Source organism: Sulfuricella denitrificans skB26 (assembly GCF_000297055.2).
GTDB classification, from domain to species: Bacteria; Pseudomonadota; Gammaproteobacteria; order Burkholderiales; family Sulfuricellaceae; genus Sulfuricella; species Sulfuricella denitrificans.
Genome location: NC_022357.1, coordinates 2,488,869 through 2,570,000, shown reverse-complemented (window position 1 = coordinate 2,570,000; position 81,132 = coordinate 2,488,869). Strand labels below are relative to the sequence as shown.

Annotated in this window: 76 protein-coding genes, 1 tRNA gene, 2 rRNA genes and 1 other RNA gene (1 of these 80 cut by a window edge); 55 read left to right on the top strand and 25 right to left on the bottom strand. The window is 57.1% G+C overall.

Annotated elements, in window-relative coordinates; genetic code table 11:
- Positions 1-259 precede the first annotated feature (259 nt).
- The 5 genes from SCD_RS12410 (at position 260) to SCD_RS12390 (ending at position 6,263) form a co-directional block, all read left to right on the top strand.
- Positions 260-3,275 (top strand): 23S ribosomal RNA (locus SCD_RS12410).
- Positions 3,276-3,370: 95 nt separating this feature from the next.
- Positions 3,371-3,484, top strand: a 5S ribosomal RNA gene (gene rrf, locus SCD_RS12405).
- Positions 3,485-3,594: 110 nt separating this feature from the next.
- On the top strand, positions 3,595-4,602 hold the full coding sequence (locus tag SCD_RS12400) for a biotin--[acetyl-CoA-carboxylase] ligase (protein ID WP_051338805.1): 1,008 nt from the start codon (positions 3,595-3,597) through the stop codon (positions 4,600-4,602).
- A complete protein-coding gene (locus SCD_RS12395; RefSeq protein ID WP_009205503.1) occupies positions 4,599-5,321 on the top strand; it encodes a type III pantothenate kinase in 723 nt (240 codons plus the stop codon). The genes SCD_RS12400 and SCD_RS12395 overlap by 4 nt, the downstream gene beginning before the upstream one ends.
- Positions 5,322-5,558: 237 nt before the next feature.
- Positions 5,559-6,263: an SPOR domain-containing protein gene (locus SCD_RS12390; protein WP_009205502.1), complete on the top strand. Its 705-nt coding sequence runs from the start codon at positions 5,559-5,561 to the stop codon at positions 6,261-6,263.
- A 103-nt stretch (positions 6,264-6,366) separates the two neighbouring features.
- Here SCD_RS12390 and SCD_RS12385 read toward each other — a convergent pair whose 3' ends face one another.
- The 6 genes from SCD_RS12385 to SCD_RS12360 form a co-directional block, all read right to left on the bottom strand.
- The gene (locus tag SCD_RS12385; RefSeq protein ID WP_009205501.1) at positions 6,367-7,734 is read right to left on the bottom strand and encodes an FAD-binding oxidoreductase; all 1,368 of its coding nucleotides are present in this window, start codon (positions 7,732-7,734) and stop codon (positions 6,367-6,369) included.
- Positions 7,734-8,225 (bottom strand): D-glycero-beta-D-manno-heptose 1-phosphate adenylyltransferase, encoded by a 492-nt coding sequence (gene rfaE2, locus SCD_RS12380; protein WP_009205500.1) that lies wholly within the window; start codon positions 8,223-8,225, stop codon positions 7,734-7,736. The genes SCD_RS12385 and rfaE2 overlap by 1 nt, the downstream gene beginning before the upstream one ends.
- A complete protein-coding gene (locus tag SCD_RS12375; RefSeq protein ID WP_041673494.1) occupies positions 8,225-8,794 on the bottom strand; it encodes a BON domain-containing protein in 570 nt (189 codons plus the stop codon). The genes rfaE2 and SCD_RS12375 overlap by 1 nt, the downstream gene beginning before the upstream one ends.
- Positions 8,795-8,884: 90 nt before the next feature.
- Positions 8,885-9,475 carry a phosphoheptose isomerase gene (locus tag SCD_RS12370; RefSeq protein WP_009205498.1) on the bottom strand — a complete coding sequence of 197 codons (591 nt, stop codon included), beginning with the start codon at positions 9,473-9,475 and terminating at the stop codon, positions 8,885-8,887.
- Between the two features lie 115 nt (positions 9,476-9,590).
- Positions 9,591-9,944: a YraN family protein gene (locus tag SCD_RS12365; protein ID WP_009205497.1), complete on the bottom strand. Its 354-nt coding sequence runs from the start codon at positions 9,942-9,944 to the stop codon at positions 9,591-9,593.
- The gene (locus SCD_RS12360; RefSeq protein ID WP_009205496.1) at positions 9,928-11,163 is read right to left on the bottom strand and encodes a penicillin-binding protein activator; all 1,236 of its coding nucleotides are present in this window, start codon (positions 11,161-11,163) and stop codon (positions 9,928-9,930) included. Before SCD_RS12360 ends, SCD_RS12365 begins: the two co-directional genes overlap by 17 nt.
- Here SCD_RS12360 and rsmI point away from each other — a divergent pair.
- Positions 11,158-12,027, top strand: coding sequence for a 16S rRNA (cytidine(1402)-2'-O)-methyltransferase (gene rsmI / locus SCD_RS12355; RefSeq protein WP_023507002.1), 870 nt, complete (start codon positions 11,158-11,160; stop codon positions 12,025-12,027). The genes SCD_RS12360 and rsmI overlap by 6 nt on opposite strands.
- A gap of 578 nt (positions 12,028-12,605) precedes the next feature.
- On the opposite strand, the gene SCD_RS12350 is transcribed toward rsmI, so the two are convergent.
- Both SCD_RS12350 and SCD_RS12345 read right to left on the bottom strand, forming a co-directional pair.
- Positions 12,606-13,061: a DUF302 domain-containing protein gene (locus SCD_RS12350; RefSeq protein ID WP_009205494.1), complete on the bottom strand. Its 456-nt coding sequence runs from the start codon at positions 13,059-13,061 to the stop codon at positions 12,606-12,608.
- Complete coding sequence (locus tag SCD_RS12345) at positions 13,058-14,098, bottom strand: c-type cytochrome (RefSeq protein WP_009205493.1); 1,041 nt, start codon at positions 14,096-14,098, stop codon at positions 13,058-13,060. Before SCD_RS12345 ends, SCD_RS12350 begins: the two co-directional genes overlap by 4 nt.
- A 98-nt stretch (positions 14,099-14,196) precedes the next feature.
- On the opposite strand from SCD_RS12345, the gene pyrC reads away from it, so the two are divergent.
- Positions 14,197-15,234, top strand: coding sequence for a dihydroorotase (gene pyrC / locus SCD_RS12340; protein ID WP_009205492.1), 1,038 nt, complete (start codon positions 14,197-14,199; stop codon positions 15,232-15,234).
- A gap of 36 nt (positions 15,235-15,270) precedes the next feature.
- Here pyrC and SCD_RS12335 read toward each other — a convergent pair whose 3' ends face one another.
- Positions 15,271-16,317 (bottom strand): Sfum_1244 family protein, encoded by a 1,047-nt coding sequence (locus SCD_RS12335; protein WP_009205491.1) that lies wholly within the window; start codon positions 16,315-16,317, stop codon positions 15,271-15,273.
- 77 nt (positions 16,318-16,394) lie between these two features.
- Here SCD_RS12335 and rnpB point away from each other — a divergent pair.
- The 19 genes from rnpB (at position 16,395) to SCD_RS12245 (ending at position 36,417) form a co-directional block, all read left to right on the top strand.
- Positions 16,395-16,753, top strand: an RNA gene (rnpB, locus tag SCD_RS15950) — RNase P RNA component class A.
- Between the two features lie 413 nt (positions 16,754-17,166).
- Complete coding sequence (gene mraZ, locus SCD_RS12330) at positions 17,167-17,610, top strand: division/cell wall cluster transcriptional repressor MraZ (protein ID WP_023507001.1); 444 nt, start codon at positions 17,167-17,169, stop codon at positions 17,608-17,610.
- Complete coding sequence (gene rsmH / locus SCD_RS12325) at positions 17,607-18,545, top strand: 16S rRNA (cytosine(1402)-N(4))-methyltransferase RsmH (RefSeq protein WP_009207831.1); 939 nt, start codon at positions 17,607-17,609, stop codon at positions 18,543-18,545. The genes mraZ and rsmH overlap by 4 nt, the downstream gene beginning before the upstream one ends.
- Positions 18,542-18,826 (top strand): cell division protein FtsL, encoded by a 285-nt coding sequence (gene ftsL, locus SCD_RS12320; protein WP_009207830.1) that lies wholly within the window; start codon positions 18,542-18,544, stop codon positions 18,824-18,826. Before rsmH ends, ftsL begins: the two co-directional genes overlap by 4 nt.
- Positions 18,823-20,574: a peptidoglycan D,D-transpeptidase FtsI family protein gene (locus SCD_RS12315; RefSeq protein WP_023507000.1), complete on the top strand. Its 1,752-nt coding sequence runs from the start codon at positions 18,823-18,825 to the stop codon at positions 20,572-20,574. The genes ftsL and SCD_RS12315 overlap by 4 nt, the downstream gene beginning before the upstream one ends.
- Positions 20,571-22,088 (top strand): UDP-N-acetylmuramoyl-L-alanyl-D-glutamate--2,6-diaminopimelate ligase, encoded by a 1,518-nt coding sequence (locus SCD_RS12310; protein ID WP_009207821.1) that lies wholly within the window; start codon positions 20,571-20,573, stop codon positions 22,086-22,088. Before SCD_RS12315 ends, SCD_RS12310 begins: the two co-directional genes overlap by 4 nt.
- 34 nt (positions 22,089-22,122) lie before the next feature.
- Positions 22,123-23,496, top strand: a complete 1,374-nt coding sequence (locus SCD_RS12305) for a UDP-N-acetylmuramoyl-tripeptide--D-alanyl-D-alanine ligase (RefSeq protein WP_023506999.1) — start codon at positions 22,123-22,125, stop codon at positions 23,494-23,496.
- On the top strand, positions 23,481-24,566 hold the full coding sequence (gene mraY / locus SCD_RS12300; RefSeq protein WP_009205489.1) for a phospho-N-acetylmuramoyl-pentapeptide-transferase: 1,086 nt from the start codon (positions 23,481-23,483) through the stop codon (positions 24,564-24,566). The genes SCD_RS12305 and mraY overlap by 16 nt, the downstream gene beginning before the upstream one ends.
- Entirely contained in the window at positions 24,563-25,951 is a 1,389-nt protein-coding gene (gene murD / locus SCD_RS12295) for a UDP-N-acetylmuramoyl-L-alanine--D-glutamate ligase (protein ID WP_009205488.1), read from the top strand. Before mraY ends, murD begins: the two co-directional genes overlap by 4 nt.
- 109 nt (positions 25,952-26,060) lie before the next feature.
- A complete protein-coding gene (gene ftsW / locus SCD_RS12290) occupies positions 26,061-27,224 on the top strand; it encodes a putative lipid II flippase FtsW (RefSeq protein WP_009205487.1) in 1,164 nt (387 codons plus the stop codon).
- A gap of 125 nt (positions 27,225-27,349) precedes the next feature.
- The gene (gene murG / locus SCD_RS12285) at positions 27,350-28,426 is read left to right on the top strand and encodes an undecaprenyldiphospho-muramoylpentapeptide beta-N-acetylglucosaminyltransferase (RefSeq protein WP_041673492.1); all 1,077 of its coding nucleotides are present in this window, start codon (positions 27,350-27,352) and stop codon (positions 28,424-28,426) included.
- Complete coding sequence (gene murC, locus SCD_RS12280; protein ID WP_009205485.1) at positions 28,423-29,811, top strand: UDP-N-acetylmuramate--L-alanine ligase; 1,389 nt, start codon at positions 28,423-28,425, stop codon at positions 29,809-29,811. The genes murG and murC overlap by 4 nt, the downstream gene beginning before the upstream one ends.
- Positions 29,812-29,831: 20 nt before the next feature.
- The gene (gene murB, locus SCD_RS12275; protein WP_041673491.1) at positions 29,832-30,794 is read left to right on the top strand and encodes a UDP-N-acetylmuramate dehydrogenase; all 963 of its coding nucleotides are present in this window, start codon (positions 29,832-29,834) and stop codon (positions 30,792-30,794) included.
- Positions 30,784-31,782: a D-alanine--D-alanine ligase gene (locus SCD_RS12270; RefSeq protein ID WP_009205483.1), complete on the top strand. Its 999-nt coding sequence runs from the start codon at positions 30,784-30,786 to the stop codon at positions 31,780-31,782. The genes murB and SCD_RS12270 overlap by 11 nt, the downstream gene beginning before the upstream one ends.
- Before the next feature lie 38 nt (positions 31,783-31,820).
- Entirely contained in the window at positions 31,821-32,627 is an 807-nt protein-coding gene (locus tag SCD_RS12265) for a cell division protein FtsQ/DivIB (protein WP_009205482.1), read from the top strand.
- A gap of 15 nt (positions 32,628-32,642) precedes the next feature.
- The gene (ftsA, locus tag SCD_RS12260; protein WP_009205481.1) at positions 32,643-33,881 is read left to right on the top strand and encodes a cell division protein FtsA; all 1,239 of its coding nucleotides are present in this window, start codon (positions 32,643-32,645) and stop codon (positions 33,879-33,881) included.
- Positions 33,882-34,020: 139 nt separating this feature from the next.
- Positions 34,021-35,175: a cell division protein FtsZ gene (ftsZ, locus tag SCD_RS12255; protein ID WP_009205480.1), complete on the top strand. Its 1,155-nt coding sequence runs from the start codon at positions 34,021-34,023 to the stop codon at positions 35,173-35,175.
- A gap of 134 nt (positions 35,176-35,309) precedes the next feature.
- Positions 35,310-36,224 carry a UDP-3-O-acyl-N-acetylglucosamine deacetylase gene (gene lpxC, locus SCD_RS12250; protein ID WP_023506997.1) on the top strand — a complete coding sequence of 305 codons (915 nt, stop codon included), beginning with the start codon at positions 35,310-35,312 and terminating at the stop codon, positions 36,222-36,224.
- 4 nt (positions 36,225-36,228) lie between these two features.
- Positions 36,229-36,417, top strand: coding sequence for a hypothetical protein (locus SCD_RS12245; RefSeq protein WP_023506996.1), 189 nt, complete (start codon positions 36,229-36,231; stop codon positions 36,415-36,417).
- On the opposite strand, the gene SCD_RS12240 is transcribed toward SCD_RS12245, so the two are convergent.
- Positions 36,397-36,837 carry a DUF721 domain-containing protein gene (locus SCD_RS12240; protein WP_009205478.1) on the bottom strand — a complete coding sequence of 147 codons (441 nt, stop codon included), beginning with the start codon at positions 36,835-36,837 and terminating at the stop codon, positions 36,397-36,399. The two genes, SCD_RS12245 and SCD_RS12240, sit on opposite strands and share 21 nt — an antisense overlap.
- Positions 36,838-36,865: 28 nt before the next feature.
- Here SCD_RS12240 and SCD_RS12235 point away from each other — a divergent pair, with 28 nt between their 5' ends.
- The 6 genes from SCD_RS12235 to SCD_RS12210 all read left to right on the top strand — a co-directional run bounded on the left by SCD_RS12235 (position 36,866) and on the right by SCD_RS12210 (position 44,157).
- Positions 36,866-37,780 carry a M23 family metallopeptidase gene (locus SCD_RS12235; RefSeq protein ID WP_009205477.1) on the top strand — a complete coding sequence of 305 codons (915 nt, stop codon included), beginning with the start codon at positions 36,866-36,868 and terminating at the stop codon, positions 37,778-37,780.
- A gap of 114 nt (positions 37,781-37,894) precedes the next feature.
- Positions 37,895-40,615 (top strand): preprotein translocase subunit SecA, encoded by a 2,721-nt coding sequence (gene secA / locus SCD_RS12230; protein ID WP_009205476.1) that lies wholly within the window; start codon positions 37,895-37,897, stop codon positions 40,613-40,615.
- A gap of 132 nt (positions 40,616-40,747) precedes the next feature.
- The gene (locus tag SCD_RS12225; protein WP_009205475.1) at positions 40,748-41,479 is read left to right on the top strand and encodes an EI24 domain-containing protein; all 732 of its coding nucleotides are present in this window, start codon (positions 40,748-40,750) and stop codon (positions 41,477-41,479) included.
- A gap of 82 nt (positions 41,480-41,561) precedes the next feature.
- Positions 41,562-42,791, top strand: a complete 1,230-nt coding sequence (gene argJ / locus SCD_RS12220; RefSeq protein WP_009205474.1) for a bifunctional glutamate N-acetyltransferase/amino-acid acetyltransferase ArgJ — start codon at positions 41,562-41,564, stop codon at positions 42,789-42,791.
- On the top strand, positions 42,791-43,729 hold the full coding sequence (locus SCD_RS12215; RefSeq protein ID WP_009205473.1) for a Nudix family hydrolase: 939 nt from the start codon (positions 42,791-42,793) through the stop codon (positions 43,727-43,729). The genes argJ and SCD_RS12215 overlap by 1 nt, the downstream gene beginning before the upstream one ends.
- Before the next feature lie 2 nt (positions 43,730-43,731).
- Positions 43,732-44,157 carry a hypothetical protein gene (locus SCD_RS12210; protein ID WP_023506995.1) on the top strand — a complete coding sequence of 142 codons (426 nt, stop codon included), beginning with the start codon at positions 43,732-43,734 and terminating at the stop codon, positions 44,155-44,157.
- Between the two features lies 1 nt (position 44,158).
- Here SCD_RS12210 and SCD_RS16210 read toward each other — a convergent pair whose 3' ends face one another.
- The 8 genes from SCD_RS16210 to SCD_RS12175 all read right to left on the bottom strand — a co-directional run bounded on the left by SCD_RS16210 (position 44,159) and on the right by SCD_RS12175 (position 51,991).
- Positions 44,159-44,356: a DNA gyrase inhibitor YacG gene (locus SCD_RS16210; protein ID WP_084607527.1), complete on the bottom strand. Its 198-nt coding sequence runs from the start codon at positions 44,354-44,356 to the stop codon at positions 44,159-44,161.
- A gap of 32 nt (positions 44,357-44,388) precedes the next feature.
- On the bottom strand, positions 44,389-45,144 hold the full coding sequence (gene zapD / locus SCD_RS12205) for a cell division protein ZapD (protein WP_023506994.1): 756 nt from the start codon (positions 45,142-45,144) through the stop codon (positions 44,389-44,391).
- Positions 45,145-45,261: 117 nt separating this feature from the next.
- The gene (gene coaE / locus SCD_RS12200) at positions 45,262-45,870 is read right to left on the bottom strand and encodes a dephospho-CoA kinase (RefSeq protein WP_009205470.1); all 609 of its coding nucleotides are present in this window, start codon (positions 45,868-45,870) and stop codon (positions 45,262-45,264) included.
- Between the two features lie 3 nt (positions 45,871-45,873).
- A complete protein-coding gene (locus tag SCD_RS12195) occupies positions 45,874-46,728 on the bottom strand; it encodes a prepilin peptidase (protein WP_009205469.1) in 855 nt (284 codons plus the stop codon).
- A 51-nt stretch (positions 46,729-46,779) separates the two neighbouring features.
- Positions 46,780-48,000 carry a type II secretion system F family protein gene (locus SCD_RS12190; RefSeq protein ID WP_009205468.1) on the bottom strand — a complete coding sequence of 407 codons (1,221 nt, stop codon included), beginning with the start codon at positions 47,998-48,000 and terminating at the stop codon, positions 46,780-46,782.
- A 10-nt stretch (positions 48,001-48,010) separates the two neighbouring features.
- On the bottom strand, positions 48,011-49,726 hold the full coding sequence (pilB, locus tag SCD_RS12185; protein ID WP_009205467.1) for a type IV-A pilus assembly ATPase PilB: 1,716 nt from the start codon (positions 49,724-49,726) through the stop codon (positions 48,011-48,013).
- 75 nt (positions 49,727-49,801) lie between these two features.
- Positions 49,802-51,073 (bottom strand): HlyC/CorC family transporter, encoded by a 1,272-nt coding sequence (locus SCD_RS12180; protein WP_023506993.1) that lies wholly within the window; start codon positions 51,071-51,073, stop codon positions 49,802-49,804.
- 90 nt (positions 51,074-51,163) lie between these two features.
- The gene (locus SCD_RS12175) at positions 51,164-51,991 is read right to left on the bottom strand and encodes a cytochrome C assembly family protein (protein WP_009205465.1); all 828 of its coding nucleotides are present in this window, start codon (positions 51,989-51,991) and stop codon (positions 51,164-51,166) included.
- A 363-nt stretch (positions 51,992-52,354) separates the two neighbouring features.
- Here SCD_RS12175 and ffh point away from each other — a divergent pair, with 363 nt between their 5' ends.
- From ffh to xerD, 7 genes are all read left to right on the top strand, one after another.
- A complete protein-coding gene (gene ffh / locus SCD_RS12170) occupies positions 52,355-53,698 on the top strand; it encodes a signal recognition particle protein (protein WP_009205464.1) in 1,344 nt (447 codons plus the stop codon).
- Between the two features lie 83 nt (positions 53,699-53,781).
- The gene (gene rpsP, locus SCD_RS12165) at positions 53,782-54,024 is read left to right on the top strand and encodes a 30S ribosomal protein S16 (protein WP_009205463.1); all 243 of its coding nucleotides are present in this window, start codon (positions 53,782-53,784) and stop codon (positions 54,022-54,024) included.
- Positions 54,025-54,037: 13 nt separating this feature from the next.
- Positions 54,038-54,517 carry a ribosome maturation factor RimM gene (rimM, locus tag SCD_RS12160; protein WP_009205462.1) on the top strand — a complete coding sequence of 160 codons (480 nt, stop codon included), beginning with the start codon at positions 54,038-54,040 and terminating at the stop codon, positions 54,515-54,517.
- Positions 54,518-54,546: 29 nt separating this feature from the next.
- Positions 54,547-55,284: a tRNA (guanosine(37)-N1)-methyltransferase TrmD gene (trmD, locus tag SCD_RS12155; protein ID WP_232504463.1), complete on the top strand. Its 738-nt coding sequence runs from the start codon at positions 54,547-54,549 to the stop codon at positions 55,282-55,284.
- A gap of 18 nt (positions 55,285-55,302) precedes the next feature.
- The gene (gene rplS / locus SCD_RS12150) at positions 55,303-55,686 is read left to right on the top strand and encodes a 50S ribosomal protein L19 (RefSeq protein ID WP_009205460.1); all 384 of its coding nucleotides are present in this window, start codon (positions 55,303-55,305) and stop codon (positions 55,684-55,686) included.
- 231 nt (positions 55,687-55,917) lie between these two features.
- A complete protein-coding gene (locus SCD_RS12145; RefSeq protein WP_023506992.1) occupies positions 55,918-56,388 on the top strand; it encodes a methylated-DNA--[protein]-cysteine S-methyltransferase in 471 nt (156 codons plus the stop codon).
- Positions 56,366-57,262, top strand: coding sequence for a site-specific tyrosine recombinase XerD (gene xerD / locus SCD_RS12140; RefSeq protein WP_009205458.1), 897 nt, complete (start codon positions 56,366-56,368; stop codon positions 57,260-57,262). The genes SCD_RS12145 and xerD overlap by 23 nt, the downstream gene beginning before the upstream one ends.
- Before the next feature lie 8 nt (positions 57,263-57,270).
- Here xerD and SCD_RS12135 read toward each other — a convergent pair whose 3' ends face one another.
- Both SCD_RS12135 and SCD_RS12130 read right to left on the bottom strand, forming a co-directional pair.
- Positions 57,271-57,942, bottom strand: a complete 672-nt coding sequence (locus tag SCD_RS12135; protein ID WP_232504462.1) for a sulfite exporter TauE/SafE family protein — start codon at positions 57,940-57,942, stop codon at positions 57,271-57,273.
- 53 nt (positions 57,943-57,995) lie between these two features.
- On the bottom strand, positions 57,996-58,358 hold the full coding sequence (locus tag SCD_RS12130; RefSeq protein WP_009205455.1) for a dihydroneopterin aldolase: 363 nt from the start codon (positions 58,356-58,358) through the stop codon (positions 57,996-57,998).
- Between the two features lie 61 nt (positions 58,359-58,419).
- Between SCD_RS12130 and plsY the strand changes: the two genes are divergently transcribed.
- Complete coding sequence (gene plsY / locus SCD_RS12125) at positions 58,420-59,043, top strand: glycerol-3-phosphate 1-O-acyltransferase PlsY (protein ID WP_009205454.1); 624 nt, start codon at positions 58,420-58,422, stop codon at positions 59,041-59,043.
- Positions 59,044-59,074: 31 nt separating this feature from the next.
- A complete protein-coding gene (locus SCD_RS12120; protein ID WP_009205453.1) occupies positions 59,075-59,869 on the top strand; it encodes a hypothetical protein in 795 nt (264 codons plus the stop codon).
- Here SCD_RS12120 and tsaD read toward each other — a convergent pair.
- Positions 59,862-60,881 (bottom strand): tRNA (adenosine(37)-N6)-threonylcarbamoyltransferase complex transferase subunit TsaD, encoded by a 1,020-nt coding sequence (gene tsaD, locus SCD_RS12115; RefSeq protein WP_009205452.1) that lies wholly within the window; start codon positions 60,879-60,881, stop codon positions 59,862-59,864. The two genes, SCD_RS12120 and tsaD, sit on opposite strands and share 8 nt — an antisense overlap.
- 120 nt (positions 60,882-61,001) lie before the next feature.
- Here tsaD and rpsU point away from each other — a divergent pair, with 120 nt between their 5' ends.
- From rpsU to SCD_RS16645, 8 genes are all read left to right on the top strand, one after another.
- Positions 61,002-61,214, top strand: a complete 213-nt coding sequence (gene rpsU, locus SCD_RS12110) for a 30S ribosomal protein S21 (protein ID WP_009205451.1) — start codon at positions 61,002-61,004, stop codon at positions 61,212-61,214.
- 4 nt (positions 61,215-61,218) lie between these two features.
- Positions 61,219-61,665 (top strand): GatB/YqeY domain-containing protein, encoded by a 447-nt coding sequence (locus tag SCD_RS12105; RefSeq protein WP_009205450.1) that lies wholly within the window; start codon positions 61,219-61,221, stop codon positions 61,663-61,665.
- Between the two features lie 101 nt (positions 61,666-61,766).
- Entirely contained in the window at positions 61,767-63,530 is a 1,764-nt protein-coding gene (gene dnaG, locus SCD_RS12100) for a DNA primase (protein ID WP_009205449.1), read from the top strand.
- 52 nt (positions 63,531-63,582) lie between these two features.
- Entirely contained in the window at positions 63,583-65,478 is a 1,896-nt protein-coding gene (rpoD, locus tag SCD_RS12095) for an RNA polymerase sigma factor RpoD (RefSeq protein ID WP_009205448.1), read from the top strand.
- A gap of 28 nt (positions 65,479-65,506) precedes the next feature.
- A tRNA-Ile gene (locus tag SCD_RS12090) sits at positions 65,507-65,583 on the top strand.
- A 328-nt stretch (positions 65,584-65,911) separates the two neighbouring features.
- The gene (mscL, locus tag SCD_RS12085) at positions 65,912-66,418 is read left to right on the top strand and encodes a large-conductance mechanosensitive channel protein MscL (RefSeq protein ID WP_332370304.1); all 507 of its coding nucleotides are present in this window, start codon (positions 65,912-65,914) and stop codon (positions 66,416-66,418) included.
- A 114-nt stretch (positions 66,419-66,532) separates the two neighbouring features.
- Complete coding sequence (locus SCD_RS12080; protein ID WP_009205446.1) at positions 66,533-67,345, top strand: DUF4197 domain-containing protein; 813 nt, start codon at positions 66,533-66,535, stop codon at positions 67,343-67,345.
- A gap of 293 nt (positions 67,346-67,638) precedes the next feature.
- Entirely contained in the window at positions 67,639-67,806 is a 168-nt protein-coding gene (locus tag SCD_RS16645; protein ID WP_173391742.1) for a hypothetical protein, read from the top strand.
- 29 nt (positions 67,807-67,835) lie between these two features.
- Here the strand turns inward: SCD_RS16645 and SCD_RS15855 are convergent, their stop codons facing one another.
- Positions 67,836-70,736 carry an EAL domain-containing protein gene (locus tag SCD_RS15855; RefSeq protein WP_009205445.1) on the bottom strand — a complete coding sequence of 967 codons (2,901 nt, stop codon included), beginning with the start codon at positions 70,734-70,736 and terminating at the stop codon, positions 67,836-67,838.
- Positions 70,737-71,057: 321 nt separating this feature from the next.
- Here SCD_RS15855 and SCD_RS12070 point away from each other — a divergent pair, with 321 nt between their 5' ends.
- Complete coding sequence (locus SCD_RS12070; RefSeq protein ID WP_051338803.1) at positions 71,058-73,016, top strand: 4-alpha-glucanotransferase; 1,959 nt, start codon at positions 71,058-71,060, stop codon at positions 73,014-73,016.
- 33 nt (positions 73,017-73,049) lie between these two features.
- On the opposite strand, the gene SCD_RS12065 is transcribed toward SCD_RS12070, so the two are convergent.
- Entirely contained in the window at positions 73,050-73,547 is a 498-nt protein-coding gene (locus tag SCD_RS12065; protein ID WP_009205443.1) for a discoidin domain-containing protein, read from the bottom strand.
- A gap of 319 nt (positions 73,548-73,866) precedes the next feature.
- On the opposite strand from SCD_RS12065, the gene SCD_RS16745 reads away from it, so the two are divergent.
- The 5 genes from SCD_RS16745 (at position 73,867) to SCD_RS12040 (ending at position 78,475) form a co-directional block, all read left to right on the top strand.
- The gene (locus tag SCD_RS16745) at positions 73,867-74,478 is read left to right on the top strand and encodes a paraquat-inducible protein A (protein WP_009205442.1); all 612 of its coding nucleotides are present in this window, start codon (positions 73,867-73,869) and stop codon (positions 74,476-74,478) included.
- Positions 74,475-75,101 carry a paraquat-inducible protein A gene (locus SCD_RS16740; RefSeq protein ID WP_009205441.1) on the top strand — a complete coding sequence of 209 codons (627 nt, stop codon included), beginning with the start codon at positions 74,475-74,477 and terminating at the stop codon, positions 75,099-75,101. Before SCD_RS16745 ends, SCD_RS16740 begins: the two co-directional genes overlap by 4 nt.
- A 26-nt stretch (positions 75,102-75,127) precedes the next feature.
- A complete protein-coding gene (locus SCD_RS12050; RefSeq protein WP_009205440.1) occupies positions 75,128-76,744 on the top strand; it encodes a PqiB family protein in 1,617 nt (538 codons plus the stop codon).
- On the top strand, positions 76,741-77,337 hold the full coding sequence (locus tag SCD_RS12045) for a PqiC family protein (protein WP_009205439.1): 597 nt from the start codon (positions 76,741-76,743) through the stop codon (positions 77,335-77,337). Before SCD_RS12050 ends, SCD_RS12045 begins: the two co-directional genes overlap by 4 nt.
- Before the next feature lie 205 nt (positions 77,338-77,542).
- Positions 77,543-78,475: a sensor domain-containing diguanylate cyclase gene (locus tag SCD_RS12040; RefSeq protein ID WP_009205438.1), complete on the top strand. Its 933-nt coding sequence runs from the start codon at positions 77,543-77,545 to the stop codon at positions 78,473-78,475.
- Positions 78,476-78,885: 410 nt separating this feature from the next.
- On the opposite strand, the gene SCD_RS12035 is transcribed toward SCD_RS12040, so the two are convergent.
- Together SCD_RS12035 and SCD_RS12030 are read right to left on the bottom strand one after the other, a co-directional pair.
- On the bottom strand, positions 78,886-80,235 hold the full coding sequence (locus SCD_RS12035) for a YihY/virulence factor BrkB family protein (protein ID WP_009205437.1): 1,350 nt from the start codon (positions 80,233-80,235) through the stop codon (positions 78,886-78,888).
- A gap of 57 nt (positions 80,236-80,292) precedes the next feature.
- Positions 80,293-81,132, bottom strand: the 3' end of a protein-coding gene (locus SCD_RS12030; protein ID WP_009205436.1) for a malto-oligosyltrehalose synthase. Its footprint extends 4,299 nt past the window's final position; 840 of the gene's 5,139 nt are visible here — the last part of the coding sequence; its start codon lies off the right edge, out of view; its stop codon occupies positions 80,293-80,295.

The window sequence follows — 81,132 nt, the reverse complement described above, 5'->3', positions numbered from 1 at the left end:
TAAGCGACATCGCTTATTTCTGATTTCTTGTAAAAAAGAAATCAGCGGCTGATCTTTAAAAAAATGGAAGAAGTAAAGCGTTTGGATGATAAGGACAAGCCCGTGTAAGCGGTGCGAATCTGGAAACATCCGAACGATGGGTAATGTATCTTCAAAGATATCCCGTTCTATGAGTTCGAACGGGATGTTTAACAAATGCTCTTAAGAGTTACCTGTAGCATTGAGAGGTCTTGGGCAACCAGGGCGCTTAAGGTTATAGGATCAAGCGAATAAGTGCATGTGGTGGATGCCTTGGCGATTACAGGCGATGAAGGACGTAGCAGTCTGCGAAAAGCCACGGGGAGCTGACAAGCAAGCTTTGATCCGTGGATATCCGAATGGGGAAACCCACCCGCAAGGGTACTCCCTCCTGAATACATAGGGAGGGTAGAGCGAACGCAGCGAACTGAAACATCTAAGTAGCTGCAGGAAAAGAAATCAACCGAGATTCCGTAAGTAGTGGCGAGCGAACACGGAAGAGCCTTGCAACTTTTAGCACACGAATTAACAGAACGGTCTGGAAAGTCCGGCGATAGTGGGTGATAGCCCCGTATGTAAAAATTCGAGTGTGGAACTAGGGTTGCGACAAGTAGGGCGGGGCACGAGAAACCTTGTCTGAATATGGGGGGACCATCCTCCAAGGCTAAATACTCGTAATCGACCGATAGTGAACTAGTACCGTGAGGGAAAGGCGAAAAGAACCCCGGGAGGGGAGTGAAATAGATCCTGAAACCGCATGCATACAAACAGTGGGAGCCCCTGCTTTAAGCGCTTTGCGCTTTAGGCGGTGAGGAGTAAAGAGTGAGGAGTGAGGAGTGAGAGCGAAAGCTTTTGACCCCTCACTCCTCACTCCTCGCTCCTCACTGATCTTAGAGCGTTTAAAGCAGGGGTGACTGCGTACCTTTTGTATAATGGGTCAGCGACTTACATTCAGTAGCAAGCTTAACCGAATAGGGGAGGCGTAGGGAAACCGAGTCTGATAAGGGCGTCAAGTTGCTGGGTGTAGACCCGAAACCAAGTGATCTATCCATGGCCAGGATGAAGGTGAGGTAACACTCACTGGAGGTCCGAACCCACTAACGTTGAAAAGTTAGGGGATGAGCTGTGGATAGGGGTGAAAGGCCAAACAAACTTGGAAATAGCTGGTTCTCTCCGAAAACTATTGAGGTAGTGCCTCGTAATATACCCTCGGGGGTAAAGCACTGTTATGGCTAGGGGCCTATTGCTGGTTACCAACCCATGGCAAACTAAGAATACCGAGGAGTAATTTTACGGGAGACAGACATCGGGTGCTAACGTCCGGTGTCAAGAGGGAAACAACCCAGACCGCCGTCTAAGGTCCCAAAGCATAGTTAAGTGGAAAACGAAGTGGGAAGGCACAGACAGCCAGGAGGTTGGCTTAGAAGCAGCCATCCTTTAAAGAAAGCGTAATAGCTCACTGGTCGAGTCGTCCTGCGCGGAAGATGTAACGGGGCTCAAACTATGCACCGAAGACGCGGATCTAGACATTCTCATGGATGTTTAGGTGGTAGGAGAGCGTTCTGTAAGCCTGCGAAGGTGTCTTGAGAAGGATGCTGGAGGTATCAGAAGTGCGAATGCTGACATGAGTAGCGATAAAGGGAGTGAAAAGCTCCCTCGCCGAAAGCCCAAGGTTTCCTGCGCAACGTTCATCGGCGCAGGGTGAGTCGGCCCCTAAGGTGAGGCAGAAATGCGTAGCTGATGGGAAATCGGTTAATATTCCGATACCTTTGTATAATGCGATGGGGGGACGGAGAAGGTTAGCTCGGCCGGGTGTTGGATGTCCCGGTTTAAGCGTGTAGGCTGGTTCTTTAGGCAAATCCGGAGAGCTTAGGTCGAGACGTGATGACGAGTCCTCATTGAGGATGAAGTGAGTGATACCATGCTTCCAAGAAAAGCCTCTAAGCTTCAGTTATATAGAGACCGTACCGCAAACCGACACAGGTGGGCAGGATGAGAATTCTAAGGCGCTTGAGAGAACTCGGGTGAAGGAACTCGGCAAATTAGCACCGTAACTTCGGGAGAAGGTGCGCCCCTGGTATGTGTAGTCCCTCGCGGATGAAGCAGATAGGGGTTGCAGTGAATTGGTGGCTGCGACTGTTTAATAAAAACACAGCACTCTGCAAACACGAAAGTGGACGTATAGGGTGTGACTCCTGCCCGGTGCCGGAAGGTTAATTGATGGGGTGCAAGCTCTTGATCGAAGCCCCGGTAAACGGCGGCCGTAACTATAACGGTCCTAAGGTAGCGAAATTCCTTGTCGGGTAAGTTCCGACCCGCACGAATGGAGTAACGATGGCCACACTGTCTCCACCCGAGACTCAGCGAAGTTGAAGTGTTTGTGAAGATGCAATCTACCCGCTGCTAGACGGAAAGACCCCGTGCACCTTTACTGTAGCTTTACATTGGACTTTGAACATATCTGTGTAGGATAGGTGGGAGGCTTTGAAGTCGGGACGCTAGTTCCGATGGAGCCGACGTTGAAATACCACCCTGATGTGTTTGAGGTTCTAACCTAGGTCCATTATCTGGATCGGGGACCGTGTATGGTAGGCAGTTTGACTGGGGCGGTCTCCTCCCAAAGAGTAACGGAGGAGTACGAAGGTAACCTAGGTACGGTCGGAAATCGTGCTGATAGTGCAATGGCATAAGGTTGCTTAACTGCGAGACGGACAGGTCGAGCAGGTGCGAAAGCAGGTCATAGTGATCCGGTGGTTCTGTATGGAAGGGCCATCGCTCAACGGATAAAAGGTACGCCGGGGATAACAGGCTGATTCCCCCCAAGAGTTCATATCGACGGGGGAGTTTGGCACCTCGATGTCGGCTCATCACATCCTGGGGCTGTAGCCGGTCCCAAGGGTATGGCTGTTCGCCATTTAAAGTGGTACGTGAGCTGGGTTTAAAACGTCGTGAGACAGTTTGGTCCCTATCTGCAGTGGGCGTTGGAAGTTTGAGGGGGGCTGCTCCTAGTACGAGAGGACCGGAGTGGACGAACCTCTGGTGTACCGGTTATGACGCCAGTCGTATCGCCGGGTAGCTATGTTCGGAAGAGATAACCGCTGAAAGCATCTAAGCGGGAAACTTGCCTCAAGATGAGACTTCCCAGGGACTTGATCCCTCTAAAGGTTCGTTGAAGACCACAACGTTGATAGGTCAGGTGTGGAAGCGCAGTAATGCGTTAAGCTAACTGATACTAATTGACCGTGAGGCTTGATCCTATAACCTTAAGCGCAATTGAAAAGATACAATATCCCACTTTACTTCTTCCAGTTTTTAGCCGAAGGGAAAACATCCCCTTCAGCAGCCAGTTATGCTTGGCGGCCATAGCAGTTTGGACCCACCTGATCCCATCCCGAACTCAGAAGTGAAACGAACGTGCGCCGATGATAGTGTGGATTACCCATGTGAAAGTAGGTCACCGCCAGGCTCCCAACAAGACAGACCCCCTCAGTGAAAGCTGCAGGGGGTTTTGTTTTTTATAGCGTACACTCCGCCCTCTTCCGAGAGCTGTAATTTCCACTTTGCGTATGTGCTAACATGCGACCATACCAATCTGAATCTACCGCTGTGAAACCCTTGACCTTTGCTGTGCTACGCCTGCTATCTGACGGGGTATTCCATTCCGGTGAGGATATGGCGCGGCAGCTGAACATATCCCGTGCATCAATCTGGCAGGCAATGCGCAACCTCGATGAGGCCGGCGTCGACCTGTTTCGCGTGCCGGGCCGTGGCTATCGGCTGCGCGAGCCTTTGAACTGGATCGATAAGGATAAAATTTACGCCGGGCTGGGGGATAAAGCCGGATTTTTCGATTTGGAGGTTGCCGACAGCCTGGCCTCTACCAACAGCAGATTGCTGGAGAAGTCGGTACAGGGTGCACCGCACGGCAGCTGTGTGATTACGGAGATGCAGACGGCGGGGAGAGGTCGGCGCGGACGGGAATGGCATGCTAACCTGGGAGGCAGCCTGACGTTTTCACTGCTGTGGCGTTTTAATCAGGGGGCGGGATTCCTTTCCGGTCTCAGCCTGGCGGTTGGCGTGGCATTGATGCGTGCGCTGAACCAGGCCGGCGTACCCGGCGCAGGCTTGAAATGGCCGAACGACGTGCTGCACCAGCACCGTAAGTTGGCAGGCATACTGATTGAACTGCAAGGTGATATGCTGGGGCCGAGCGCCGCGGTGATCGGTATCGGCATTAACCTGAAACTGTCCAGCAAAGTACTGAACCGAATCGATCAGGCCGTAGTGGATATTCACTCTATTGGTGGGAAAGTGTCTGAGCGCAATTTATTGCTGGCAAACATCCTGTTGCACCTGGCGGATGTCCTGAATGAGTTCGATGCGGGTGGATTTTCAATTCTGCGTGAGGAGTGGTTGAAGTACCATGCATACCAAGAAAAACAGGTTTTATTGATGCTGCCAGACGGAAACCAGCACGAAGGATATTTACTGGATGTGGCCGATGATGGCGCACTACTTGTGCGTACCGCGATTGGTAAGCAACGTTTCACTTCCGGTGAAATCAGTTTAAGGACCGTAGCATGATACTAGCAGTGGATGTTGGCAATACCCGGATTAAATGGGGAATGCATGATGGAAATTCGTGGCTGTCTCAGGGCTGGATTGAAACTTCGGACGTGGCAGGGCTGGGTGATGTATGGAGAGGCTTGATTGCGCCGGATCGGATCGTGGCATCGAACGTTGCCGGGCCGCAGGTGGCCATGCAGATAGAGGAAGCTTGCAAGGGTTGGTCTGCCAAGATGCAATGGGTCGTATCAGTCGAAAACCAGTGCGGCGTAAGTAACGGCTATGAAATTCCCGCGCAGCTGGGTAGCGACCGCTGGGCGGCATTGATCGCCGCACGCGCCATCGCGCCTGAAGGCTGCGTGGTGGTCAATGCCGGTACTGCGATGACCGTGGATGCACTGACCGCCGATGGCGTGTTTATGGGCGGATTGATTGTTCCCGGGGTGGCGACCATGCTGCGAGCGCTGTCCGAAAGGACCGCGGCCATCGAAGAGGGAGGGGGCCATTACAAGGATATCCCTAAAAATACGCCTGATGCGGTTTACAGTGGTGCACTTTCCGCCATGGTGGGCGCAGTCTGGCACATGAACGCATTGCTCGCCGGTGAGATCAGGCGGGCGCCGACCTGCTTGCTGAGCGGCGGCGACGCACAATTGCTTCTGCCGTTGTTGTCCGGTAAGACTAGGATGGTGGATAATCTGGTGCTGGATGGGCTAATCAGGATCGCATTGGCATGATCCTGGAAACCTCAGTTGACCGCTTGACTGGACATTTGACACTGTGATTTTAATAAGTTTGTTTGTGATTTACCGTTTCACCCGGTTGGTGAGTCCGCTACGTGGTGGATTGCACGGTTTTTACGGCGCATGGCGGCGTTACAACTCCTTGGAATGGAACGACCATTCCGCGTCGTTGTGCCTTGCCCTGCACCCTAAAAACCGCACACTCCACCACGTCCAACTAAGGTTTCCAGGATGAAGTGGATATTCGCAATACTGCTGGTTATCAATATTTTATTCTATACCGTGATGCAGCTCGGCAGCAGCCATGGCAGGGAGCCTATGCGTGGGCACGAGCCGGTCAAAGCGGATAATATCAAGCTATTGGTCGAGTCTCAGAAAGCGCCAGAGATGGCGCTAGCCATGTCGGAGTCACCGGAAAAGTCAGGAGATAGCGTACCGGTCGAAGCCAAGCCTGAGATTTGCCTCGAATGGGGCCAGTTTTCTGGTGCCACGCTAAAGCGCGTGGCACAGTCGCTGGAGAAGCTGCAACTGGGCGAGAAGCTCGTTCAGCACAAAGCGGAAAAATCCGGGGGCTACTGGGTTTACATCACGCCACGCAAGACGCTGCAGGAAGCACAAAAGAAGGTGGATGAACTGAAGCATCTGGGATTGCAGGAAAGTTACATCGTCCGTGATCCATCGGTGATGCGGTATGCGATTTCCATGGGTATTTTTTCCACCGCCGAAGCGGCTGCCAAATACCTCGACCAGCTGCGCGAAAAGGGCGTGAAATCGGCTGTTTCCGGCCCGCGCACCCAGGAAATCGATGCTACTGTATTTCAGATTAAGGACAGCGGCGAGTCCATGACCGCACAACTGACAAAATTGAAACTGGATTTTCCCGGAAGCGAGCTGAAAGCCGTAGAGTGCCGCAAAACGCTCAAGGAGGGAGAATGATCAAGAAAGCGCTGCTGGGTTTGGCGGTACTGCTGGGCAAGAAGGTGATTGCCAAGATGGTGCGAAAAGTGGCAATCAAGGCCGCCGAAAAAGTTCCAAAGAGCTAGGGGAACAATTTTCCCGGGTTGAGTATCCCGTTGGGGTCGAAGACCTGTTTGATCTGTTTCATCAGCGCCATGGTTTGCGCATCAATCTCGCGCCCTACATAGGCGCGCTTTTCGCGGCCCACGCCGTGCTCACCTGAAAGCGTGCCGCCGAGCTTCAATACTAAGTCAAAAACCTCGTCCAGGCAGGCTTCTCCTCGCCGCATTTCATCAGGATCGTCCGGGTTGATCAGCAGGTTGACGTGGATGTTGCCGTTACCGGCATGGCCGAAATTCACGTTGGCCACACGGTATTTCCGGCTCAGTTCTCCCAGCCCCTGCAGCAGCTCCGGCAGCCTTGAAACCGGCACGACGATGTCCTCGTTGATCTTCTTCGGGGCGATGTCGCGCAACAGTGGTGAAAGGGCCTTGCGCACCGCCCACAGCCCGGCTGGATCGGCGGTGGCTTCAGCCGTAATCAGGCCGTCATTCTGGCAGGCCCGGCGGATGGCTTCGGCACTGTCTGCAATTTCCGCAGTTCCTCCATCCGCCTCGATCATCAGCATGGCGCGCGAGTTTTCCGGCAGAAGTCCGGGGTGACGGCCGCGTATCAGGTCGAGTGCCGCGCTGTCGAGAAATTCCAGTGCACTGGGAATATGCGGTTGCGCCATGATCGCGGTGATCGCCCTGGCGCAGTGGGTGATGTCGGCATAGTGTGCGGTGATGCCGCCCACCGACTGTGGTAGCGGGGTGAGCTTGAGGGTGGCCTCGGTAATCACTGCAAGCGTACCTTCCGAACCGATGATCAGCCGCGTCAGATCGTAGCCGACAACGCCCTTGGTGGTAGCGCAGCCGGTCTTGATGATTTCGCCGTTGCCGGTTACCGCCTTCAATCCCAGCACATGGTCGCGGGTGACTCCGTATTTAACGGCATGGGGGCCGGCGGCGCAGGTGGCGAGGTTGCCACCGATGCTGCAATAAGCACTGCTGGAAGGGTCGGGAGGCCAGAAAAAGCCGTGCTGCTTTGCGGCTTCCTGGATTTCCTGGTTGAGTACGCCAGGCTCGGCGACGATCAGCCGGTTGGCAGGGTCGACGAGAATGATGTTGCGCATGCGCTCCAGCGACAATACTAGGCCACCGCATTCAGGAATGCTGCCGCCGGCAGTGCCGGTGCCCCTGCCGCGCGGCGTGACCGGAACAGCGCATTGGTTGCAAAGCTGGATGACGTCCCGCACCTGCTGGGTATTCAGCGCAAACGCAACCGCTTCGGGTGGAAATATCTTGCGACTGTTGTCGTAGGCATAGGCATAGCAGTCCACCGGATCAGTGAAAAGATTGTCCCGGCCGACAATGGCTTGAAGCCGGCTGATAAAATCGGCGGGAAGCATCAAAGGCTGCGGATCATGGCCAGGGTCGCGGTGGTGGAGCGCTCGTGCAGGAACGGAATCGAATGGACTGTCCCGCCCCAGTCTTGCACTTCCCGCGCGCCGACGATTTCGGTTGCGGCCCAGTCGCCACCTTTTACCAGCACATCCGGCTTGCAGGCGAGGATCAGGTTGAGCGGCGTGTCCTCATCGAACAGGCAGACCAGGCTGACGCTTTCCAGCGCCGCCAGCACCGCCATGCGGTCATCCTGATTGTTGATCGGGCGATCAATGCCTTTGCCCAGGCGTTTCACCGAAGCATCGGTGTTAACCCCGATGATCAGGCCGGCGCCCAGTGCACGCGCTTGTGCCAGATAGGTGACATGGCCACGGTGGAGAATGTCGAAGCAGCCGTTGGTGAACACTAATGGGTGAGGCAGTTTGGCAATGCGCTCAGCCAGATTGCCGGTTGTACAAATCTTGTTCTCGAACAGCGGTGCAGCGAAAGAGCTCATCAGTCGATATATTCGAACAGCTTGACCACTTTCTGCACTCCGCCAGTGGTGCGGGCGATTTCCACGGCGCTATCCGCTTCATTGCGTTTCACGATGCCAAGCAGATAGACCACGTTGTTTTCCGTCACCACCTTGATGTGATTGGCCTGGAATTTTCCCAGGTCCACAAAGCGTACCTTGACCTTGGAGGTCAGGTAGCTGTCGTTGCTGCGCGAGGTATAGGAACTGACGCCGGCAATGGCGAGTTCGTTGAGAACGTTGCGGACATTGGGAACGCCGCGGACGGTTGTTTCTGCTTCCTGTTTGGTGGCCTCAGACGGAACTTCACCGGTTATCAGGACGGTGCGGTTGTAGCTGGTGACGTTGACATGAATGGTGTCCTTGAATTTTTCGTCGAGACGGTTGGACGCTTTTAGTTCGATACCCTGGTCCTCGATATAAATGCCTGAAGTGCGGCGATCCTCGGCCATAAGAACAGCCGTTCCCGCGCCGGTTGCAACGACCGGGAAGCAGCCTTGCAGGTTGATGATGGAAAAAGTTGTAACAATCAGGTAGAGATAACTAGCCATACTACGGCTAGTCCCCCTCTCCCCAACCCTCTCCCGCTCGCAGGAGAGGGGGCAATGGTTCACCTTCGGTGTATTTTTATGGTTTGGCATTTATTCAACTCCTAGTAATAAACAATCAACAGCATCGCACAGGCAGTGGATGGCCGTAATATGGATTTCCTGCGTGTGCGCGGTACGGTCGCCCGGCGCGCACAGGTGAATATCGCCAGGCATCAGGATTTCGGCCATCTGGCCGCCGCCCCGGCCGGTCAGTGCAATTACATTCATGCCGCGGTCATGGGCTGCGTTTACCGCCTGGATCACGTTGCGTGAATTGCCGCTGGTGGAAATGGCGAGCAGCAGGTCGCCAGAGTGCCCCAGAGCGCGTATCTGCTTGGAAAAAATCTGGTCGAAATCGTAGTCGTTGGCAATCGAGGTGATGGTTGAGGAGTCGGTTGAAAGCGCAATCGCGGCGAGCCCCGGGCGTTCCATCTCGAAACGGTTGAGCATTTCAGCGGAGAAATGCTGGGCATCCGCCGCCGAACCGCCATTGCCGCAGGCAAGAATTTTGCCGTCGGCCATCAGGCACTGCACCAGGCGTTCTGCCGCATCGGCAATCGGGGCCGCAAGCAGATCCAGCGCCTGCAACTTGAGGTGAGCGCTTTCGGTAAAATGGTGGCTGATTCGACTGATTAAATCCATGTCTTTAAAATCTCTGAATTAACCACGAATGTCAAAATGCAAAAAGGACCGCGGTGGTTGTTGTGTTCATTTAATGAATTATTTGTGTCATTCGTGCTGAAAATGGTTTTTGGTGTCACTCACCAAAAGCATTCCTGATCCACTCAATGTCATTATCTCGCAGGCTGCGCAACAATACCACATCGAAGCGGCAGGCAGGGAAGCTGCGCAGTTGCTGCAAATAATGCCGGGCGGCGAGCACCAGTTTGTGTTGCTTGCCGGCAGTGATGCTGGCCGCGGCCCCGCCGAATGCATCGTTTCCACGCAGTCGGACTTCGACGAATACCAGCGAATTCTGATCCTTGCAGATCAGGTCGATTTCACCGAAGCGGCAGCGATAGTTGGTTTCAACCAGCTTCAGCCCCTGCCGCTGCAGGAAGGTCGCAGCCAGTCGCTCTGCTTCGGCGCCGGTATTACCGGGGTTCGCCAAGATTTCTCGGGTCGGCGAACTCGGTGGCTACCGCTGTTCCCTCCCTGAATTGCGCAACCGCCATTTCACGCTGGAACTGGTGGTTGGCAAGGCTAATCTGGCCGGTCACGCCATCCATCACGGGGCCTTCAGCTGGTCGCGGGTTCTGTGCCATTACGATGGCGATACGAAAGGCATCAATGCCCAGGGCGTAAAGCCGCTCCTGCTCGATGCTGAATTTTTCAGCACGTGGGAATATCATTACGGCGGGGTGGTCAGGCACGAGCAACCAGGGCATATCGGCAAACAGCACGCCGTTCAGGTCGACATTTCTGCCGATTTCCTGGTTGCCGCCGAAGACCATCGAGGTGGCGTAGGTCGGTGTGTTGGGATCCAGATATGGGCGGACCATGCGAGCCCGCTCGGCATCGGCGGCGAGAAAGAGGATGTCCGACCGATGTTTGAATACCGTATCGCGCAATGCGGGGAATTGGGTCTGCTCGGGGGAAAAGCTGGCCTGTGCCACCAGCTTTCCGCCCAAGCCGCGCCAAGCATCGGAAAATGCCAGCTGTACCCGTTTGGCTAGCGGCGTATTGGCGGTAACGGTCAGGGCTGTGCGCCATCCGTCGTTAAACGCGCGGCGTGCAGCCTGGCGCGCTTCACCCTCCGCGGTCAGGCCGAACAGGTAGAGATTTTCAGGAAGAAATTCTTCCCCCTCCGGATAATTCAGGGCCAGGGTCGGCACCTCAACCAGACCGCTTTTTGCTAACGTAGTGACGGCATTCCGGGTCAATGGGCCGATCACGATTTTGGCGCCGGCTTGCAATGCCTGCTGGTATACGGACACAATATCTTCAACCTGGTCGCCGGTAGGATAGACTTGCAGCGGCAGTACTGCCGGTATCTGCATGATGGAAGCGGCAACGGCACCCTGCCTGACCGCCTCGGCAGCCGGCCCGAACGATGCCGACTTGAGTGGCAACAGCAGCGCGATATGGGGTTTCTGGCCTTTTTTCTGCGGAGCTGTAAAAGCCTCCGGAGGAAGCGCCATAGTCAGCGGGAAGGCTTGTGCGACCGGTGTTTTGGTTTCCAGGGAGGGGGCTGTCGGCGGTGCCGGGGCGCTTTGCACTGGTGTGGCGATGGGCAGGGCTTCCCTTACCGGTGCAGGTATTGTCGAGGTGGCACAGCCGCTATTGAATGCGGCAAACAGGATAATCAGAAAGGTGGCGAACCATTGCATCAGGAAAATAACCAGACAGGCAAAAGCATATTATATGTAGTTGCCACACCAATTGGAAATCTGCAGGACATTACCCTGCGCGCACTGGAAATTTTGCGTAGCGCTGACGCCATCGCCGCTGAGGATACCCGCAACACCACCCGCCTGCTCAACCACTTCGCCATCGGTGCCAAACTGATCGCAGTGCATGAACACAACGAATACCAGTCCGCCACGCGGCTGATCGAAATGCTCCAGTCCGGCAAGTCGGTAGCGCTGGTTTCTGATGCCGGCACGCCGGCGGTGAGCGATCCCGGCGCCTACCTGGTCGCCAAGGTACGCGAGGCTGGCCTGCGCGTCGTTCCCATTCCCGGTGCGAATGCGGCGATCACCGCCTTTTCAGCAGCTGGGATCATCGCGCCACATTTTCTGTTCTATGGCTTTCTGCCGCACACCGCATCGGAGCGCAAGCGCGAGCTCGCGGCGCTGAAGGCGATGCCCCATACCCTGGTGTTTTACGAATCACCTCACCGCATCCTCGCCAGTATGGCCGATCTGCGGGAAGTCCTGGGCGGCACACGCACGGTCACTATCGCGCGCGAGCTGACCAAGATTTTCGAAACCATCCATACCTGCACGCTGGAAGAGGCTCTGGAATGGCTGGAAGCCGACTCTAACCAGCAGAAGGGCGAGTTCGTCCTGCTGGTATCGGGGGCGGAAGTGGCAAAGGAGGAGGGGATAGGTGAGGAAGCGCAGCGCATCCTGCAACTGCTGCTGGCGGAAATGCCGCTGAAACAGGCGGTGAAACTGGCCGCCGAGATCAGCGGCGAGAAGAAGAATGCGCTGTATGAACTGGCGTTGCAGTTGAAGAAGAATGAGGGGTGAAGCGGCAGGGTGCCCCGTTTTTCGCTCGGTACGCAGGTGAATATCGCCACAAAAATCAATCGTCGTATGCATGTCGAGCTTGAAGCAGCGTAGTCATGGCCACGCTACGAATCTAGACTTGAGTTAACTGCATCCAGAATTCTGGTAATTCATCAGGGTCCTTGGCGCTTCTTTTCCTCCTGCTTAATCTTCTTGTCAGCCTTTTTTTCCTTGGTTGTTTTAGCGGGTTCTTTCTTGACGGCTTTCTTCGAGTCCTGGCCTTTGCTCATGATTTTTTCTCCATCGTTGAAAAATTTGAATTGTGCATCGTCGATCTAACCCAGTGGGATGGGCTCCCCTCATCTATTGGTCGCTGTACCAGACTGGAGGTGCCAGTAATTCAGTCAGCCGGGAAAGGGGTCCAAAATGAACATTAGCACGAATTGGCCTTGATCTGGCAAAGCATGTTTTTCCGGTCCAGGGTATTGCCCGGCAGCATCACTCATCAGACATAGACAGGCGGGTTGGGATGGCGACTATCCTTCATTTCCAATATAGAAACTGGCGAACGCCAAATCAGCATCTTGCGCCTCTTTTCCTCACCTGGCTTCCTGCACCTCGTTGACAATTTCCGTCAGGTCTTTTTCCCAACGCATGAATACTGTCTTGAGCGCGGGGTTCGGGAAGAAATCAGCGAGGACGCCAGGACGGTCGGTGACCAGGATGGTGTTATCCCGTTCGGCGAATATTGCCACATTGAGTGGCAGGTAGGGGATCAGCTCGGGGTATTTTGCGGTGAGCTGCGCGACTTCTTCGGCTTTGCCGTAGAACACCACCTTGTATTGGTCGGTTTTGTAACCGATTTTCGTCAGGCCGATGTCCACGTTCTGCACGTGCGTGACCTTGTAGCCCCGCGTCGTGATGGCGTTTTGCAGCACCATCATCGCTTCTGGGAAGGACAGGCTGGAACGGATCATTAGCAGCTGGTCGGCGCAGGCGGTGGAGGCAATGCCGAGAAGCAGGGCGGCGATCAGGACCCGCATCGTTCTTTTCATATCGCCGCTTCTTCCATGATCGCCAGGTAGTGCTTGGTCATTTCGTCGCAAAGGGTATTGAGCTCGGCGTTGTTGAAGATTTTACTCAGGCGTTTGGGGTTGACCGTCATCATTTTGACTTTGCCGTTCTGCTCTACCACGGTGATGCGGCAGGGTAGGAACAGGCCGACTCTGGGGTCGGTCGCCAGCGCCGCGTTCAGCATGCTGAAGTTGCAGAAATAGATGATGTGCTGGTGTGGATCTTCCTGGCCTGTTGGCGTCAGTCCGTGGTTGAGCGGTTGTTCGCGGATGAAGATGAAATTGTTCGAGCTGGCCGCTTGTTTTACGTTTTCGATCGTGGTCTTGAGGTCGTAGGGGGAATCCATGGTCAGCACGGCTTGTTCGGTTTCGAGTACGCCGGCATGCATGGATCTGGGTGATTTTTCGAAACTGCGGATGAAGCTGACGATGTCGTCGATATCTTTTTCCTTTAGCCCTTGTTTCAGGAAGGAGACCATCGGCGTGCCTTCGCGCCCGTTCATCAGGGTTTTCTTGATCATGCTGTCGCTGGCGGCGGCGAGAAAGCCGGGGTTGTTCAGAGCTGGCGCCATGATCGGCAGGTCGCGCGGGCGCGAGAAGGTCACGCCGGTACCCTTGCCACCCTCTCCGTCGGCACCGTGGCAGGCTACGCACCGTTCGGCGTAGAGCACCCGGCCACGCCCGGCATTCCCCTTGACGGGCGTGGCAGAGAACTGCGGCGCCGGTGCCTTGTTCCAGCTGCGGATGTGGCGGACGATGGCGTCGATGTCGGCGTCTGGCAGTGCCGATGTGGGCATGACCCTGCCGGGGCGGCCAAGACGAATGGTCTTGTGCAGATAATCGTTGCTGACGGTGGCCTGAAACGAGGGCAGCGAGAGCGGAACGCCGAGTCCTCCGCCGCCATTTTCGCCATGGCATGCCGCGCAGTTGCGGGCGTAGAGCCTGGCGCCGTCCGGAGCGGCCTGCGCTGGTAAGCTCCCGGCGAGAACAAGCAGAGTCAGTGCGAATATTCTATACATGGGGAAAAATTATAACTGAAACCGGAAACGGAGAGTTTCCTGAAGCGTCGTATAATCTTGGAAGTAGCGGTTCAATCGCTTTTCTAGGATATATTCAAATGGAAAAATTAACCCTTATCCGTCCCGACGACTGGCATTTGCACCTGCGCGACGGCGAGTACATGCGGGCGGTGCTGCCGGACACGGCGCGCCGTTTCGGACGCGCCATTGTCATGCCCAACCTCAGGCCGCCCGTCACCACCACCGAGCTTGCGCTGGCATATCGTGAGCGCATCCTCGCGGCTTTGCCGCAGAATGCGCGCTTCGAACCGCTGATGACGCTCTACCTGACCAACAATACGACGCCTGACGAAATCGCACTGGCCAAGGAGAGCGGGCAGGTACACGGGGTCAAGCTTTACCCGGCCGGGGCCACCACCAATTCGGATTCGGGCGTGACCGATCTGCTCGGCAAGTGCAGTGCGGCACTGGCGGAAATGGAAAAGCAGGATTTGCCGTTGCTGGTGCATGGCGAGGTTACCGATCCCGAGGTGGACGTGTTCGACCGCGAAAAGGTCTTCATCGATCGCGTGCTGGCGCCGCTGGCACAGCGTTTTCCTGGTCTCCGGGTGGCGTTGGAGCATATCACCACCCGGGACGGCGTGGAGTTCGTCAAGGCGGCATCAAAGCGCGTTGCCGGTACGCTCACCGCCCATCACCTGCTGATGAACCGCAACGCCATGTTCGCCGGCGGCATCCGCCCGCATCACTATTGCTTGCCGGTACTGAAGCGCGAGGAGCATCGCCGCGCGCTGGTCGCGGCGGCGACCAGCGGCGATCCGAAGTTTTTTCTCGGCACCGATAGCGCGCCCCATGCCAAGAGTGCCAAGGAAGCCGTTTGCGGCTGCGCCGGCATGTATACCGCCCATGCTGGCATCGAGCTTTACGCCGAGGTATTCGAGCAGGCGGGTGCGCTGGATAAGCTGGAGGCCTTCGCCAGCTTTTACGGACCGGATTTTTACGGCCTGCCGCGCAATGGGGACAGCGTTACGCTGCTGAAGGAAAGTTGGGATGTGCCGACAGAAATAAAATTTGGCAGCGATGTTTTGGTGCCGCTTCGGGCGGGTGAGAAGATAGGGTGGCGGTTGGTAGATTGATGGCGGGCAGTGCCTTCTCTCGGAGCAGATCCGCTGCTATGCCCCACATGAAATCGGCGCCAGCTCGATAATCTGATTCGCGCAGTTGTCCGGTGCTTTCCTGTAGCTATCCAGCATCTGCAGAGCTGTGGCAGTCCAGCGATCTTTCCCTGTTGCCACTTCTTTTGCCAGCGCCGCAAGCTGGCCGTCGTCCGTCCAGCGCCGGTAGGCTTCATTCAACTCGGGGAAGGTAGCGCGGCGCATGGCGGTGAAGTTAGCGAAGTAAAAGTGCAGGCTTGCGGTGTTGTGGCGCTCCAGCAGACGCGGCAAGGCGATGCTGCAGTCTGCCACATGGTCGCGCACCGCGCGTGCCACGATCTCGGCACGGGAGCCGGATATGGCGGCCAGCATGTCGTTCCAGTCTGGACCCAGCTGCGCTCCCGCGTGGCATTCGCCGATTTCATGCAAAATCACCGATTCGGTTTCCGTGTCGGTCATCTGTTCCAGGGCGGCGGTAAAGTCCTGCTCGAAGTCATAATGGCCAAGCGAGCGAGCCATAGCGCTGCCTTTCTTTTTCCAGTTCCACTCCTCGATTTTTTCCCACAGCATGCGGCGCAGCGATTCGCGCCGGACAAACACCGTGCCGCCCAGCATCATGGCGGGCGGGGCGGCAAGGTCGCGGGCATGTTCGTTGTTTGCGACCAATACCGGGTAGCCGTCGCGCTGTTCGGCGCTGAGCAGGTCGGCCAGGAAAAAATGTGGGGCCGAGCGTCCGCCCACACCGCCGCTGTAAACCAGCCCGCTGGGCAGTAAGGCGCGGTTGATGGCTTCAGTGTCGAATGGATTGAATGCAGTGTCGCCGATGGAGATGGGCGCATAAGACTGGTTTTCCAGCTCTTCCCAGCGTTGCTCGCGGCGGGTCAGCCATTCACCGAGTTCGTCCTTGGGCAGCGACGCCTGGAATGAGTAGCCTTTTTCCCAGCGATACAGCTCGCGCATCTTCAGCAGGTAGGTGCACAGGGTGAAATTGCGCGCGTGCTGGGCGTCGGCGATATCGCAGTTGTGCTGGACTGCGGTGCTCAAGGCTTGCAAGTGGTTGTCCATTAGGTTTCCTTGGTGGAATAGCAATACCCTACCAAATTGCTCGGGAATTATCAAGGACAACGTGGTACAATGACCATGAAGCTGGCTAGACAGTCGCTGCGCGCGTAAGCGCGGAGAGGAAAGTCCGGGCTCCATAGAGCAGGATGCCGGTTAACGACCGGAGGCCGTGAGGCCATGGAAAGTGCCACAGAAAATACACCGCCGATGGCCGTTCCGCAAGGGGTGGATCAGGTAAGGTTGAAATGGCGAGGTAAGAGCTCACCGCGCACCTGGCAACAGGAGTGGCAGGGTAAACCCCATCCGGAGCAAGACCAAATAGGCAGGCGTTGAGGCGGCTCGTCGAGCCTGCGGGTAGGTTGCTTGAGTTCACGGGTAACCGTGCGCCTAGAGGAATGACTGTCCACGACAGAACCCGGCTTATCGGCCAGCTTCACCCAGATCAAAGCAAGTGCCTTTCTCGTTTGCCTCCTCTCCCGCTAGCGGGAGAGGATTGAGGAGAGGGCGGTATTTCGAGCGAGACGGGGCTGTTTACCCCTCTCCCCAGCCCTCTCCCGCAAGGGGAGAGGGAGTCGTTGCTGCGTTACGAAGATTTGCTTCCCTTCTTTGCCCCACCCTTCGCCCCACCCCTCAAAAGTCCTAATAAATCACTTTCGGTATTTTACGTATCTATTTGCTTTTTAAGCATATTGGTTTTTCTGTGATTTGTGGATTAACTCATTGTCACAAAAGAGAAAAACCCGAAATTTAGCTTGACCCCCAACTTTTTTTTGCCTATAGTGGGAAACAGTGGTGAGAAGTGGGAATTTGTGGGAGGCCTGCTTCTGCCAGAAAATAAAAAAAGGGGATGACATGTTTCGCGGTGCAACAGCTTTGAATCTCGATGCGAAAGGACGCTTGGCAGTGCCAAGCAAGCATCGTGACGCGTTGCTGGTTCAATCCGCCGGGCGGCTGGTCATGACCGCGCATCCCCATCGCTGTGTGCTGCTCTACCCTCAGCCTGCCTGGCTGCCCATCGAAGAAAAAATCAATTCATTGCCGAGTTTCGATCCTGTGTCGAGTTCCTGGAAGCGTCTGCTGTTGGGCCATGCCGAGGAGCTGGAACTGGATGCATCCGGTCGCCTGCTGGTTTCTCCCGTGCTGCGTCAGCTGGCCGGACTGGAGAAAGAAGCCATGCTGATCGGCCAGGGTGGATATTTCGAACTGTGGAGTAAGGATGGCTGGCGTGCTCAGATGGAGCAGGCGCTGTCTCCTGGCAATGCCATTCCGACCGCGCTGGAAAATTTCTCGCTGTGAGCGAGGCATTCCTTCACAAGACGGTTCTGCTGGATGAGGCGGTCGACGGTCTGAATATCCGGCCGGACGGGGTGTACGTGGACTGTACCTTCGGTCGTGGCGGTCACAGCCGGTTGATCCTGGAAAAACTCGGCGAGCAGGGACGGTTGATTGCATTGGACAGGGATTTGGCCGGAGTAGAAGAGGCCCAAAAAATAACCGATCCGCGCTTCCAGATTGTGCACAGCAGCTTCAGCCGCTTGCGCGATGTGTTGAAAGAGCTGGGTGTAGCGCACGTCGATGGAGTATTGCTGGATCTGGGGATTTCCTCTCCGCAAATCGACGAAGCGGTACGCGGTTTTAGTTTTCGTTTTGACGGGCCGCTCGATATGCGCATGGACACGAGCCATGGACAAACCGCTGCGGAATGGTTGGCTGATGTAACAGAACAACAACTTGGGGAGGTGATAAAAAATTATGGTGAAGAACGGTATGCTAAACAGATTGCAAGAGCGATTGTTGCGGCTCGATCGGGGGAGCCAGTTGTCACCACTCGCCAACTTTCCCAGATCGTGGCAAAGGCCTTCAAAAGCCGCGAGCCACATCAAGACCCGGCGACGCGCACCTTTCAAGCTATACGGATTTACCTCAATCAGGAGCTTGAGGAGTTGTCGTTAGTGTTACCTCAGTGCGTCGATGTTCTGGCGCCGTTTGGCCGCCTCGTAGTCATCAGCTTTCATTCCCTCGAAGATCGGGTCGTCAAGCGCTTCATGCGTGATGGCGCGCAACCGGCGGTATTTCCGGCGCGGCTACCGTTGCGTGCTGCGGAGCTGCCGGCGCCACATTTGCGCCTGGTGGGCAAGGCTGCTCGACCTTCCGCGGCGGAAGTTTCCGCCAACCCGCGTTCGCGCAGCGCGACCATGCGCGTGGCTGAGCGCACGGAGGCTGCGCTATGACCAAGCTCAATTTGCTGCTGGTGCTGGCTTTGGTGTTGTGCGCGCTGGGGGTCGTTACAGCCCAGCACAAGGCGCGCAAGATTTTCATCGAACTGCAACAGGAGCAGGAGCTGGCGAAAAAGATGGAAGTGGAGTGGGGGCAGTTGCAGCTGGAGCAAAGTACATGGGCGATGCACACCCGTATCGAGAAAATCGCTACCGCCTACCTGCAGATGCAGGTGCCTGATGCCACGCGCATTCAGGTGGTGCAGCCAGCGATAATCAAGGCGGCGCGGCCATGAGCTACGGGCTAAAAGGGGCAACACGCGGACGTAGTAGTGTGCCGATGCTGAAGTTGCCGGCAGGGCGCGCGAGCATTCTGCTGTGGTTCATGCTGGCGTGGTTTCTGATCTTGATTGCGCGGGCTCTTTACCTGCAAGGGCTGAACAACGACTTTCTGCGGCAGAAGGGCGACGCGCGCTACAGTCGGGTGATCGAGCTGACTGCGCACCGCGGCATGATCACCGACCGCAACGGCGAGCCTCTGGCGATCAGTACGCCGGTGGAGTCGGTGTGGGTCAGCCCGAAGGATTTCGAGATTACTCCAGCACGTATCCGTCAGCTGAGCAAGATACTGGAAATGAGTGAAAGCGACGTGAAGGGACGTTTTACTCACAGCCAGCGTGATTTTATTTATCTCAAGCGCCAAGTGCCGCCGGAAACCGCCGCACGTGTGATGCAGGTGGATGCGCCGGGCGTATTTCTGCAGCGAGAATATCGTCGCTACTACCCTGCCGGGGATGTGGTGGCCCATCTGCTCGGCTTTACCGGCGTCGATGACAATGGCCAGGAGGGGCTCGAGCTGACCTACCAGGACTGGCTCGCCGGCAAACCGGGCAGCCGCCACGTGATCAAGGATCGCCTTGGCCGCATCGTCGAGGATGTGGAAAGCATACGCGCTCCGCAGGACGGTCACGACCTTGCGCTCAGCATCGATCGCAAGATCCAGTATCTTGCCTATCGCGAGTTGAAAGCGGCGGTTACCGAACACAAGGCCAAGGCCGGTGCAATCGTTGTGCTTGATGCGAAGACCGGCGAAATTCTGGCACTGGCCAATCTGCCCGCCTACAACCCAAACAACCGTGCCAAACTCAACCGTAACAGCACGCGCAACCGAGCTGTTACCGATACCTTCGAACCGGGATCGACGTTCAAGCCCTTTACCGCTGCGGCGGTACTTGAGACGGGGAAATTCAAGCCTGATACACCGGTTCAGACCGCACCCGGCACCTTCACCATCGGTTCGGCAACAATCCATGACGCCCATCCTAATGGTGTACTGACAGTGGCGCAGGTGATTCAGAAGTCAAGCAACGTCGGTGCCGCCAAAATGGCGCTGACACTGGAGCCGGAAACTCTGTGGAATACCTTCGATCATCTTGGTTTCGGTAAGCCGCCCCATGCGGGCTTCCCCGGCGAGGCGTCAGGCAGGTTGCGCCCCTACAAATCCTGGCGGCCAATCGAGCAGGCCACCATGGCATACGGCCACGGTATTTCAGTCAGTCTGCTGCAATTGGCGCGTTCCTATATGGTCTTTACCGGAGACGGGGAAATCAGGCCGGTTTCCTTGATCAAGGTGGATGCCCCGCCAGCAGGCGTGAAGGTGATTACATCGGGCACCTCGCAAGCGGTGCGCAGTATGCTGGAATTGGTGGTGCTGCCGGGGGGTACGGCGCCGCGTGCCCAAGTAATGGGCTATCGCGTGGCGGGCAAGACCGGTACGGCACACAAGGAAGAAAACGGCCATTACGCGTCGGACAAGTATATCGCTTCATTCGTCGGTCTGGCTCCGGCTTCCAATCCGCGCCTGATCGTGGCGGTGATGATCGATGAGCCTTCCAATGGCCAGTATTACGGCGGCGCTGTGGCTGCACCGGTATTTAGCCAGGTAATGTCGGGTGCGCTGCGTCTGCTTTCTGTGCCTCCCGATGCGCCGACAAGCAATATCCTGCCGCTGGAAGGTGCCCCCGAAGTGAAGGAGGTGGTATGACTTCCGTGAGGGGTGAGGCGTCAGGGGTGAGGAGTAGAGCGGAAGCTTCTGTCCTTGCGCAACTGGCCACAGAGGTGAAGCGTCTGGTTGTCGATAGCCGACAAGCCCGGCAGGGAGATACTTTTGCCGCCTATCCAGGCGAAAGGCAGGACGGGCGCAAGTTTATTGCACAGGCGGTTGCCGCCGGTGCCAACGCGGTGCTGTGGGAGCGTGAGGGTTTTGAGTGGGATGCTGAGTGGGAAGTGCCGAATCTTCCGGTTGACGGCTTGCGCGACAAAATCGGCGAGATTGCCAGCCAGGTTTATGGCGAGCCATCACGCCAAATGTGGACGATAGGCATCACTGGCACCAATGGCAAGACTTCGTGCTGTCACTGGATTGCTCAATGCCTGAGCGAACTGGGCAGAAAAACCGCCATGGTCGGCACGCTCGGCAACGGTTTTTTTAGCGCGCTGGCGCCTTCAGCCAATACCACGCCGGATGCGGTCAGCCTGCATGCGCTGCTGCGCAGCTACCTGGATGACGACGCAAAATGCGCGGCGATGGAGGTTTCTTCCCATGGGTTGGCGCAGGGTCGGGTTAACGGTGTGCATTTTGACATCGCTGTGCTCACCAACCTGTCGCGTGACCATCTGGATTACCACGGCGACATGGCATCCTACGCTGCTGCCAAGGCCGGCCTGTTCTCGTGGCCGGAACTGCAATACGCGGTACTTAATATGGATGACCCGTTCGGCGTTGAACTGGCCGGCAGGCTCGGTTGTGGCGGCGTTCAGACAGTGGGTTACAGCTTGGAAGGAAAGCATGAGGGTTGTCGTTTTGTTGTTCTGGCACGTGATCTGGTGGCGGATGCAGACGGCATCCGCTTCAAGGCGATTACGCCATGGGGGACGGCACAGTTGAATAGCCGGTTGCTCGGCCGCTTCAACGCTTCCAACCTGCTGGCTGCGTTGGCAGTACTGCTGGTAAGCGGCATTGCATTGGAAGACGCGGTGCGTGAACTGGGCAAGGTTGAGTCGGTTGACGGCCGCATGCAGCGCCTGGGTGGCGAGGGCAAGCCGCTGGTGGTCGTGGACTACGCCCATACCCCGGATGCGCTGGAAAAAGTGCTCGGCACTTTACGCGAAATCATGGGCGAGAAAAATAAGTTGATTTGCGTGTTCGGCTGCGGCGGCGAGCGCGACCGCGGCAAGCGCCCGCTGATGGGTGAGGTGGCATCGCGCCTGGCGGACAGCGTAATCGTGACCAGTGACAACCCGCGTGGCGAGGATGCTCAGACCATCATCGACGAAATCATTGCCGGTATGGGTGCCAACTACCGTGTGATCGATGATCGTGCTGCCGCGATAGACGCCGCCGTGCGCGAGGCGCAGCCGGATGACGTAGTGCTGATCGCCGGTAAGGGGCACGAGGATTACCAGGAAATCAAGGGTATGAAATTGCCCTTTGCCGATGCCGACGTGGCACGGCAAGTTTTGTCCCGGATCGGGACTCCGACTTTGGCAATGCGCTGAAGCGCATGAAAGATCGTATGCAAGGATATGCAACATGTTAAGCCTGAGTGCAGCAGCCAAGGCCCTGAACGCTGAAACCAGCGGCACGGATGTGACGTTCTCCGGCGTTACCACCGACAGCCGTGCGGTGGCTGCCGGCGATTTGTTCGTAGCACTGAAGGGCGAGCGTTTCGATGGCCACAATTACGTCAAACAAGTGATGGAGCAGGGGGCAGTCGCCGCGCTGGTAGAGCGACGCGACCCGGCCTGGGGCGATTTCCCGCTGCTGCTTGTCAAGGATGCGCGCCTTGCTCTGGGTGAACTGGCCGGTCACTGGCGCAGCCGTTTCACCATTCCCGTGGTGGCGCTCACCGGCAGCAGCGGCAAGACCACGGTAAAGGAAATGATTGCGGCAATACTTCGAGAGCAGGCTGGCGATCAAGCAGTGCTTGCGACCAAGGGTAATCTCAATAACGACATCGGCATGCCGTTGACGCTGCTCGAATTGCGCGATACCCATCATTACGCCGTAATCGAGATGGGCATGAACCATCCGGGCGAGATCGCTTATCTGTCCAGAATTGCCAGGCCCGATGTGGCGCTGGTCATCAATGCCCAGGCCGCTCATCTGGCGGGTCTGGGCACGGTGGAAGCGGTGGCTCACGCCAAGGGCGAGATTTTTCAGAGCCTGGTTGCCAACGGCACTGCCGTGATCAACGTCGACGACCCTCATGCGCCACTATGGCAGGAGCTGGCAACAGGCCATCGCGTCATCCGCTTCGGACTCAAGCCGCAAGCAGAAGTGTCGGCCAGTTTCAAATTGCAGTCCTTCGGCAGCGAAATAGTGCTGGTCACGCCCACCGGTAAATTTACCGTCGCGTTACCCGTACCGGGCGAGCATAACGTGCGCAACGCTCTGGCTGCTGCTGCCGTGGCTCAGGCCCTGGAGGTCGATAACGCAACCATCGTTGCGGGGTTGGCAAAGGTTTCCAGCGTCAAGGGTCGGCTGCTGAAAAATCCCTGTCTGCATGGCGCCACCATGATCGACGATACCTACAATGCCAATCCCGGCTCGGTGAGGGCGGCGATCGCCGTGCTCGCCGGCATGCCGGGCAAGAAGATGCTGGTGCTCGGCGACATGGGCGAACTGGGTGAAAACGCGCGTGCGCTGCATGCCGAAATCGGCGCGGCAGCGAAGGCGGCCGGGATCGATCTGTTGTTCACCCTGGGCGATCTGAGTTCCGCTGCATCACAGAGTTTCGGCGAGGGTGGGCGGAATTTCGAATATATCGAGGATCTGCTGCACGAAATCGAAAATCGGCTGGCGCCGGATGTAACGGTGCTGGTGAAGGGGTCGCGTTTCATGCAGATGGAGCGAGTAGTGAAGAGTTTCGTGCTGGAGGAGGATTCGACATGCTGCTCGCATTGACCCAGTGGCTGGGGCAGGATATTCGGGCCTTCAACGTGTTTGGCTATATCACGCTGCGTGCGGTACTGGCGATGCTGACGGCGCTGATGATCTCGTTCATCGTCGGTCCGGCCATGATCCGCAAGCTCACCGCCTACAAGATCGGTCAGTCGGTGCGCGACGACGGCCCGCAGACTCACCTCATCAAAGCCGGGACGCCGACCATGGGTGGAGCACTGATCCTGGTTGCGTTGACGATTTCCACTCTGCTCTGGGCGGATCTGAAAAACCCATATGTCTGGGTCGTGCTGGTCACCACGATTGGATTCGGTGCAGTCGGCTGGGTCGATGACTGGCGCAAGGTGGTGCATCGTAATCCCAAGGGCCTGTCGGCCAAGGCCAAATTGTTCTGGCAATCACTGATCGGCGTTGGTGTCGCCGTGTTTCTTGCCATGACTGCCACGCTGCCGGCCCATACCGAACTGATCGTGCCCTTCTTCAAGCTGGTGACAATTCCCCTCGGCGGAGTAGGTTTTGTCGTGCTGACCTATTTCGTCATCGTCGGCAGCAGCAATGCTGTCAATCTCACCGACGGGCTGGACGGACTGGCCATTATGCCGACGGTGATGGTGGCGGGTGCGCTGGCGCTATTCGCTTACGTTGCAGGTAACTTCGTTTTTTCACGTTACCTCGGCATTCCCTACGTACCGGGTGCCGGCGAACTGGCTGTGTTTTGCACTGCCCTGGCCGGAGCTGGTCTGGGCTTCCTCTGGTTCAATGCCTACCCCGCCGAAGTGTTCATGGGCGATGTGGGCGCGCTTGCGCTGGGCGCCGCGATCGGCGTGGTGGCGGTGATTGTGCGGCAGGAGATTGTTCTGTTCGTGATGGGTGGGGTGTTCGTGGTGGAAACCCTGTCGGTGGTGCTTCAGGTGGGATCGTTCAAGCTCACCGGCAAGCGCATCTTCCGCATGGCGCCGCTGCATCACCATTATGAGTTGAAGGGCTGGAAAGAGAATCAAGTTGTAGTTCGTTTCTGGATCATCAGCATGATGCTGGTGCTGGTTGGACTCTCGACATTGAAGCTGAGATGAGATTGAACCTCGAACATAAAAAAGTGCTGGTGGTGGGGCTGGGCGTCACCGGCCTTTCCATGGCGCGCTGGCTGGACGCGAGAGGCGCGGTGGTGGCTGTCACCGACTCGCGCGACAACCCGCCGCACGCCGCACGCCTTCAGGCTGAGCTACCTGGCGTGCCGCTATTCACCGGCAAGCTCAGGGAAGAGGTGTTTCGCAATGCCGATCTGCTCGCGGTCAGTCCGGGCGTTTCCCTGCGTGAACCGGCCGTTGCCGACGCGCTGGCGCACGGCGTGGCAGTGGTCGGGGATATCGAGCTGTTCGCCCAGGCGCTCTGCACTCAGGATTTGACGTTCAGGACCCAGGTGATTGCCATTACCGGCTCCAACGGCAAGAGCACGGTGACCGAGATGGTCGGTGCGATGTGCAGGAAGGCTGGCCTGCATACCGTGGTGGCGGGAAATATTGGTCTGCCGGTGCTGGATGCATTGAGCGATCTGGATCAGCGCGGCGAGACTGCTGACGTGTTCGTAATCGAACTCTCCAGTTTTCAGCTGGAAACCACGCACACACTGAACCCGGCGGCAGCGACCGTACTTAATGTGACCGAAGACCACATGGACCGCTACCATGGCATGGAGGATTACGCCGCGGCCAAAAAGCGCATTTTTGCCGGTAACGGCGTCCAGGTGCTGAACCGGGAAGACCACTACAGCCTGGCAATGGCGAAGTCCGATCGCAAAGTGATGACGTTTGGCCTGGATGAGCCACAAAACCCCGATGACTGGGGATTGCTGGGTAGCGATAACAGCCAGTGGCTGTCACAAGGTGAGAATCGGTTGATGCAAATCGCCGATCTGCCGCTTGCCGGCTTGCACAACGCCGCCAATGCGCTTGCTGCTCTGGCCTTGTGCCGCGCCATCGATCTGCCGTTTCCACCCCTGATTGAAGCGCTGCGCGAGTTCAAGGGTCTGTCTCACCGGGTGGAGAAAGTGGCGGAGATTAATGGCATTATTTTCTACGACGATTCCAAGGGAACCAACGTAGGCGCCACGGTAGCTGCACTCAACGGCATGTCGTGCAAAGTGGTGCTGATTGCCGGTGGCGATGGCAAAGGCCAGGATTTCAGCCCGCTGGCACCGGCAGTGTCTGCCCATGCCCGTGCTGTCGTGCTGATTGGCCGTGACGGGCAGAGAATCGGAGCGGCCCTGACTGGCTGTGGTGTGCCACTGATCTATGCGGCGAGCCTGGAGAAGGCGGTAACCCTGGGATTCGAGCAGGCCCATCCGGGTGACGCGGTGCTGCTGTCGCCGGCCTGCGCCAGCTTCGATATGTTCCGCAACTACGAACATCGCGCCCAGGTATTTGTCGCAGCAGTCAAGGAACTGGAGGGGGCGGTATGAGCAGGGAGCAGGGTTCCCGCTTGCGGGATGCGACCGACCGCGATTGCCGCCAGACGCCGACACGCGGTCGAGCAAATTTACAGCATGTGTTCAAGGAGGCAGCGAAAGCATGAACTCCTATTCGCCGGTTGTTGCGCCGCATGCCAGACCAGACTACGACCGCACCTTGCTGTGGCTGGTGATCCTGTTGCTCGGCTTCGGTTTGGTGATGGTGTACTCCTCCTCAATTGCCATCTCGGCAGCAGATAAGCATACCGGTTTCCAGGAAAGCTATTACCTGGTGCGCCAGGGAGTTTTCCTCGGTATCGGTACCCTGTTCGGCCTGTTTGCCTTTCAGGTGCCAAATAAGGTGTTGCAGGAAATCGCGCCCTATTTGTTTCTTTCCGGCCTGCTGCTGCTGGTGCTGGTGCTGATTCCCGGTATCGGCCGAGAGGTCAACGGCAGTCGTCGCTGGCTGTCGCTGGTGGTGATTAATTTGCAGCCATCCGAGTTCATGAAGCTGTTTGCAGTGTTGTATGCCGCCGATTACACGGTGCGCAAGGCGGCTTACATGGACAGCATCAAGAAGGGCTTCATGCCGATGTTCATGGTGATGCTGCTGGTCGGCGGCTTACTTCTGCGCGAGCCGGATTTTGGCGCCTTTGCCGTGATCACCAGTATTGCCATGGCGATCCTGTTCCTCGGTGGCATGAACTGGCGGTTGTTCGCTGGTCTCATCGCCATGCTGGTAGTGGGCTTCCTCGTGCTGATCTGGACTTCGCCCTACCGTATGCAGCGCATTATCGGTTTTATGGATCCTTGGGCAGATCCCTATGGCAAGGGCTATCAGCTTTCCCATGCGCTGATCGCCTTCGGCCGCGGTGAATGGTACGGCGTCGGTCTGGGCGCGAGTGTCGAAAAATTGTTCTATCTGCCGGAAGCGCACACCGACTTCCTGCTCGCAGTCATCGCTGAAGAGCTCGGGTTGGCTGGTGTGACAGTAGTGATTCTGATGTTCGTCTGGCTGACTGTCCGCGCTTTTTCTATCGGCCGCCAGGCGGCTGGGATCGACCGCCATTTTGCCGCGCTGGTGGCCTACGGCATCGGCGTCTGGCTGGCGGTGCAGGCGATTATCAATATGGGCGTGAACATGGGTCTGTTGCCGACCAAGGGTCTGACTTTGCCCCTGCTGTCATTCGGCGGCAGCGCAGTCGTTGCAAATTGCACCGCAATCGGCGTGCTGATGCGGGCGGACTGGGAAAACCGGCAGGTTATGAAAGGTTATTCAGTATGAGTCATGAAGAAGTGAGGAGTGAGGGGTTAGGAGTGAGGAGTAAAACCTCCCACCGCGCCGCCTTTGACTCTACTCCTCACTCCTCACCCCTCACCACTCACGGAGTTTCACGCACTATCCTGATCATGGCGGGCGGAACTGGCGGGCACGTATTCCCTGCACTGGCCGTGGCAGACTTTCTGGGGCAGAAGGGCTGGAAAGTGGTATGGCTGGGCACTCGTGCCGGCATGGAAGCGCGGCTGATACCGGAAAAAGGTTACGAAATGGCCTGGGTCAAGTTCGCCGGTATGCGAGGCAAGGGCGTGCTGCGCTGGGCGGCGTTGCCGCTCATGCTGCTGTTGGCGATGTGGCAGAGCGCGGCGGCGATTTTCCGTATTCGCCCCGATGTAGTGCTCGGCATGGGCGGTTTTACAGCATTCCCCGGTGGGTTAATGGCTACTCTGCTGGCAAAACCTCTGGTGATTCACGAGCAGAACTCGGTGGCAGGGTTGACCAACCGGGTGCTGGCCTGTCTTGCCGATCGTGTCCTGGTGGCCTTCCCATCAGCCTTCAACAATCCCGGAGACAAGCCGATCGGATGCGCCAGGCCGGCGATGACCTGGTGCGGCAACCCGGTGCGCGCCGATATCGCAGCCTTGCCTGCAACGGAGCAACGGATGGCCGGGCGTCAGGGCAAGCTGCGCTTGCTGGTGGTGGGCGGCAGCCTGGGTGCCGCAGCGCTGAACGAAGCGGTGCCGCAGGCGCTGGCGCTGATTGCAGAAGCCGACCGCCCCGAAGTAATCCATCAGTCCGGTGCCAAAAACCTGGAAAAACTCAGTGCCAACTATGCTGCTGCCGGTGTTAAGGCCGATGCCCGCGCCTTCATCGAAGATATGGCACAGATGTATGCCTGGTGCGACGTGATCGTGTGTCGGGCGGGGGCACTGACCCTGGCCGAAGTGACTGCCGCCGGTGTGGCCAGTGTGCTGGTGCCTTACCCTCACGCAGTGGACGACCATCAGACCGGCAATGCCCGCTTCCTGAGCGAGAACGGCGCGGCAGTCTTACTGCCGCAGACCGAATTGAACGCGGAAAAACTGGCGGTACTGCTGCATGGTTTTACCCGCGAGAAATTACTGGCGATGGCGCAGGCGGCGAAAAAATTGGCCAAGCCGGAAGCGACCGCGACCGTGGCACAAGTATGCATGGAGCTGGCAGGATGAAACATAAAGTCAAAAACGTCCATTTCGTAGGCATCGGCGGAGTCGGTATGAGCGGCATCGCCGAGGTGCTGATCAACCTGGGTTACGAGGTGAGCGGTTCGGATCTGGGCGACAGCGTTGCTACCCGTCGCCTCAAAGCACTCGGCGCACTGGTTTACCAAGGCCATGCTGCCAGCAATCTGGCGCGTGCCGATGTGGTGGTGATCTCCACCGCGGTACAGGCCGACAACCCGGAAGTGGCGGCAGCGCGGGAGCGCAACATCCCTGTGGTGCCGCGCGCCATGATGCTGGCGGAGCTGATGCGCTTCAAGCAGGGCATTGCGGTGGCCGGCACTCACGGCAAGACCACGACCACCAGCCTGATCGCCAGCATCCTTGGCGAGGCAGGGATGGACCCGACATTCGTTATCGGCGGCAAGTTGGAGGCTGCTGGCGCCAATGCGCGCTTGGGACAGGGCGAATTCATCGTTGCCGAAGCGGACGAATCCGATGCCTCCTTTCTCTACCTGATGCCGGTGATGGCGGTGGTGACCAATATTGATGCCGACCACATGGAAACCTACGGCCACGATTTCGGCCGGCTGAAGCAGGCCTTCGTCGATTTCATCCAGCGCCTGCCGTTCTACGGTATGGCGGTGTTGTGTGCAGATGATGCCAATGTGCGCGAGATCATGCCGCGCATCACCAAGCCGGTGATCACCTATGGCCTGGAAGAAGGTGCGCAGGTTCTGGGTAAGGATCTTGTCCACAATGGCGGCCGGATGGATTTCAAGGTGCAACGTGCCGGGATGCCCGACTTGGCGGTGACGCTCAACATGCCCGGCCAGCATAACGTACTGAATGCGCTTGCGGCGATTGCAGTGGCGATGGAAGTGGGCGCACCGGATGCGGCCATCGTCAAGGGATTGGCCGAATTCAGCGGCGTCGGTCGGCGCTTCGAACGTTATGGCAAGGTTTCCCTGCCGGATGGCGGCAGCCTCACCCTGATTGACGATTATGGCCATCATCCGGTGGAAATGGCGGCGACCTTGGCGGCGGCGCGCGGGGCATTCCCGGGTCAGAGACTGGTGCTGGCATTCCAGCCGCACCGCTATACCCGCACTCGTGATTTGTTCGAGGATTTTGTCAAGGTGCTGTCGACCGTCGACGTCCTGCTGCTGACCGAAATCTATCCGGCCGGCGAAGCGCCGATCGTAGCCGCAGACGGCAGAGCATTGGCGCGCGCCATCCGGGTGGCGGGCAAGGTTGAGCCGATTTTCGTGGAAACCGTGGCGGAACTGCCGGGTGAACTCCTGAATGCGGCGCGGGACGGCGATGTAGTGCTGACCATGGGGGCTGGCTCGATCGGCCAGGTGCCGGGCAACTTGGCGCGGGGCGGGGCGTGAGCGGTGAGGAGGACAAGGACATGAATATGGCATTGGCGCTTGCACCTCAAAAGTTGCGTGGCGTGCTGAAGTACAACGAGCCGATGAGCAAGCACACCAGCTGGCGTGTCGGGGGTCCGGCTGAGCGTTTCTACATTCCGGCGGATATCGCCGATTTGGCGCAGTTTTTGCAGGGTCTTGCGGCTGACGAGCCGGTGCACTTCATCGGATTGGGCAGCAATTTGCTGGTGCGCGATGGCGGGGTGCGCGGCACGGTAGTGCTTCTGCACAGTGCGCTCAACCAGATCACGCTGAGTCACGGTAAGCCGGGCGCGCCAAGCGGAGTTTACGCCGAGGCCGGGGTGGCCAGCCCGAAGGTGGCGCGATTCGCAGCCTTGAACGGTTTCGAGGGCGCCGAGTTTCTCGCCGGCATTCCCGGCACAGTGGGCGGTGCGCTGGCGATGAACGCCGGCTGCTACGGAGCGGAAACCTGGCAACACGTGACCGAAGTGCTGACCATCGACTGCTTTGGCGAATTGCGCCGCCGTACGCCACAGGATTTTGACATCGGCTATCGCCACGTGGCGCTCAAGGCAGGCATAGGCAGCGAATGGTTCGTCGCCGCCTGGTTCGCTTTCAAGCCCGGCAACGGTGAGGTTTCACGGAAAAAGATCAAGGGCTTGCTGGAAAAGCGGGTGGCGAGCCAACCGATCGGCACGCCCAATGCCGGCTCGGTGTTCCGCAATCCGGCTGGCGACTATGCGGCGCGATTGATCGAGGCGTGCGGCCTGAAGGGATCGGCGCTTGGCGGGGCGATGGTGTCGCCCAAGCACGCCAATTTCATCGTCAACGCCGGCGGAGCCACGGCAGCGGACATCGAGGCGCTGATCGACAAGGTGCGGCAAACGGTGAAGGCGCAGCACGGCATTGAACTGGTCACGGAAGTAAGAGTAATCGGTGAGGCGTTAGGGGTGAGGGGTGAGGAGCAAAAGCATGCAAGTTGAAACTGGCAAGGGTTTGACGGAGAAAGATGACCAAGGGGAAACCCGGGGGTTTTCCCCTCACCCCTCACCCCTCACCCCTCACCTCTTCGGAAAAGTCGCGGTGCTGCTGGGCGGAAAATCCGCCGAGCGTGAGGTGTCACTTAAAAGCGGTAATGCAGTGCTGGCCGCGCTCAAGCGCAGCGGCGTCGATGCGCATGCGTTCGATCCGTCCGAGCGGGAGTTGGGCGAGCTGAAGCGTGATGGTTACCAGCGTGTGTTTATCACCCTGCACGGAGGTCAAGGCGAGGATGGTACGGTGCAGGGCGCGCTGGCGCTGCTGGGCATTCCCTATACCGGCAGCGGTGTGCTGGCGTCTGCTCTGGCGATGGACAAATGGCGCAGCAAGCTGGTGTGGCAGGCGGCGGGAATGCCGGTACCCGCCTACGAGTTGCTCGATGCCGCCAGCGATTTCGCGGCGGTCGCTGTGCGCCTCGGATTGCCTCTGTTCGTCAAGCCGGCTAACGAGGGCTCCAGCGTCGGCATCAGCAAAGTGAAGTCAGTCGCGGATTTGCGCGCCGCGTTCGAACTGGCGGCGCGCTACGACGATCTGGTGATTGCCGAACAATTTGTCGGTGGCGGAGAGTACACCGTCGCGATCCTCGGCAGCGAGGTTCTGCCGGTGATCAAAATCGAGCCGGCCAACGAGTTCTACGATTACGAAGCGAAATACCTGCGCGACGACACCCGCTACCTTTGCCCGTGCGGTTTATCCGCAGAACAGGAAAGTGAAATTCAGCGCCTGGCAAAACAAGGCTACGCCATAATCGGCGGCGCCGGGTGGGGGCGGGTGGATTTCCTGCTCGATGCGGCAGGCAAGCCGTACTTGCTGGAAGCCAATACCTCGCCCGGAATGACCGACCATAGCTTGGTGCCGATGGCGGCGCGGGCAGCGGGCCTGAGTTTTGAAGATTTGGTGATCAAGGTTCTTGAACTGGCGAGTGCGGGATGAATGTCATGAACTTTGCGCTCGGGAACTGGAACTGAACCGTGTGGGATAAAACGCAGATGACGTTGTGGCTGGCAAACATGCTTTACGCACTGGCAGGGGTGCTGCTGCTGTATGCCGTGCTGTTTCTGGTGGTGCATTTGCCGGTATTTCCGCTGCGCAAGGTGGACGTCAAGGGAGAGTTGCAGCATGTCAACCGCGAGCAGGTGAAATTTATCGTGGCACGTGAGATGAAAGGAAACTTCTTCACCCTCGATCTAAACCGTACACGCTCGGCGTTCGAAAAGCTGCCCTGGGTGCGCAACGTAAGCGTGAGGCGGCGCTGGCCGGACAGGCTGGAAGTAGCCATTGAGGAGCATGTCGTGTTGGCGCGCTGGGGTAGTTCGGCGTTGGTCAATACGCAGGGTGAACTGTTCAGGGCGGCCTCGAATGCGGTGCTGCCGGAGTTCAATGGCCCGGAAGACGCGGCACGGGAAGTGACAGGGCGTTATGAGGAATTCAGTCGGATGCTCAAGCCGTTCAACCTGGTTCTGACCCGGATGACTCTGTCGGACCGCCGTGCGCTGCAGCTCAAGCTGAATAATGGACTGGTGGTGGAGTTGGGCAGGGAAAAGGTGCACGAGCGTTTGGAGAAATTCGTCGGGGTGTACGACCAGACCGTCGCCAAGCTCCCGATAGCTGTTGCCTACGCTGACTTGCGCTATCCCAACGGATTCGCGGTGCGCTATCCACAGATAGCTTCGATGCCAGCAAAGAAGGCGCAGCCGGCAGCAAGGCCGGGTCAGGGAAATTTGAAGAAAAAAGTCGGGTTGCGACGTGATGCTAATTATCTGGCAGTTGCCGCCTGACAAGGGAGAGATGGGATGAGCAAGGCTAAAGAACAAAAGAATCTGATCGTGGGGCTGGATATCGGCACCTCGAAAATCGTCGCCATCGTTGCGGAGATACTGCCTGAAGGGCGGCTGGAAATCATCGGCATGGGGCAGACGCCGTCGCGCGGTTTGAAGAAGGGCGTGGTGGTGAATATAGAGTCAACTGTCAACGCCATCCAGCGAGCGCTGGAGGAGGCCGAACTGATGGCCGACTGTAAGATTCGCGAGGTCTACACCGGTATCGCCGGCAGCCATATCAGGAGCATCAACTCGCATGGCATGGTGGCAATCAAGGACAAGGAAGTAGGTCAGACCGATGTTGACCGGGTGATCGAAACGGCCCGCGCGGTGATTATTCCAACCGACCAGCAGGTCCTGCACATCCTTACCCAGGAATTCATCATCGACGGGCAAGAAGATGTGCGCGAGCCGCTCGGCATGAGCGGGGTGAAGCTGGAGGTCAAGGTGCATATCGTCACCGGCGCGATCAGCGCGGCCCAGAACATCATCAAGTGCGTGCGTCGGTGCGGGCTGGAAGTGCGCGATCTGATCCTGCAGCCGCTGGCATCCAGCATGGCGGTGCTGTCGGAGGATGAAAAAGACCTGGGTGTGTGCCTGGTAGATATCGGCGGCGGCACTACTGACATCGCGGTATTCACCGGTGGCGCGATCCGCCACACCTCGGTGATTCCGATCGCCGGCGACCAGATCACCAACGATGTGGCCATGGCGCTCAGGACGCCGACGGCGGATGCCGAGGACCTGAAGGTGAAATACGGCTGTGCGCTGCGCCAGCTGGCTGACGCGAAGCAAATGATCGAGGTGCTCGGCGTCGGCGACCGGCCTGCACGCCAGCTGTCCCGCCAGACTCTGGCCGAAGTGATCGAGCCGCGCGTCGAGGAACTGTACAGCCTGGTGCAGGCGGAGTTGCGCCGCAGCGGTTTCGAGGAGCTGCTCTCATCCGGCATTGTCATCACCGGTGGCAGCAGTGCCATGGAGGGTATGGCGGAGCTGGGCGAGGAGGTGTTCCACATGCCAGTGCGGCTGGGAATGCCGCAGTACGTGGGCGGACTGGCCGAGGTCGTGCGCAACCCGCGTTTTGCCACCGGCGTAGGACTACTGCTTGCGGGGATGGATCAACACCAGCGGCATCACCTGGCAACAATGCAGAACGGCTCGGTGACACAGATTTTCAATCGGATGAAGAGTTGGTTTCAAGGGAATTTTTGAGCGTTGGTTTGGCTACGACTAACCTGCTTCGCAGGAAAGTCTGCGCCGCAACAAGCCCTGCGGGCGTGTTGTCAGGGAAATTTTTGAGCAGGTAATTTTTGGGTTTTTAACTTTGGGTATAACAACAAAGGAGACGGGTATGTTTGAGATCATGGATACACAAACACAGGAAGCGGTAATCAAGGTAATCGGCGTGGGCGGCTGCGGCGGTAATGCAGTGGATCATATGATCGCCAGTGGTTTGGGTGGTGTCGAGTTTATCTGCGTCAATACCGATGCGCAGGCACTCAAGCGCAATCAGGCTGGCGTTACCGTGCAGTTGGGCTCGGCCATCACCAAGGGGTTGGGCGCGGGCGCAAACCCCGCAGTCGGGCGCGAGGCGGCACTGGAGGACAGAGAGCGTATCGCCGAGTTGATCGACGGTGCCGACATGTTGTTCATTACTGCCGGCATGGGCGGTGGCACCGGCACCGGTGCCGCGCCGGTAGTGGCCGAGGTAGCCAAGGAGCTGGGTATACTGACCGTGGCGGTGGTGACCAAGCCGTTCGGTTTCGAAGGCAAGCGCATGAAAGTGGCGCTCGAAGGTATTGAAGCGCTGACGCAGCACGTCGATTCTCTGATCGTGATCCCCAACGACAAGCTGATGGAAGTGCTGGGCGGCAAGATCGGTTTCCGCGATGCCTTCAAGGCTGCCGATGGCGTGTTGCACGGCGCGGTGGCAGGAATTGCCGAGCTGATCAAATGCACTGGCTTGATCAACGTCGATTTTGCCGACGTGCGCACAGTGATGTCGGAGATGGGGATGGCGATGATGGGTTCGGCCCAGGCAACCGGTCTCGACCGTGCCCGCATGGCGGCAGAGCAGGCAGTGGCCAGCCCGCTGCTGGAAGATGTCAACCTTTCCGGCGCGCGCGGCGTACTGGTCAACATCAGTGCCAGCGAGGATATGAATCTCGAGGAAGTCTACGAAGTGATGAACACCATCCGCAGCTTCACCGCAGAAGATGCCACTGTGATTTTCGGTACGGTGTTCGACAGCACGCTGCAGGACGAATTGCGCGTGACCGTGGTCGCGACCGGTCTGGGTTCGCCGGTCAACCGTCAGCAGAGCAAGCCGTTAAGCATAGTGATTTCGAAGACCGGTACCGACAATGAGCCGATGATGGTGGATTACACCGAACTGGAGCAGCCAGCAGTGATGCGGCGTCGGCGTGATGCCCAAGTCGAGGCGATGAAACAGTCCGGCGTGGAATTGCTCGATATTCCGGCATTCCTGCGCAAGCAAGCTGACTGATCCGCGTTGATGAGCTGAATGGCGGCGCCCACGGGGCGCGCGGGGTGTCGGTTTCGGTGCGAGGGTTGGCCTGTTACACTCGCCGTGCTAAACTGCCGGCCTCTGACAACACCATGATGCTCATGGGAAAATTTGTGATTAGACAGCGGACACTGAAAAATATCATACGCGCCACCGGTGTGGGGCTGCATACCGGCGAGAAGGTGTACCTCACCTTGCGCCCGGCCGCGGTCGACACCGGTATCGTGTTTCGTCGCGTCGATCTGGCGGAGCCTGTGGACATCAAGGCGGAGCCTTACAGTGTCGGAGAAACCCGGCTGTCCTCGACACTGGTGCGGGATGGCGTCAAGGTGTCTACCGTCGAGCATCTGATGTCGGCCTTTGCTGGGTTGGGTATCGACAATGCTTATGTCGACCTGTCCGCGCCGGAAGTGCCGATCATGGACGGCAGCGCCTCGCCTTTCGTGTTTTTGCTGCAGTCCGCTGGCATCGAAGAGCAGCCGGCAGCGAAAAAATTCATCCGCGTCAAAAAAACGGTGGAGGTCAGGGACGGTGATAAATGGGTGCGCTTCGATCCGCATTCAGGTTTCAGGCTGAACCTCACCATTGCTTTCGATCACCCGGTATTGTCTAATTCCGGCCAGTCCGTCACGGTAGATTTTGCCGACACCTCCTTCGTCAAGGAAATTGCGCGCGCTCGCACCTTCGGCTTCATGCACGAGGTGGAGGCAATGCGCTCGCAGGGTCTGGCACTGGGTGGTAGTCTCGATAACGCGATCGTGATGGATGAGTTTCGCGTTCTCAATAGTGATGGACTGCGCTACGAGGATGAGTTCGTCAAGCACAAGCTGCTGGATGCCATCGGCGATCTTTACCTGCTCGGCCATCCGCTGATCGGTGCGTTTACCGGCTACAAATCCGGACACGCCATGAATAACCGTCTATTGCGCTGCCTGATGGAAGATGCTGAGGCGTGGGAATTCGTCAGTTTCGAGCGCCAGGAAGATGCGCCGGCCGCATTGCAGCGGTTGAGCAGCCTGGCTGTTTGAGCGTTTGCTAGTACTCCGGTTATTTGTCTATCTCGGCCTGATTGCCATTGTTGTTGCCGTGGTGATGTTTCTGTTTACCCGCGACATCCGCTACCTTCGCTTTGCTTGGCAGATTTTCAAGTTTTCTCTGATCTTTCTGCTGGTTTTCGTAGTCTTGATGATGATGGGGCGTTTAATCCTTTATCGCATCTGAATGCCGCTGGATCAAGGTATGAAGGGCGTTTTTCAGCGGTGAATCCACTAGGCTTTGTTCCAGTTTCTCCAGGCTGCTCAAAGCGTTATAGCTGACCGTCAGGGTCTTCGGTTTTTTGCCTGGAAGCGGGCTCTCGACTTGCACGTCCACCCGAATTGCAGTAATCTCAATCCCCCGATTTTGAATTTTTTCCAGCAGGCTGGGCACGAATTGCCGAAGTTTTCCGGCTACTGCGCCATTGTTTGCGTAGACGATCAGCGTTTGCAGGCGGACAGCGCCGACCCTGGACACAGCGGCCAGCGGTTTGGGCGCGACTTCAGTCCAGGCCTTCTGCAATACCAGCAGTTTTTGCGCTTGCTGAAGGAGCGTCTGCAGGTTGGGTGCGGCGCTCAGGAATGAATGTGCTAGATGGGCGGGCATAAGAGATGAACAAACTAAAGGGAGAACTGTGAATATTATTCTAGTTTCCGGTAAGTTGGCAAAGGGAAAAACCGTGGCATTGAGTCATTCCCAAGTGATGTCCTTGGGTATGGCGCTTCTGGTTTTTCCATTGTTGCTGGCGATGGTTTTTACCTACTTGCTGTTGTTTCATGCTGCGGACATTCCCCACCCCTACCTGCAATCCCTGGTACTAAGCTCGCAGCGCACCGAGGCTGCCAAGAATCAGGTGTACTTGAGGGAGAATCTGAACGCCATGGCGGTGAAACTTGGTCAGATGCAGGCGCATGTGCTGCGCCTCGACTCCCTGGGCGAGCGATTGGCGACGCTGACAAAGATAGGTAAACAGGAATTCGATTTTGACAAAAAGCCAGGCCAGGGTGGCGCGGAGTCCAGTCTGCCGGCGCGTGACATGACCATGAGCGAGTTTGGTCAGCAACTTGACGGTTTAATGAAAAAACTTGATGACCGATCCGATCAGCTTGGTTTGATGGAGGCGATGCTGGTTCAGCAACAGGCGAAGAAGGTCGCCATTCCGTCCTCGCGACCGGTGAGTACAGGTTGGTATTCCTCCAATTACGGCTACCGCATCGACCCTTTCACAGGTCAGAAGGCCTTCCATGAAGGTGTGGATTTCATGGCTGATACAGGCACGGCTATACACGCAGCGGGGGGCGGGATTGTGGTTTATGCCGATACTTATGCCGGCTATGGTAATATGATAGAGATTGATCACGGCAACGGACTGATCAGCCGTTACGCACATGCTTCGAAATTGCTGGCCAAGGTGGGTGACGTGGTGATGAAAGGTCAAAAAGTTGGTGAGGTCGGCAGCACGGGTCGTTCTACCGGGCCGCATTTGCACTTTGAAGTACGTCACCGTGGCGCTCCACAGAATCCGGAGCATTACCTGCATCTGGGCTGACTTGGTGCTTTATGAGCCTCTGGAGTCAGAACTTCGACAAGAGGCATCCTTTTGAGTAACAGCCATCGCCCGGCTTGGCGCTGGCTTTTTGTTTATTTTACTTCCTGAAAACTCATGATATCCCGTCTGGTCAGAAAAATCTTTGGTAGCCGCAACGATCGGCTAATCAAGCAATACACGCAAACAGTCCATATCATCAACGCGCTGGAGCCGAAAATTTCGCCTCTGTCCGACGCGGAGTTGCGTGCCAAAACGGATGAATTCAGGCAGCGTTATCAGAACGGTGAATCTCTGGATGCGCTACTGCCAGAGGCTTTTGCTGTTGTGCGCGAGGCTGGCAAGCGTGTGCTCGAGATGCGCCACTTCGATATGCAGCTGGTCGGCGGCATGGTGCTGCATTACGGCAAGATCGCCGAAATGCGTACCGGCGAAGGCAAAACTCTGGTGGCTACCCTGCCCGCTTATCTCAATGCGTTGTCCGGCAAGGGCGTGCACGTGATTACGGTGAACGACTACCTGGCCAAGCGTGACTCCGAGTGGATGGGCCGCATCCACAATTTCCTCGGACTCACTGTCGGCGTCAACCTGTCGCAGATGGATCACGAGGAGAAGCAGGCCGCCTACGCTGCCGACATTACCTACGGTACCAACAATGAATTCGGGTTCGACTACCTGCGCGACAACATGGTGTACCAGCCTACGGAGCGGGTGCAGCGCAGCCTGAATTACGCCATCGTCGACGAGGTGGATTCGATCTTGATTGACGAGGCACGTACCCCGCTGATCATTTCCGGCCAGGCCGAGGACAACGTCGATCTGTACCATCGCATCAACGATCTTGCGCCGAAGCTGGTCAAGCAGGAACTGGAAGATGGGCCTGGCGATTACAGCGTGGATGAGAAGTCGCACCAGGTGCTGCTCAGCGAAGAGGGGCACGAGCACGCCGAGCAGTTTTTGACGCAGATCGGTCTGCTGTTGCCCGGCACTAGTCTTTACGATGCTGCCAACATCAGCCTGGTGCATCATCTCTATGCGGCACTGCGCGCTCATGCTTTGTATCACCTCGACCAGCATTATGTGGTACAGAATGGCGAAGTGGTCATCGTCGACGAATTTACCGGTCGTCTGATGTCCGGGCGACGCTGGTCGGATGGCTTGCATCAGGCGGTGGAGGCGAAGGAAGGCGTGGCGATCCAGAAGGAAAATCAGACTCTGGCGTCGATCACCTTCCAGAACTATTTCCGCATGTATTTGAAGCTCTCCGGCATGACCGGCACGGCCGACACCGAAGCTTACGAATTCCAGCAGATCTACGGGCTGGAAACCGTAGTGATTCCGCCACACCGTCCCATGATTCGTCAGGATCGCATGGATCAGGTTTACCGCACTGCCAAGGAAAAATATCAGGCGGTGATCAACGACATCAAGGAGTGCCAGAGCCGGGGGCAGCCCGTTCTGGTTGGTACGACCTCAATCGAAACTTCGGAATACATTTCCAACCTTCTGGAGAAAGAAAAGCTTGCACATCAGGTGCTCAACGCTAAGCAGCATGCGCGCGAGGCCGAGATCGTGGCGCAGGCAGGTCGGCCGAAAGCGATCACCATCGCTACCAATATGGCAGGCCGCGGTACCGACATCGTACTGGGTGGAAGCATCGAGGGTGATTTCGAGAAGATACGGCACGACGAGAGCCTGAGCGAAGAGGAAAAGATCAAGCGCCACAACGCGATCAAGAGTGAATGGCAGCCAGTGCATGATCAGGTTCTGGCGGCGGGCGGTCTGCACATCATCGGCACCGAGCGCCATGAATCGCGCCGCGTCGACAACCAGTTGCGAGGCCGTGCCGGGCGTCAGGGCGATGATGGCTCAAGTCGTTTTTACCTGTCGCTGGAAGATCCGCTGTTGCGAATTTTCGCCTCCGATCGCGTGGCGGCCATCATGGATCGCCTGAAGATGCCGGAGGGCGAGGCGATCGAGCATCCGTGGGTGACTCGTGCTATCGAGAATGCTCAGCGCAAGGTGGAGGCGCGCAACTTCGATATCCGCAAACAGTTGCTGGAATACGATGATGTTTCCAATGACCAGCGCAAGGTAATCTACGCCCAGCGCAACGAGTTGCTGGAGGCTGCCGATATTTCCGAAACCATTCAGGCGATGCGCGAGGATGTGGTCAACGACCACATCAACCAGTACATCATGCCGGAAAGCATGGAAGAGCAGTGGGATGTGGCTGGGCTGGAGAAATCGCTGCACGCCGAATGGCAGCTTGAGCTGCCGTTGCGCGAGTGGCTGGATAAAGAGTCCAGCCTGGACGAGCATGGTCTGCGCAAACGCATCATCGATGCGGCCAACACACAGTACCAGCACAAGCTGGAATCGGTCGGCGTCGAAACCATGCACCATTTCGAACGCGCTGTGATGTTACAAAGCCTGGATACGCACTGGCGCGAGCATCTGGCGGCGCTGGATCATTTGCGCCAGGGTATCCATTTGCGCGGTTACGCTCAGAAAAATCCGAAACAGGAATACAAGCGCGAAGCATTCGAGTTGTTCTCCGATATGCTCGATCGCGTCAAACGTGATGTCACCAAGATCGTGCTGACCGTGCAGATCCGCAGTGAAGAGGATGTGGAAGCGGTTGAAGCCCAGCCGCAACCGTCCAATGTCCAATACCACCATGCCGATTACGACGAGGCGCTGGGCGGGGCCGCCGAAGATGCAGAGGATGAAGATCATCACCCCTTCGTTCGAGCCGGCGACAAGGTTGGACGTAACGATCCCTGCCCATGCGGTTCGGGCAGGAAGTACAAACAGTGCCATGGCAAGCTGAGCTGAGGTAAAGTTGAGTGGCACAAAAGCCGGCAGGATTGCCGGCTTTTTTTTCGGTGAAAATTCGTTGCTACAATGTATTCTGGAAGTGTGTGGACGATCAATAGATCAATCTGATTTGTGGAAGAGGGCGGTATTATGCGGGAAATCCTGAATGCCTTGCTGAAGGCGTTAAAAAGCTTGTTTCAACCGAAGATGCTGGCTTTGGTGCTGTGGCCTGTAGTGCTGGCGACTATCCTGTGGGGTGGGTTGGCTTTCTTTTTCTGGTCTGATTGGGTGGCCGGGCTGCAAGGCTTGATTGATCACGCCGCTGTGCACGATTTCCTGGGGCGGCACGAACTTTCCTGGGTGGCGCGAGCCGCCGCAACCACGCTGGCCATCATGGTGGTAGTTCCGCTGGGAGTGGTGACCGCGCTTCTTATCGCCGCAGTGGTGGCAATGCCCTATATGGTGCGTTTTGTTGCCGAGAGGGACTACCCAGGTATGGAGCTGAAGCGAGGTGGTACCATGATGGGGTCTATCTGGAACGGGCTGGCCGGAGTTTTCGTGTTTGCCGTGTTATGGCTGCTTGCGCTGCCGTTGTGGCTGTTTGGACCATTCGCACTGATTGTGCCGGTTTTTCTTTCCGCTTACTTAAACCAGCGCCTGTTTCGCTACGATGCGCTCGCCGACCATGCCTCACGCGAGGAGTACCAGCAAGTCGTGGAGCGGGCCGGAGGCAGGATGTACGTTCTGGGTGGACTGCTCGGACTGGTGCAGTTCGTGCCCTTTCTCAACCTGCTTCTACCGATCTACATCGGTCTGGCCTATATCCATTTCTGCCTGGCGGAACTGCATGCATTGCGGACAGGCATTGGAATAGAAGTTTAAAACCTGCATGCCGAGAGGCGTTCTGACGGTCTTTTGGTTTAAAATAATCCAATTCGCCAATTTTACCGTTCAGGATACCTTAATGCCCGTCAATCTTGCGCCACCTAATCCCGATCAACTGCTGCCTGTGAAGGGTGTGCGCCTCGGCATCGCCGAAGCCGGCATTAAAAAGGCGGACCGCAAGGATCTGCTGGTCATGCAGTTGGGTGAAAAGGCCCGCGTGGCGGGCGTGTTTACCCTGAATCGCTTCTGCGCCGCGCCGGTGGTGCTGTGCCAGAGCCACTTGGCGGTCGGCAAGGGTATACGCGCACTGGTGGTGAATACCGGCAACGCCAACGCCGGCACGGGAGAAGAGGGTTTGAATCGCGCCCGGCGAACCTGCGCCGAGGTGGCAAAGCTGCTGGGTTGTGCGCAGGAACAGGTGCTGCCTTTCTCCACTGGCGTGATCCTGGAGCCGCTGCCGGTAGAGAAGATTGTTGCCGGCCTGCCGGCGGCAGTGGCCGACCTTAAAGAAAGCAACTGGTTCGACGCTGCGCAGGCGATCATGACCACCGACATCGTGTCCAAGGCAGTGTCGAAACAGATCAGGCTGGGCGACGCGATGGTCACCATCACCGGTATTGCCAAGGGCTCCGGCATGATTCACCCCAACATGGCGACCATGCTTGGCTATGTCGCTACCGATGCAGCGCTCAGCCAGCCCCTGTTGGAGGCGCTAGTGCGTCATGCCGCCGACCGTTCCTTCAACTGCATCACGGTGGATGGCGATACTTCCACCAACGATTCCTTCATGCTGATCGCGACCGGCGAGACCGGCATGGCGGAAATCACCGATGCGGCGAGCTCTCACTACGCGGCTTTGCGCGATGCCGTTACCGAGGTGTCGCAAGCACTAGCCCAGGCCATCGTCCGGGATGGCGAGGGCGCGACCAAGTTCATGACCATTGCCGTCGAGGGTGGGGCCTCTGAAGCGGAATGCCGCCAGGTGGCGTATGCCATCGCGCACTCGCCTCTGGTCAAAACCGCGTTCTTCGCTTCCGACCCCAATCTGGGGCGGATACTCGCCGCCATCGGCTATGCCGGCATTGCCGACCTGGATGTGGACAGGCTCAAACTCTATCTGGGGGATGTGCTGGTAGCGGAAAACGGTGGCCGCGCGGCGAGCTATCAGGAGCAGGACGGCCAGCGGGTGATGAAAGAGTCCGAGATCACTGTGCGGGTACTGCTTGGTCGAGGTTCTGCTGCGGCCACGGTATGGACCTGCGACTTCTCTTATGACTACGTCAAGATCAACGCCGAGTACCGAAGCTGATGACGAACGTTCTGGAGGTTGCCGCCGCCGTCATGCAGCGGTCAGATGGCGAGTTTTTACTGGCGGAGCGTCCGGTTGGCAAACCTTATGCCGGATGGTGGGAGTTTCCCGGCGGCAAGATCGAAGCCGGCGAGTCGCCCTACCATGCGCTGGTTCGGGAGTTGCATGAGGAACTGGGAATTGATGTTGATGTGGCGCATCCCTGGCTTACTCGCGTTTATACCTACCCCCATGCCAAGGTGCGGCTGCATTTTTTTCGCGTGGTGAGCTGGCACGGTGAGCCTCACGGCAAGGAAAACCAGCGTCTTTCCTGGCAATACCCCGGTGCGGTGAACGTAACGCCGTTATTGCCGGCTAATGGACCAGTTCTTCGCTCGCTCAACTTACCCCCGGTGTGTGCGATTACGCATGCTGCCGAATTGGGTGTGGAGCCATTTATGGAGAGGTTGCAGGCTGCGCTGCAGCAGGGAGTCAAACTGATCCAGGTGCGAGAAAAGGCTATGGATGCGGCAACATTGCGCGCTTTCTCTGCCGAGGTAGTGCGGCAGGCGCATGCCTACGGCGCGCGCGTGGTGATCAACAGTGATACAGCCTTGGCCCGGGAGGTCGGGGCGGATGGGGTGCAGCTGAACTCAGCGCAGCTGATGGCGTTGGCGGCCCGGCCGGAAGTGGAGTTAGTGGGCGCTTCCTGCCATGACAGGCAAGAGCTGGAGAGGGTTGTCGAACTGGAGCTGGATTTCGCATTGCTGTCTCCGGTATTGCCGACCCAGAGCCATCCTGGAGCGCCGGCTCTGGGCTGGGAGGGTTTTGCGCGCCTGGTTAGGGATTTGCCGATGCCGGTCTATGCGCTGGGCGGGGTCTCCCGCGCAGATATGGACGAAGCATGGCAGCATGGTGCTCATGGAATCGCCATGTTGCGTGGGGCATGGCAGGCATGAATATGAAAAAAATCTGGCCATTCCTGCTGTTGCTCCTGCCTGTGCTGCTGGCATTGGGCTTGCCACGCCTTATAAGCGGTGATGCTGGCGGGCCGATATTGACGGTGCATTGCCCCGACCTGGTTCAAGGTTGCCAAGTGGAGTTCGGGGCACGGAGGGCGGAAGTCAAATTTCTGTCCGCCCCGACGCCTCTCAAGCGGTTCGATCTGGTGGTGAAGGCGTCCGATGCCGGCCCGGTCACCGCAGATTTTGCCATGCAGGGCATGAACATGGGGCCAAACCATTATGTGTTGCAACGTATAGCCGATGGGGCATGGCAAGGAAATATCCTGTTGCCTGTATGTGTTAGCGGCGTCAGCAATTGGACTATGACGTTGGAACTGGACGGCGTAAAGCGGCAAATCCCCTTTGTCGCGGTTAAGCAGTAGGCTAGTTGTGATCCTCGCCCTTTTCCGTCTCTTCTTCGTCTAGCGGGATACGATAGCCCTCCGTTGCCCATTGACCGAGATCTATCAGTTTGCAGCGTTCAGAGCAGAATGGGCGGAAAGGATTTTTCGGGCTGAAGGGTGCGAGGTTGTTACAAACGGGACACGGGACTGAGGGCGAAGGTTTTGTAGTGGTATTCATGTGCGGTAATGCCAACTAGTGATTGCCTGGCCTTAAAGGTTGCAGAGAGTTAAATCAAATTCAACGTCAGTGTCGCATCCCCGTGGCTTCTGGGGGCCGCCCAGAGCGGTGAAGCGGATGTTGATCGCATATTTGTTGGCGCTGATTTCCGGGAAATAGGGTAGGTCGAGTGGGACAGAGATGCGCAACATCTGTGCAACCCTGCCACTCAGCATCTGCTGAAAGGCGCCTTGCTGTGCGGAGTGATGGCTGGACTTGCCACTGTCGCGCAACATACGCAGGATGATCCTCAATCCATCCCGAATCGGCAGCATCGGCTCCAGCCATTCCGTCAGATTCTGACGGCGCAGGCTTTCATCCTGGTTAAGCCAGAAATGATAGGAGGGCAGGTCGAATTCGCATACCCCGCCGGGAATAGAGGTGCGTTGCTTGATGCTCATCAGCCATTCATTCTCGCGTAGATGCTGGCCAACCTTGCCAGGCAGGCTGTGCAGAAGGCCAGAGACATTGTCGATATCATGCAGCACCTCATTCAAGGCTTCTTCCGAAATGGCGGGATTGTTGCGCAGGGCTTCCAGAGTTTGTTTTTGCCGCTCAAGTTCCTGGAGCAGGTCGGATTTTAGATCGGGCCGGCAGGAAACTTCCAGAATTTCAAACAGAACCAGCAGTGCTGCGTGGTGATCCATCTGATGCGACTGAGCGGAAAAGTACTGCACTTTGGCATAGAGATCCTCCAGTCGCAGGAGAGTGCGAATCCGCTCGTTGAGAGGGTGGTCGTAGGTGATCACTGTCGGGTCTTGGGTCGGCAAAGTTCAATACTGCCGAATTATAAGCGATCTGACAAGAATTTGTATTAACATAATTACATGAAACTTTGAATTGTTTCGATTTTTAGTGAAGTAGCTTCAACTCTGCTGCTGCAACGCCAGTGTCAAGTAATGCTGATGTAATTCCTGAGCGTGTTTTTCAAGATCTGCATGGTTGCCCATGTTGGACAGAATGTCATCAGCTTGTTTGATGCGCTCCGCGCGAGGAGTCTGGTGAGCCATGATGGACCTCACCTCTTCGGCGGAGAGCTTGCTACGGGACATGGTGCGGGCAATTTGCTGATTTTCATCGCAATCCACTACCAGTCGCCTGTTAACCAGATCAAAGTATGCACCGGTTTCAAAAAATAGCGGGATCACCAACACCAGATAGGGTCCCTGTGCCCCTTTCATTTCCGCGATTACCTGTTGTTTGATCAGAGGGTGGAGTAGTGCTTCCAGCTTTGCTTTGGCGGCCTGATCGGAAAATACCCGTTTGCGCAAGCTGGCGCGGTCGAGGTTTCCATCCGGCAATTGGTAGCTGGTGCCGAACTCCTCGATGATGGCGGTAAGGGTGGGAGTGCCTTTTGCCGTCAGGCGATGCGCAATCTCATCGGTGTCGATGACGGCGGCACCCAGGGCGGCAAAAATCCGGGCGGCACTACTTTTTCCGCTGCCGATGCCGCCAGTAAGACCGATCACCAGCATGTCCTAGAGCCCAAGATAAGCCTGGGTAATTTGCTTTCCCCACAGCAGGGCAATCAGGCCGCCGCCCGCGAGGTAGGGGCCGAAAGGGATTGGAATCTGGCGGCCATGGCCGGCAAACAGGATCAGTGAGATGCCGACCACGGCACCTACCAGGGAAGAAAGCAGGATGACCAGCGGCAGCATCTGCCAGCCCAGCCATGCCCCGATCGCGGCAAGCAGCTTGAAATCACCATAGCCCATACCTTCCTTTTTTGTGGCTAGCTTGAACAGCCAGTAAACGCTCCAGAGCGACAGGTAGCCCGCCACGGCTCCGACCAGTGCTTCGTTGAGACTGGTGAAAAAGCCGTTGAGATTGAGTAGCAGGCCGAGCCAGATCAGGGGTTGGGTGATGCTGTCTGGCAGCAGTTGAGTGTCGAAGTCGATGAAGGTCAGTGCGATCAGTGCCCAGGTGAAGAGCAGGGCGGCCAAGGCAGTCGGGCCGAAGCCGAAACGCCAGGCGACGTAGCCGCTGATAATGCCGGTAAGGGCCTCAACTATGGGGTAACGTGGGCTGATCGGGGTCTTGCAGTGTGCACAGCGGCCACGCAAGATCAGCCAGGAAATTAGCGGAATGTTTTCCCATGCCGATATCATGTGGCCACAGGACGGGCAGGCCGAGCGCGGAATAACCAGGTTATAGGGTGTGGCGGGTGGAGTTCCTTCTCCGTCAATAGTACTGCATTGCTCGCGCCACTCGCGCTCCATCATCCTGGGCAGACGATGGATGACGACATTCAAGAAACTGCCGACCATCAGGCCAAGTAGTGCAACCACTGTAACGTACAGTGCCGGGGAGGATTGCAGTGGTTCGAAGATCATTATTTGGGTCCGGAGTCCTGAGTACCCAGTGTCAGCTACTCAGGACTGGTTTTAAATGACGCTACCCATCTTGAAGATAGGCAGATACATGGCTATAACCAGGCCACCAATAATCACGCCCAGAACCACCATGATGATCGGCTCCATCAGGCTGGAAAGCGCTCCCACGGCATCGTCTACTTCGGCTTCGTAAAAATCGGCCACCTTGGAGAGCATAGAGTCCAAAGCGCCTGACTCCTCGCCGATGGCGACCATTTGCAGGACCATGTTGGGAAACAGGTTGGTGTTCTGCATCGCCACGGTCAGACTGGTGCCGGTGCTGACTTCGCTCTGGACTTTTTTCGTGGCATCAAGGTACAAGACGTTGCCAGCAGCGCCGCCGACCGAGTCAAGCGCTTCAACCAGGGGGACGCCGGCGGCAAACATGGTGGAAAGGGTGCGGGTCCAGCGCGCGATAGTAGCTTTCTCGATTACTGCGCCAAATATAGGCAGTTGCAGAGACAGTCGGTCCATGAAGTACTGCATTTTTTTCGAGCGTTTCCAGGTGTAGAAAAAGAACTGGAGGCTACCCCAGATAACACCGAAAATCGCCCACCAGTAGGCAACAAAAAAGTCTGAGATGGCCATTACCACTAGCGTCGGAGTGGGGAGGTCAGCGCCAAAGCTGGTAAACAGATCTTTGAAAGCTGGTACGACGAAGATCATGATCACGGCAGTGATGACGAATGCAACTACCAGAATAGAGATGGGGTAAAACAGCGCGGATTTGATCTTGCCTTTGATGGCGAGGATCTTTTCCTTGTAGGTCGCGAGGCGGTCCAGCACCGTGTCGATAATGCCCGCCTGTTCGCCAGCGTTGACCAAATTGCAGTACAGCGCGTCGAAATACAATGGGTGTTTGCGGAAGGCCTGGCTCATGCTGCTACCGGTTTCGATGTCAGCCTTGATATTGCCAAGCAGCTTCGATACGGACGGATTGCTATGCCCCTTGCCGACAATATCGAAGGACTGGAGCAGCGGAACGCCGGCTTTCATCATGACGGCCAGTTGCCGTGTGAAAAGGGCGATGTCTTTTTCAGTGACTTTCTTGCCTGTTTTGAAACCACCTAGTTTTTTAACCTTGAGAACGGTAATGCCTTGACGCCGCAGCATGGTACGCACTACCGCCGCACCCGGTGCGCTTATCTCGCCCTTTACAGCTTTACCTTTTTTATCCGTCCCCTCCCAAACGTAGAGGAGATCTTTCACTGCTACCTTTTTTGCGACGGCCATGCGTATCCCTTTACTCGTTGGTGACGGCTTCGATTTCTTCCAGCGTTGTCAGTCCGGCTTTTACTTTGATCAGTCCGGATTGACGTAGGTCGCGAATACCTTCGCGCTTTGCCTGGTCGGCGATGTCATGCGCGGTGCCGTTTTTCATGATGATGCGGCTCATTTCGTCGCTGATCGGCATGACTTGGTAGATGCCGACTCGCCCCTTGTAGCCGGTGCCCTTGCAGATTTCACAACCGATATGGCCATAAGGCTGCCAACTGCCGTCGAGATCCTCTTCGGTATAGCCGGCACGCAATAGTGCTTCTCTGGGAATTTCGATGGGCTGTTTGCACTTGCACAGGCGCCGCGCCAGACGCTGTGCGGTAATCAGGATGACTGCGGAGGCGATGTTGAAAGGGGCGACTCCCATGTTCATCAGACGGGTCAAGGTGCCTGGAGCATCGTTGGTGTGCAGGGTGGACAGAACCATGTGGCCGGTTTGCGCTGCCTTGATCGAGATGTCCGCCGTTTCCAGGTCGCGGATCTCACCCACCATGATGACATCCGGGTCTTGACGCAGAAAGGACTTGAGTGCTGCGGAGAAGGTCAGTCCAGCCTTGTCGTTGACGTTAACCTGGTTGACGCCGGGAAGGTTGATCTCAGCTGGGTCTTCCGCGGTGGAGATGTTAACGCCGGGTTCGTTCAGGATATTCAGGCAGGTATAAAGCGATACGGTTTTGCCACTGCCGGTTGGCCCGGTTACCAGCACCATGCCATAAGGGCGGCGGACGGCATTGAGCAGAAACTCTTTTTGGTCCGGCTCGTAGCCCAGGGCATCAACACCCAGCGTGGCGCTGGACGGGTCGAGAATCCGCATCACGATTTTTTCGCCGTACAGAGTAGGCAGAGTGCTGACGCGGAAGTCAATGGCGCGGTTCTTGGACAGCACCAGCTTCATTCGGCCGTCCTGAGGCACCCGTTTCTCAGAAATGTCGAGCTTGGAAATCACTTTGATGCGGGATGAGAGCTTTTCCTTGATTGCCAGGGGCGGTTGCGCTACTTCGGAGAGTATGCCGTCGAGGCGATAGCGGATGCGGTAGTATTTTTCGTAGGGTTCAAAATGGATGTCTGAAACGCCGGCATTGATCGCGTCCAGCAGAATTTTCTGGAGGAAACGGACGACTGGGGCGTCGTCGATTTCCGCGCTGGCGCCCTCATCTTTTTGCGCCAGCGCTTCCTCGTCGGTGAATTCAAGGTTGATGTCATCGCCAGCCAGATTCTGCAGGGTAGTGTCAGTAGCTTCGGCAATTTTGTCTATCAGCTTGCCGAGTTTGTCGTCTTCTACTACCACCGGCTCAACCGTGAGGCTGGTTTTGAAGCGCACATCGTCCAGGGCGCGCAGGTTGGCTGGATCGGAGGTGGCGATAAACAGGCGATTGCCGCGCTTTTGCAGGGCCAGAACGCGCCGGCTTCTGATCAGCTTGGCATCGAGCACATCATTGGGCAGGTGATCCGCATCGATAGCAGTCAAATCCAGCAGGGGAAAGCCGAATGTCCGCGCAGCAAATTCTGCAACCTCCAGGGAACTCATTTTTTTGCTTTGCACCAACTGGGTAACAAAGCCGGTTTCATCGACGCCAGCCTGGGACTGAATAGCTTCGGCATCGGCCTCCAGCAGGCGCCCGCTTTGAACCAGTGCGTTGGCCAGTCCGCTAAGCTTGGTCGAAGTTGTTGCTGCTGCCATCTGGGATTGTCCGCCTAGGGATTAAAAACAGCCCAATAATGCACTTGGCAAGTTTTTTTGTAAAGACGGCGAAGTCTATTCCGAGGAGGATGAGAGTGGGAAAATACGCACGACTTTGACAATGCGATCCTGAGTCTGGACAATTTCGAGTGTGTGCCCGTTAATTTTGAAGCTGGTGCCGGCTTCCGGGATATCTTCGAAATGCTCGAGAACTAGGCCATTCAGGGTCTTTGGTCCATCCAGCGGTAAATTGAGTTTGAGCTTACGGTTCAGGTCACGCAGAGAGCAGCCGCCATCGACCAGCCAGCTACCATCGTCTTGCGGGTAGATGCCTCCGTGGGCAGTGGGCTGTGAGCCGAATTCGCCGACAATTTCTTCCAGAATGTCCTCCAGGCTCACCAATCCGAGCAATTCGCCATACTCGTCCACCACCAGGCCGATATGGCGGCGATTTTCCTGGAAGTGTTGCAGCTGGGAAAAAAGCGAGGTTCCGGCGGGGATGAAATAAGGTTCGCGAACAATTTCCTGCAGCATTTCGGTATTGATTTCGCTGTTGCGAACCTGGTGCAGGACATGGCGGATATGGATTACACCAACGATATTGTCCAGTCTGCCCCGGTACACAGGTAATCGTGTGTGGTGGCTGGTGGCGAGTTGTTCCCGTATCATTTCTTCGGGGGCATCAAGGTCGATTGCCTCAATCTGGTTGCGCGGGATCATGATGTCGTCGACACCGATGTTTTCCAACTCGAACAGGTTGAGGAAAATGCTTTGGTGCTTGGGCGGAATGTAATGCCCAGCCTCCAGCACCAGGGTGTGCAGCTCTTCCATGTTGAGATGGGCTGCGGAGGCGCTTGGCGGTTTCAGGCGCAGCAACCAGAGCAGGGCCTGAACGAACAGGTTGAGGAGCCAGATCACCGGGTAGAAAAGCTTGAGCAAGGGAGCGAGGATGTAACTGGAAGGGATCGCGATGCGCTCCGGATAGGCAGCCCCTATCACTTTCGGGGTGATTTCGCTGAATACCAGAAGTGCGGCAGTGATGGATAAAGTGCCGACAGCCAACGCGAATTCGCTCTCGCCAATCAGGCGGACGGTGATCACGGTGACCAGTGTGGCCGCCGCAGCGTTAAGCAGATTGTTGCAGAGCAGAATTACACCGAGCAATTTGTCGGTTTTTTCGAGCAATAGGGACGTAAGTTGCGCACCGCGATGCCCACGATTGGATAGATGCTTCAGCCGGTAGCGGTTAAGTGCCATCATGCTGGTTTCGGACATGGAAAAAAAGCCCGAAAAAAACAGAAGAAGCATCAGCACCGAAAACAACGCGCTTGTTGAGATGTCATCCAAGGTGAAATGCCTTCATGCTATATAAAAGCGTGATGGGTAATGGTTAAGCTGGCGACGTTTTCTCCTGCCCCATTACGCATCACTGGTGGGTCAGCGTTGCAGGATTATTTCCAGCACGAATTTGCTCCCGAGATAGGCCAGCAGCAGCATCGCAAATCCAGCGAGCGTCCAGAGGATGGCGGTGCGACCACGCCAGCCGTAAATTTTTCGCCCTCCCAGCAGGGCTGCGTAAATGCCCCAGGAAAGTAGTGCGAACAGCGATTTGTGGTTGAACTGCAGGGGTTTGTGGAAGAGTTCCTCGGAGAACATCACGCCGCTCAGGATAGACAGGGTGAGCAGGACAAAGCCCACCGTGATAATACGAAACAGCAGCGCCTCCATCGCCAGCAGGGGGGGCAATTTCCCCTGGAGGCGTGACAGGGCGTGGCCGTGCAGGCGACGTTCAACCACGGCCATTAGCACCGCGTGCACTGCCGCGATAGTGAACAGGCTGTAGGCGAGTACCGAAATCAGCAGATGAACCTTGAAAAGCGGTAGTTCGGTATGGGCGATGGTATGCGCTTCCGGAAAAATCAGCGGCAGCAGCAGACAGACCGCAGCGCCGGGCAATACCAGGGTTTGCAAGCCTTCCATGTTGTAACGGAAGCTGGCGAGCCAGTAAATCAGTACGGTGAGCCAGGAGATCGCCGATATCGTATTGCCGATGCCGAGGTTCAGGCCTGCGCCGGGAAGCAGAGAGAGTTGCAGCAGTGCGCCATGCAGCGCGAGTGGCACCAGTATGGCGAGACGCCAGGCCACCGAGGTTTCGGCGGTGTGGTGCGCTATTTCCGGGCCGACCGAGCGCCAGACCGAGCGCCAGAAAATCAGACCGAGCGCGCTGTAAAGCAGAAAGGCGAGGAAATGGAGTGAACCGCTCATTGTGTTGTAAACTTGTCGGCGTTATTGTTTCTCTAAACCCAAAGTCTACACTATCCGCATTCGGATTAACATCGAGGGCTCGTTAATGGGTAAGTTGAACATACGTTGCCGCGTATCCGGGATGGATGCAAGGCGCGAGGTGCGGCGAATGGTTGTTCCATTCGCAAGCCTCGCAACGCCGCAGACGCCCGAATACGCGGCAACCCTTCGGGCTGGGGCTGGTTGGGGTGCATTCCGGTGTTGCGAGCCGCTTGTTGTGAATGACACAACGGCGCGTCTTGCGCCTAGGACTGCACCCCAGCCAGCCCCAGCGTATGCCCAACTTATCCATTAACGAGCCCTTAGACAGGACATTTTGCCACCATGTTCGACAATCTCACCAATCGCCTTTCCGGTGTAATCAAAACCCTGCGCGGCCAGGCTCGCCTGACCGAAGCTAATATTCAGGATGCCCTGCGCGAAGTGCGCATGGCTCTGCTCGAGGCGGATGTCGCCTTGCCGGTGGTGAAGGATTTCATTGCCCACGTCAAGGAGCGTGCACAGGGCCAGGAGGTGCTGGCCAGTCTGACCCCAGGCCAAGCCGTGATCGGCATTGTCCACCAGGAAATGGCCCGACTGATGGGTGGCCAGAACGCCGCGCTCAATTTCACCACGCTGCCACCCGCGGTGATACTGATGGCGGGCCTTCAGGGCGCGGGTAAAACCACTACCTCGGCCAAGCTGGCCAAATACCTGCGTGAGCAGATGAAGAAAAAAGTGCTGCTGGCAAGTTGTGACGTTTATCGCCCGGCGGCGATGGAACAGTTGCGTGCCTTGGCGCAGCAGATCGAGACGGATTATTTTTCTGCCGAAGCGGGTCAGAGCCCGGAGCAGATCGCGCTGGCGGCACGGGATTACGCCGACAAGCATTTCCACGATGTGCTGATTATAGACACCGCGGGTCGCCTGGCGATAGACGAAGCCATGATGGCCGAAATCCAGCGCTTGCATGAAGTACTCAAACCGATCGAGACCCTGTTTGTGGTCGACGCCATGCAGGGGCAGGACGCGGTTAATACCGCCAAGGCTTTCAGTGAGGCGTTACCGTTGACCGGCGTGGTGCTCACCAAGCTCGACGGCGATGCACGCGGTGGTGCGGCGCTGTCGGTGCGCCAAGTCACCGGGAAGCCGATCAAGTTCGCTGGCGTAGGTGAAAAAGTAGGTGGTCTCGAAGCCTTCCATCCGGAGCGGATGGCTTCTCGGATTCTCGGCATGGGCGACGTGTTGTCCCTGATTGAAGAAGCCCATCGCGGCGTCGACCAGGAAGAAGCGGTCAAGCTGGCAAAGAAAATGAAGTCCGGCAAGAGCTTCGATCTCGAAGATTTCAAGGCACAACTGCAACAAATGAAAAAAATGGGCGGTGTCGCTGCTCTGATGGATAAGCTGCCAGCACAGATGGGGCAGGCAGCGGCGGGCATGGCGGACGACAAGTCGATTAATCGTATCGAGGGCATTATCAACTCGATGACGCCGGGAGAGCGCCGCAATCCGGCACTCCTCAAGGCTTCGCGCAAGCGCCGTATCGCCGCTGGTGCCGGGGTGCAGGTGCAGGAAGTGAATCGCTTGCTGAACCAGTTCGAGCAAACCCAGAAAATGATGAAGATGGTCGCCAAGGGCGGGATGGCGAAGATGATGAGGGGTATGAAGGGCATGTTACCCGGTATGTAAATAATCTTTCTTGCGTTTATTCCAAAACTTAGCGTAAAATGGCCGGCTTTTTAGACCGAATTTTTTAAGGGTGACATTTAATTATGGTTGTGATTCGACTTGCCCGTGGTGGTGCCAAGAAGCGCCCGTTTTTCAACGTAGTCGTGGCTGATTCCCGCAATCGTCGTGACGGCAGATTCATTGAGCGCGTGGGTTTCTACAACCCGGTTGCGCGTGAAGGTCAGGAAGCTGTGCGCCTCGACAGTGAGCGCATCAGCTACTGGCAGGGACACGGCGCGTTGCTGTCCGACGCTGTGGCCAAGCTCGTCAAGCGTGCCGCCGCCTAAGAATCTGGTAGTAATGGGGCGCATCGCCGCCCCGTTCGGCGTCCTCGGCTGGGTCAAGGTGCAGCCGTTTACCGAAAAAATCAATGGGCTGCTGGCTTTTCCTGTCTGGAGTCTTGGGCGGGGCGAGCAGTGGCGCGAGGTCAAGGTGCTGGACTCGGAAGCCCATCACAAGACCCTGGTTGCCAGGCTGGACGGGTGTAATGACCGCGATGCCGCAGCGGCGCTGAAGGGTCTTGAAGTTGCAGTGCCGCGCGAGGCGCTGCCGGAAGCGCCTGAAAATGAATATTACTGGTCCGATCTGATTGGTCTGGAAGTAGTGAATGTTCAGGCTGAAGTGCTGGGCAAGGTGGCAGAGCTTCTGGAAACCGGCGCGAATGACGTGCTGGTGGTAGAGGGGGAGCGCGAAAGGTTGCTCCCGTTTATTGCTCAGGTCATCCTCAAAGTTGACTTGGCGGCGGGGCGAATCGACGTGGACTGGGACGCGGATTATTGAATTTCGACGTCATTACCTTGTTCCCGCCGATGTTCGAGGCACTTGCCAAACACGGCATCACCCGGCGCGCGCTGGAGCAGGAGCGTTTCCAGTTGCAGTTGTGGAATCCGCGCGATTTCACCGAGGACAACTATCGTACGGTAGATGATCGCCCCTACGGAGGCGGGCCAGGCATGGTGATGCTGGCCGAGCCGCTGGAACAGGCGATCCTGGCTGCAAAAGAGCGGCAGAAGCTGGCCGGTGTGGCAAGCCCGAGGGTGATACATCTTTCACCTCAAGGCAAGATGCTAACCCACCAGCGTGTGATGGAACTGACCCAGGAGCCAGGTTTGGTGCTGCTGGCGAGCCGTTACGAAGGTGTGGACGAGCGCTTGTTGCGCCATCAGGTGGATGAAGAAATCTCGATCGGTGACTACGTATTGTCCGGCGGGGAACTGGCGGCGATGGTGTTGATTGATGCCGTTGTCAGGCAGTTGCCGGGCGTACTCGGCGATGCCGAATCGGCAGTACAGGATTCATTCGTGGACGGGCTGCTGGATTGCCCTCACTATACCCGCCCCGAGGTTTATCAGGGTGAGACGGTGCCGGAGGTGTTGATGTCCGGGCACCATGCAGAAATTCAACGTTGGCGGTTAAAGCAGGCGTTGGGCAGGACCTGGTTGAGGCGGCCGGATTTATTGGCTGCCCGTCAGTTGACAAAAGAGGAATCCGGGCTGCTGGCTGCATTTAAAGCAGAAAACCAGCAGGAACAGGAATCCAATAAATAACGAAGCAAGGAGTTTTAAATGGATATCATCAAGCAGCTTGAACAGGAAGAAATCGCCCGCCTGGGCAAAACCATCCCCGATTTCGCACCAGGCGACACGGTGATCGTCGGCGTGAATGTCGTGGAAGGTACCCGCAAGCGGGTTCAGGTTTTTGAAGGTGTGGTGATTGCCAAGCGTAACAGAGGACTCAACTCCGCCTTTATTGTCCGTAAAATTTCCAATGGCGAAGGCGTAGAGCGTACTTTCCAGACCCACTCCCCGCTGATTGCCAGCATCGAAGTGAAGCGCCGCGGCGACGTGCGCCGCGCCAAGCTGTACTACCTGCGTGATCGCTCCGGCAAATCTGCACGTATCAAGGAAAAGCTGGTCGCCCGCACTCAGACGGCAAAGCCGGCTCTGTAAGCCTGTAGGCTGTAGTCCAAAGGCCACGAAGGCATTGCCTTCGTGGCCTTTGTTATTTTGATCGGCTAGAATGTGGTCATGCGCTGTCTGGTCATGATGTCCCTCTCCCACGAGGGGCTTCCCTCATCGCTCCTTCTCCCAGAGGGAGAAGGAGCGATGGTAAAGGGTGCTTGCTCCGATTTGGGAGCAATTGTAAAGGGTGCTTGTTTTGAATTGCGCGGTTGCGAGGTAATGACTTACCAGGCGAGATTTCCTGCACCGTTTGCGGTGCTCGGCATCATGACCGATGGCACAGCGCTGACCGGTCTTGATTTTCTGCCGCCTGGAACACCGGTTCTGGCGCCACAGGATGTTATTTCCAGGCAGGTTTGCTCGCAGTTGCAGGCCTATCTTGCCGATCCTCTCTTTTGCTTTGACCTGCCACTCGCATTGCATGGCACCGTGTTTCAGTCCAGGGTGTGGCAGGCGTTGCGACAGATTCCCAGCGGCTCGACACAAAGCTATGGCGAGTTGGCCAATCGGCTTCACACCGCGCCACGCGCGGTGGGGCAAGCCTGCGGTGCCAATCCTATTCCCGTGATCATCCCCTGCCACCGCGTGCTGGCGCGAGACGGTCTGGGCGGATTCATGAACAGTACCAGCGGCGATCCGCTGGCAATTAAACGTTGGCTGCTACAGCATGAACGCAGACAGCCTGCTTGACGAATTCTGTGATGCGCTGTGGCTGGAGGAAGGTCTGGCGCGCAACACACTGGAGAGCTACCGGCGCGATTTGCAGCAGTTCTCCGTTTGGCTCCAGGGAACATGCAGCAAGAGCTTGCAGGAGGCGGGTCACGCCGAGTTGGAGGGATTCTTGTCGCATCAGTACAACGTGGTGAAAACCCGGGCCAGTACAGCGAGTCGCGAGCTTTCCAGCTTTCGGCGGTTTTACCGCTACCTGTTGCGCCAGGGCCGGATAAACGTCGACCCTACGCTCAATATCGCCTCGCCGAAACAGGTCCGGGCGCTGCCAAAAAGCCTGACCGAAGCAGATGTGGAAGCTTTGTTGAATGCGCCTGATATTGGCGACGCGCTGGGACTGCGCGACAAGGCGATGTTGGAAACACTTTATGCCACCGGCCTGCGGGTTTCCGAACTGGTGACGATGAAGGTGGCGGAAGCAAGCCTGGATATGGGCGTGGTGCGCGTGATGGGTAAAGGCGGCAAGGAAAGACTGGTCCCTCTGGGCGAAGAGGCTGTTGGCTGGCTAAAGCGCTATCTGACCGGAGCACGTCCGCATCTGCTGAATGGCAAAACCAGCGACGCTCTGTTTGTCACTGCACGGCGCGGGGCAATGACGCGTCAGGCCTTCTGGTATTTGATCAAGCGCCGCGCCATCCAGGGTGGGGTAGGGAAACCATTATCTCCACATACCTTGCGCCATGCCTTCGCTACCCATCTGCTTAATCATGGTGCTGATTTGCGCGTGGTGCAGATGCTGCTCGGGCACGCCGATATCTCTACCACTCAAATCTACACTCATGTGGCGCGGGAGCGCCTGAAGCAATTGCATGCCAGCCATCACCCGCGGGGTTGATGGGGATGTCAGGCCAAGGCTTTCCAGATCAGTGAGGCGCTGCTGCCGATGAGCAGTACGCCGATGAGCTTGAGTATTTGCGGGCTGGAGATGCCGAGGTGGGCGCGGTGGCCGAGATACAGGCCGAGCGCCATGACCGGCAGGGCGGCGAGGATGGCCGTGAGCATCCCGCTCTGCAGCAGCAGGCCAGTAGCGAGGAAGGCAATGACGCGCAGTCCGCCCTCCAGGGTGAACAGGCCGGAGAAGGTGGCGCGCAGTTCGGCTTTGTCTTTCAGGCGGTGGGACAGATAGATGATGTAGGGCGGACCGCCCGTGCCGAACAGTGCGCCAACGGTGCCGCCGGTGAGCCCGGTCGGTATGGCCCACCAGCGTGAGATGGTGGCTTCGCCGTGGATGTTGAGCAGGTTGCGCACGCCGAAGATCAGCACAAAAATTCCCAGGCCGATCAGCAGCGGTTCGCGCGGCATGTGGATGAGCAGCGTTACGCCCAGGATCACGCCTGTCGCGCCGAAGGGCAACAAAGGTTTTAGTTCGTTCCAGTTGATGTGCTTGCGGGTTTTTCCGCCGAGTGCAATGGAAGCCGAAAAATCCAGCACCAGCACCAATGGCACGACAAATTGGAGAGGCAGGAAGTGCGCCAGGAGGGGTACCGCAATCAGTCCGGAGCCGAAACCCGTGATGCCCCGGATGAAGTAGGCGAGAAGGAGGATTAGCAGGGCAGCCGCTAATGCTTCTAGGCTGATGGCCGCTCCCCGCGTTCAATCATGATGCCCAGTCGCTTGACGCCACGCAGCATGCCCAGTTTGGCGACTGATACTTTTACCCAGGGCGCGCCGAATTCGGTGCGGATCAGGGTGGCAATATGCTCTGCCAGGGCTTCCACCAGGGAAAAATGTTGTTCGGCTGCGGTTTGGCGAATGCGCGCCATTACCGCGCCGTAGTCGATGGTGTCCACGATGTTGTCGGATTCGCCTCCACGGCTGTGCGGCAGTCCGATCTCGATGTCGATGCGGATGGTCTGGGGGACTTTGCGCTCCCACTCATAGATGCCGATGACGATGTCGAGCTTGATTTCTTCCAGGAAAACGATATCCATCGGGTGTTCGGGCGGGCAAATTGCCGTAAAATCTAAAAGTGGCCATTTTAAGTGATTTGATATGATTACGGTAATTTTCATCCTCGCGGCTTATCTGATTGGCTCGGTCTCCTTTGCTGTACTCACCAGCAAGATGTTCGGCCTGCCCGATCCGCGCACCTTCGGCTCGAAAAACCCGGGCGCGACCAATGTCTTGCGCACCGGTAAAAAACTGGCCGCCGCGGTGACTTTGCTGGGCGATGGCGCCAAGGGCTGGCTGGCTGTTTTTCTGGCGTTGCGCCTGGCGCCCGTCTACGGCCTGGACGAGACTGTCGTCGCTGCCTCTGCAATAGCGGTGTTTCTAGGTCATGTCTACCCGATTTTTTTCGCCTTCCACGGCGGCAAGGGTGTAGCTACGGTGCTGGGCATCCTGCTTGCACTTAATCTCTGGCTGGGTCTCGCTGCCTTGGCAACTTGGCTGCTGGCGACCTACATGTGGCGAATTTCTTCCTTGTCCGCCTTGATCGCGGCGGTGTTCACCCCATTTTACGGCTGGTTGTGGCTGAAATCCGGTGTGCTGGTTGCGGCGGTTGCGGCGGTGTCGCTGCTCCTGATCTGGCGGCACAAGAGCAATATTCAGAACCTGCTTTCCGGCAAGGAGCAGGCGATCGGCAAGACTCAGCCCGGCGATGCACCGCCGCAGTAGGCTCTATACTTAAGACACTGGAGGTGTGGCTGTGGCCTGGTTCGAAAAGGAAATGGATTACGCACGGGAAAGCCTGGAACAGGTTTCCCTTACGGCTATCGAGCAGGCTGCGGAGAAGCTGAATGTCGTTGTCCAGGATGGGGTGAAAGAGGCTAGCGGCGAACTGCGTGAGGCAGTGTTGAGTGCGAGCCGGGAAGTCGATCACAAGCTGGACAAGATTTCCGCCGAATTGCATAGCCAGCGCCAGTTCACCAAGGACGACGTGATCGAACTGGTGGACTACGCAGCAGAGAAGCTCGGCGCCACTGTTGACGCCCGTGTGGGCGTGATGAAGGCGGAAATCACCGCCTTGGTACAGGACCGTGTCGAATATCTGAAGCGCGAGGTGGACAGCTTTTTCATCCAGCGCCAGCAGGATCTGGCACGCGAACGTCGGCGTCTGATCATCAATATCCTGATCGCGGTGGTCGCTTCTGTGGTCATGGGAGGGCTTTCGCTGATGTATCACCGCGCCCTGCTCGGCGGTATGGACATGTACAGCCTGTTTCGCGTGGTCTTCCTGTCGCTTAGCGGCGGCTATGCCGTCTATCTGCTGGTCAAACTGGTGCTTAAATACCGCAGTATGTCGGAGCACAAGAAGGATATGGTGTTCCTCGCCATGAAATACTGGGGGGTGTTACGGCCTGAAAGCGTGTTCGGCCACGTGCTGTTGATCCTGATCCTGATCGCGTTCTATGCGCTGCTGTTTTTCCCGCTGGAGGTGACGCGGATGATCGGCAATGAATCCTTGATCCGCTGGGTAAGCGGATTGCGTGGTGTCAAATAGCGGTTGATTCCAGTTGTGCCAGATCCCAGCGCGGACGCACGTTGAATTTCCAGCCCTTGGCGGGCGTAAGCTTAATCCGCATCGCGCCGGCGAAGGCAATCATGGCGCCGTTGTCGGTGCAGAATTCGAGCTTCGGATAATACACTTCAAAGCCCCGGCGGGCGGAAAGCGCAGAGAGCTTTTCGCGCAACTGCCGGTTGGCTCCCACTCCGCCGGCTACCACCAACCGGTCCAGGCCGCTCTGGCCCAGTGCAGCCAGTGATTTGACTGTGAGTACTTCAACGATGGCGTCCTGAAATGCGCGGGCGATGTCGTTCACGGTCTGGTCGTCCAGCGTCTGCTGTCTGGCCAGGGTCAGCACTGCAGTCTTCAGGCCGCTGAAGCTGAAATTGAGGTCGCCGCTATTGATCATGGGCCGCGGCAGCTTGAATCGCCCCGGCACACCCTGCTCGGCCCGCATGGATAGCGCCGGTCCACCCGGATAGCCTAGTCCGAGCAATTTGGCGGTTTTGTCGAAGGCTTCGCCGGCGGCGTCGTCCAGGGTTTCTCCCAGGGTTTCGTAGGCGCCAATGCCGGAAACTTTCATCAACTGGCTGTGGCCGCCAGAAACCAGCAGGGCGACGAACGGGAAGGCGGGCGGATTGGGTTCGAGCAATGGCGCGAGCAGGTGGCCTTCAAGATGGTGAATGCCGATGACAGGCACCTTGAGTGCGAATCCAAGCGCGGCGGCAATGCTGGCGCCTACCAGTAGCGCCCCGGCTAGCCCTGGCCCTTCGGTATAGGCGATGGCCCCGATGTCGTCCAGGGTGCAGCCGGCTTGCTGCAGGGTTTGCCGGGTCAGTGGCAGCACGCGCCGGATGTGATCACGTGAAGCGAGTTCCGGTACTACCCCGCCATATTCAGCGTGCATCGCCACCTGCGAGTGCAATGCATGGGCGAGCAAGCCCCGCTCCGTATGGTACAGAGCAACGCCGGTTTCATCGCAGGAGGTTTCGATTCCGAGGACTAGCATAAGGCCGCCATCATAGCGGTTTTGCAGGGAACGGTAAATTTGGCTATGAAAAAGATTATTTAGCCGATATAATTATCGACTTGCTTCAAAACTCATTACTAAATTTAAGGTGATTTACTCATGCCGAGTGTACGTGTCAAGGAAAACGAGCCGTTCGATGTAGCTCTGCGCCGCTTCAAGCGCGCTGTGGAAAAAACCGGTCTGCTGACTGAACTTCGCGCTCGCGAATTTTACGAGAAGCCCACTGCTGAGCGCAAGCGCAAGATGGCTGCTGCTGTCAAGCGCCACTTCAAGCGCCTGCGCAGCCAGATGCTCCCCCCCAAGCTCTATTGATTCAATGAGTCTCAGGCTTCAAATCGCCGAGGATATGAAATCGGCGATGCGTGCCAAGGATGTGTCACGCCTTGCGGCGATCCGGCTGCTTATGGCCGCGATCAAGCAGCGCGAGGTGGACGAGCGCATCGAGCTCTCCGATGATCAGGTGATCGCGGCGATCGAGAAAATGCTCAAGCAGCGGCGCGACTCCATTTCCCAGTTCGAATCCGCTGGACGACAGGATCTGGCTGACATCGAGAAGTTCGAGGTGTCGGTGCTGCAGGGTTATATGCCGCAGCCCCTGACGGACTCCGAGGCCGAGGCGCTGGTTGTTGCCGCGATTGCTTCCTCCGGGGCGGCTGGCGTGAAGGACATGGGCAAGGTTATGGCGATCGTCAAGCCGCAAATGGCCGGACGTGCCGATATGGGCAAGGTGTCTGCCCTGATCAAAGCCAAACTGGGCGGCTAAGCGTTTCAACTCCACAGTTTCATCCGTCCGTCCGCCGTATCCGATTCCCGTATTCCGTAGTGGGCGGAGCTGTTTTGGTGTAATGCTTTAGCAGGGGGCTCATGATTCCGCAGTCCTTCGTCCAGGATCTTCTCAATCGCCTGGATATCGTTGACGTGGTGGACCGCTACGTCCCGCTCAAGAAGGCGGGCGCGAACTATGTCGCCTGCTGCCCGTTCCACAGCGAAAAATCCCCATCATTTTCGGTTAGTCCTACCAAGCAGTTTTACCATTGCTTCGGTTGCGGCGCGCACGGCAGCGCCATTGGGTTTGTCATGGAGCACCAGGGTCTGGGCTTCGTCGAAGCGGTGGAGGAATTGGCCAGAAGTGCTGGCCTGACGGTGCCGAAAGAGGAATCCGGGCATTATGAGCGCAAGACAGAAGGTGATTTTGAGGCCCTGACCGAGGCGATGCAGCATGCGACCCATTATTACCGCGATGAGCTAAAGCGCTCAGAAGGGGCGATCGCATACCTGAAAAAACGCGGTCTTTCCGGCGAAATCGCGGCGCGCTTCGGTATCGGCTATGCGCCGGGAGGCTGGCAAAACCTCGCCACGGTTTTTTCTGACTACCAGGCGAAAGCTCTGGTGCAGGCGGGACTGGTGATCGAGGGCGAAGGCAAGCGCTACGACCGTTTTCGCGACCGGATCATGTTTCCCATCATTAACCAGAAGGGTACGGTGATCGGTTTCGGCGGGCGGGTGCTGGAAACGGGGGAGCCCAAGTACCTGAATTCTCCGGAAACGCCGCTGTTCGAGAAAGGTCGTGAGCTTTACGGCCTGTTTCAGGCACGCCAGGCGATTCGCGCCGCCGGCAAAGTGATTGTGGTGGAAGGTTACATGGACGTGGTGGCGCTGGCTCAGCACGGCGTCGAATATGCGGTGGCAACGCTGGGTACCGCGACTACGCCGGTGCATGTGCAAAAGTTGTTGCGGCAAACCGATAACGTCGTGTTCTGCTTCGACGGCGACACGGCGGGGCGCAAGGCGGCATGGCGCGCACTGGAAAACAGCCTGGCGCTGGTGGGTGACGAAAAAAGTATCAGGTTCCTGTTTCTGCCCCAGGGCGAGGATCCCGACAGCTACATCCGCAAGGAAGGGAAGGCGGCATTCGAGGCGCAGTTAGAAAGCGCGATGCCGATGTCGGAGTTTCTCTTGCGTGAACTGGCCGCCGGGGTGGACATGCAAACCATGGAAGGGCGGGCACACTTTCTAAAGCTGGCGCAACCTTTGGTGCAGCAGGTGGCTGCACCGGCGCTACGCATGATGCTGCAGCAGCGTCTATCGGAATTGGCAGGTGTTACACGGAATGAACTAGAAGGACTGATTCCGGTCAAATCGACGGTAAAACCTGCGGCTACTCGTACTCGACCCCGGCCATCCCGCAAGCCGCCCTCGCTGGCCAGAAAGTTGCTGCAACTGTTGCTTGTCCAGCCCGAGTTGGGTGTGGGTTTCGATATGAGCCTGTTGGGCGAGGGTTCGGAGGAGTTGAAGACTTTGTCAGCGCTGCTTGGTTTCGTCGCCGCTAGTCATTCTCAGCCAACGACGACGGTAGCTGTGTTGGAGCGTTTTCGTGGCACGCTTCATGAAGTTTTGTTGAGCGAGGTGTCGGGCGAGATTTTGCAGTGGGACGAGGAATTCGAAGTGGCGGAGGAGTTCGCCGGCGCGCTGGAGCAGTTGCGCGAGGGTGGGCGCAAACGCAGGTTTGATGAACTGCTGGCGCTTTCCTGTACGCAGGGGCTTTCTGTGGATGAGAAGCGGGAGTTATTGAGCTTGCTGCCGGGAGGCTCAGCTTCGACAAATAGTGACCAATCCGCCCAAAAATAGTATATAATTTAGCACTTTTTTGCAACGAAATCCTTTGCTGGAACAGAATGTTATGGCGACAGAAAACGACAAATCCGAATTACGCATGAGCGACGTCGATGCGCGACGGATGCGCCTGAAGACCCTGATTGTGCTGGGTAAGGAGCGTGGCTACCTGACCTACGCCGAGATAAACGACCATCTGCCGGATGACATGCTCGATGCCGAGCAGATCGAGGGCATTATCAGCATGATCGGCGACATGGGAATTTCCGTGTGCGACGAGGCGCCGGATGCGGAAACCCTGCTCATGTCCGATGCTGCGCCGACAGTGACCGACGAAGATGTCGTGGAAGAGGCCGAGGCGGCGCTATCCACCGTCGATTCCGATTTCGGTCGTACCACCGATCCGGTGCGCATGTACATGCGCGAGATGGGTTCGGTAGAACTGCTGACCCGTGAGGGCGAGATTGAAATCGCCAAGCGTATCGAAGATGGCTTGAAGCACATGGTACAGGCGATTTCCGCTTGCCCGACCACGATCACCGAGATTCTTGCGCTGGTAGACAAGGTCGAGCGTGACGAAATGCGTGTGGACGAGCTGGTAGACGGCTTGATGAACGCGGATGGAGAGCTTGAAGAAGATATCGCGGATTCTGCCGTGGAAGCGGAGGAAGCGGGCGAAGCGGCCGAGGAGTTGACGGAAGAAGAGGAAGAAGAAGCCGGTGCTGCGGTGGCCGCGGCTAATCTGGCCCAGCTCAAAGCTGATGCGCTGGAGCGCTTTGCCGTGATCCGCAAGGCATTCGACAAGATGCAGCAGTCGCTGGCGAAGAAAGGCCCCAAGGCTAAAGGCTACAAGGAATGGCAGGAACAGGTCTCTGGCGAGCTCCTGTCCATTCGTTTTTCCGCCAAGCAAGTGGAATTTCTGTGTGAAAGCCTGCGCTCCCTGGTGGAAGAAGTGCGCAGCTACGAGCGCGAGATCATGGAATTGTGCGTGACCAAATCCGGCATGCCGCGGACACATTTCATCAAAACTTTCCCTGGCAACGAAAACAACCTGGACTGGGTGTTGACGGAAATCGCCACCAAGAAGCCCTACTGCGAGAAGCTGACGCGTTTCCAGCACTCCATTGTCGACCAGCAGCAGCGCCTGCTGGATTTGCAGGAACGAGTGCGGATACCTATCAAGGACCTCAAGGAAATCAATCGCCAGATGTCCACCGGCGAAGCCAAGGCGCGACGTGCCAAGCGCGAAATGATCGAGGCCAACCTGCGCCTGGTGATCTCCATTGCCAAAAAATACACCAATCGCGGCCTGCAGTTCCTCGATCTGATTCAGGAAGGCAACATCGGACTGATGAAGGCCGTGGATAAATTTGAATACCGCCGTGGCTACAAGTTTTCGACCTATGCCACCTGGTGGATTCGTCAGGCGATCACGCGTTCCATCGCCGATCAGGCGCGCACCATCCGTATTCCGGTGCACATGATCGAAACCATCAACAAGATGAACCGCATCTCGCGTCAGATCCTGCAAGAAACCGGACAGGAACCCGATCCTTCAGAGTTGGCGGAAAAGATGGAGATGCCCGAGGAGAAGATCCGCAAAATTCTCAAGATTTCCAAGGAGCCAATCTCCATGGAAACCCCGATCGGCGACGACGAGGATTCTCACCTGGGTGACTTCATCGAAGACTCGACTACACTGGCTCCCGCTGACGCAGCGCTGTATGCCTCATTGCGCGAAGCCACCAAGGAAGTGCTGGAATCACTCACGCCGCGCGAAGCCAAAGTGCTGCGCATGCGCTTCGGCATCGAGATGAATACCGACCACACCCTGGAAGAAGTCGGCAAGCAGTTCGACGTCACTCGCGAGCGTATCCGTCAGATCGAAGCCAAGGCCTTGCGCAAGTTGCGTCATCCTTCCCGCTCCGAACGCCTGCGCAGCTTCCTGGATAACGAGGTCTGATCCAGGGCTGGCGTAGCACAGAGTTATTGGGCCTGTAGCTCAGTTGGTTAGAGCAGAGGACTCATAATCCTTTGGTCCACGGTTCAAGTCCGTGCGGGCCCACCATAAAAATGCATTAGGTCACTCTTCGGGGTGGCCTTTTTGCTTTTCTGGGGGTGCTGTGTAGGCGCTTCATATCTCAACTGTTGAGATGTTGGCCATAGTGTCTGCCTGGCTACTGATTTTGCAATCAATTGAATCGGATTTTCGTGATTGATCTGGACTGGTATGATTCTTCTGTAGTGACTACATTGACTTGAAATAATAGCCAAGTAAAATAGTCTGGTATATAAGTCGACTTAATTGATTAAGTATTGTTGACTTTAATACCCAAGAAAAAAGGTGGTAATTGAATAGATTGTACCCGTGGAGAAATCGCTTATTGGGTGCATAGTTGAACCAATCCTTCTACTATCTGCCTTTGGCAATACTGTATTCAATCATTATCCAGAAAACGGAATCAATCTTTGAGCCACTGTTAAAAACAGAAAGGAAAAATGCTATGGGTATGATGCAGGATTTTAAGGCGTTTGCAGTTAGAGGGAATGTCGTTGACATGGCCGTTGGTGTTATTGTTGGAGCGGCGTTTGGGAAAATTGTCTCATCCTTTGTTGCCGACGTAGTCATGCCACCAATAGGAGTTCTTTTAGGTGGGGTTAATTTTTCCGATCTTGCCGTCACCATAAAAGAAGCAGCGGATAAATCACCCGCGGTTATCATAGCCTATGGGAAATTCGCCCAGACGGTTATCGACTTTACCATTATTGCATTTGTGATTTTTATGGCTGTTCGGTTTATAACCTCACTTAAGAAAAAAGAAGAAGCCGCTCCTGCGGCCCCGGCGGCTCCGTCAGCAGAGGAGGTTCTGCTTACAGAAATCCGAGATTTACTTAAGAAATAATCGGTTACTAACGAACGAATCTAATAACAGTTCGTTCAATGGGTGGCGACTTACCGTCACGCGCTTGATTGAAATGTTAGACATTCAGGCCAATGGCCACCAAGGAGATAGACAATGTTGCTCCATCACTTTGTTCGTAGAGTTATTGTTGCATTCGTTGCACTGGCTATCACCTCGGCCAACGCCTTTGATCTGGGAGACTTGGTCAACAAAGACACGCTAAATAAATTGGGCGACGCTATACCACAGAACACTGCGCCCGCCGCCCCTGCGGTACAGCAATCCACTCCTGTGTCATCGGCCGGCTTGGCTAGTTTTAGCAACAAAGACCAAGTGGGCAGCCTGAAGCAAGCGCTTACGCAAGGCGCGGAAACAGCTGTTGCTAGCCTCGCCAAAGAAAACGGCTTTCTGGGTAACGATAAAGTACGCATCCCGTTGCCTGAAAGCCTGCAAAAAGCGGATAGCCTGCTGCGCAAATTCGGCATGAGCAGCTATGCGGACGACTTGACTACATCGATGAATCGCGCCGCCGAGGCTGCTGTGCCGGAAGCGAAGATCCTGCTGACAGGCGCAGTGAAGAAAATGACGGTAGAAGATGCCAAGGGAATTTTGACTGGTGGCAACGACGCGGCTACCCAGTACTTCCGCAAAAATACCGAAGCTGCATTGAGTGAAAAATTCAAGCCTATCGTGAACAAGTCGATGAAGAAAGTGAAGTTGGCAGAGAAATATGACCAATTCGCTGGCAAAGGTGCCAAACTGGGTTTGGTAGACGAGCGTGATACCAAAATGGATGACTACATCACCCGAAAAGCTATGGATGGCCTGTTTCTGATGATGGCCGAACAAGAAAAAGCAATCCGCGAGAACCCCTTGCAAGCCACTGGTGCACTGGCGCAGAAAGTGTTTTCAGCGATCAAGTTCTGAGGCGTCCGCGCCTAATCGTTGAAGCAAGGGTTTCTATGTATTCCAATTAAAAATTAACAGAATTCAGAGATCAATACCGGTCTGCTTTGATCACTCCCACCTTTCGTTAGGATGTGATTCTACTGTCGATCCTAATGACCTCGCAGTGCCAAGATTGTCGTTCGCCTGCTAGATTGAATTTTGACATTCAAATGAAACCATGAAACCATGGAGTGATGGTGGTTATTATGTGGCTAATCAAAAGCATCCAACACAGATGATCAATGGGTTTCACTGGAAAGAGTGAGCACATCATGCATAAAAATTCCACGCTACCCGTCTACAAGGTGGAGTTTATCCCCGCTGAACGTAGATTGATTGAAAGGTGTAGCGCGCTACAACGCCTCAAGGAACGCCTCCCATCCGGTGAGCGCAGGACATCGCCGGGACGCCGCGAGGCTGACAGAAAAGCCTGCGCCTGATAATTGAGTGATTGACAGCAGGCGACTCGTCATCTTCCCACAACCGGGGGCGAAGATTCGTCGATGTTGTTCACCGGCGCTGCCAGCAACTGATTGTTGGCGATTAACAAGTTCACTATATCTTCTGCAGGGACAGGACGGCTGAAAAGATAGCCCTGCATTTCATCGCACTGGTGCGCGCGCAGGAAAGAGCGCTGTTCCTCGGTTTCCACGCCCTCTGCGATGACTTTCAGTTTGAGGCCGTGCGCCAACTCGATCACTGCGTTGGTAATGGCGGCATCATTCGAGTCTGTAGTGATGTTCCGTACAAAAGACTGGTCGATCTTGAGCTTGTGAATGGGGAAACGCTTGAGATAATTGAGCGAAGAATAACCGGTGCCGAAATCGTCCATGGCAAAGGTGATGCCCTGCTGTTGCAGTTCATCCAGCACCGCGATAGCGCCTTCCGGGTCGAACATCACCATGCTTTCGGTGATTTCCATTTCGAGGAAGCGCGCCTCCAACCCGGTTTCCGCCAGCATGTCGAGGATGGTCTGCTTCAGTCCAGGCTCGCGGAACTGACGCGCGGAAAGGTTGACTGAAATGCCTATCTTCGGCAACCCGGCATCGTGCCAGGCTCGCGCTTGGCGACAAGCTTCCCGCAGCACCCATTTTCCCAGCTGCACGATCAGGCCGGTTTCCTCTGCCAGTGGAATGAATTCATCGGGGGGGATGATGCCCTGCTCCGGTTGGCGCCAGCGCACCAGCGCCTCTACGCCGATAATCGCACCATTGGTAAGGTTTATCTGGGGCTGGTAGTGGAGCAGGAATTCGTTGCGTTCCACTGCCTGTCGCAAATCCCTTTCCAGGTTGAGGCGCGCCAGCAACCGCTGATTCATTTCCGCTGCGTAAAACTGGAAGGTGTTGCGTCCCGCTTCCTTGGCGCGGTAGAGCGCGGTGTCGGCGTTGCGCAGCAGGATTACCTGATCCTCGCCATCGCGTGGGCAGATCGCCACACCGAGGCTGGCGGTGACCACGATATTGCGCCCGTCAACGCTGAATGGTGCCGTCATTTCCGCCATCAGCTTGCGAGTGGTGCTCACCACATCTTCCTCCTGCGCCATGTCGGCCAGTACGACGACGAATTCGTCGCCGCCGTAGCGCGCCACGGTGTCACCCTCGCGCACCGCGGCGACGAGTCGTTCGCTGACTGCCTTGATGATATGGTCGCCGACTTCGTGGCCGAGGCTGTCGTTGATCACCTTGAAATTATCGAGGTCGAGGAACAAGACTCCCACCAGACTGTCATGGCGCCGCACACGACTGATCACCTGATTAATCCGGTCAGCAAGGAGGTTGCGGTTCGGCAGGCCGGTGAGCTCATCATGCTGCGACTGGTATTCAAGCTGCGACTGGTACTGCATGCGCTCCTCGATGTCATAGCAGGCGCCGAGATAACCGGCAAATTCCCCGTCCAGGTCGGTAAAGGGTGTCCCATGATCGAGCAGCCAGTGGTAGCTGCCGTCGCGATGGCGCAGACGGTATTCCATGGTGAACGGTTCGCGCCGCTTGAAGGCGGAAAGATAAGTGCTCAGGCAGCGTTCGAGATCTTCCGGGTGCACGCCGTCAGCCCAGCCATCGCCCAGTTCCTGCTCCAGGGTGCGGCCGGTAAATTCCAGCCAGGCGCGGTTGAAATAATTGCACTTGTTGTCACGCCCCGCACGCCAGATCGGGTTGGGGAGTTCCTGCATCAGCTTGAGGTGGAAATCGAGCGAGGATTGCAGGCGTTGCTCCAGCATCTTGAAATGCGTTGTATCGCGCATGATGCTGGAATAGTAATTCACCGCACCGTCCTCTCCCTTGTGGGCGATAGTCACCTGCGACACGGGGATTTCTTGTCCGGTGCGCGAGCGCAGCAGGCTTTCTCCGGCCCACGACCCTTCCCGTACCGCAGCGGGGTGTGCGGTGTGGGTGATGAGATCAGCTATCTCGGGCGGGTAGTAATCGGCAATGGTATGACCGCCAAGGTCTTCATCCTCGGCAAGCCCCAGTATCTTGCGCCCGGCGCGATTAAGAAAAAGACAGTGTCCTTCCGGGGAAGCGGTACCAACGAAGTCAGAAGTGGCTTCGAGAATGGCTGCCAGCATAGCGTTTTCACGTGCGCGGTTGTCGAGTTCCTCGATCAGTTCGGCGGTCTGTGCCGCAGTGGTGTTGAATGTCAGTACCAGTTCGCCGATTTCATCGCTCGAATGGAAATCCATGCGCACGGTACGCTCGCCGGCAGCGAAACGCCGGCTGAAATCGGCCAGCTTGAGGATCGGTACGGTAATCCGCGAGCGGACGTAGAAGAAGAGCCAGAACATGAGCAAGACTTCCAGCGCCTGCACTGAGTAAATGATGAAATCTGTCCGCCGATGGGCTGTTTGTGACGCTTTTTCGAGGGTATTCACCAACTGATCGGTTTCCCTCAGCAGCAATATTGAATAGGCGGCCACCGCTCCCTGTGGTATGCGCCGCGCTTCCTGATCGATTCCCGTCAGCACCTGCTCCAGCGCGGAATGCTGGTATGGCCGGATTTTTTGAATCCGCTCCAGAGGGCCTTCCAGATCGTCCCCGGTGCCACGCATCAACAGCGGAATTTGCCCAACTTCATGCTTCACCCTGGAGTAACGCAGCTCGAATTTAGCCTCAATCTCGCGTGCCGATTTCCCGATATCCGCGTCCGGTTCCAGCACAAAGCCAGCCGAACGGAGAGCGATCTGTTGGGAGAGATAGCGTAGACGTCCGCTCTGGTTGATGATGTCGGAAACGTTCACGATGCCCTCGTGCAGTTTCTCGGAAAAATACAGGTTGCCGGCGGCAAGCGTCGCCAGCAACAGGACAACCGCGCCCAGCTTGAGGCTGACCGACAAATGGCGGGGGATGGCGACGGATTCAGGCGAAATGCTCATGATTTTCCTAAATTGCCCTGGGAGCAGACTTCAGGCCTGGATTTTGCGACCCGTACCAGAAGGGGGGTGAGTCAAAAAACTGCCAATGTGCCTTTACGTCAAGGACTCTGACCATATTTTCCTAAGATCATAAATTTTATTTAGAAAATGGTAACTCATTCTTATTTGCCTGTACAACGGCACCCGTTTTTGCTGCTGGCGCCTATATGCGAGTGCATTATTTAAGGGATAAAAAGCAGCAATACGAGCCTGATGGCGGCGATAGGCTGGCCAATATCAAACTGGAACCGCGATAATCATTTTATAATTGAAACAATGACTATGAATCACACACTCAAGGAGCTTCAGATGCTCGACTCGCCGGGAACGGCGTCCCTCCCGCCCGCCATCGACCCCGATCTCGCCGAGGCGCTAAGGCTGCTGGACAAATCGGACTTTCTGCTGGCTGTGCACGATGCGAGCTTTCCAGGCGTGGAAGGTGAGGACACCGGGCGAGGCAGCCCTTACGGCGAGGGAGGCATGGCACTGGCCCGGTTTGCCCGTGCTTTGGGTTTTACCGGCCTGCAATTGGGACCCCAGGGTCAGACCTCCCCGGTTAATCACTCGCCTTATGATGGCACCATATTCTCCCGTAGCATCTTCTCGCTGGACCTGAAGGCCCTTGCCCGCAACTCCGAGTGGGGTGGCCTGCTGGGTGAGGATGCCTGGCTGGAGATGGTGGCCGGCAACCCTCGCCCCGACGGGAACAGGGTGGCCTGCGCCTACACCTTCGACGCCTATGCAAAAGCGGTGGAGGATATCCATCAGCGCTTCGATGCGGCTCGGCAGCGGTGCGAACCCGCTGCCCTTCGGCTTGACGTAGCGCTCGCCGCCTTCTGGCAGGAGAACCATTGGCTGCGCGACGATGCCCTATACGAGGCCCTGAGCCTGGAGCACAACCGACTTCCCTGGCGGCAATGGCCACAGGAAGGGGAACGTGCTCAGGACCGCGTGCTGCCTGCTTCGACCACTGCTGACAGCGAGAAACGCAGGCGGATGCTGGAACAAAGACATGGTGGCCTGCTGGAGCGTTATGCACTGGTCCAGCTCATTTTGCTCGAACAGCACCGGACCTTCCGGGGCCAGATGCAGGCTTTGGGCCTCAAGATCTACGGTGATGTGCAGGTAGGCTTGTCCCTGCGCGACGCCTGGAGCCGGCAAGCCTTGCTGCTTGGCGGCTATGTCATGGGCGCTCCACCCAGTCGCACCAATATCAATGGCCAGCCCTGGAACTATCCGGTGCTGGACCCGGCCCACTTTCTCAGCCCGGGAGGCGAGCCCGGCCCGGCACTCGTTTTCGTCGCCGAGCGCCTGGGAAAAATGCTGGCGGAGTTCGACGGGCTGCGTCTGGATCATCCTCACGGCCTGGTCTGCCCCTGGGTCTATCGGGCCGACGACCCCGACCCTTATCACGCGCTGCAGCGCGGGGCACGGCTGTTCTCCTCCCAGGACGACCATCCTGATCTCGCCCACCATGCTATCGTGCACCCGGATCAGCTCAACCGGGAACGGCCTGCTTATGCCGACGATTGGGTGCGAGAACTAACGCCTGAGCATGAAAGCCGCTACGCTGTGTTGATGGACACCCTCATGGAGCAGGTGCACGCCCACGGCAGGCGCAAGGAGGACATCCTGTGCGAAGTGCTGTCCACCGAGACTCTGCCCCTCAGACAGGTGCGCTTGCGGCATGGCCTGGGCCGCTTCCGGGTGACCCAGAAGGCCGACCTGGACGATCCCACGGATGTCTATCGCAGCGAGAACGCCGAACATCAGGATTGGGTCATGGTGGGCAACCACGACACGCCGTCCATCTGGCGCCTGACTAAGGACTGGCAGGGGAGAGAGGAGGGATGCAAACAGGCGGCCTATCTCGCCCGCCGCCTGCGTCCGGACGCCCCTGAGTTACTGGCATCTGCCCTGGCCTCCGACTACCGCAAACTGGCCCACGCCAAGGTGGCCGACCTTTTCCTGAGCCCAGCCCGCCACGTCATGTTGTTCTTTGCCGATCTGTTCGGGCTGGAGGAAACCTACAATGTACCGGGCACGGTGAATGAGGATAACTGGACCCTGCGGGTGCCAACGGACTTTGCCCGCCGCTATGAAGATGATCGGCGGCGAGGCGAGGCGCTCAACCTGCACGCGGTGCTGGCGCTGGCCTTGCGCTCGCGACCTGAGATCGCCCGCGCCAGGCCGGAACTCATTGCCCGACTGGAGGCGCGTGCGGGCTGGCGTATCGATTGATCAGGCAAGGCCTGCGGCAGTGTGCGTCAGCGGTTACATCTGGAATGCGATGTAGTTCAGTTTTGCCACGCAGTCAAGGTTTCCCTTGTCCGGTTTAATGGTCATTTTCAGGTCTGTGATTCGAGGAAGATCCAGTTTCAGTTCCTCTCTTTGAAATGTGCTTCCGTTCGGACTGAAATTGTATTCGTGCCGAAGGATTTCCCGGAAGTGGGCGCCGGAATCGGTGGATACTTCAAAACAGACTTCCTGCGTGCGCGCTATTTCTTGTTCCTCGATTTCATAAATGATGCCAGTGATGTTCTGGGGCGCATCAAATTTGAAAATTAGACTCTGCGGTCCCGTAGATCCCGCCACCCATTGCGAGCTACCCGGCCCAGTGCTGCCGTCAACGATATTGTCCAGAGGGCGGCTTTCGGATTCAGAGGTGGCGATAACCTCCGCGTGCTGGATGATGTCGATGGTGTTCGCAGGAACAGGCATGGCTGTCCCTGTTGCGGACGGCATGATTTTTTTCCTTAATTTTTCGTGCATTTTCTTCTCCTTGTAGAGAAACGGAAAGGCCGTTCAAATTCTCAATCCAAGTATAGCCCTGACAATAGAACGAGTTATTGTTTTCTCCCCATTCTGCCGTTACTTGTTGGCACATGGAGAGTTTTGACCCAGTGTGAGCGACATTTAAGAGAGCAACTTGGGTCCCCCTTTTCTTGCTACCATGTAATCTTGATCAATATCTCTCGACCCTCGCGATCGGTGCCAAGGCGGGCAGGTCTGAAGAGACAATCGATGCGGCGCACGTATCGCGTGCGACTGCAGTTTGTTTGACGTTGCAGTGATTGACCGATTACCTATTATGTCCTCGCCCACATTTGTCGCCTGCCTGGAATGCGACTTGCTGCACCGCCAGACGCAACTGCCGTCCGGTGGCGAGGCACGCTGCACGCGCTGCGGCGCGCTTCTCTACCGGCACGCGCCGCCGGATGCAAACGAGCGGGCGCTTGCGCTAGCGCTTACGGCATGCATTCTCTTCGTGGTCGCCAATGTCTATCCGATTGTCGGGCTGGAAGTGCAGGGCACGCACACCAGCTCGACGCTCTTCGGTGCGGTGGAGTCTTTGTGGGACGACGAGGCACGGACGGTGGCGGTGCTGGTGTTTTTTACCACGATATTCGTGCCGGCAGCAGAGCTCATCGGACTGACCTGGGTGCTGGTGACGCTGCGACAGGGCGCGCGCGGCCGTGGGGCTGTGGCTATCCTCCACTTTATCGAAAGCGTGAAACCGTGGGGCATGGTGGAAGTGTTCCTGCTCGGCGTGCTGGTGTCGCTGGTCAAGCTCGCGCATATCGCGATAGTCGAGCCTGGCGTGGCCCTGTTTTCCTTCGGCGCACTGATGGCGTTTATCGCGGCTGCCGCAGCCGCGTTCGATCCAGATGCCGCCTGGAAGCAACTGGAGACAATTCGGTGAGCAAGGCACCGACCGCAGCCCGAAGTGGCCTGCTTGCATGCGAGGTGTGCCGGCTGGTGAGTCACGCGCCGCCGCCGGGCAGCGATGCATACTGCCCGCGCTGCGGCGCAATGCTGCATATGCGCAAGCCTGCGAGTCTGGCGCGCACATGGGCTTTCCTTATCGCGGCTATAATCCTTTATGTACCGGCCAATACACTGCCTATCATGGACACCAGTTCGCTCTTCGGCACGCAGAGCGATACCATCCTCTCCGGCGTCGCATTCCTGTGGACGTCGGGATCTTTTGTCCTGGCATCGCTCGTGTTTTTTGCCAGCGTGATGGTACCCTTGGTAAAGATGATCGCGCTGGCGGTCCTTGCCGGCTCGGTGCAAATGCGATCTGTCGCGCATCCGCGCACGCGCACGCGGCTTTATCGAATTATCGAATTTGCAGGCCGCTGGTCGATGCTCGATATTTACGTCGTGACGATACTGGTGGCGCTGGTTCAGGTGAGCACGTTCGCCTCGATTCACGCCGGACCTGGCGCAGCCGCGTTCGGCGCGGTGGTGGTGCTGACCATGTTCGCCGCCGCAAGTTTCGACCCACGCTTAATCTGGGACATACAGGAGAAAGAATCATAGAGCAGCCACCGAACCCGCAGGATCCCATGTCCATCCCGGAAGCCCGCGTGAAACCGCACCGTCGCTGGTCGCTGCAGCTGGTGTGGCTGATTCCGATCATCGCGGCGCTGATTGGCGGCTGGCTCGCTGTCAAGGCAGTGCTCGATCGTGGTCCGACGATCACTATCAGTTTCAGTACCGCTGAAGGGCTGGAACCGGAGAAGACGCGCGTCAAATACCACAACGTGGACATCGGTCGTGTCGTTGCTATCGCGTTCTCGGAAGACGGCAAGGGGGTCGTCGCCACAGTGGCCCTCAGCAAGCAGGCCAAGCCCTTCCTCGTCGAAGATACCCGTTTCTGGGTGGTGCGCCCGCGCATTTCGGGGACACAGATATCCGGCCTGGGTACGCTGCTCTCGGGCGCCTATATCGGCATGGACGTGGGTTCCTCGAGTGATTCAAGGAGTAAGTTCGTCGGGCTCGATGTGCCGCCGATCGTCACCGTCGACCTGCCCGGGCGTCATTTCCAGTTGCGTGCCGATGATCTAGGCTCGCTGGATATCGGCTCGCCGGTTTACTTCCGGCGCGTCCAGGTCGGCTCGGTCGTCGCCTATGAACTCGACAAAGACGGCATAGGCGTGCAGCTGCGCGTGTTCGTCAACGCGCCCTACGACCGCCATGTCAAGTCAGATACACGTTTCTGGCAGGCGAGCGGCTTTGATGTTGCGCTCGATGCAAGCGGTATTCGGCTGAACACCGAATCGGTCGCGTCGATGTTGCTCGGGGGTGTCGCTTTTCAGACGCCGACCGAATCTGCGCAGGCACCCCCGGCGCAAGGGAACGCAAGCTTCACGCTCTATTCAGACCAGGGCAAGGCGCTGCGTCTGCCCGATACCGCCGAAGAGACCTACCATCTGGTGTTCGATGAATCGGTGCGCGGGCTCTCCGTCGGTGCGCCGGTGGATTTCCGCGGCGTGGTGGTGGGCGAAGTTGTCGCCATCAACGTCGACTTCGACGCAAAGAACATGGCTGTGCGCATTCCCGTTGAAGTGCGGCTTTATCCGGACCGGCTGCGCGGCAAGATTAAGCAGGGCACTGCGCCGCACGGCGCGCTCATCGATAAGCTCGTTGCGCACGGCCTGCGCGCGCAACTGCGCAGCGGCAGCCTGCTCACCGGCCAGCTCTTTGTCGCGCTCGATTTCTTTCCCAACGAACCGAAGGCGGCAGTGTTGAAGCACGCTGGCTATGCCGAGATTCCGACTGCGGCCAGCAGTCTTCAGGAACTGCAGGCAACGCTGCTGCGGCTTGCACGCAAGCTGGACAAGCTGCCGCTGGAGGCCACGGTCGCCGATGCGCGCAAGTCGCTGAAGGCACTTGAAAGCATGCTTGCTGCAACCGAGGGCACCGTGAAACGGGTCGACAGCGATCTCACACCGCAGGCAGGGCGCACCTTGGCCGATCTGAGCCGCACGCTGTCGAGCGCGGAGAAGACGCTCGCCGGCATCGATGGTTTGCTTGCCGAAGATGCGCCCATGCAGCACGACGTGCGCGAGTCATTACGTGAAATCTCGCGAGCGGCGGAGGCGATGCGCAGTCTGGCAGATTACCTTGAGCGCAACCCCGGCGCGATCCTTCGCGGCCGTGTCGAGGAGCCAGCACAGTGAAGCTTGGAGCCGTGCTGGCCGCATCGCTGCTGCTGACGCTCGCCGCCTGTGCAACGCCGGCGAAGACACGCTACTACACGCTTTCTGGTGTATCGCCGCCGTCGGCGACAGAAGTAACCGGAGTTCCTGACTATCGGGTCGCAATCGGACCGGTAACCGTACCAGATGCGCTGGATCGGCAACAAATCGTGCTCCGTGTCGCGCCGAACCGCAATGCGATTCTGGACGACGAGCGTTGGTCTGAACCCTTGAAACGCGAGATTCCGCGTGTCCTCGCAGAGGAGGTCGGGCAACGGTTGCCAGCGGCGCGCGTCGCAGTGTATTTGCAGTACGGTGGGCAGGGCGCGGATTACCGAGTGTTGATCGACGTACTGAGTTTCGAATCGGTGCCGGGCGAATCCATCACGCTAGAAGCGGCGTGGAGCGTTCGAAACCGTGCCGGCGAACGATTGCGCGAAGCGCATTCCGTCTTCGTCGAACGGGTAAATGCCCCAGGTGTTACCCCACTCGTCAGCGCACATGCAAAAGCGCTCGACGCGCTCGGGCGAGAGATCGCCGAGGTGCTGGATTCGCTCACGCGGGCAAAACGATGAGGCTCACCTTAGTAGTTCAAACTTGTTATTACAGATTGCCCGATTCAATCGGATTGTAAGGGGCTGTGAAGTGCAAAAGCAGCCCCATCTACCCCAAGCAAAAAGGCAGGCCGCGCTGCCCGTATTATTGGGGGGTTATATAGTATGGATTTTATTAAATTATTCTATATCTTAAGGTAGAAATCAGCTAACCGAGCATCTTCTAATGACTAAACAGGTGGAAAATAACGAGAAAAAAATTGCCGATGAAAGCTATCGGAGTATATCGATTGTTCTCGATAGCCTCGATGCCTTGGTTTATGTGTCCGATATGGAGGCTTATGAGGTATTGCTTGCCAATGCATATGGAAGATCCATTTGGGGGGATATTCGAGGGCAGACCTGCTGGAAAGTGCTACAAACTGACCAGGATGGCCCGTGTTCTTTTTGTACCAACAATCGTCTGCTGGACGAGACCGGTGCGCCTGCCGGGGTTTATGTCTGGGAATTTCAAAATACCGTAAACAAACGCTGGTATCAGTGCCGTGATCTAGCCATTCGCTGGATTGACGGACGTTTGGTGCGCCTTGAAATTGCTACTGACATCACTGACCGAAAGGCTATAGAAGAAGAGTTGTTGGCCGCAAAAAAATATGCTGAGGAACTGTCTCAAAAAGACGAATTAACCGGACTAAATAATCGGCGCGTATTTTTTGAACGGGGTCACAACATTCTTGAACTGGCAAAAAGATCTGGTCACTCTGTTTCAGTCATAATGATGGATATAGATCATTTCAAAATGACCAATGACAAATATGGTCATGCAGTTGGAGACAAGGTATTGCAGGCAGTGGCCGAACCATTGAAAAGAATTGTTCGAGAAATAGATATTGTTGCTCGTATAGGTGGAGAAGAATTTGCGTTTGTTCTTCCAGAAACCTGTCTTGAAGACGCCACAATTATGGCAGAGCGTTTAAGAGCCGAAATTGAAAATCTTGTTGTAACAAATAATGAGCATCAAATTAAAATTACCGCCAGTTTTGGATTGGTTGCGTGCGAGGACGGCAATATAGGCATTGATGCGCTTTTAGCAAATGCTGATGAAGCACTTTATATCGCTAAAAGGAATGGGCGTAATCAGATTAAAAAATACCATTGATTTCGGCTGAACGTCCATTTCGTATCTGGGTAGTGTAAGAACGCCGAGACAGAATTATGGATGTCGGCACGCACTGAATTTTGACCAGACAGGGCCGTCTGACCGACTGTCATGGGCATCTGCGATGGGTAAGATCACTAAAAGCAGCCGAGCGAAACCATGCGATCGACTGCTTTTCGAAGGGCTCGCCACTGAATTACTTGATCGCTAACTGTGCCAAGAGGTTCTAAGTTACGAGCAATGACGGCCCAACCCCTTGGTCAACCGAACCGCCCGCAAGTTGCGTTTGCGGATTCCCACCGCGCTTCGCGCCCCAGCAGCAGGTCACCTCAAACGTTGACAGACCGCTTTATGCGATACAACAGACCTTAAAGTAAAAAGGCGCGGAGGTCCGTAAGATCAGGAGCAGTCTATTGATCCTTCGGCACGACCCGGTCTTGCCTTGCACATTCCGTTCCCTGCGCTGCCAATTCGCGAAGGGTCATTTCGCCGACCGAAGATTCGACCGCTTGCTGAACCCGACCGAGCAGATCGTCGACAGGCTGCGGTGCAGGCAGTCCCTCGGGCGACAGGAAGCGTTCCTCGCCGGCGGCGCGCACGGTCTCAATCACCTGTGTCACCGATATCAGAGAGGGGTCGCGCGCCGGCATGTAGACAGGAGGATCGTCACTGCTCTGCATGATGAGCTCGCGACTTTCCAGCGCATCGAGTATCACCTCCAGAGCGTGCATCGGCACGCCAAGCAGGCGTGTAAATTCCAGCAGCGATGGCATGCGCTCGCCGGCAATAAACCGGCCTGCAACCAGGCTCATTACCGACAACCCAACCCGCTCGCGCATCCGGTTGCTCAGTCGCGGTTCGCCGCCACCGGCGTACAGGTATTCGGGGTGCTGGACGTAGAACGCGACGCTCGCGCCGAACAACAAGATCAGCCAGTTCAGGTACAGCCAGATCATGAACAGGATCAGAATCGCCAGGCCCGAGTAAATTGCCGCGTACTGGTTCGATGACACTACGAAGGTAGCGAATGCCCATCCTGCGGTTTGCCAGGCGATTCCGCCGGCTATGCCGCCGAGTAGCGCGGGGACGAACCGGACTCGCGTGTTCGGAATGAAGATATAGACGAAGGTGAAGGCCGAGATCACCAGCAGGTAGGGTATAAGCCGGCTGACCGCCTGTATGGTCTGGCCCAGTACATCGATCGCGAGCAGTTCGCGAACCACCTCCACATTCATCACGGTAGCGGTGATTCCCAGTGCCGAAAACACCAGAATCGGACCGACCATGAGCACGCTGATATAGCGGCTGAACCTCTCTCCCAGTGGTCTGGGGCGCGGAATGTGCCAGATGTGGTTCAGCGACTCCTCGATTTTCTGCATCAGCGAGATCGAGGTATACACGAGGAGTGCCAAGCCGACTGCGCCTAGTACGCCAACATTCATTTTCTCGATGAACTGTACGATGCTGTGCGCGATTTCCTCGCCCTTTTCGCCGAGCGGAGAGAGAAAGTTCAGCAGCATCGGCAGGATCTGGTTGTAGACGCCGAACGCCTTCAGCACCGAGAAACTCAGCGCGAGCAGTGGCACGATGGAAAGCAGCGTCGTGTACACAAGGCCCATCGCACGAAGAGTGAGCTGGCCGCGCGCGAGATCATGCGACAAAACCAACACCGTGCGTACAACCCTTAATACGCGCGGCTTCAAAGGCGATTCCTGGACGCCCCAGACGACTTTGTCGATACGCTTCAGAAAATCCGACATATCAGATTATGGCGCGTCCGCACGAGTTCGCGCAGCCATGCTTCCATTGCCGGCCGATCATGCGATCTCCTCGGACGCCAGCAAAACCACCGGAAAGCAGGCCAGCAACTGACCCAGTGCAAGGTGGCTGGCTGCTGCATGGCGTTCGCCGGTGAGGACGTTGCGCCATTCCAGACCGGCTAGCTCGCCGGGCAGCTCCAGCATCGTGTCGCCCCAGGTTTCGACTCCCAAAGGCAGAGCGATGCGGTCGCCCAGCAGGCGGGCCGGCAGACGCGGCACCAGGACAATCAGGGATTGATTTCCGTGGCGCCGGGCAAAGGCGCAGGCATGGATGGCGAGTTTGCCGCGCACTGTCAGGGGCAGGTAGCTGCCATCGCGAAACACCTCTGGCCAGCGTGCTCGCAGGGCCAGGCTTTGCCACAGGGTATACAGCTTGATGCGGCCGTCCCCCATGTTCGCCAGCAGTGGCTGCAGGCGCTCCGGCCACTGTTCCGGCGGCGCGTCTGTCAGCGCCCGCGTTTCCGCGAGCAGTTCGCGGCGCTGCGCGAAGTCCACCGGGCGACGGTTATCCGGGTCGACCAGATTGAACTGCCACAACTCGCAACCCTGGTAGATGTCGGGCACACCCGGTGAGGCGATCTTGATCAGCGTCTGGGAAAGCGCGTTGATCAGGCCATGGTGGGAGATGGTCTGCACCATCGGCACGAAGTCGGCCAAGAACAGGTTTTTCTCGCCTGGCGCCAGCAGAGCCTGGACAAAGCCACTCACCGCGCCCTCGTAGTCGGCATTGACCTTGACCCAGCTGCTGTGTTCCTTGGCCTCGCGCAGCGCCTTGATCATGTAGGCGTCGATGCGCGTCCGGTATTCGGCCAGCCCCGCATCGTCGGGCGGGGTCAG

Excerpts from the sequence above, each read along its gene's own strand:
- SCD_RS12400 (WP_051338805.1), top strand. The coding sequence starts at position 3,595 with ATGCGACCATACCAATCTGAATCTACCGCTGTGAAACCCTTGACCTTT.
- SCD_RS12395 (WP_009205503.1), top strand. The coding sequence starts at position 4,599 with ATGATACTAGCAGTGGATGTTGGCAATACCCGGATTAAATGGGGAATG.
- SCD_RS12390 (WP_009205502.1), top strand. The coding sequence starts at position 5,559 with ATGAAGTGGATATTCGCAATACTGCTGGTTATCAATATTTTATTCTAT.
- SCD_RS12385 (WP_009205501.1), bottom strand. The coding sequence starts at position 7,734 with ATGCTTCCCGCCGATTTTATCAGCCGGCTTCAAGCCATTGTCGGCCGG.
- rfaE2 (WP_009205500.1), bottom strand. The coding sequence starts at position 8,225 with ATGAGCTCTTTCGCTGCACCGCTGTTCGAGAACAAGATTTGTACAACC.
- SCD_RS12375 (WP_041673494.1), bottom strand. The coding sequence starts at position 8,794 with ATGGCTAGTTATCTCTACCTGATTGTTACAACTTTTTCCATCATCAAC.
- SCD_RS12370 (WP_009205498.1), bottom strand. The coding sequence starts at position 9,475 with ATGGATTTAATCAGTCGAATCAGCCACCATTTTACCGAAAGCGCTCAC.
- SCD_RS12360 (WP_009205496.1), bottom strand. The coding sequence starts at position 11,163 with ATGCAATGGTTCGCCACCTTTCTGATTATCCTGTTTGCCGCATTCAAT.
- SCD_RS12350 (WP_009205494.1), bottom strand. The coding sequence starts at position 13,061 with ATGAAAAGAACGATGCGGGTCCTGATCGCCGCCCTGCTTCTCGGCATT.
- SCD_RS12345 (WP_009205493.1), bottom strand. The coding sequence starts at position 14,098 with ATGTATAGAATATTCGCACTGACTCTGCTTGTTCTCGCCGGGAGCTTA.
- pyrC (WP_009205492.1), top strand. The coding sequence starts at position 14,197 with ATGGAAAAATTAACCCTTATCCGTCCCGACGACTGGCATTTGCACCTG.
- SCD_RS12335 (WP_009205491.1), bottom strand. The coding sequence starts at position 16,317 with ATGGACAACCACTTGCAAGCCTTGAGCACCGCAGTCCAGCACAACTGC.
- mraZ (WP_023507001.1), top strand. The coding sequence starts at position 17,167 with ATGTTTCGCGGTGCAACAGCTTTGAATCTCGATGCGAAAGGACGCTTG.
- ftsL (WP_009207830.1), top strand. The coding sequence starts at position 18,542 with ATGACCAAGCTCAATTTGCTGCTGGTGCTGGCTTTGGTGTTGTGCGCG.
- SCD_RS12315 (WP_023507000.1), top strand. The coding sequence starts at position 18,823 with ATGAGCTACGGGCTAAAAGGGGCAACACGCGGACGTAGTAGTGTGCCG.
- SCD_RS12310 (WP_009207821.1), top strand. The coding sequence starts at position 20,571 with ATGACTTCCGTGAGGGGTGAGGCGTCAGGGGTGAGGAGTAGAGCGGAA.
- SCD_RS12305 (WP_023506999.1), top strand. The coding sequence starts at position 22,123 with ATGTTAAGCCTGAGTGCAGCAGCCAAGGCCCTGAACGCTGAAACCAGC.
- mraY (WP_009205489.1), top strand. The coding sequence starts at position 23,481 with ATGCTGCTCGCATTGACCCAGTGGCTGGGGCAGGATATTCGGGCCTTC.
- murD (WP_009205488.1), top strand. The coding sequence starts at position 24,563 with ATGAGATTGAACCTCGAACATAAAAAAGTGCTGGTGGTGGGGCTGGGC.
- ftsW (WP_009205487.1), top strand. The coding sequence starts at position 26,061 with ATGAACTCCTATTCGCCGGTTGTTGCGCCGCATGCCAGACCAGACTAC.
- murG (WP_041673492.1), top strand. The coding sequence starts at position 27,350 with ATGGCGGGCGGAACTGGCGGGCACGTATTCCCTGCACTGGCCGTGGCA.
- murC (WP_009205485.1), top strand. The coding sequence starts at position 28,423 with ATGAAACATAAAGTCAAAAACGTCCATTTCGTAGGCATCGGCGGAGTC.
- murB (WP_041673491.1), top strand. The coding sequence starts at position 29,832 with ATGAATATGGCATTGGCGCTTGCACCTCAAAAGTTGCGTGGCGTGCTG.
- SCD_RS12270 (WP_009205483.1), top strand. The coding sequence starts at position 30,784 with ATGCAAGTTGAAACTGGCAAGGGTTTGACGGAGAAAGATGACCAAGGG.
- ftsA (WP_009205481.1), top strand. The coding sequence starts at position 32,643 with ATGAGCAAGGCTAAAGAACAAAAGAATCTGATCGTGGGGCTGGATATC.
- ftsZ (WP_009205480.1), top strand. The coding sequence starts at position 34,021 with ATGTTTGAGATCATGGATACACAAACACAGGAAGCGGTAATCAAGGTA.
- SCD_RS12240 (WP_009205478.1), bottom strand. The coding sequence starts at position 36,837 with ATGCCCGCCCATCTAGCACATTCATTCCTGAGCGCCGCACCCAACCTG.
- secA (WP_009205476.1), top strand. The coding sequence starts at position 37,895 with ATGATATCCCGTCTGGTCAGAAAAATCTTTGGTAGCCGCAACGATCGG.
- SCD_RS12225 (WP_009205475.1), top strand. The coding sequence starts at position 40,748 with ATGCGGGAAATCCTGAATGCCTTGCTGAAGGCGTTAAAAAGCTTGTTT.
- argJ (WP_009205474.1), top strand. The coding sequence starts at position 41,562 with ATGCCCGTCAATCTTGCGCCACCTAATCCCGATCAACTGCTGCCTGTG.
- SCD_RS12215 (WP_009205473.1), top strand. The coding sequence starts at position 42,791 with ATGACGAACGTTCTGGAGGTTGCCGCCGCCGTCATGCAGCGGTCAGAT.
- SCD_RS12210 (WP_023506995.1), top strand. The coding sequence starts at position 43,732 with ATGAAAAAAATCTGGCCATTCCTGCTGTTGCTCCTGCCTGTGCTGCTG.
- SCD_RS16210 (WP_084607527.1), bottom strand. The coding sequence starts at position 44,356 with ATGAATACCACTACAAAACCTTCGCCCTCAGTCCCGTGTCCCGTTTGT.
- coaE (WP_009205470.1), bottom strand. The coding sequence starts at position 45,870 with ATGCTGGTGATCGGTCTTACTGGCGGCATCGGCAGCGGAAAAAGTAGT.
- SCD_RS12195 (WP_009205469.1), bottom strand. The coding sequence starts at position 46,728 with ATGATCTTCGAACCACTGCAATCCTCCCCGGCACTGTACGTTACAGTG.
- SCD_RS12190 (WP_009205468.1), bottom strand. The coding sequence starts at position 48,000 with ATGGCCGTCGCAAAAAAGGTAGCAGTGAAAGATCTCCTCTACGTTTGG.
- pilB (WP_009205467.1), bottom strand. The coding sequence starts at position 49,726 with ATGGCAGCAGCAACAACTTCGACCAAGCTTAGCGGACTGGCCAACGCA.
- SCD_RS12175 (WP_009205465.1), bottom strand. The coding sequence starts at position 51,991 with ATGAGCGGTTCACTCCATTTCCTCGCCTTTCTGCTTTACAGCGCGCTC.
- ffh (WP_009205464.1), top strand. The coding sequence starts at position 52,355 with ATGTTCGACAATCTCACCAATCGCCTTTCCGGTGTAATCAAAACCCTG.
- rpsP (WP_009205463.1), top strand. The coding sequence starts at position 53,782 with ATGGTTGTGATTCGACTTGCCCGTGGTGGTGCCAAGAAGCGCCCGTTT.
- rimM (WP_009205462.1), top strand. The coding sequence starts at position 54,038 with ATGGGGCGCATCGCCGCCCCGTTCGGCGTCCTCGGCTGGGTCAAGGTG.
- trmD (WP_232504463.1), top strand. The coding sequence starts at position 54,547 with ATGTTCGAGGCACTTGCCAAACACGGCATCACCCGGCGCGCGCTGGAG.
- rplS (WP_009205460.1), top strand. The coding sequence starts at position 55,303 with ATGGATATCATCAAGCAGCTTGAACAGGAAGAAATCGCCCGCCTGGGC.
- SCD_RS12145 (WP_023506992.1), top strand. The coding sequence starts at position 55,918 with ATGACTTACCAGGCGAGATTTCCTGCACCGTTTGCGGTGCTCGGCATC.
- xerD (WP_009205458.1), top strand. The coding sequence starts at position 56,366 with ATGAACGCAGACAGCCTGCTTGACGAATTCTGTGATGCGCTGTGGCTG.
- SCD_RS12130 (WP_009205455.1), bottom strand. The coding sequence starts at position 58,358 with ATGGATATCGTTTTCCTGGAAGAAATCAAGCTCGACATCGTCATCGGC.
- plsY (WP_009205454.1), top strand. The coding sequence starts at position 58,420 with ATGATTACGGTAATTTTCATCCTCGCGGCTTATCTGATTGGCTCGGTC.
- tsaD (WP_009205452.1), bottom strand. The coding sequence starts at position 60,881 with ATGCTAGTCCTCGGAATCGAAACCTCCTGCGATGAAACCGGCGTTGCT.
- rpsU (WP_009205451.1), top strand. The coding sequence starts at position 61,002 with ATGCCGAGTGTACGTGTCAAGGAAAACGAGCCGTTCGATGTAGCTCTG.
- SCD_RS12105 (WP_009205450.1), top strand. The coding sequence starts at position 61,219 with ATGAGTCTCAGGCTTCAAATCGCCGAGGATATGAAATCGGCGATGCGT.
- dnaG (WP_009205449.1), top strand. The coding sequence starts at position 61,767 with ATGATTCCGCAGTCCTTCGTCCAGGATCTTCTCAATCGCCTGGATATC.
- rpoD (WP_009205448.1), top strand. The coding sequence starts at position 63,583 with ATGGCGACAGAAAACGACAAATCCGAATTACGCATGAGCGACGTCGAT.
- SCD_RS12080 (WP_009205446.1), top strand. The coding sequence starts at position 66,533 with ATGTTGCTCCATCACTTTGTTCGTAGAGTTATTGTTGCATTCGTTGCA.
- SCD_RS16645 (WP_173391742.1), top strand. The coding sequence starts at position 67,639 with ATGCATAAAAATTCCACGCTACCCGTCTACAAGGTGGAGTTTATCCCC.
- SCD_RS15855 (WP_009205445.1), bottom strand. The coding sequence starts at position 70,736 with ATGAGCATTTCGCCTGAATCCGTCGCCATCCCCCGCCATTTGTCGGTC.
- SCD_RS12070 (WP_051338803.1), top strand. The coding sequence starts at position 71,058 with ATGAATCACACACTCAAGGAGCTTCAGATGCTCGACTCGCCGGGAACG.
- SCD_RS12065 (WP_009205443.1), bottom strand. The coding sequence starts at position 73,547 with ATGCACGAAAAATTAAGGAAAAAAATCATGCCGTCCGCAACAGGGACA.
- SCD_RS16745 (WP_009205442.1), top strand. The coding sequence starts at position 73,867 with ATGTCCTCGCCCACATTTGTCGCCTGCCTGGAATGCGACTTGCTGCAC.
- SCD_RS12050 (WP_009205440.1), top strand. The coding sequence starts at position 75,128 with ATGTCCATCCCGGAAGCCCGCGTGAAACCGCACCGTCGCTGGTCGCTG.
- SCD_RS12040 (WP_009205438.1), top strand. The coding sequence starts at position 77,543 with ATGACTAAACAGGTGGAAAATAACGAGAAAAAAATTGCCGATGAAAGC.
- SCD_RS12035 (WP_009205437.1), bottom strand. The coding sequence starts at position 80,235 with ATGTCGGATTTTCTGAAGCGTATCGACAAAGTCGTCTGGGGCGTCCAG.